At 66.3% G+C, this 112620-nt stretch carries 109 protein-coding genes, 1 tRNA gene, 1 pseudogene and 1 riboswitch (2 of these 112 cut by a window edge); of the genes and pseudogenes, 62 read left to right on the top strand and 49 right to left on the bottom strand.

Going from position 1 to position 112620, the window contains the following annotated elements; all coding sequences use genetic code 11:
* Positions 1-162, top strand: partial view of an RNA pyrophosphohydrolase gene (locus tag ACQR2C_RS17115; protein WP_316180337.1) — the final stretch only. The gene continues 345 nt to the left of window position 1, outside the view; 162 of the gene's 507 nt are visible here — the last part of the coding sequence; its start codon lies off the left edge, out of view; it ends in the stop codon at positions 160-162.
* Between the two features lie 85 nt (positions 163-247).
* Here the strand turns inward: ACQR2C_RS17115 and ACQR2C_RS17110 are convergent, their stop codons facing one another.
* The 6 genes from ACQR2C_RS17110 to ACQR2C_RS17085 all read right to left on the bottom strand — a co-directional run bounded on the left by ACQR2C_RS17110 (position 248) and on the right by ACQR2C_RS17085 (position 7272).
* On the bottom strand, positions 248-1936 hold the full coding sequence (locus tag ACQR2C_RS17110; protein WP_316180336.1) for an adenylate/guanylate cyclase domain-containing protein: 1689 nt from the start codon (positions 1934-1936) through the stop codon (positions 248-250).
* A gap of 164 nt (positions 1937-2100) precedes the next feature.
* The gene (locus tag ACQR2C_RS17105; protein WP_315715938.1) at positions 2101-2508 is read right to left on the bottom strand and encodes a F0F1 ATP synthase subunit epsilon; all 408 of its coding nucleotides are present in this window, start codon (positions 2506-2508) and stop codon (positions 2101-2103) included.
* A gap of 98 nt (positions 2509-2606) precedes the next feature.
* Positions 2607-4049, bottom strand: coding sequence for a F0F1 ATP synthase subunit beta (gene atpD / locus ACQR2C_RS17100; RefSeq protein WP_172112903.1), 1443 nt, complete (start codon positions 4047-4049; stop codon positions 2607-2609).
* 96 nt (positions 4050-4145) lie between these two features.
* Positions 4146-5024, bottom strand: coding sequence for a F0F1 ATP synthase subunit gamma (locus tag ACQR2C_RS17095; protein ID WP_315800690.1), 879 nt, complete (start codon positions 5022-5024; stop codon positions 4146-4148).
* A gap of 155 nt (positions 5025-5179) precedes the next feature.
* Positions 5180-6712, bottom strand: a complete 1533-nt coding sequence (gene atpA / locus ACQR2C_RS17090) for a F0F1 ATP synthase subunit alpha (RefSeq protein ID WP_172112905.1) — start codon at positions 6710-6712, stop codon at positions 5180-5182.
* Positions 6712-7272 (bottom strand): F0F1 ATP synthase subunit delta, encoded by a 561-nt coding sequence (locus ACQR2C_RS17085; protein ID WP_315800691.1) that lies wholly within the window; start codon positions 7270-7272, stop codon positions 6712-6714. The genes atpA and ACQR2C_RS17085 overlap by 1 nt, the downstream gene beginning before the upstream one ends.
* 77 nt (positions 7273-7349) lie before the next feature.
* On the opposite strand from ACQR2C_RS17085, the gene ACQR2C_RS17080 reads away from it, so the two are divergent.
* Both ACQR2C_RS17080 and ACQR2C_RS17075 read left to right on the top strand, forming a co-directional pair.
* The gene (locus ACQR2C_RS17080; protein WP_434881673.1) at positions 7350-7691 is read left to right on the top strand and encodes a hypothetical protein; all 342 of its coding nucleotides are present in this window, start codon (positions 7350-7352) and stop codon (positions 7689-7691) included.
* A 235-nt stretch (positions 7692-7926) separates the two neighbouring features.
* A complete protein-coding gene (locus tag ACQR2C_RS17075; protein WP_316215523.1) occupies positions 7927-8472 on the top strand; it encodes a septal ring lytic transglycosylase RlpA family protein in 546 nt (181 codons plus the stop codon).
* Between the two features lie 120 nt (positions 8473-8592).
* Here ACQR2C_RS17075 and ACQR2C_RS17070 read toward each other — a convergent pair whose 3' ends face one another.
* Positions 8593-10803: a primosomal protein N' gene (locus ACQR2C_RS17070; protein WP_434881672.1), complete on the bottom strand. Its 2211-nt coding sequence runs from the start codon at positions 10801-10803 to the stop codon at positions 8593-8595.
* Between the two features lie 433 nt (positions 10804-11236).
* On the opposite strand from ACQR2C_RS17070, the gene ACQR2C_RS17065 reads away from it, so the two are divergent.
* Both ACQR2C_RS17065 and ACQR2C_RS17060 read left to right on the top strand, forming a co-directional pair.
* Positions 11237-12139: a tyrosine recombinase XerC gene (locus tag ACQR2C_RS17065; RefSeq protein WP_434838895.1), complete on the top strand. Its 903-nt coding sequence runs from the start codon at positions 11237-11239 to the stop codon at positions 12137-12139.
* 82 nt (positions 12140-12221) lie between these two features.
* Entirely contained in the window at positions 12222-12812 is a 591-nt protein-coding gene (locus ACQR2C_RS17060; protein ID WP_434881671.1) for a DUF4337 domain-containing protein, read from the top strand.
* A gap of 201 nt (positions 12813-13013) precedes the next feature.
* Here ACQR2C_RS17060 and ACQR2C_RS17055 read toward each other — a convergent pair whose 3' ends face one another.
* The 11 genes from ACQR2C_RS17055 to ACQR2C_RS17005 form a co-directional block, all read right to left on the bottom strand.
* Positions 13014-13553, bottom strand: a complete 540-nt coding sequence (locus ACQR2C_RS17055; RefSeq protein WP_316180326.1) for a hypothetical protein — start codon at positions 13551-13553, stop codon at positions 13014-13016.
* A gap of 128 nt (positions 13554-13681) precedes the next feature.
* Complete coding sequence (gene lpdA, locus ACQR2C_RS17050) at positions 13682-15085, bottom strand: dihydrolipoyl dehydrogenase (protein WP_434881670.1); 1404 nt, start codon at positions 15083-15085, stop codon at positions 13682-13684.
* Between the two features lie 45 nt (positions 15086-15130).
* The gene (locus ACQR2C_RS17045; RefSeq protein WP_434881669.1) at positions 15131-15877 is read right to left on the bottom strand and encodes an SDR family oxidoreductase; all 747 of its coding nucleotides are present in this window, start codon (positions 15875-15877) and stop codon (positions 15131-15133) included.
* 66 nt (positions 15878-15943) lie between these two features.
* The gene (odhB, locus tag ACQR2C_RS17040) at positions 15944-17185 is read right to left on the bottom strand and encodes a 2-oxoglutarate dehydrogenase complex dihydrolipoyllysine-residue succinyltransferase (RefSeq protein ID WP_434881668.1); all 1242 of its coding nucleotides are present in this window, start codon (positions 17183-17185) and stop codon (positions 15944-15946) included.
* Between the two features lie 136 nt (positions 17186-17321).
* Positions 17322-20279 (bottom strand): 2-oxoglutarate dehydrogenase E1 component, encoded by a 2958-nt coding sequence (locus ACQR2C_RS17035; RefSeq protein WP_316215519.1) that lies wholly within the window; start codon positions 20277-20279, stop codon positions 17322-17324.
* 139 nt (positions 20280-20418) lie between these two features.
* On the bottom strand, positions 20419-21303 hold the full coding sequence (sucD, locus tag ACQR2C_RS17030) for a succinate--CoA ligase subunit alpha (RefSeq protein WP_172112915.1): 885 nt from the start codon (positions 21301-21303) through the stop codon (positions 20419-20421).
* Between the two features lie 55 nt (positions 21304-21358).
* A complete protein-coding gene (gene sucC / locus ACQR2C_RS17025) occupies positions 21359-22555 on the bottom strand; it encodes an ADP-forming succinate--CoA ligase subunit beta (RefSeq protein ID WP_315800702.1) in 1197 nt (398 codons plus the stop codon).
* 127 nt (positions 22556-22682) lie between these two features.
* Positions 22683-23651 (bottom strand): malate dehydrogenase, encoded by a 969-nt coding sequence (mdh, locus tag ACQR2C_RS17020; protein ID WP_315800703.1) that lies wholly within the window; start codon positions 23649-23651, stop codon positions 22683-22685.
* Between the two features lie 227 nt (positions 23652-23878).
* Positions 23879-25060 carry a cell division protein ZapE gene (gene zapE, locus ACQR2C_RS17015; protein WP_316215518.1) on the bottom strand — a complete coding sequence of 394 codons (1182 nt, stop codon included), beginning with the start codon at positions 25058-25060 and terminating at the stop codon, positions 23879-23881.
* A gap of 191 nt (positions 25061-25251) precedes the next feature.
* Positions 25252-25791, bottom strand: a complete 540-nt coding sequence (gene thpR / locus ACQR2C_RS17010) for an RNA 2',3'-cyclic phosphodiesterase (protein ID WP_315800705.1) — start codon at positions 25789-25791, stop codon at positions 25252-25254.
* A gap of 205 nt (positions 25792-25996) precedes the next feature.
* The gene (locus ACQR2C_RS17005; protein WP_434881667.1) at positions 25997-26629 is read right to left on the bottom strand and encodes an arylesterase; all 633 of its coding nucleotides are present in this window, start codon (positions 26627-26629) and stop codon (positions 25997-25999) included.
* Between the two features lie 55 nt (positions 26630-26684).
* On the opposite strand from ACQR2C_RS17005, the gene ACQR2C_RS17000 reads away from it, so the two are divergent.
* The 4 genes from ACQR2C_RS17000 (at position 26685) to ACQR2C_RS16985 (ending at position 31741) form a co-directional block, all read left to right on the top strand.
* Positions 26685-27422: an ABC transporter ATP-binding protein gene (locus ACQR2C_RS17000; RefSeq protein WP_315800707.1), complete on the top strand. Its 738-nt coding sequence runs from the start codon at positions 26685-26687 to the stop codon at positions 27420-27422.
* Positions 27419-29989 (top strand): ABC transporter permease, encoded by a 2571-nt coding sequence (locus tag ACQR2C_RS16995; protein WP_434881666.1) that lies wholly within the window; start codon positions 27419-27421, stop codon positions 29987-29989. Before ACQR2C_RS17000 ends, ACQR2C_RS16995 begins: the two co-directional genes overlap by 4 nt.
* A 277-nt stretch (positions 29990-30266) precedes the next feature.
* Positions 30267-31058: a Bax inhibitor-1/YccA family protein gene (locus ACQR2C_RS16990; protein WP_434881665.1), complete on the top strand. Its 792-nt coding sequence runs from the start codon at positions 30267-30269 to the stop codon at positions 31056-31058.
* A gap of 155 nt (positions 31059-31213) precedes the next feature.
* Positions 31214-31741 (top strand): GNAT family N-acetyltransferase, encoded by a 528-nt coding sequence (locus tag ACQR2C_RS16985; RefSeq protein ID WP_434881664.1) that lies wholly within the window; start codon positions 31214-31216, stop codon positions 31739-31741.
* Between the two features lie 41 nt (positions 31742-31782).
* Here the strand turns inward: ACQR2C_RS16985 and ACQR2C_RS16980 are convergent, their stop codons facing one another.
* The 3 genes from ACQR2C_RS16980 to acnA form a co-directional block, all read right to left on the bottom strand.
* The gene (locus ACQR2C_RS16980) at positions 31783-32148 is read right to left on the bottom strand and encodes a DUF2794 domain-containing protein (RefSeq protein ID WP_315800711.1); all 366 of its coding nucleotides are present in this window, start codon (positions 32146-32148) and stop codon (positions 31783-31785) included.
* A gap of 418 nt (positions 32149-32566) precedes the next feature.
* Positions 32567-33349, bottom strand: a complete 783-nt coding sequence (locus ACQR2C_RS16975) for a DUF1223 domain-containing protein (protein ID WP_315800925.1) — start codon at positions 33347-33349, stop codon at positions 32567-32569.
* A gap of 188 nt (positions 33350-33537) precedes the next feature.
* On the bottom strand, positions 33538-36258 hold the full coding sequence (acnA, locus tag ACQR2C_RS16970; RefSeq protein ID WP_316215515.1) for an aconitate hydratase AcnA: 2721 nt from the start codon (positions 36256-36258) through the stop codon (positions 33538-33540).
* Positions 36259-36481: 223 nt separating this feature from the next.
* Between acnA and ccmA the strand changes: the two genes are divergently transcribed.
* The 5 genes from ccmA (at position 36482) to ACQR2C_RS16945 (ending at position 39740) form a co-directional block, all read left to right on the top strand.
* Positions 36482-37111 carry a heme ABC exporter ATP-binding protein CcmA gene (gene ccmA / locus ACQR2C_RS16965; protein WP_434881663.1) on the top strand — a complete coding sequence of 210 codons (630 nt, stop codon included), beginning with the start codon at positions 36482-36484 and terminating at the stop codon, positions 37109-37111.
* Between the two features lie 316 nt (positions 37112-37427).
* Positions 37428-38096, top strand: coding sequence for a heme exporter protein CcmB (ccmB, locus tag ACQR2C_RS16960; RefSeq protein ID WP_315740697.1), 669 nt, complete (start codon positions 37428-37430; stop codon positions 38094-38096).
* 93 nt (positions 38097-38189) lie between these two features.
* Entirely contained in the window at positions 38190-38966 is a 777-nt protein-coding gene (locus ACQR2C_RS16955; RefSeq protein ID WP_316215513.1) for a heme ABC transporter permease, read from the top strand.
* 1 nt (position 38967) lies between these two features.
* Entirely contained in the window at positions 38968-39147 is a 180-nt protein-coding gene (gene ccmD, locus ACQR2C_RS16950; protein WP_316215512.1) for a heme exporter protein CcmD, read from the top strand.
* On the top strand, positions 39144-39740 hold the full coding sequence (locus ACQR2C_RS16945; RefSeq protein ID WP_434881662.1) for a DsbE family thiol:disulfide interchange protein: 597 nt from the start codon (positions 39144-39146) through the stop codon (positions 39738-39740). The genes ccmD and ACQR2C_RS16945 overlap by 4 nt, the downstream gene beginning before the upstream one ends.
* A gap of 214 nt (positions 39741-39954) precedes the next feature.
* Here the strand turns inward: ACQR2C_RS16945 and ACQR2C_RS16940 are convergent, their stop codons facing one another.
* Together ACQR2C_RS16940 and ftsY are read right to left on the bottom strand one after the other, a co-directional pair.
* A complete protein-coding gene (locus ACQR2C_RS16940; protein ID WP_315800716.1) occupies positions 39955-40557 on the bottom strand; it encodes a septation protein A in 603 nt (200 codons plus the stop codon).
* A gap of 85 nt (positions 40558-40642) precedes the next feature.
* Positions 40643-41590: a signal recognition particle-docking protein FtsY gene (gene ftsY, locus ACQR2C_RS16935; protein WP_434881661.1), complete on the bottom strand. Its 948-nt coding sequence runs from the start codon at positions 41588-41590 to the stop codon at positions 40643-40645.
* 59 nt (positions 41591-41649) lie between these two features.
* Between ftsY and ACQR2C_RS16930 the strand changes: the two genes are divergently transcribed.
* On the top strand, positions 41650-42546 hold the full coding sequence (locus tag ACQR2C_RS16930) for an RluA family pseudouridine synthase (RefSeq protein ID WP_316180306.1): 897 nt from the start codon (positions 41650-41652) through the stop codon (positions 42544-42546).
* Positions 42547-42648: 102 nt separating this feature from the next.
* Here ACQR2C_RS16930 and mtaB read toward each other — a convergent pair whose 3' ends face one another.
* Entirely contained in the window at positions 42649-43959 is a 1311-nt protein-coding gene (gene mtaB, locus ACQR2C_RS16925; RefSeq protein ID WP_434881660.1) for a tRNA (N(6)-L-threonylcarbamoyladenosine(37)-C(2))-methylthiotransferase MtaB, read from the bottom strand.
* Complete coding sequence (gene dapF / locus ACQR2C_RS16920; RefSeq protein WP_316215508.1) at positions 43956-44822, bottom strand: diaminopimelate epimerase; 867 nt, start codon at positions 44820-44822, stop codon at positions 43956-43958. Before dapF ends, mtaB begins: the two co-directional genes overlap by 4 nt.
* 170 nt (positions 44823-44992) lie before the next feature.
* Between dapF and ACQR2C_RS16915 the strand changes: the two genes are divergently transcribed.
* Both ACQR2C_RS16915 and ACQR2C_RS16910 read left to right on the top strand, forming a co-directional pair.
* Complete coding sequence (locus tag ACQR2C_RS16915) at positions 44993-45763, top strand: GyrI-like domain-containing protein (RefSeq protein WP_316180301.1); 771 nt, start codon at positions 44993-44995, stop codon at positions 45761-45763.
* A gap of 5 nt (positions 45764-45768) precedes the next feature.
* Positions 45769-46479 carry an SIMPL domain-containing protein gene (locus ACQR2C_RS16910; RefSeq protein WP_434881659.1) on the top strand — a complete coding sequence of 237 codons (711 nt, stop codon included), beginning with the start codon at positions 45769-45771 and terminating at the stop codon, positions 46477-46479.
* Positions 46480-46676: 197 nt separating this feature from the next.
* On the opposite strand, the gene ACQR2C_RS16905 is transcribed toward ACQR2C_RS16910, so the two are convergent.
* Positions 46677-47669, bottom strand: coding sequence for an MBL fold metallo-hydrolase (locus ACQR2C_RS16905; RefSeq protein WP_316238532.1), 993 nt, complete (start codon positions 47667-47669; stop codon positions 46677-46679).
* A gap of 337 nt (positions 47670-48006) precedes the next feature.
* On the opposite strand from ACQR2C_RS16905, the gene ffh reads away from it, so the two are divergent.
* From ffh to ACQR2C_RS16860, 9 genes are all read left to right on the top strand, one after another.
* Entirely contained in the window at positions 48007-49554 is a 1548-nt protein-coding gene (ffh, locus tag ACQR2C_RS16900) for a signal recognition particle protein (RefSeq protein ID WP_315800724.1), read from the top strand.
* 138 nt (positions 49555-49692) lie between these two features.
* Positions 49693-50025: a 30S ribosomal protein S16 gene (gene rpsP, locus ACQR2C_RS16895; RefSeq protein ID WP_008964221.1), complete on the top strand. Its 333-nt coding sequence runs from the start codon at positions 49693-49695 to the stop codon at positions 50023-50025.
* A 127-nt stretch (positions 50026-50152) separates the two neighbouring features.
* The gene (rimM, locus tag ACQR2C_RS16890; RefSeq protein ID WP_316238533.1) at positions 50153-50749 is read left to right on the top strand and encodes a ribosome maturation factor RimM; all 597 of its coding nucleotides are present in this window, start codon (positions 50153-50155) and stop codon (positions 50747-50749) included.
* A gap of 210 nt (positions 50750-50959) precedes the next feature.
* Complete coding sequence (gene trmD, locus ACQR2C_RS16885) at positions 50960-51733, top strand: tRNA (guanosine(37)-N1)-methyltransferase TrmD (protein ID WP_434881658.1); 774 nt, start codon at positions 50960-50962, stop codon at positions 51731-51733.
* A gap of 109 nt (positions 51734-51842) precedes the next feature.
* Positions 51843-52226 (top strand): 50S ribosomal protein L19, encoded by a 384-nt coding sequence (rplS, locus tag ACQR2C_RS16880; RefSeq protein WP_315800727.1) that lies wholly within the window; start codon positions 51843-51845, stop codon positions 52224-52226.
* 407 nt (positions 52227-52633) lie between these two features.
* Entirely contained in the window at positions 52634-54040 is a 1407-nt protein-coding gene (gene leuC / locus ACQR2C_RS16875) for a 3-isopropylmalate dehydratase large subunit (RefSeq protein ID WP_434881657.1), read from the top strand.
* 257 nt (positions 54041-54297) lie between these two features.
* The gene (locus tag ACQR2C_RS16870) at positions 54298-54624 is read left to right on the top strand and encodes a hypothetical protein (RefSeq protein WP_434881656.1); all 327 of its coding nucleotides are present in this window, start codon (positions 54298-54300) and stop codon (positions 54622-54624) included.
* Positions 54617-54829 carry a hypothetical protein gene (locus tag ACQR2C_RS16865; protein WP_316180291.1) on the top strand — a complete coding sequence of 71 codons (213 nt, stop codon included), beginning with the start codon at positions 54617-54619 and terminating at the stop codon, positions 54827-54829. The genes ACQR2C_RS16870 and ACQR2C_RS16865 overlap by 8 nt, the downstream gene beginning before the upstream one ends.
* A 180-nt stretch (positions 54830-55009) precedes the next feature.
* The gene (locus tag ACQR2C_RS16860; RefSeq protein WP_315800731.1) at positions 55010-55225 is read left to right on the top strand and encodes a hypothetical protein; all 216 of its coding nucleotides are present in this window, start codon (positions 55010-55012) and stop codon (positions 55223-55225) included.
* Positions 55226-55308: 83 nt separating this feature from the next.
* Here ACQR2C_RS16860 and ACQR2C_RS16855 read toward each other — a convergent pair whose 3' ends face one another.
* The 4 genes from ACQR2C_RS16855 to ACQR2C_RS16840 all read right to left on the bottom strand — a co-directional run bounded on the left by ACQR2C_RS16855 (position 55309) and on the right by ACQR2C_RS16840 (position 57550).
* Positions 55309-56007: a hypothetical protein gene (locus ACQR2C_RS16855; protein ID WP_434881655.1), complete on the bottom strand. Its 699-nt coding sequence runs from the start codon at positions 56005-56007 to the stop codon at positions 55309-55311.
* Positions 56008-56310: 303 nt separating this feature from the next.
* A complete protein-coding gene (locus tag ACQR2C_RS16850; RefSeq protein ID WP_434881654.1) occupies positions 56311-56586 on the bottom strand; it encodes a hypothetical protein in 276 nt (91 codons plus the stop codon).
* A 94-nt stretch (positions 56587-56680) separates the two neighbouring features.
* A complete protein-coding gene (locus tag ACQR2C_RS16845) occupies positions 56681-56950 on the bottom strand; it encodes a hypothetical protein (protein WP_315800734.1) in 270 nt (89 codons plus the stop codon).
* Positions 56951-57241: 291 nt separating this feature from the next.
* Complete coding sequence (locus ACQR2C_RS16840; RefSeq protein WP_410051388.1) at positions 57242-57550, bottom strand: hypothetical protein; 309 nt, start codon at positions 57548-57550, stop codon at positions 57242-57244.
* 142 nt (positions 57551-57692) lie between these two features.
* Between ACQR2C_RS16840 and ACQR2C_RS16835 the strand changes: the two genes are divergently transcribed.
* From ACQR2C_RS16835 to ACQR2C_RS16815, 5 genes are all read left to right on the top strand, one after another.
* Positions 57693-58091, top strand: a complete 399-nt coding sequence (locus tag ACQR2C_RS16835) for a metallopeptidase family protein (protein ID WP_315800736.1) — start codon at positions 57693-57695, stop codon at positions 58089-58091.
* Positions 58092-58181: 90 nt separating this feature from the next.
* Positions 58182-58784, top strand: coding sequence for a 3-isopropylmalate dehydratase small subunit (gene leuD / locus ACQR2C_RS16830; protein ID WP_315800737.1), 603 nt, complete (start codon positions 58182-58184; stop codon positions 58782-58784).
* A gap of 81 nt (positions 58785-58865) precedes the next feature.
* The gene (locus tag ACQR2C_RS16825) at positions 58866-59666 is read left to right on the top strand and encodes a hypothetical protein (RefSeq protein ID WP_315800738.1); all 801 of its coding nucleotides are present in this window, start codon (positions 58866-58868) and stop codon (positions 59664-59666) included.
* A 111-nt stretch (positions 59667-59777) separates the two neighbouring features.
* Complete coding sequence (locus tag ACQR2C_RS16820; RefSeq protein WP_434881653.1) at positions 59778-60194, top strand: DUF6455 family protein; 417 nt, start codon at positions 59778-59780, stop codon at positions 60192-60194.
* Between the two features lie 34 nt (positions 60195-60228).
* Positions 60229-60600 carry a c-type cytochrome gene (locus ACQR2C_RS16815; RefSeq protein ID WP_434881652.1) on the top strand — a complete coding sequence of 124 codons (372 nt, stop codon included), beginning with the start codon at positions 60229-60231 and terminating at the stop codon, positions 60598-60600.
* Between the two features lie 4 nt (positions 60601-60604).
* Here ACQR2C_RS16815 and ACQR2C_RS16810 read toward each other — a convergent pair whose 3' ends face one another.
* On the bottom strand, positions 60605-61483 hold the full coding sequence (locus ACQR2C_RS16810) for an HpcH/HpaI aldolase/citrate lyase family protein (protein WP_434881651.1): 879 nt from the start codon (positions 61481-61483) through the stop codon (positions 60605-60607).
* Between the two features lie 101 nt (positions 61484-61584).
* On the opposite strand from ACQR2C_RS16810, the gene ACQR2C_RS16805 reads away from it, so the two are divergent.
* Complete coding sequence (locus ACQR2C_RS16805; RefSeq protein WP_316215500.1) at positions 61585-62229, top strand: carbonic anhydrase; 645 nt, start codon at positions 61585-61587, stop codon at positions 62227-62229.
* 66 nt (positions 62230-62295) lie between these two features.
* Here the strand turns inward: ACQR2C_RS16805 and ACQR2C_RS16800 are convergent, their stop codons facing one another.
* Positions 62296-62859, bottom strand: coding sequence for a TIGR00645 family protein (locus ACQR2C_RS16800; RefSeq protein WP_434881650.1), 564 nt, complete (start codon positions 62857-62859; stop codon positions 62296-62298).
* A gap of 248 nt (positions 62860-63107) precedes the next feature.
* Positions 63108-64142 (bottom strand): aspartate-semialdehyde dehydrogenase, encoded by a 1035-nt coding sequence (locus ACQR2C_RS16795; protein WP_316238545.1) that lies wholly within the window; start codon positions 64140-64142, stop codon positions 63108-63110.
* 114 nt (positions 64143-64256) lie between these two features.
* Between ACQR2C_RS16795 and ACQR2C_RS16790 the strand changes: the two genes are divergently transcribed.
* Complete coding sequence (locus ACQR2C_RS16790) at positions 64257-65057, top strand: hypothetical protein (protein WP_434863712.1); 801 nt, start codon at positions 64257-64259, stop codon at positions 65055-65057.
* 228 nt (positions 65058-65285) lie between these two features.
* On the top strand, positions 65286-65669 hold the full coding sequence (locus ACQR2C_RS16785) for a hypothetical protein (protein WP_315800746.1): 384 nt from the start codon (positions 65286-65288) through the stop codon (positions 65667-65669).
* Positions 65670-66612: 943 nt separating this feature from the next.
* Here the strand turns inward: ACQR2C_RS16785 and leuB are convergent.
* Entirely contained in the window at positions 66613-67725 is a 1113-nt protein-coding gene (gene leuB, locus ACQR2C_RS16780) for a 3-isopropylmalate dehydrogenase (protein ID WP_434863711.1), read from the bottom strand.
* Between the two features lie 275 nt (positions 67726-68000).
* Here leuB and ACQR2C_RS16775 point away from each other — a divergent pair, with 275 nt between their 5' ends.
* The gene (locus ACQR2C_RS16775; protein ID WP_434863710.1) at positions 68001-69197 is read left to right on the top strand and encodes a YbfB/YjiJ family MFS transporter; all 1197 of its coding nucleotides are present in this window, start codon (positions 68001-68003) and stop codon (positions 69195-69197) included.
* Positions 69198-69363: 166 nt separating this feature from the next.
* Here the strand turns inward: ACQR2C_RS16775 and ACQR2C_RS16770 are convergent, their stop codons facing one another.
* From ACQR2C_RS16770 to ACQR2C_RS16760, 3 genes are all read right to left on the bottom strand, one after another.
* Positions 69364-70146, bottom strand: a complete 783-nt coding sequence (locus tag ACQR2C_RS16770; protein WP_316215495.1) for a molybdopterin-dependent oxidoreductase — start codon at positions 70144-70146, stop codon at positions 69364-69366.
* A gap of 14 nt (positions 70147-70160) precedes the next feature.
* Positions 70161-70814, bottom strand: a complete 654-nt coding sequence (locus ACQR2C_RS16765) for a cytochrome b/b6 domain-containing protein (RefSeq protein WP_316180275.1) — start codon at positions 70812-70814, stop codon at positions 70161-70163.
* A gap of 201 nt (positions 70815-71015) precedes the next feature.
* Complete coding sequence (locus tag ACQR2C_RS16760) at positions 71016-71570, bottom strand: fasciclin domain-containing protein (protein WP_315800751.1); 555 nt, start codon at positions 71568-71570, stop codon at positions 71016-71018.
* 481 nt (positions 71571-72051) lie between these two features.
* On the opposite strand from ACQR2C_RS16760, the gene ACQR2C_RS16755 reads away from it, so the two are divergent.
* Entirely contained in the window at positions 72052-72417 is a 366-nt protein-coding gene (locus ACQR2C_RS16755; RefSeq protein ID WP_316180272.1) for a hypothetical protein, read from the top strand.
* Between the two features lie 12 nt (positions 72418-72429).
* On the opposite strand, the gene ACQR2C_RS16750 is transcribed toward ACQR2C_RS16755, so the two are convergent.
* On the bottom strand, positions 72430-73617 hold the full coding sequence (locus tag ACQR2C_RS16750; RefSeq protein WP_434881649.1) for a DNA topoisomerase IB: 1188 nt from the start codon (positions 73615-73617) through the stop codon (positions 72430-72432).
* 377 nt (positions 73618-73994) lie between these two features.
* Between ACQR2C_RS16750 and acs the strand changes: the two genes are divergently transcribed.
* The 3 genes from acs to ACQR2C_RS16735 all read left to right on the top strand — a co-directional run bounded on the left by acs (position 73995) and on the right by ACQR2C_RS16735 (position 77488).
* Positions 73995-75947 carry an acetate--CoA ligase gene (gene acs, locus ACQR2C_RS16745; protein WP_434881648.1) on the top strand — a complete coding sequence of 651 codons (1953 nt, stop codon included), beginning with the start codon at positions 73995-73997 and terminating at the stop codon, positions 75945-75947.
* A 105-nt stretch (positions 75948-76052) separates the two neighbouring features.
* Positions 76053-76772 (top strand): hypothetical protein, encoded by a 720-nt coding sequence (locus ACQR2C_RS16740; RefSeq protein ID WP_434881647.1) that lies wholly within the window; start codon positions 76053-76055, stop codon positions 76770-76772.
* Positions 76773-76993: 221 nt separating this feature from the next.
* The gene (locus ACQR2C_RS16735) at positions 76994-77488 is read left to right on the top strand and encodes a L,D-transpeptidase (RefSeq protein ID WP_434874250.1); all 495 of its coding nucleotides are present in this window, start codon (positions 76994-76996) and stop codon (positions 77486-77488) included.
* Between the two features lie 74 nt (positions 77489-77562).
* Here ACQR2C_RS16735 and ACQR2C_RS16730 read toward each other — a convergent pair whose 3' ends face one another.
* Positions 77563-77799, bottom strand: a complete 237-nt coding sequence (locus ACQR2C_RS16730; RefSeq protein ID WP_316180265.1) for a DUF1674 domain-containing protein — start codon at positions 77797-77799, stop codon at positions 77563-77565.
* A 195-nt stretch (positions 77800-77994) separates the two neighbouring features.
* Between ACQR2C_RS16730 and ACQR2C_RS16725 the strand changes: the two genes are divergently transcribed.
* The 3 genes from ACQR2C_RS16725 to purH all read left to right on the top strand — a co-directional run bounded on the left by ACQR2C_RS16725 (position 77995) and on the right by purH (position 83322).
* Positions 77995-79347, top strand: coding sequence for an RsmB/NOP family class I SAM-dependent RNA methyltransferase (locus ACQR2C_RS16725; RefSeq protein ID WP_434881646.1), 1353 nt, complete (start codon positions 77995-77997; stop codon positions 79345-79347).
* Between the two features lie 245 nt (positions 79348-79592).
* Positions 79593-81308, top strand: a complete 1716-nt coding sequence (locus ACQR2C_RS16720) for a heparinase II/III family protein (RefSeq protein WP_315800758.1) — start codon at positions 79593-79595, stop codon at positions 81306-81308.
* 316 nt (positions 81309-81624) lie between these two features.
* A riboswitch (ZMP/ZTP riboswitch) is annotated at positions 81625-81705 on the top strand.
* A gap of 24 nt (positions 81706-81729) precedes the next feature.
* On the top strand, positions 81730-83322 hold the full coding sequence (gene purH / locus ACQR2C_RS16715) for a bifunctional phosphoribosylaminoimidazolecarboxamide formyltransferase/IMP cyclohydrolase (RefSeq protein WP_315800759.1): 1593 nt from the start codon (positions 81730-81732) through the stop codon (positions 83320-83322).
* 113 nt (positions 83323-83435) lie between these two features.
* Here purH and ACQR2C_RS16710 read toward each other — a convergent pair whose 3' ends face one another.
* Positions 83436-84845, bottom strand: coding sequence for an MFS transporter (locus tag ACQR2C_RS16710; RefSeq protein ID WP_316180259.1), 1410 nt, complete (start codon positions 84843-84845; stop codon positions 83436-83438).
* Between the two features lie 169 nt (positions 84846-85014).
* On the opposite strand from ACQR2C_RS16710, the gene ggt reads away from it, so the two are divergent.
* Entirely contained in the window at positions 85015-86721 is a 1707-nt protein-coding gene (ggt, locus tag ACQR2C_RS16705; RefSeq protein WP_434881645.1) for a gamma-glutamyltransferase, read from the top strand.
* 168 nt (positions 86722-86889) lie between these two features.
* Positions 86890-88296 (top strand): serine hydrolase domain-containing protein, encoded by a 1407-nt coding sequence (locus tag ACQR2C_RS16700; protein ID WP_434881644.1) that lies wholly within the window; start codon positions 86890-86892, stop codon positions 88294-88296.
* 9 nt (positions 88297-88305) lie between these two features.
* On the opposite strand, the gene ACQR2C_RS16695 is transcribed toward ACQR2C_RS16700, so the two are convergent.
* Positions 88306-88971, bottom strand: a complete 666-nt coding sequence (locus tag ACQR2C_RS16695) for a glutathione S-transferase family protein (protein ID WP_316180255.1) — start codon at positions 88969-88971, stop codon at positions 88306-88308.
* A gap of 163 nt (positions 88972-89134) precedes the next feature.
* Here ACQR2C_RS16695 and ACQR2C_RS16690 point away from each other — a divergent pair, with 163 nt between their 5' ends.
* From ACQR2C_RS16690 to panE, 5 genes are all read left to right on the top strand, one after another.
* A complete protein-coding gene (locus tag ACQR2C_RS16690; RefSeq protein WP_434881643.1) occupies positions 89135-89707 on the top strand; it encodes a DUF2239 family protein in 573 nt (190 codons plus the stop codon).
* Between the two features lie 151 nt (positions 89708-89858).
* Positions 89859-91172, top strand: coding sequence for an MATE family efflux transporter (locus ACQR2C_RS16685; protein WP_434881691.1), 1314 nt, complete (start codon positions 89859-89861; stop codon positions 91170-91172).
* A gap of 104 nt (positions 91173-91276) precedes the next feature.
* Entirely contained in the window at positions 91277-91885 is a 609-nt protein-coding gene (locus ACQR2C_RS16680) for a 2-hydroxychromene-2-carboxylate isomerase (RefSeq protein WP_434881642.1), read from the top strand.
* 87 nt (positions 91886-91972) lie between these two features.
* Positions 91973-92710: an SDR family oxidoreductase gene (locus tag ACQR2C_RS16675; protein ID WP_434881641.1), complete on the top strand. Its 738-nt coding sequence runs from the start codon at positions 91973-91975 to the stop codon at positions 92708-92710.
* 114 nt (positions 92711-92824) lie between these two features.
* Complete coding sequence (gene panE / locus ACQR2C_RS16670; RefSeq protein WP_434881640.1) at positions 92825-93748, top strand: 2-dehydropantoate 2-reductase; 924 nt, start codon at positions 92825-92827, stop codon at positions 93746-93748.
* 250 nt (positions 93749-93998) lie between these two features.
* Here the strand turns inward: panE and ACQR2C_RS16665 are convergent, their stop codons facing one another.
* Positions 93999-94586: a c-type cytochrome gene (locus ACQR2C_RS16665; RefSeq protein WP_434838814.1), complete on the bottom strand. Its 588-nt coding sequence runs from the start codon at positions 94584-94586 to the stop codon at positions 93999-94001.
* Between the two features lie 131 nt (positions 94587-94717).
* A complete protein-coding gene (locus tag ACQR2C_RS16660; RefSeq protein WP_315800769.1) occupies positions 94718-95995 on the bottom strand; it encodes a PQQ-dependent sugar dehydrogenase in 1278 nt (425 codons plus the stop codon).
* Between the two features lie 401 nt (positions 95996-96396).
* Between ACQR2C_RS16660 and ACQR2C_RS16655 the strand changes: the two genes are divergently transcribed.
* From ACQR2C_RS16655 to ACQR2C_RS16645, 3 genes are all read left to right on the top strand, one after another.
* A complete protein-coding gene (locus tag ACQR2C_RS16655; protein ID WP_434881639.1) occupies positions 96397-97743 on the top strand; it encodes an amidase in 1347 nt (448 codons plus the stop codon).
* A gap of 95 nt (positions 97744-97838) precedes the next feature.
* Entirely contained in the window at positions 97839-99143 is a 1305-nt protein-coding gene (pncB, locus tag ACQR2C_RS16650; RefSeq protein WP_316180243.1) for a nicotinate phosphoribosyltransferase, read from the top strand.
* Positions 99144-99259: 116 nt separating this feature from the next.
* On the top strand, positions 99260-100696 hold the full coding sequence (locus tag ACQR2C_RS16645; RefSeq protein WP_434881638.1) for a caspase family protein: 1437 nt from the start codon (positions 99260-99262) through the stop codon (positions 100694-100696).
* Positions 100697-100730: 34 nt separating this feature from the next.
* On the opposite strand, the gene ACQR2C_RS16640 is transcribed toward ACQR2C_RS16645, so the two are convergent.
* A tRNA-Gly gene (locus ACQR2C_RS16640) sits at positions 100731-100805 on the bottom strand.
* A 290-nt stretch (positions 100806-101095) separates the two neighbouring features.
* On the opposite strand from ACQR2C_RS16640, the gene trxA reads away from it, so the two are divergent.
* Both trxA and ACQR2C_RS16630 read left to right on the top strand, forming a co-directional pair.
* Complete coding sequence (trxA, locus tag ACQR2C_RS16635; RefSeq protein ID WP_434846061.1) at positions 101096-102016, top strand: thioredoxin; 921 nt, start codon at positions 101096-101098, stop codon at positions 102014-102016.
* 48 nt (positions 102017-102064) lie between these two features.
* The gene (locus ACQR2C_RS16630; protein WP_315715855.1) at positions 102065-102739 is read left to right on the top strand and encodes an LON peptidase substrate-binding domain-containing protein; all 675 of its coding nucleotides are present in this window, start codon (positions 102065-102067) and stop codon (positions 102737-102739) included.
* Here ACQR2C_RS16630 and ACQR2C_RS16625 read toward each other — a convergent pair whose 3' ends face one another.
* From ACQR2C_RS16625 to ACQR2C_RS16615, 3 genes are all read right to left on the bottom strand, one after another.
* Positions 102740-103570 carry an FTR1 family iron permease gene (locus ACQR2C_RS16625; RefSeq protein WP_315800774.1) on the bottom strand — a complete coding sequence of 277 codons (831 nt, stop codon included), beginning with the start codon at positions 103568-103570 and terminating at the stop codon, positions 102740-102742.
* 11 nt (positions 103571-103581) lie between these two features.
* The gene (locus ACQR2C_RS16620; RefSeq protein WP_315800775.1) at positions 103582-103878 is read right to left on the bottom strand and encodes a cupredoxin domain-containing protein; all 297 of its coding nucleotides are present in this window, start codon (positions 103876-103878) and stop codon (positions 103582-103584) included.
* 349 nt (positions 103879-104227) lie between these two features.
* Positions 104228-104578: a hypothetical protein gene (locus ACQR2C_RS16615; RefSeq protein ID WP_434874198.1), complete on the bottom strand. Its 351-nt coding sequence runs from the start codon at positions 104576-104578 to the stop codon at positions 104228-104230.
* A gap of 90 nt (positions 104579-104668) precedes the next feature.
* Between ACQR2C_RS16615 and ACQR2C_RS16610 the strand changes: the two genes are divergently transcribed.
* From ACQR2C_RS16610 to ACQR2C_RS16600, 3 genes are read left to right on the top strand one after another with little or no spacing between them, the layout of a single operon-like run.
* The gene (locus ACQR2C_RS16610; protein ID WP_434881637.1) at positions 104669-105211 is read left to right on the top strand and encodes a TetR/AcrR family transcriptional regulator; all 543 of its coding nucleotides are present in this window, start codon (positions 104669-104671) and stop codon (positions 105209-105211) included.
* 56 nt (positions 105212-105267) lie between these two features.
* A complete protein-coding gene (locus ACQR2C_RS16605) occupies positions 105268-105465 on the top strand; it encodes a Trm112 family protein (protein ID WP_006613415.1) in 198 nt (65 codons plus the stop codon).
* Between the two features lie 3 nt (positions 105466-105468).
* Positions 105469-106398 (top strand): alpha/beta hydrolase, encoded by a 930-nt coding sequence (locus ACQR2C_RS16600; RefSeq protein WP_434846063.1) that lies wholly within the window; start codon positions 105469-105471, stop codon positions 106396-106398.
* A 58-nt stretch (positions 106399-106456) separates the two neighbouring features.
* Here the strand turns inward: ACQR2C_RS16600 and ACQR2C_RS16595 are convergent.
* A pseudogene (locus ACQR2C_RS16595) lies at positions 106457-107686 on the bottom strand (ubiquinone biosynthesis hydroxylase); the annotation flags it as partial.
* Between the two features lie 146 nt (positions 107687-107832).
* Here ACQR2C_RS16595 and tesB point away from each other — a divergent pair.
* Positions 107833-108708, top strand: coding sequence for an acyl-CoA thioesterase II (tesB, locus tag ACQR2C_RS16590; protein ID WP_315800779.1), 876 nt, complete (start codon positions 107833-107835; stop codon positions 108706-108708).
* A gap of 5 nt (positions 108709-108713) precedes the next feature.
* On the opposite strand, the gene ACQR2C_RS16585 is transcribed toward tesB, so the two are convergent.
* Positions 108714-109589, bottom strand: coding sequence for a DUF4339 domain-containing protein (locus tag ACQR2C_RS16585; protein ID WP_434881636.1), 876 nt, complete (start codon positions 109587-109589; stop codon positions 108714-108716).
* Between the two features lie 205 nt (positions 109590-109794).
* On the opposite strand from ACQR2C_RS16585, the gene ACQR2C_RS16580 reads away from it, so the two are divergent.
* The 4 genes from ACQR2C_RS16580 to ACQR2C_RS16565 all read left to right on the top strand — a co-directional run.
* Entirely contained in the window at positions 109795-110133 is a 339-nt protein-coding gene (locus ACQR2C_RS16580; RefSeq protein WP_315800781.1) for a P-II family nitrogen regulator, read from the top strand.
* A gap of 93 nt (positions 110134-110226) precedes the next feature.
* Complete coding sequence (locus ACQR2C_RS16575; RefSeq protein WP_316238567.1) at positions 110227-111537, top strand: ammonium transporter; 1311 nt, start codon at positions 110227-110229, stop codon at positions 111535-111537.
* A gap of 333 nt (positions 111538-111870) precedes the next feature.
* Complete coding sequence (locus tag ACQR2C_RS16570) at positions 111871-112209, top strand: P-II family nitrogen regulator (protein ID WP_006611147.1); 339 nt, start codon at positions 111871-111873, stop codon at positions 112207-112209.
* A gap of 39 nt (positions 112210-112248) precedes the next feature.
* A protein-coding gene (locus tag ACQR2C_RS16565; protein ID WP_315800783.1) for an ammonium transporter crosses the window boundary here: on the top strand, positions 112249-112620 show its beginning. It continues 1131 nt past the right edge of the window; only the first 372 of its 1503 coding nucleotides appear in the window; it begins with the start codon at positions 112249-112251; its stop codon lies beyond the right edge, outside the window.

Here is a 112620-nt window from a genome sequence, read left to right as displayed (position 1 = left end):
GACATCGATCCGGTGACGCCGCGCAACGGCCAGCCGGCCGAGTTCGACGCCTGGCGCTGGGAGCAGCTCGCGCGCGTGCCGGACTTGGTGGTGCCGTTCCGCCGCGAGGTCTATCGTGCGGTGGCGGAGGCCTTTGCGCATCTCACCGAAGCTGGCGACTGATCCACGTCGAAGAGTGAGGCTCTGCGTCATTCCGATCTCGCGCTCAGCGCGCCTCGGAACAGCGATGTCGAGAGAGTTCGCCGGCTCAATTGTCCTCGACCGTGAACGGCCCGATCGCAATCACCCGGCAGTCGCTGTCGCGCGTGGCGCAGTCGGCCAGCGCGCCGCCGATCGCCGTCTCCTCACGGTCGCCATTGAGGCTGAAGCCGGGGTGGCCGGCCGTTCCGACCGCGACTGCATTCCAGCCCGACGTCGCGGCCTCGAGGCGCCGCGCCACCTCCTCGCGCGCCTCCGGGGCGATCGCCTGATGGATGGCCGCGTGGAAGAAGCCGGTGGCTTTCATCACGGTCGGTATCGGCACCACGAAGGCATCGTCGAGCGCAACGATGATGCAGGCGGTTCCCGCCTGAGCGCCGCAGGCTTCCAGATTGCGCCGAACCACGTCGTCGACGAGGTCGCCGCCGACGCTGTAGAAGAACTGGCCACCGGGCCCGAGCGCGATCGCCTTGGTCCGTCGCGCCGTCCCGTAGTTCGCTTCGAGCCGGGCGCGGCCGGTATCACGCACCAGCGGCATCTCGGCCGCGCTGAAGGCGCGTTCGGTCAGCGGGTCGTGGCGCACCCAGGGCTGCGGCGGCAACGGCGGCTTGCTGTGCACGTAGACGACATTGTCACCAACGGCGTAGAGCTCGCATTTGCGCGGTCCGTTCGCGTTGTCCGCGCGCTGCTGGCACTGCTCCAGCGCGGCCGACTTCGCCGCGTCGTCGCTCGCCTGCCCGGTGACGTAGGCGCTGACGCCGTTGATCGTGGTCGCGAACGCCTTGTGCTCGGGCGCCGGCACGTAGTCGCGCGCCAGCGCAATGCGAGTCCGCTCGCTCACGAACGGCACGGCTTCAGGTGCAAACTTCTCGGCAGCGACAGAGGATGAAGGCGAGGGCGACTGTTGCGGCTGCGGCGAGTCGGCCGGCTGCATGGCGACGGATGACTGCGTCGGCGCGGGGGATGGAGATGAAGACGGGACCGAGGACGGCGAAGCCGGCGTGGCCGACAGCCGGGCCAACGCTTCCGCCGCCGCCTTGGCGGCATCGCGCTGCGCGGGATGCGGATCGCGATAATCCAGGTAGAGCTCGGTCCCGACCCCGACCGCGCCGAGCGCAACCAGGGCGGCCGTAATTCGCCAGATCATGCGGAGCCCGCCGCCGCGGGCGGCTTTCTTTTCTTCCGGCGGCGCGTAGGTGCCGTCCTCGCGGCGCATCGCCACGCGAAAGGCGTGCACCGGGGTGGGGATGTTCTTGACCTCCCGCGCGCCCATGTCGGCGAACTGCACCGACAGCTTGTTGGCAACCTGCTCATGGACGGCGCGCGAGATGCAGATGCCGCCGACGTCGGCGAGGCCCTCGAGGCGCGCTGCAATGTTGACGCCGTCGCCGAGCAGATCGCCGTCGCGCTCGACGACGTCGCCGATGGTGATGCCGATGCGATAGCTCATCTGCCGGCTCGGCGGATAGGCCATGTTGCGCGTGCGCAGGCTCTCCTGGATGTCGATCGCGCAACGCACCGCTTCGACCGCGCTGGGGAATTCCGCGAGCACCGCATCGCCGGCGGTGTTGAAGATGCGGCCGCCGGCGCGCGCGATGAAGTCGTCAACGACCTCGCGATAGGCCGCCAGTCGCCGTAGCGTTTCTTCTTCATCCTCCGCGACCAGGCGCGAATAGCCGGCGATATCGGCGGCGAAAATCGCCGCGATCTTGCGTTTCAAGACGATCTGTCCTGCCATGTCACCGCGCCCGCTGGATCGGCCGGGAGCATGCCGTCAGATCGGTGAGCATGCAACCGGCCCCTTGAAGTAGTCATCGACCGGCGCACGACGTTCGAGCCCCAAACGAAAATGGCCGGGCAGAGCCCGGCCATGAACGTTCATTCATACGTCGTGCGGTTGGATCAATGCAGCGCGGTCGTATTGAGCTGCTGCTGGATCGTCTTGAAGTGATCGAGCCGCTCGATCGCGCGATCGAGCTCGTTGCCCTGCTTCTCGTTCAGCTTGGATTCCATGCCGGCGATCTCGGCCGCGAAGGCGGTCTGGTCGAGCTCCTTCAGCGACGTGGCGACGTCGGCGAGAACCGTCAGACCTTTGTCCGAGATCTCGGCAAGACCGCCGAGCACGATGATCTTCTGCTGCGATCCGCCTGATGTCACTGTCAGGATGCCCGGCCGCAGCGTCGCCACGAACGGCGCGTGGCCCGCGAGCACGCCGAAATCACCCTCCTGGCCGGGAACGTCAACCTGGTCGACCTCACCCGAGAAGGCGATCTTTTCCGGCGAGACGAGATCGAAATGGAAAGTAGCCATGAGGAAACCTGCGAGTAGCGAATAGCGAATGGCGAGTAGTGAATGGAGAAGGGAGCAGCGGATAACCCTATTCGCTACTCCCTATTCGCCATTCGCCCTTAGGCGGCTTCCGCCGCCAGCTTCTTGCCCTTCTCGACCGCCTCGTCGATGTTGCCGACCATGTAGAAGGCGGCCTCCGGCAGGTGGTCGTACTTGCCTTCACACAGGCCCTTGAAGCCCTTGATGGTGTCGGCGAGGTCGACGAACTTGCCCGGCGATCCCGTGAAGATTTCGGCGACGTGGAACGGCTGCGACAGGAAGCGCTCGATCTTGCGGGCGCGGGCCACCGTCAGCTTGTCCTCTTCCGAGAGCTCGTCCATGCCCAGGATGGCGATGATGTCCTGCAGCGACTTGTAGCGCTGGAGGATCTGCTGGACCATGCGCGCGGTTTGATAGTGCTCCTCGCCGACGACCAGCGGGGACAGCATGCGCGACGTGGAGTCGAGCGGGTCCACCGCCGGGTAGATGCCCTTTTCCGAGATCGCGCGGTTGAGCACGGTGGTCGCGTCCAAGTGCGCGAACGACGTCGCCGGCGCCGGGTCGGTCAAGTCGTCGGCCGGCACGTAGATCGCCTGCACCGAGGTGATCGAGCCCTTGTTGGTGGTGGTGATACGCTCCTGCAGCGCGCCCATGTCGGTGGCGAGCGTCGGCTGATAACCCACCGCCGACGGGATACGGCCGAGCAGCGCCGACACTTCCGAGCCCGCCTGCGTGAAGCGGAAGATGTTGTCGACGAAGAACAGCACGTCCTGGCCCTGGTCGCGGAAGTGCTCGGCGACGGTGAGGCCGGTCAGGCCGACGCGGGCGCGGGCGCCGGGCGGCTCGTTCATCTGACCGAACACCAGCGCGCACTTCGACTTGACGCTCGGATCCGGATTGTGCGGATCGGCGTTGACCTTGGACTCGATGAACTCGTGATAGAGGTCGTTGCCCTCGCGGGTGCGCTCGCCGACGCCGGCGAACACCGAATAACCACCATGCGCCTTGGCGACGTTGTTGATCAGCTCCTGAATCAGCACGGTCTTGCCGACGCCGGCGCCGCCGAACAGGCCGATCTTGCCGCCCTTGGCATAGGGCGCCAGGAGGTCGACGACCTTGATGCCGGTGACGAGAATTTCAGCTTCCGTCGACTGGTCGGTGTAGCTCGGCGCGTCCGCGTGGATCGGACGCAGGCCTTCCGCCTTGACGGGGCCGGCTTCGTCGATCGGCTCGCCGATCACGTTCATGATGCGGCCGAGCGTGCCCTCGCCGACCGGCACCCGGATCGGCGAGCCGGTGTCGGTCACCTCCTGGCCGCGCACCAGACCTTCGGTGGTGTCCATCGCGATCGTGCGGACGGTGGATTCACCGAGATGCTGGGCGACCTCGAGCACAAGGCGGTTGCCGGCGTTCTTGGTTTCGAGCGAATTGAGAATGGCCGGCAGGTGACCTTCGAACTGCACGTCGACGACGGCGCCGATGACCTGGGTGATGCGACCGATCTGGTTGGCTGCGGTAGCCATTGAGTGTCTCTCCTTACGATCCGTATACGAAACCACGGTCGGCTCGACCGGGATATGTTCCTGGGTTGCGCTTCAAAGAGGCGCGACGCGATCTGGCTAGACCGCCTCGGCGCCCGAAATGATTTCGATCAGTTCCTTGGTGATCATCGCCTGACGCGTGCGGTTGTAGATCAGCGTCTGCTTGCGGATCATCTCGCCGGCGTTGCGCGTGGCATTGTCCATCGCCGACATCTGCGCACCGTAGAACGAGGCGTTGTTTTCGAGCAGCGCGCGGAAGATCTGCACGGCGAGATTGCGCGGCAGCAGCCCGGCGAGGATCTCGTCCTCCTCCGGCTCGTATTCGTAAGGCGCCAGCGGCGCAGCATTGGCAGGCCGCGCCTCGACCACCAGCGGAATGATCTGCTGTGCCGTCGGGATCTGCGCGATCACCGAGCGGAAGCGCGAATAGAACAGCGTGCAGACGTCGAACTCGCCGGCCTCGAAGCGGGCGATCACCTTCTTGGCGATCTCGTCGGCATTGGCAAAACCGATCTGGCGAACCGAGCGCAGATCCATGTGCTCGACGATCTGCTTGTCGAACTGACGGCGCAGTTGCTCGTAGCCCTTGCGGCCGACGCAGAAGAATTTCACTTCCTTGCCCTGGTTCATCAGGGCTAGCGCACGCTCGCGCGCCAGACGCACGATCGAGGAGTTGAACGCGCCGGACAGGCCGCGCTCGCCGGTGCAGACCAGCAGCAGATGCACCTGGTCGCGCCCGGTGCCCGCGAGCAGGCTCGGGCCGCCGGCGGAGGCGATGGTGGCGCTCGCGATGTTGGAGATCACGGCGTCCATCTTCTCGGCATAGGGACGCGCCGCTTCGGCCGCCTGCTGCGCGCGGCGCAGCTTGGAGGCGGCGACCATCTGCATGGCCTTGGTGATCTTCTGCGTCGCCTTGGTCGAGGCGATGCGGACCCGCATGTCTTTCAGTGACGCCATTGTTCGTCTAGCTCACCCCGGCGGCCGATCCCCTGGAGACCCGACCGCTCAACCCTGAGATTGGTCATGCCCAGCCTGATGCTGGGCATGAGATGTCACGTTGTCCACCCCGAAGGCGTGGATGGCCGGCCGGAGCCGGCCACGACCTCTAGCGATCAGGCGAAGGTCTTGGCGAAGCCTTCGACCACCGCCTTCAGCTTGGCGGCGCTGTCGTCGGACAGATCCTTGCTGTCGCGGATCGCGTTCAGGAGGTCGGCATTCTTGCCGCGCAGCAGCGACAGGAGGCCGTCCTCGAAGGCGCGCACCTTGCCGAGCGGAAGCGCGTCGAGATAGCCGTTGGTGCCGGCCCAGATCACGCAGACCTGCTCTTCCATCTTCAGCGGCGAGAACTGCGGCTGCTTCAGGAGCTCGGTCAGGCGCGAACCACGGTTCAGCAGGCGCTGGGTCGAGGCGTCGAGGTCGGAGCCGAACTGTGCGAACGCGGCCATCTCGCGGTACTGCGCCAGCTCGCCCTTGATCTTGCCGGCGACCTTCTTCATCGCCTTGGTCTGCGCCGAGGAGCCGACGCGCGACACCGACAGACCGACGTTCACCGCAGGACGAATGCCCTGGAAGAACAAATCGGTCTCCAGGAAGATCTGGCCGTCGGTGATCGAGATGACGTTGGTCGGAATGTAGGCCGACACGTCGTTGGCCTGCGTCTCGATGACCGGCAGCGCGGTCAGCGAGCCCAGACCATGGTCCTTGCCGAGCTTCGCAGCGCGCTCCAGCAGGCGGGAGTGCAGGTAGAACACGTCGCCCGGATAGGCTTCGCGGCCCGGCGGGCGGCGCAGCAGCAGCGACATCTGGCGATAGGCGACGGCCTGCTTGGACAGATCGTCATAGATGATGACGGCGTGCATGCCGTTGTCGCGGAAGTACTCGCCCATCGTGCAGCCGGTGAACGGCGCGAGATACTGCATCGGGGCCGGATCGGAGGCGGTCGCGGCGACGACGATCGAGTATTCCAGCGCGCCCTGCTCCTCGAGCACCTTGACGAACTGGGCGACGGTCGAGCGCTTCTGGCCGACGGCGACGTAGACGCAGTACAGCTTCTGGCTCTCGGGAGCGCCAGCGACGTTCAGCGGCTTCTGGTTCAGGATGGTGTCGAGCGCGATCGCGGTCTTGCCGGTCTGGCGATCGCCGATGATCAGCTCGCGCTGGCCGCGGCCGACCGGGATCAGGGCGTCGATTGCCTTCAGGCCGGTGGCCATCGGCTCGTTGACCGACTTGCGCGGAATGATGCCGGGCGCCTTGACGTCCACGCGCTTGCGCTCGGTGAACTGGATCGGACCCTTGCCGTCGATCGGGTTGCCGAGCGCGTCGACGACGCGGCCAAGCAGGCCCTTGCCGACCGGCGCGTCCACGATGGCGCGGGTGCGCTTGACGGTCTGGCCTTCCTTGATCTCGCGGTCGGCGCCGAAGATGACGACGCCGACGTTGTCGGTCTCGAGGTTCAGCGCCATGCCGCGGGTGCCGTTCTCGAACTCGACCATCTCACCGGCCTGGACGTTGTCGAGACCGTAGACGCGGGCGATACCGTCGCCGACGGACAGCACCTGTCCGACTTCGGTGACTTCGGCTTCCTGCCCGAAATTCTTGATCTGGTCCTTGAGGATCGCGGAAATTTCCGCGGCGCGGATGTCCATCAGCCTGCCTCTTTCATCGCGTGCTTGATCGAGTTGAGTTTGGTGCGAAGCGAACTATCGATCATGCGGCTGCCGAGCTTGACGACGAGCCCGCCGATAATCGCTGGATCGACTTTCACGTTGAGCGCGACGTCCTTGCCGGTCACCGTCTTCAGTGAGGCCTTCAAGGCGTCGAGATTCTTGTCCGAGAGCGGCTCGGCGACGACGACGTCGGCCGTGGCCTCTCCCTTATACTTGGCGACCAGCGCGTTGAAGGCGCGGATCACGTCGGCGACCGCGAACAGGCGGCGGTTGGTGGTCAGCACACGCAGCACGTTGGCGGCGACGCCGGCGATGCCGGCCTTGTCCAGCACCGCATTGAGCGCCTTGAGCTGCACGTCCGCGCCGAACACCGGGCTGCGGACCAGGCGCTTGAGGTCGGCGCTCTCATCGAGAAGGGCATTGAACTTGTCGAGATCGGCCTTGACCGCATCGACGGACTTTTCGTCACGGGCCAGTTCAAACAGGGCCGTCGCGTAACGACCGGACACACCGGATACGGAGGGATCTTCAGCAGCCACAGACGTGCTCTTTTTATATGCGCCCAACCCACAAGAGGGACACCGGCGCGCCGCTGCGGCGCAAACCAGTTAAGCCCTTGGAATTCAAGCAGGACTTTGATTTTCGATCGCCGCAAGAGCAGCTTGATCACGAAAAGCGGCGCTTTGCTAACATAGCGTACGCGCAGCCGCAACAAGCGGTGGCCCGCTATTCGGCACCTTGTTGCCGCGCTGCGGTCGGAGCCCGGGACGGACCCGGAAGCGGCGCGATCGCCGCCGGCGGTGCACCCCGAACCCAGTACCGACGATCCGCGTATTCGTTCCGCCTGTTGCTGCATGGCCGCTATGTCCGTTTGGCCTTGACTGCCGACTTGGCGGCTCCAGCGGCGATCGGCCGGATCGATATCAATTACTTGGCAACATCTTCACAACCTCAATGACGACTTAACACGACAGTAGTTGAAAGTATTAATTAGTTAATGAAGCGTTAAACGGGCGGATTACGGAATTTTCGGTGATGAAGATCACCAGTCCCAAGATATTCCGATCCGAGCGGAACAATTTCTACTGCCCCATTCGTGCCTCATTGCGACATCAAACGGCGCGCGCCTCAACACCTGACGGGGGTCCACTGGCTGCAGAACGCAGCAATACTGTTTCGAGGGACAGATCCAGATGCTGAAACTGAAGAACCTCTCGGCTGGCAAGATCGCCGGCTCGCGCACCGCGCTCGCTGTTGCCGTGACGCTGATCGTCGGCGGCAGCGCCACCGAAGCCTCGGCCCGGTCCAGGCACCACCATCACCACGCGCGCCACCACCATCATCATATGGCGCGCCAGGCCGCCCAGCCCGCGGCAGACTCGTTTTCGAACGGCTGGTCGAACAACTCGTCCTGGATGAATGCCAACGCATCGGTCGCGCCGTCGTCCGGAACGGGCCGCACCTTCTCCGGCATGGCATCGTACTACGGCAACGAGTCCGGCAGCCGCACCGCATCCGGCCAGCGCATGAACGCCAACGCCATGACCTGCGCCCACCGCTCGCTGCCGTTCGGCACCAAGCTGCGCGTCACTCATGGCGGCCAGAGCGTCATCGTCACTGTCAACGACCGTGGCCCATTCATCCGCGGCCGTGTGCTCGACCTTTCGACGGGCGCCGCCCGCGCCATCGGCCTGACCCGCGCCGGCGTCGGCCGCGTCACCGCCGAGGTCGTGTCGTAAGTCACCCATCTATCCGCGCGTCATTGCGAGCGCAGCGAAGCAATCCAGGGCTCCTTTGGGACTCTGGATTGCTTCGTCGCTTCGCTCCTCGCAATGACGGCGGTGATGGCGTGCCTTGTGCTACAAGAAGCTCTGCGGGTCGACGTCGACCTCGAGCTTGAGATTGCCCCTGGGCTTCTCCGCATGCGCCAGCCAATGGCGCAGATAATCCGACAGATCGAAATTGCGCGCCGACTTGAGCAGCAGCCGGAAGCGGTAGCGGCCCTTGATGACGGCGAGCGGCGCCTCGGCCGGTCCGAGCAGCAGCACGCCCTCCTCTGAAGGCGCCGACGCCACCAGCCGGCGCGCGAAGCCCTCCGCGGTCGGCCTGTCCCCTGCCGAAATGATCAGGCTCGCCAGCCGGCCGAACGGCGGGTAACCCGTGCGCTCGCGAACGTCGATTTCGCTGGTGTAGAAGGCCTCGCGGTCGCAGGCGATCAGCGCCTTCATGACGGGATGCTCGGGCTGGTGCGTCTGCAGATAGCCCCTCCCCCTGCCCTGCTCGCGGCCGGCACGGCCGATCACCTGGTTGAGGAGCTGCCAGGTGCGCTCGGCGGCGCGCGGATCGCCGTTGCCGAGGCCGAGATCGGCGTCGACCACGCCGACCAGATTGAGCCGAGGGAAGTTGTGGCCCTTGGCCACGAGCTGGGTGCCGATGATGAGGTCGACGCGGCCTTCCGCGATCTCCGTGAGTTCGGCGCGCATGGTCTCGATCGAGGTGATCAGGTCGCTCGACAGCACCATGCTGCGCGCGTCGGGAAACAGCGCGGCCGCCTCCTCCTGCAGCCGCTCGACGCCCGGGCCGACCGCGACCAGCGATTCCTCGGCGGCGCAATGCGGACAGGCCGGCGGCCGGGCCATCGAGAACCCGCAATGGTGGCAGACCAGGCGCTGGCGAAAACGATGGTCGACCAGCCAAGCGTCGCAGATGGTGCAAGCAAAACGGTGGCCGCAGGCGCGGCACAAGGTCAGCGGCGCATAGCCGCGGCGATTGAGAAACAGCAGCGCCTGCTCGCCGCGCTCGATCGCGGTGCGGATCTCGTCCGCCAACCGCGGCGAGATGTAGCGGCCGCGCGGCGGCGGCTCGCGCCTGAGATCGATCGCCTCGATGTGCGGCATGTGCTGGCCGCCGAAGCGCGACGGCAGCGCGACGCGCTGGTAGCGGCCCTTGCGCGCATTGACCTCGGTCTCGACCGAGGGCGTCGCTGACGCCAGCACGACCGGGAATTTGGCGATGTGGCCGCGCACCACCGCCATGTCGCGGGCGTGGTAGTGCGCGCCCTCGTCCTGCTTGTAGGCCTGGTCGTGCTCCTCATCGACGACGATCAGGCCGAGATCGGCGTAGGGCAGAAACAGCGCCGAGCGCGCGCCGACCACGACCGGCGCCTCGCCGGCGGCGATGGCCGCCCAATTGCGCTGGCGCGTGCGCGGCGTCAGCTCGGAATGCCATTCCAGCGGGCGCACACCGAAACGGCGCGAGAAGCGGTCGAGGAACTGCCCGGTCAGCGCGATCTCCGGCATCAGGATCAGCGACTGCCGGCCGCGGCGGACGGTCTCGGCCACCGCCTCGAAATACACCTCGGTCTTGCCGGAGCCGGTGACGCCATCGAGCAGCGCGACCTGAAAGCCGCCATTGGCAGCCAGCGCCCGCATCGCCTCGACGCCGGCCAACTGTGCATCGAAGAACTCGGGCTGGGCGAAGGACGGGTCCGGCGTCGGCGGCGGCAAGGCCCGCGGCATCGCCTCGACCGTCAGCGTCCCCTCGTCGACCAGGCCGTCGATCACGCTGCCGGAGACGCCGATCTCGCGGACGAGGTCGGACTTTCCGTGCAGCAGGCCATCCGACACCGCCTCGATCACCCGCCGCCGCGCCGGCGTCAGCCGCTTTGGCGGCTCGCCGACCAGCCGGACGCCGAGGCGAACGCGCTCCGGCCCGAGATGCTCGCCCATGCGAAGGCACATCCGCAGCACCATGCCGCGCGGCGACAGCGTGTAATTGGCGACCCAGTCGACCAGCGACCGCAGCTCCGGCTTGAGCGGCGGCACGTCGAGCTTCTCGCTGACGTCCTTCAGCCTGTTGTGCAGTCGCGGATCGGGATTGGCGTTCTCCGCCCACACCACCGCCAGCACCTCGCGCGGCCCCAGCGGCACGCCGACGACATCGCCGGGCTTCAGCGCCATGCCGCGCGGCACGCGGTAGGAATAAGTGTGGTCGAGCGCGACCGGAACCAGCACGTCGACCACGCCGGCCGTGCTGACTGCACCTGGAAAGAGATCGGTCGGGCGGTCCATGAGGGCGGAGATAGCCTTGCTCGGGCTGAAGCGAAAGCCGCCCGGCAAAGTTAGCGAACGGTAAAGGACGAGGATGCGATATATATAGATGAACCGACGGGTTGAGACCGAGCTTCTCGCCGCGAGCGCCGCTGCGCTCCCTCGCCCCGCTCTTGCGGGGAGAGGGCTGGGATGAGGGGCAGACGCACGGGACGTGTTCGCCGTGAGACCTGTACCCCCTCACCCGGATTGCATCTGACGATGCAATCCGACCTCCCCCCGCAGGCGGGGAGAGGCGCAGACCGCATTCGCGGCGGCCGACAAGCTCGCAGGACCTCGTCCCATCGCTGGGCACGCACGCATGGCAAAGCAGACGCGACCACCTGAAACGGATGCCGACGATGCGCCGGAGTTCTCCGACCTGATCGGCGCCGATGACGGCGTGGTGCGCGCGATGATGCAGTGGCTGGCGCATCTGCGCAGCGAGCGCCGGCTGTCCCCGAAGACGGTCGAGGCGTATGCCCGCGACCTGCGGCAATGCCTGCAATTCCTCTGCACCCATTGGGGTGAACCGGTGACATTGGCGCGCTTTGCGGTGCTGGAAGCCGCCGACGTCCGGGCCTTCATGGCGATGCGGCGCGCCGACGACATCGCCGGACGCTCCCTGATGCGGACGCTGGCAGGCTTGCGCTCGTTCGGTCGTTTCCTGGAGCGCGAGGGCAAAGGCAAGGTCGGCGCCCTCTCGGGAATCCGCGCGCCAAAGATCGCCAAGAGCCTGCCGAAGCCGCTGCCGATGGACGCCGCCAAGCGCCTCGCCGATGCCGACGAGCGTGCCGGCGAGACCCGCGAGACCTGGGTGCTGGCGCGCGACGCCGCGGTCATGGCGCTGCTGTATGGCTCCGGCCTGCGCATCTCCGAGGCGCTCGGATTGAAACGCCGCGAGGTGCCGCGGCCGGGCGAAGGCGACGTGCTGGTCGTGACCGGCAAGGGCAACAAGACGCGCATGGTGCCGGTGCTGCAGAACGTGCTGCAGCTGATCGACGAGTACGCCAGGCTCTGCCCCTACCCGCTTCCGGGAGCTGGGCCGATGTTCGTCGGCGCCAAGGGCGGTCCGTTGAGCCCGCGCATCATTCAGCTCGCGATGGAGCGGCTGCGCGGCGCGCTCGGCCTGCCCGACAGCGCCACGCCGCACGCGCTGCGCCACTCCTTCGCCACGCACCTGCTGTCGCGCGGCGGCGATCTGCGCGCGATCCAGGAGCTGCTCGGCCACGCCTCGCTGTCGACCACGCAGATCTATACCGGCATCGATTCTGAACGGCTGCTGCAGGTCTACGCGTCGGCGCATCCGCGGCGCTGACACCGTTCCGTCACATCGTTTCCCTTGCGCGACCACCGTGGTTCCGGCAATCGTCTCCCTCGCTTGATCCGGAGGGGAACAGATGAGCGCACATGAGAGCATGGAGCATGCGGAGCACGCCGAGCATGCGTCCGGCGAGAACAAGAAGATCGCGCTGCTGATCGCCGTCATCGCGCTGTTCCTGGCGCTGTCGGAAACGCTCGGCAAGGGCGCGCAGACCGAATCGATCAGCAAGAACGTCGAGGCATCCAACCTCTGGGCCTTCTTCCAGGCCAAGACCGTGCGCCGCACCGTGGTGCAGACCGCGGCCGAGCAGGGCAAGCTGAACCTGCCGGCGCTGCCGGACGAGGCGGCCAAGTCGGCGTTGCAGAAGCAGATCGATGACTGGCAGAAGAATGCCGCGCGCTATCGTTCGGAGCCGGAGACCGGCGAAGGCAGCGAGCAGCTCGCTGAACGCGCCAAGCACGCCGAGCACGAGCGCGACGAGGCGACGGCGAAATATCACCACTACGAATTGGCGTCGGCCGCTTTCCAGATCGGCATCGTGCTGGCGTCGGCGACGATCATTACGGGAATGATCGTGCTGGCCTGGGCCTCCGGTGGGCTCGCACTGATCGGGATCGCCATGACGCTGCTCGGCCTGTTCCAGCCGCATCTCTTGCATCTGCATTAGCCACGAAAGCCGTCATTCCGGGGCAAGGCCACAGGCCTTGAACCCGGAATCTCGAGCTCGGCTTGCGTTCATTCTCAACAATCTCGAGATTCCGGGCTCAATCGCCGGCACGCTGCGGCTTTGCGGCCGCACACGGAGGATTGCCCCGGAATGACGCGGGTGGTGAGCAGGCGAATGAAGCCGCCCAATGGCTCTTCTTGATCAGCGCGCCTGCACGCTGCGGCGGAAGCGCAGGATCTGGCGAACCACGCGGGCCGACCAGCCGCGGGTATTGCCCCGAAGCAACTCGCCGACGACCTCACGGACACGCTGCTTGATCGGCTCGACGAGGGCCGAGGCTTTGCTGCGCAGCGTGAGCACGGCCTCATACAGCCAAGCGAACCAGCCCATCTGCAGCAGCTTGCTGCGCGTGACGTCGAAGATGAATGCGGTGACACCGACACCGACGATCTTGCCGGACACGATCGTGGCCAGCGCGAGCTTCCACTGATGGTGCATCAGCAGCCACATGCCGAGCAGCTTGAGCGGAAACAGCAGCACGACCGGCACGACGAAGACGATCAAGGTCAGCGCCGGAGACAGCGTCTCGATCCGCGCGGCAAGCCAGTGCTTCAAGCTCCGCAGCGGAATCGCGGCGACGATGCGCGCCACGACCGGCTCGAGATGGTCCCACAACCAAGCTTCGATCAGGAAGATGATCGCAAGCAGAACCCAGAACGGCTGAAGCAGGCGGCGCAGCATCGGACTCCATCTCCGCCGGGCCCCGAGGGTTGAGACCTTTGACGATAGGACCTCGCGCCTTGCCGTTCGGTTCAGCGTCATAAGCGGGGCGTTTTGTCGCACCCACCTAAGGCGCCTCCGGGCGTCCATCACATATGGATGGCCCGCTTACCCACCGCAAGCGCGGCTTCCTTGACGGCCTCCGAGCGCGTCGGATGCGCGTGGCAGGTGCGCGCAAGATCCTCGGCAGAGCCACCGAACTCCATCAATACGGCGGCCTCGTGAATTATTTCCCCGGCTTCGCGGCCGATGATATGGGCGCCGAGCACGCGGTCGGTCTTCGCATCGGCGAGGATCTTCACGAAACCGTCAGTGGTCTGGTTGACCTTGGAACGGCCGTTCGCGGTAAACGGAAACTTGCCGACGGTGTAGGCGACGCCGGCCTGCTTCAACTCGTCCTCGGTCTTGCCGACGGAGGCCACTTCGGGCGTGGTGTAGACCACGCCCGGAATGACGTCGTAGTTCACGTGGCCGGCCTGGCCCGCGAGAATCTCCGCGACAGCGACGCCCTCGTCTTCGGCCTTGTGCGCGAGCATCGGGCCCGCGACGACGTCGCCGATGGCGTAGACGCCGGGCACGCTGGTCGCGAAATGATGATCGATCTGGACGCGGCCGCGATTATCGATGATGACGCCCGCTTCCTGCAGACCGAGTCCTTCAGTGTAGGGCACGCGGCCGATCGCCACCAGCACGACATCGGCTTCGATCTTTTCAGCCGCTCCGCCCGCTGCGGGCTCGATGGTCGCCGACAGCGTCGCGCCCGACGTGTCGACGCCGGTGACCTTGGCGCCGAGCTTGAACGCAAAGCCCTGCTTCTCGAGGATGCGCTGGAACTGCTTGGCAATCTCGCCATCCATGCCGGGCAGGATGCGGTCGAGGAATTCGACCACGGTGACCTTGGCGCCGAGGCGGCGCCACACCGAGCCGAGCTCAAGGCCGATCACGCCGGCGCCGACGACGAGCAGGCTCGACGGCACCTTGTCCAGCGACAGCGCGCCGGTCGAGGACACGATGCGCTTCTCGTCGATCTCGATGCCCTTGAGGCGCGCGATGTCCGAGCCGGTGGCGATGACGATGTTCTTGGTCTCGACGGTCTGCGCAGCACCGTCATTGCCGGTGACCTGCAGCTTGCCGGTGCCGAGGATCTTGCCCTTGCCCACGAGCACGTCGATCTTGTTCTTCTTCATCAGGAACTCGACGCCCTTGACGTTGCCGTCGATGCCCTGCTGCTTGAAGTTCATCATCGCCGGCAGATCGATCTCCGGCGCCGGGACCTTGATGCCCATCTTGGCGAAGGAGTGCCCGGCCTCCTCGAACAATTCAGACGCGTGCAGGAGCGCCTTCGACGGCATGCAGCCGACATTGAGGCAGGTGCCGCCGAGGGTGGCGTTCTTCTCGACCACGGCCACCTTCATGCCGAGCTGCGCCGCGCGGATGGCGCAGACATAACCACCGGGTCCGGTACCGATGACGACGAGATCGTAGGATGCCATGATCGAATGTTCCGTGAGCTTGCAAGTCAGAGATATTGACGGTCGTCAGCGTCCGCCCGACACGTCGAGAATGGCCGAAGTGACATAAGAGGCCTCGTCGGACAGCAGCCAGACGATGGCATTGGCGATTTCCTCCGCGGTGCCGACGCGCTTCATCGGCACCATCGGCGCGAGGCGATGGGCGCGATCGGGCTCGCCGCCGGAGGCGTGAATGTCGGTATCGATCAGGCCGGGGCGAATGGCGGCGACGCGGATGCCCTCGCTCGCGACCTCGTGGGCCAGACCGATGGTGAAGGAATCGATCGCCCCCTTCGAGGCGGCGTAGTCGACATAGGTGTTCGGCGAGCCGAGCTTGGCGGCGACCGACGACAGGTTGATGATGACGCCACCCTGGCCGCCATGCCGCGTCGACATCCGCTTCACGGCCTCGCGGGCGCAGAGGATGCTGCCGGTGACGTTGACCGCCATCAGCCGCTCGATGCGCTCCGCGCTCATCTCGTCGACGCGCGAGGTCGGGCCGACGATGCCGGCATTGTTGATGAGCGCGCCGAGGGTGCCGAACTTGTCCGCCGCCTTGAACAGAGCGAGGATGTCGCGCTCGCGGCCGACGTCGCATTTGACGGCGATCGCCTTGCCGTTCTTGGCCTCGATCGCGGCGACCGTGCTCTGCGCTGCCGCCTCGTTCGAGGCGTAGCCGACCACGATCTTGAAGCCGCGCGCCGCGGCGGCAAGGGCAGTGGCGCGGCCGATGCCGCGGCTGCCGCCGGTGATCACTGCAACCCTGTCGGTCATGCTGGCCCCCGTTAGGTCTGAGGCGCGCTGCCAGGCGCGCCTCAATTCGTCATGTCGTCGTTCGCCTCAGAGATCCAGCACCAGCCGCGCCGGATCTTCCAGGCTCTCCTTGACGCGCACCAGGAAGGTCACGGCTTCCTTGCCGTCAATGACACGATGGTCGTAGGACAGCGCCAGATACATCATCGGCCGGACCTCGATCTTGCCGCCGACCACCACCGGCCGTTCCTGGATCTTGTGCATGCCGAGAATGCCGGACTGCGGCGCGTTCAGGATCGGGGTCGACATCAGCGAGCCGTAGATGCCGCCATTGGTGATCGTGAAGGTGCCGCCCTGCATCTCGTCGATCTTGAGCTGGCCGTCACGGGCGCGGCGGCCGAAATCGGCGATGCCCTTCTCGATGTCGGCGATCGACTTGTGGTCGCAGTCGCGCACGACCGGGACGACCAGTCCCTTGTCGGTGCCGACGGCGACGCCGATGTGGTAGTAGTTCTTGTAGATGAGATCGCTGCCGTCGATCTCGGCGTTCACGGCCGGGATGTCCTTCAGCGCCTGCACGACGGCCTTGGTGAAGAAGCCCATGAAGCCGAGCTTCGAGCCGTGCTTCTTCTCGAACACATCCTTGTACTGGCTGCGCAGCGCCATGACGTTGGTCATGTCGACCTCGTTGAAGGTCGTCAGCATCGCCGCGGTGTTCTGCACGTCCTTGAGGCGGCGCGCGATGGTCTGGCGCAGCCGGGTCATCTTCACGCGCTCCTCGCGCGCGGCGTCATCCGCCGGCGACGGCGCACGCACCTGCACGGAAGCCGCCGGCTGATTGACCGGGGTCGGGGCGGAGGCGGCGCGCTCGATCGCCGCCAGCATGTCGCCCTTGGTGACGCGGCCATCCTTGCCAGAGCCCGGCACGGTAGTGGCATCGACGCCGCTCTCGGCGGAGAGCTTGCGCACCGACGGGGCCTGCGGCGTATCGGCGGGCAGCGCCTTGGCCGGCGCTGGAGCGGCAGCAGGGGCAGCCGCGGCGGGCTTCGCCGGAGTCGCGGCGGGAGCAGCAGCGGCCGGCTTCGCAGCGGCCGCGCCATCGGTGATCTGGCCGAGCAGCGCGCCAACGGCGACGGTCTCGCCATCCTTGGCGATGATCTCACCCAAGGTGCCGGCCGACGGCGCGGGCACCTCGATCGTCACCTTGTCGGTCTCGAGCTCGACGAGGGGCTCGTCGACCGCCACGGCGTCGCCGGCCTTCTTGAACCAGCGGCCGATGGTGGCTTCGGTGACGGATTCACCCAGCGTCGGAACGCGAATTTCAGTCATGGTCTTTGTCCTCAATAACCCGTGCGGTCATAAAGCCGGTCCGCCATCGCCTTGCGGCGGGCAAGCGATGCGGGACGGACGATCAACGCGATGTACTTGCGCCCCGCAGGTTGCGGGGCGCGTCAAAAAGGCAGGTTCAGTTCAAGGCTTCGTCGAGCAGCGCCTTCAGCTGGGCGAGATGCTTCGACATCAGGCCCGTCGCGGTCGCTGCAGAGGCGGCACGGCCGGCATAGCGCGGACGCTTGCTCTTGCCGCCGGTCTGGTTCATCACCCATTCCAGATAGGGCTCGATGAAGTGCCAGGCGCCCATGTTGCGCGGCTCTTCCTGGCACCACACCACTTCGGCGTTCTTGAAGCGGCCGAGCTCGGCGACCAGCGCCTTGAGCGGCACCGGATAGAGCTGCTCGACGCGCATCAGGTAGACGTCGTTCAGCCCGCGCTTCTCGCGCTCGTCATAGAGGTCGTAATAGACCTTGCCCGAGCACAGCACGATGCGGCGGATCTGCTCGTCCGGCACCAGCCTGGTCTTGTCGTCCGCCTGCATCTGCGCGTCATCGTACAGGATGCGGTGGAACGTCGTGCCCTTGGCGAGCTCCTCGAGCCGCGACACCGCGCGCTTGTGGCGCAGCAGCGATTTCGGCGTCATTACGATCAGCGGCTTGCGGATCTCGCGATGCAACTGTCGCCGCAGCACGTGGAAGTAGTTCGCCGGCGTGGTCGGATAGACCACCTGCATGTTGTCCTCGGCGCACATCTGCAGATAGCGCTCGAGGCGTGCCGACGAATGCTCGGGGCCCTGGCCCTCGTAGCCGTGCGGCAGCAGGCAGACCAAGCCGGACATGCGCAACCATTTACGCTCACCCGACGAGATGAACTGGTCGAACAACACCTGGGCGCCGTTGGCGAAGTCGCCGAACTGTGCCTCCCAGAGGGTCAGCGCGGTCGGCTCTGCGAGCGAGTAGCCGTATTCGAAGCCGAGCACGGCTTCTTCCGAGAGCAGCGAGTTGATGACCTCGAAGTGGCCCTGCTCCGGCGCCAGATGGTTGAACGGCGTGTAGCGGCTCTCGTCCTCCTGGTCGATCAGCACCGAATGGCGCTGCGAGAAGGTGCCTCGCTCGCTGTCCTGACCGGAGAGACGAACCTTGTGGCCTTCGAGCAGCAGCGAGCAGTACGCCAGCGCTTCGCCGGTCGCCCAGTCGAGCCCGATGCCGCTGTCGATCGCCTTGGCGCGGTTCTCGAGGAAGCGCTGGATCGTCCGGTGCACGCGGAAGCCGTCCGGCACCTTGGTGATCTTGCGGCCGATCTCCTTGAGGCGGTCGATCTCGACGCCGGTAACGCCGCGGCGCGCCTCCTCCTCCTGGTCGGCGGATTTGAAGCCTGCCCACTTGCCGTCGAGCCAGTCGGCCTTGTTCGGACGATAGGACGTACCGGCCTCGAACTCGGCGTCGAGACGGGCGCGCCAGTCGGCCTTGGCCTTCTCGACCTCGCCCTCGGTCATGACGCCTTCGGCGACCAGGCGCTTGGAGTAGATCTCCAGGGTCGACGCATGGGCGCCGATCTTCTTGTACATCACCGGCTGGGTGAAGGCCGGCTCGTCGCCTTCGTTGTGGCCATGCCTGCGGTAGCAGAACATGTCGATCACGACCGGCTTGTGGAATTTCTGCCGGAACTCGATCGCAACCTTGGCTGCGAACACCACGGCTTCCGGATCGTCGCCGTTCACGTGGAAGATCGGCGCATCGATCATCTTGGCGACGTCGGACGGATAGGGCGACGAGCGCGAATAGCGCGGATAGGTCGTGAAGCCGATCTGGTTGTTGACGATGAAATGAATCGAGCCACCGGTCCGGTAGCCTTTCAGGTCGGACAGCGCGAAGCACTCCGCCACGACGCCCTGGCCGGCGAAGGCGGCATCGCCATGCATCAAGAGCGGCAGCACCGAGATGCGCATGTCCGGCGGATCGCCATGCTGGTCCTGCTTGGCGCGGACCTTGCCGAGCACCACGGGATCGACGATCTCCAGATGCGACGGATTGGCAGTCAGCGACAGATGGATGCGGTTGCCGTCGAACTCGCGGTCCGAGGAGGCGCCGAGGTGGTACTTGACGTCGCCGGAGCCTTCGACCGCGTCGGGATTGGCCGAGCCGCCCTTGAACTCGTGGAACAGCGCGCGGTGCGGCTTGCCCATCACCTGGGTCAGCACGTTGAGGCGGCCGCGGTGCGGCATGCCCAGCACGATCTCCTTCACGCCGAGATTGCCGCCGCGCTTGATGATCTGCTCCAGCGCCGGAATCAGCGACTCGCCGCCGTCGAGGCCGAAGCGCTTGGTACCGGTGAACTTGACGTCGCAGAACTTCTCGAAGCCCTCGGCCTCGATCAGCTTGGTCAGGATGGCGCGACGGCCCTCGCGGGTGAACGAGATTTCCTTGTCCGGTCCCTCGATGCGCTCCTGAATCCAGGCCTTCTGCGCGGCGTTCGTGATGTGCATGAACTCGACGCCGAGCGTCTGGCAGTAGGTGCGCTCGCAGATCGCGACGATCTCACGCAGGCTGCCGTATTCGAGGCCGAGCACGTGATCGAGGAAGATCTTGCGGTCGTAGTCGGCCTCGGTGAAGCCGTAGGAGCGCGGATCGAGTTCCTCACGGTTGCGCGGCGCCTCGATGCCGAGGGGATCGAGCTTGGCGTGGAAGTGGCCGCGCATGCGGTAGGCGCGGATCAGCATCAACGCGCGGACAGAGTCGCGGGTGGCCTGATTGACGTCGGCCACCGACAGTTCGACGCCCTTCGTCTGGGCCTTGGCGGCGAGCTTCTCGCCGACCTTCTTCTCGACGACGGCCCAGTTGCCGTCCAGCGCCGAGGTCAAGTCGTCGCGGGGGGAGACCGGCCAGTTGCTGCGCGCCCAGGAGGGGCCCGACGCATTCTTCTGCACGTCGGCTGGCGCGTCCTTCAGGCTCTTGAAGAACTCCTGCCACTCCGGGTCGACCGAAGCGGGGTCCTTCTCGTAGCGGGCGTAGATCTCATCGATGTAGGTGGCATTGGTGCCCTGCAGAAAAGACGACAGGGCGAAGGCGGCGTTCGCATCTTGGCGAGACATGGTGGCGTCCTGGTAATTTCGATGCGCCCAATCAAAACGGCGCAATGCCTGACCCGGGGGGGACGCGGATCAGGCTCGGGTTAGGACCGTTTACCTTATTTATTGTAAATATTCGCGCCGAAAAGCACTAAGTCCTGAATCAGGATTTCAACTTTTCGACAAGCGTCTTGCCAAGCCGCGCCGGAGACGGAGAGACTGTAATACCAGCAGCTTCCATCGCAGCGGTCTTCGAGCCGGCATCGCCCTTGCCGCCCGAGATGATCGCGCCAGCATGGCCCATACGGCGGCCGGGAGGGGCGGTGACGCCGGCGATGAATCCGACCATCGGTTTCTTGCGGCCGCGCTTCGCCTCGTCCTTGATGAACTGCGCCGCGTCCTCCTCGGCCGAGCCGCCGATCTCACCGATCATGATGATCGAGGTCGTCTTGGGGTCGGCCAGGAACATCTCGAGCATGTCGATGAACTCGGTGCCCTTGACCGGGTCGCCGCCGATGCCGACCGCCGTGGTCTGGCCCAGGCCCTCGGACGTCGTCTGGAACACCGCTTCATAGGTCAGCGTGCCCGAGCGCGACACGATGCCGACCGAGCCGGGCTTGAAGATGTTGGCCGGCATGATGCCGATCTTGCACTCGCCGGCGGTCATGACGCCCGGGCAGTTCGGCCCGATCAGGCGCGACTTGGATCCCACAAGCGAGCGCTTCACCCGGACCATGTCGAGCACCGGGATGCCCTCGGTGATGCAGACGATCAGCGGGACCTCGGCGTCGATCGCCTCGCAGATCGCGTCGGCCGCGCCCGGCGGCGGCACGTAGATCACGGATGCATCGGCGCCGGTGGCCTCGCGGGCCTCCTTGACGGTGTCGAAGACCGGCAGGCCGAGATGGGTCGAGCCGCCTTTGCCCGGCGAGGTGCCGCCGACCATCTTGGTGCCGTAAGCGATCGCCGCCTCGGAGTGGAAGGTGCCGTTCTTGCCGGTGAAGCCCTGGCAGATGACCTTGGTGTTCTTGTCGATGAGGATGGACATCGTGCTTTCTCTAAAAGCGTTGCGGTGAGGAATGAGCGAGCGCCGGAAGCGGCGCTCAGCCTCCCTTGACGGCCTTGACGATCTTCTGCGCGGCGTCGTCGAGATTGTCGGCGGGCAGCACGTTCAGACCGGACTCGCTGATGATCTTCTTGCCGAGATCGACATTGGTGCCTTCGAGGCGCACCACCAGCGGCACCTTCAGGCCGACTTCCTTGACCGCGGCCACGACGCCCTCGGCGATGACATCGCACTTCATGATGCCGCCGAAGATGTTGACCAGGATGCCCTTCACGTTCGGGTCGGCGGTGATGATCTTGAACGCCGCCGCGACCTTCTCCTTGCTGGCGCCGCCGCCGACGTCGAGGAAGTTGGCGGGCTCCATGCCGTACAGCTTGATGATGTCCATCGTCGCCATGGCGAGGCCGGCGCCGTTGACCATGCAGCCGATGGTGCCGTCGAGCGCGACGTAGTTGAGGTCGTACTTCGACGCCTCGATCTCCTTGGCGTCCTCCTCGGTCTCGTCGCGCAGCGCGACGACTTCCGGGTGCTTGAACAGCGCGTTGGAGTCGAACGAGACCTTGGCGTCGAGCACGCGCAGCTGGCCCTGCTTGGTGACGACCAGCGGGTTGATCTCGAGCATCGCCATGTCCTTGGCGACGAAGGCGTTGTAGAGCTGGGTGGTCAGCTTCTCGGCCTGCTTGGCGAGGTCGCCGGAGAGCTTCAGCGCCTTGGCGACGGCGCGGCCGTGATGGCCCATGACGCCGGTGGCCGGATCGACCGAGAAGGTGATGATCTTCTCAGGCGTGCTGTGGGCGACGTCCTCGATGTTGACGCCGCCTTCGGTCGACACCACGAAGGCGACCTTCGAGGTCTCGCGGTCGACCAGCAGCGACAGATAGAATTCCTTGTCGATGTCCGAGCCGTCCTCGATGTAGAGGCGGTTGACCTGCTTGCCGTCCGGGCCGGTCTGCACGGTCACCAGCGTGGCGCCCAGCATCTGCTTGGCGAACTCGTTGACCTCCTGGATCGACTTGGCGAGGCGGACGCCGCCCTTGTCGCCGGCCGAGGCCTCCTTGAACTTGCCCTTGCCGCGGCCGCCGGCGTGGATCTGGCTCTTCACGACCCAGACCGGGCCACCGAGCGTCTTCGCCGCCGCATCCGCGTCCTCCGGACGGAGAACCGGCACGCCCTTGGAAATCGGCACGCCGAACTCGTGCAGCAGTGCCTTGGCCTGATATTCGTGAATGTTCATAAGCGCTTGCTCCCCGAACCCGCGATGGGGTGACGACCAGAATTGTTGTTAGGATGTCTGGTATACCATATACCAAACATCCTGCAACTCGATGTGGGCGAGACTACGCCCCGTGAATGACCCCTGATCAGCGGCCGAGCAGGTCGGGCGCGATCTTCTTGCAGGCGTCGACCAGGCCCTGGACGGCGGCGACCGACTTGTCGAACGCCTCGCGGTCCTTCCCGGCCAGCTCGATCTCGACGATGCGCTCGACACCCTTGGAGCCGATCACGACGGGCACGCCGACATACATGTCCTTGACGCCGAACTCGCCGTTGAGATGCGCCGCGCAGGGCAGCACGCGCTTCTTGTCGCGCAGATAGCTCTCGGCCATCGCGATCGCCGACGCCGCCGGGGCGTAGTAGGCGGAGCCGGTCTTGAGCAGGTTGACGATCTCGGCGCCGCCATTGCGGGTGCGGTCGACGATCTCGTCGATGCGCGCCTGCGAGGTCCAGCCCATCTTGACGAGATCCGGCAGCGGAATGCCGGCGACGGTCGAGTACTTGGTCAGCGGCACCATGGTGTCGCCATGGCCGCCGAGCACGAAGGCAGTGACGTCCTCGACCGAGACGTTGAACTCATCAGCCAGGAAGTAGCGGAAGCGCGCGGAGTCGAGCACGCCGGCCATGCCGACAACCTTCTTCGCCGGAAGGTTCGAGGCCTTCTGCAGCGCCCAGACCATCGCGTCGAGCGGATTGGTGATGCAGATGACGAACGCATCGGGGGCGTACTTCTTGATGCCGGCGCCGACCTGCTCCATCACCTTCAGGTTGATCGACAGCAGATCATCGCGGCTCATGCCCGGCTTGCGCGGCACGCCGGCGGTGACGATGCACACCTTGGCGTTGTCGAGCGCCTCGTAGGAGTTGGCGCCGGTGAAGTGCGCATCGAAGCCGTCGACCGGCGAGGACTGCGCGATGTCGAGCGCCTTGCCCTGCGGAACACCTTCGGCAATGTCGAACATCACGACGTCGCCGAGCTCCTTGAGGCCGACGAGGTGAGCCAGCGTTCCGCCGATCTGACCGGAGCCAATCAAAGCAATCTTGTCGCGCGCCATGGCAAATTTTCCTTTGAACCCGAAGGGGTGAGGGAGGTTGAAAAGTCGAGTGGGTGGTTATCCCTTTCGCCCGGGCCGTTCAAGTCACGCTATGGCCAATTGGCGGGCGTGCCTTGATTTCGATCAGGACCGGGCGACGGCTGCTGATGATCCTTTCAGCATGATTGGCGTGGCCTTTTCGCGGCTGTGTGCCCGGCGGCAGGCGCTCGCCAAAACTCCGGTATTTGTCAGGTTTCGACCAACCCCGTGGAAGTCCCGGATGCCGCCGAGTCCTTCCGCCCGTGCGGCAGGGCCAGGTAGGAGTCCGAGCCCATCTCGATCAGGCGCGAGGTGGTCCGCTTGAACTCCATGGCCTCGATGCCCTCGGTCGCGACGTAGAGCGAAATCGGGTCGGCTTCGGCGGAGGCGATCAGCTTCACGGCGTTGTCGTAGAGCGTATCGATCAGGGTGATGAACCGCTTGGCGGCATTGCGCTCGGCCAGATCCATGACCGGAACGTGATCGATCAGGATCGTATGATAGTCGTGCGCGAGCCGCAGATAGTCCGAGGCTGCCAGCGGCTTCTCGCAGAGATCGGTAAAACCGAAGCGGGCGACGCCGTTGGCGGAGCACGGGACATGCAGGATACGCCCCTTGATCGTCATGTCGCGCGGCTTGCACTTGGCATGACCCGTGAGCCGCGCCCAGGCCTTGTCGAGCGCCGCTCGCGCGTCGACATCGGCCGGCACCAGCCACATCTTCACGCCGGCCAGCTTCTCCAGCCGGAAATCGGTGCGCGCATCCAGCCGCATCACGTCCATATGGTCGGCGATCTGCTTGATGAAGGGCAGGAACAGCGCGCGGTTGAGGCCGCCTTTGTACAGGTCTTCGGGCGCGACGTTCGAGGTCGCCACCACCACGGTGCCGAGCTCGAACAGCCTGGCGAACAGACGCCCGAGGATCATCGCGTCGGCGATGTCGGTGACATGGAATTCGTCGAAGCAGAGCAGCCAGGCCTGATCGAAGATCGCCTGTGCGGTGAGCCCGATCACGTCGGCATCGGCGAGCTCGCCGCGCGCGATGTTCTGGCGGTAGCCGTAGATGCGCTCGTGCACCTCGGCCATGAATTCGTGAAAATGCGCGCGGCGCTTGTGCTCGACGGGACAGTTCTGGAAGAACAGGTCCATCAGCATGGTCTTGCCGCGCCCGACCTCGCCGTGGACATAGAGGCCGTTCGGCGGCTCGCTCTTGTCGGCAAAAAGGCGGCCGAACAAGCCTTGCTTGCGTGTCGGCTTGTAGGTCGAGAGGCGGCGCTCCAGCGCCGCCAGGGCGTCGGCGACCTCGGCCTGGGCGAGGTCGGCCTCGATCGCACCGGTATCGACCAAAGACTGATATTGCGCGCGGAACGCGTCTGACGGAGTGGACAGCATGAGCCCACTCTAGGTCACGAGACTTACGGAAAATGCAATCCGCAAATGGTGGAAGCCGCCATGCGTCGGAGCCGTGAGGTCGTGGTATATGGCACGCAAACGCCGCCGTGACCGTTAGTCCGGGGCTAACGACGTTAGTCTTCGCCCCCGGCCTCAGCGAGCGGCTGGCTTGAACGACCGCGCTCCAGACCTCACCCCGGGGAAAGGTCGTAGGCGTCCTCGACCACGTAGGGGCCGCCGCCGGTCGAGGCGCGCGACGAGAACAGCACGAAGCGCTCGGCCGTGAACACGCGGCTCGGGAAATAGCCGCGGACGGAGAGATAGTCGGCGACGTCCTGGCTCGACGCATCGTGCAGCCGCGCCAGCGTGACGTGGGGCACGAATTTGCGACCTTCCGGATCGAGCCCGATCCGCTGCATGAGCCGCTCGAGCTCGGCCTGCAGCTCGATCAGGGGGCGGCTCGGCGCGACGTTGGCAACGACGGCGCGCGGCTTGCGGCCGCCGAAGCTGGAGAGACCCTGCACCGTCACTTCGAACGGCTTGCGGTTCACCCGCCACAGCATCGAGGCGATCTCGTTGGCGGAGGCGCCGTCGATGTCACCGATGAAGCGCAACGTCACATGGTAATTTTCGGGATCGATCCAGCGGGCGCCGGGGAGGCCACCCCGCAAACCGGAAAGCGTGTGGCCAACCTCGGCCGGGATTTCCAGTCCAGTAAACAGACGCGGCATCGTTTCAGGACTCCCGATGCTGGAGGCTGATCTCGAAAATTGACGAGATCATGCCTTCGAGAAATGATCGACGACGAATCGCCAATGCATCATTCCTACCGAACTTATATGACTCCGCGACGGAAGGCGGGTTAACGCCGGTAAAAGCTGCGGAAAACCCGGCCCTTAAGGTTATCGCAAATGATCGACGCGGCGCTTCGTTCCGTCATTGCCCACGAAGTGGACGCAGGAATGCTTCCGCCGTAGGCAACATCCGGGACACGATGATGTCGACGCCGGCTGCGGTGGGGTGGATGCCGTCGGCCTGGTTCAGCTTGGGGTCGGCGGCGACACCGTCGAGAAAGAACGGATACAGCGGGACGCCGAATTCCTTGGCCAGATCGGGATAGATCGCGTTGAATTTCGCGGCATAGTCGCTGCCGTAGTTCGGCGGCGCCAGCATGCCGCACAGCATGACGGCGATGCCCCGTGCCTTCAGCCGGGTCACGATCTCGGTCAAGGCCTTGCGCGTCACCGCGGGATCGATGCCGCGCAGCGCATCGTTGGCGCCGAGCTCGACGATGACGGCCTCGGTCCCGTCAGGCACCGACCAGTCGAGCCGGTCGCGGCCGCCGGACGAAGTGTCCCCGGATACGCCGGCATTGGTGAGGTCGATCGGCAGGCCCTGGGCCTGCAACGCCTTCTGCAGCTTGGCTGGAAACGCATCCGAGGCGGACAGGCCATGACCCGCGCTCAAGGAATCGCCGAGCACGACCAGCTTGATCGGCTTGACGTCGTCAGCGCCCGCAAACGCGGGCCCGACTGTCATCAAGGCGAGCATCAACACGAGTATGTGCACGAAGATATGTCCGCGCCTCTCGACCCGGCTTGCGGAGTTGCCATATGACCGAGCCATGGACAGTCTCATCGAAACCTCGCGTTTGGCCGGCCTTGCGCCGGACACCATTACCATCTCCAACGTCAACCTCTCGCTCGGCACCGGAGCGGCACGTGTTCATATCCTCAAGGACATCAGCCTGCGGGTGGGACAGGGCGAGACGATCGGCCTGATCGGCCCCTCGGGATCGGGGAAGTCCACGCTGCTGATGGTGATGGCGGGGTTGGAACGTCCTGACAGTGGTGAGGTGGTGGTCGGCGGCACCGCTTTCAATGCCCTGGACGAGGACGCCCTGGCCCGGTTCCGGGGTCGCCAGGTCGGCATCGTCTTCCAGTCCTTCCACCTGATCCCGACCATGACCGCGCTGGAGAATGTGGCAGTGCCGCTCGAGCTGGCCGGCCATGCCGGCGCCGCGGAGCGTGCCGCCCGCGAGCTCGAGCAGGTCGGGCTCGGCCACCGTCTGCATCACTATCCGACGCAGCTCTCCGGCGGTGAGCAGCAGCGCGTGGCATTGGCCCGCGCTCTCGCTCCCGACCCCGCAATTCTCGTGGCCGACGAGCCGACCGGCAATCTCGACGAGACCACCGGCCAGCAGATCGTCGACCTGCTGTTCACCAAGCATGCCGAGCGCGGCATGACGCTGGTGCTGGTGACCCATGACAGCGGCCTCGCGCATCGGTGCGACCGGGTGGTGCGGCTGCGCTCGGGACGGATCGAAGCCGAGAGCGACGCACACGAGCAAGCCGACGCATGAGCACGGTGTCCGAACCGATCGCGGGCGGCCGCATGGCCGCGTTGCCGGTGCGCTACGCGCTGCGCGAGCTGCGCGGCGGCTTGCGCGGCTTCTACGTCTTCATCGCCTGCATCGCGCTCGGCGTGCTCGCCATCGCCGGTGTCGGCTCGGTGGCGGCCAGCCTCAATGACGGGCTGGTCCGCGAGGGCCGGACCTTGCTCGGCGGCGACGTCGCTTTCTCGCTGTTTCAGCGCGAGGCCAAGCCCGAGGAGATCGCCTTCCTGCGGACGCGCGGCCAGGTCTCGCTGGCGGCAACCTTGCGGGCGATGGTGCGCGCCGGTGACGCCAAGCTGGCCTTGGTCGAGCTCAAGGCGGTCGACGGCGCCTATCCGCTGCTGGGCAAGGCCGAGCTGCAGCCCGACCTGCCGCTACCGGACATTCTCGCCGAACGCGATGGCGTGTTCGGCGCGGCGGCCGATCCGGCACTGCTGGCGCGGCTCGACCTCAAGGTCGGCGACACCGTCAGCATCGACACCGTCCGCTTCCAGATCCGCAGCGCGCTCCAGGCCGAGCCAGATAAATTGTCCGGCGGCATCGGCCTTGGGCCGCGTTTCCTGATCAGCGAGGCCGGCCTGCGCGCCACGTCGCTGCTGCAGCCGGGCAGCCTGGTGCGCTGGACCTACCGGGTCCGGCTGCCCGACAATGCCAAGGACGACCACGCCGCAGCGTCCTTCATCGCCGACACCCGCCTGACCTTGCCGTCGGCCGGGTGGGAGATCCGCAGCCGCAGCAATGCCTCGCCGCAGCTCGAGCGGACGATCGGCCGCTTCACCCAGTTCCTCACCCTGGTCGGTCTCGCCGCGCTGCTGGTCGGCGGCGTCGGCGTCGCCAACGCGGTCAAGAGCCATGTCGACCGCCGCACCGAGGTGATCGCGGCGTTCAAGGCCCTCGGCGCCACCAGCCGCGACGTGTTCGGCATCTACCTCGTCCAGGTGATGGTGCTCGCCACGATCGGTTCGATCATCGGCCTCTGCGCCGGCGCGGCCCTGCCCTTCGCCATCGTCGGGCTGTTCGGCAACATCCTGCCGCTGCCCGTGATCCCCGCTATTCATTCCGACGAGCTGGCGCTGTCCTTCGTCTATGGCCTGCTCACCGCACTGGCGTTCGGTCTGTGGCCGCTCGGGCGCGTACGCGACGTGCCGGTGGCGGCGTTGTTCCGCGAGGCGGTCATCGCCGAATGGCACCGGCCGCGCTGGAGCTATCTGGTGCTGATCGCGGGCACCGTCGCGCTGCTGGTCGCGGTCGTGATCGGCTTGTCCTACGACAAGCGCATCGCCGCGGTGTTCGTCGTCGCCGCTGCGCTGGTGTTCGTGCTGTTGCGCGGCATTGCCGCCGCGGTGATGGCAATTGCGCGCGCCCTGCCGCGCAGCCGCTTCCCGATGCTGCGGCTGGCGGTCAGCAACATCTACCGCCCGGGCGCGCTGACACCGTCCGTGGTGCTGTCGCTCGGACTGGGTCTCGCGGTGCTGGTCACGATCACCCAGATCGACGGCAATCTGCGGCGGCAATTCCTGGCGCAACTGCCGGAGCAGGCGCCGTCGTTTTTCTTCATCGACGTCCCCTCCGGCGAGGCCGACCGCTTCCGCGGCTTCCTCAAGGACCTCGCCCCTCAATCCGCTGTCGAAGACGTGCCGATGCTGCGCGGGCGCATCGTCGCCGCCCGCGGCGTCCGCGCCGAGGACCTCAAGGCGACGACGGACACCGAATGGGTGCTGCAGAGCGATCGCGGCCTGACATATACCGCCGAGATTCCCAAGGGCTCCAAGGTGGTCGACGGCGAGTGGTGGAGCGGGACCTACAGCGGACCGCCGCTGGTCTCGATCGAGAAGCGCATCGCCGACGGCCTCGGCCTCAAGCTCGGTGACGACATCGTCGTCAACGTGCTCGGACGCGATATCACGGCGCGGATCGGCAACATGCGCACCATCGACTGGCAGGGGCTCGGCATCAACTTCGTGCTGGTGTTCTCCCCGAATGCCTTCAAGGGCGCGCCGCACACCCATGTCGCGACCCTGACCGAAGCGCGCTCCGATGCCGCCGAGGATGCCCGTGTCATCCGCAAGGTGGCCGACGCCTTCCCGATGGTGACCAGCGTGCGGGTCCGAGAGGTGATGGAGACCGTGGGCTCGGTGGTCTCCAACCTCGCGCTTGCCATCCGCGGCGCCAGTGCGGTGACCTTGATCTCGGCCATCCTGGTGCTCGGCGGCGCGCTGGCCGCCGGCCACCGCCACCGGGTCTACGACGCGGTCATCCTGAAGACCCTGGGCGCGACGCGGCTGCGGCTGCTCGGCGCCTACGCGCTCGAATATCTGATGATCGGGTTTGCCACCGCCGCGTTCGGCGTCATCGCCGGCTCGGTCTCCGCTTGGCTGATCGTGACCCGGCTGATGACCTTGAGCTTCGCCTGGCAGGCGGGCAGCGCCGCGCTGGTCGTCTTGGCGGCGCTGATCGTGACCGTCGGCCTCGGACTGGCCGGCACGCTGCTCGCGCTGAACCAGAAGCCGGCGACGGTTCTTCGGAATCTCTAGCGGCTTGATCGAGCGGCTTGCGCGCTCATGCCGCACGGTTAACGCGATTTATACGGCTGAGACGCGTTCGGAGCGACATTCAGCCGCGCGTGGAAGCTTGCGGCGGATATGCTAGTTTCCCATCTAGGGAATGGGCTCAGAGACCTGCCAAAGATGGCGAATTTGCCGATGACGCAAATTTAATATCGATGGCAGCGGGTATGAGATAGGGTTTTTCGAGAACCGGCTGAAGGTCCTGCCAGGATCGGGCTGCCGGGCAACCAACGGGAATTCGACCATGTCGGACCTCAACCGCAACTATGCTTCACCCTTTGGCCGGGTGGCCGGGCGCGCCGATGCCGCGACCGTCGACGCCGGTCTGCGCGCCTACATGCTGCGCATCTACAATTACATGAGCATCGGCCTGGCCATTACCGGCCTCGCGGCGCTCGGCGTCTACATGGCGTCGGTGACCGGCGATCCGGCGGCCGGCGTGTTCAAGTTCGGCAACGCCTATCTGACGCAGTTCGGCTACGCGATGTTCGTGAGCCCGCTGAAGTGGCTGTTCATCCTGGCCCCTCTGGTCATGGTGTTCGCGATCTCGGCCGGCATCAACCGCCTCGCGCCGTCGACCGCTCAACTCCTGTTCTGGGTGTTTTCGGCCTTGATGGGCGTCTCGCTGTCGTCGATCTTTCTGGTGTACACCCACACCTCGATCGTGCGGGTGTTCTTCATCACCGCGGCGACGTTCGGCGCGCTCAGCCTCTACGGCTACACGACCAAGCGTGACATGACGGGCATGGGCTCGTTCCTGTTCATGGGCCTGATCGGCATCGTGCTGGCGAGCCTGGTGAACCTGTTCCTGGCGAGCTCGATGCTGCAGTTCATCGTCTCGGTGATCGGCGTGTTCGTGTTCGCCGGCCTGACCGCCTGGGATACGCAGCGCCTGAAGAACGAGTACATCTACGGCTACGCCTCCGCGGGCGGCGACATCGCCGAGCGCGCAGCGATCACCGGCGCGCTGTCGCTGTACCTGAACTTCATCAACCTGTTCACGCTGCTGCTGCAGCTGCTCGGACAGCGCGACTGATCCAACCGCTCGAACGAGCGACCTTCGAAGCCCCGGCCTCACCGCCGGGGCTTTTCGTTTGCACAAACCCGATTGCGACCGGCGCAAAGCGACAGCGACAGCCATGCCGCGAGGCCGGATTGATCGCCGCGTCCGCATGGGTATGCTTGCACCCCATGTCGAACATTGAAATACGGCCCACCCAGGAGGCCGACCTCCCGGCCATCACCGCCATCTACGGCCAGGCCGTCCGCGAGGGCACGGCCACCTTCGAGCTCGACCCTCCGAATCTGGCGGAGATGACGCGCCGCTTCCGGGCGCTCCGCGACGGCGGCTTCCCCTATTTCGCCGCCCTGCTGGACGGAGAGGTGGTGGGCTATGCCTATGCCGGGCCCTACCGGCCCCGCCCTGCCTATCGCTTCACGGTGGAGAACTCGGTCTATCTCGCTCCCGCCAGCCAGCGTCGCGGCATCGGGATGCGACTGATGCGGCAGCTGATCGACGCCTGTGAGGAGGGAGGCTTTCGCCAGATGATCGCCGTCATCGGCGACTCCGCCAATGCCGGCTCGGTCGGGCTGCATACCGCCTGCGGCTTCCAGATGATCGGCACCCACCCGAGCGTCGGCCTGAAATTCGGCCGCTGGCTCGATACTGTGATGATGCAGCGCCCGCTCGGGGCCGGGAGCAGCGACGTCCCGGCGTAAGCGACGCCGGTCGAAATGTCGTGATCACCCGGCGGGTCGGATCAGACCAGCGCCGGCTTCGGCGCGATCGCCAGCAACACGCGCTCAAGCTCGTGGCCGCGGCGCAGGATCAGCCCGGTGGCCGAGATCACGCTGTACATGCCCTGCTTGCGTGCGAGACGCGGATCCTTCTCGATGCGGTAGATCGGCACCTCGGACGCCCGGCGAAACACGGAGAAGACGGCCCGGTCGCGCAGAAAGTCGATCGAATAGTCGCGCCACTCGCCGTCGGCGACCATGCGGCCGTAGAGGTTCAGGATGCGGTTCAGCTCCAGGCGGTCGAACGTCACCCGGTTCGGCGCTGCGGCCGCGCTGCGCGCCGCCGCGCGGTTCTCGCTGGGGTCGGCGTCCTCCGGCGTGAGGTTCATTGGCGTCCTCCTGTCATCTGTGTGACATGATCGCGCCATCCGGCAGAAGCCGCAAGGGGCCGTTTTCGTTGTTGAAGTTCGACCGAGCCTGCGAGGTCATCAGTTCCGCGAACACGCAAGCGTCACGGGATCGTTAGCGGAATCATAATCGCGCCGTCTTTCCGCCCACCGACCGCCCCCGACCTTCGGCATAAGATTCGTGTGCGTTGGCCCGGTCCTTTCGGTTCCGGATTCCTCAGCCCCCAGCCCCCCGGGGTCGTCAGGATCGGGTCTATTCACAAGTAAGGCAAAGGACCAACGCAAGTTGGTCCTTTTGCTTTTCTGGCGTGAGCTGCCGGAAGATGTCGCGGCGCGCCGTCGCACGGACGTGACGCGCCTCACGCAGGTCAGCGAAAACGAAGATCGGAACGACGGAAGATCAGCGCTCGGGACCACGCGCCGTTGCTGAAGCCCGTCCGCCCAACGGCAACTCGGAAAAGGCGGCGCCGAGCATCGGCCCAGGGCGGTCGCGACTGCCGTCCTGCACATAAACGACGGTGCCATCGACGCCCTCGCGGGCGATCTTCTCCAGCGGCACGCTCCAGCTGACCGGCGACCCGGTCCAGTCACCCAACTTCTGGAGACCGCGAACGACGTTGTAATAGGTCAGGTCGCGGCCGCTGTTCTCGCCGCGCCCGACCGAGATCGGGACCACCCGCGAGATCGAGCAGACCCAGACCTCGCCGTGCCGGCGCGGCGCATGCTCGCTGGCCGCGGCGACCGAGACGGAGAGCTCCTGGCCGTCGACCGACAGCCTCACCGGCACCGACATCACCGCGCCGCCCTGGACGGTTTCCTCGATCGCGCCTTCGATCGCCTCGCGGTCGCTGCCGATCACATGCACAGAGCCGTTGATCACCGCCTGCGGCGTATAGACCTCGCGGTCCCCGCGCGCACGAGAATAGGCCCGCTGCCGGGCCGTGAAGCGGGAGTCGGCCAGCGTGTCCTTCCAGCCGAGATAGTCCCAGTAGTCGATCGGCAGCGACAACGCGATGACCGAAGGATCTCTGGCGAGCTCGCCGAGGATCTTGTCAGCCGGCGGGCAGGACGAACAGCCTTGAGAGGTGAAGAGTTCGATCACCGCACGGGGATCGGATGCGGCTGGCCGGACGAAAGCGATGACCGCACAGACACTCAGCGCTGCGCGCGACCACCACGACATCTGTCCACTCATCGCCACTGTCCCGTCTGGACCACCGTCCGCTGCGCCCTGCGCATCACTGCATCCGCGATGCCGTCCTCGTAGTTAACAAACCGAAAATGCAAAGGAGGCGGCCCTTGTCATAGGCCGCCTCCTTCATCACCCGCTACTCACTTCAGAGTGAGCCAAACTGTCGCATCGCGCTTTGGTTAAGCGGCGAGCTTGCGCAGCACGTAGTGCAGGATGCCGCCGTTGCGGTAGTAGTCGAGCTCGTCGAGCGTATCGATCCGGCAGAGCAGCGGCACCTGCTGCGCCGCACCGTCGGCCGAGACGATCTCGGCGGTCAGGGTTTGGCGCGGCTTCAGGTCGCCCTGCAGGCCCTTGATGGTAACCTTCTCGTCGCCCTTGAGGCCGAGCGAGGACCAGGACGTGCCTTCCTGGAAGGTGAGCGGCAGCACGCCCATACCGACCAGGTTGGAGCGATGGATGCGCTCGAAGCTCTGGCAGATCACGGCGCGGACGCCGAGCAGCCGGGTACCTTTGGCGGCCCAGTCGCGCGATGAGCCGTTGCCGTATTCGGCGCCGGCGAACACCACCAGCGGCACACCCTCTTCCTGATACTTCATCGCGGCGTCGTAGATCGACATCTGCTCGCCGTCGGGCCAGTGCTTGGTCAGACCGCCCTCTGGGATGTTGCCGTCGGCGCCCTTGAGCATGAAGTTCTTGATGCGGATGTTGGCGAAGGTGCCGCGCATCATGATCTCGTGATTGCCGCGGCGGGTGCCGTACTGGTTGAAGTCGGCCGGGCGAACCTGGTGCTCGCTGAGGAACTTGCCGGCGGGCGAGGTCAGCTTGATCGAACCGGCCGGCGAGATGTGATCGGTCGTGATCTTGTCGCCGAACAGCGCCAGCACGCGGGCCTCGACGATGTCCTTGATCGGCTCCGGCTCCTTCTTCATGCCTTCGAAATACGGCGGGTTCTGCACGTAGGTCGACGACATGTTCCAGCGATAGGTTTCGCTCTCGACGGTCTTGATCTTGCGCCAGTTGGTGTCGCCCTTGAACACGTCGGCGTAGCGCTTCTTGAAGATCGACGCCTTGACGAACTTCTTGACGAAGTCGTTGACCTCCTTGGTCGTCGGCCAGATGTCCTTCAGGTAGACCGGCTTCTTGTCCTTGCCGATGCCGATCGGCTCGACCGCAAGGTCCTTGGTCACGGTGCCGGCCAGCGCATAGGCGACGACCAGCGGCGGCGAGGCCAGGTAGTTGGCCTGCACGTCCGGCGAGACGCGGCCTTCGAAGTTGCGGTTGCCCGACAGCACGGCCGCCGCGACGACGCCATTGTCGTTGATCGACTTCGAGATCTCCTCCGGCAGCGGGCCGGAATTGCCGATGCAGGTGGTGCAGCCGAAGCCGACCAGATTGAAGCCGACCTTGTCGAGGTCCTTCTGCAGGCCCGAATTAGCAAGGTATTCGGCAACCACCTGGCTGCCCGGGGCGAGCGAGGTCTTCACCCACGGCTTGGCCTTGAGGCCCTTGGCGGCGGCGTTGCGGGCCAAGAGGCCGGCGCCGATCAGCACGCTCGGGTTCGAGGTGTTGGTGCAGGAGGTGATGGCGGCGATGACGACGTCGCCATGGCCGATATCGAAGTCCTTGCCCTCGACCGGGAAGCGCTGCTCGGCCGCATCGGGCTTCTTGTACTCGCCGGCCAGCGCGGTGGCGAAACCTTCGGCCACGGCAGGCAGCGCGATGCGGCCCTCGGGACGCTTCGGACCGGCCATCGACGGCACGACGTCGGCGAGATCGAGGGTCAGCGTCTGCGTGAATACCGGGTCGGCCGACTTGGCGGTGCGGAACAGGCCCTGCGCCTTGGCATAGGCCTCGACCAGCGCGACGCGCGGCGCCTTGCGGCCGGAGGTCTTGAGATAATCGATCGTCGCGGTGTCGACCGGGAAGAAGCCGCAGGTCGCGCCGTATTCTGGAGCCATGTTGGCGATGGTCGACTTGTCGGCGACCGAGAGATGGTCGAGGCCGGGGCCGAAGAACTCGACGAACTTGCCGACCACGCCGAGCTTGCGCAGCATCTGGGTGACGGTCAGCACGAGGTCGGTCGCGGTGACGCCTTCCTTCAGCGCGCCGGTCAGCTTGAAGCCGACGACGTCGGGCAGCAGCATCGACAGCGGCTGACCGAGCATGCAGGCCTCGGCCTCGATGCCGCCGACGCCCCAGCCGAGCACGGCCAGACCGTTGACCATGGTGGTGTGCGAATCGGTGCCGACCAGCGAATCCGGATAGGCGACCTCGAAGGTGCCCTTGGTGCGGCCGATCGTCATCTTCTCCTTCTTGGTCCAGACCGTCTGCGCCAGATACTCGAGATTGACCTGGTGGCAGATGCCGGTGCCGGGCGGCACGACGGAGAAGTTCGAGAACGCCTTCTGGCCCCACTTCAGGAATTCGTAGCGCTCCTGGTTCTGCTTGTACTCCTCGGCGACGTTCTTGCCGAACGCCTTGTTGTCACCGAAGTAGTTCACGATCACCGAATGGTCGATGACGAGATCGACCGGCACCAGCGGGTTGATCTTCTCGGCATCGCCGCCGAGCGCCTGCATCGCGTTGCGCATGGCGGCGAGGTCGACGACGGCGGGGACGCCGGTGAAATCCTGCATCAAGACGCGCGCCGGGCGGAAGGCGATCTCGTGCTCCAGCGACTTCTTGCGCAGCCATTTCGACACCGCGACGATGTCGTCCTTGGTGACGGTACGGCCATCCTCGTTGCGCAGCAGATTCTCGAGCAGCACCTTCATCGAGTACGGCAGCTTCGAGATGTCCTTGAGACCGTTCTTCTCGGCTGTGGGCAAGCTGTAATAGATGTAGCTCTTCGTTCCGACCTTGAGGGTCTTGCGACACTTGAAGCTGTCGAGCGAGGTCATGCGTGGAAATCCCAATTGATCTGCATACCCGGAGGGGGTATTTAAGAACCGTCAGCGCGAGGCGCCGGATGGCTTGCAGCGGACGATTGTGTGCTGCATCAAGGTCGGGCTTATAGAAGCTTTCTAACTGCGCCGCCACAGAGACAAGCAAGTCCCGACGTGGCATCACCCACAAATTCTCACGCGCTAGCCATCAATTTCGTAAGGGCGCTCACGACAGGCCATGCAGGCGACTTCAACACTGTCTCCGAAGCTGTTCGGCCGCGACGTCAGATGCGTGCGCGGCGGCCGCGAGGTGTTCGCAGGACTGGCCTTCGAAGCAGTCGCGGGCGAGGCGCTGGCAGTGACCGGACACAATGGTGCGGGCAAGACATCGCTGCTGCGGCTGATTGCCGGCCTGCTGCTCCCGGCGGGCGGCTCCATCGCCATCGAGGGCGGTGAGAGCGAGCTGACGGTGCCTGAGCAGGCGCATTATCTCGGCCACCGCGACGCGCTGAAGCCGTCGCTCAGCGTGCGCGAAAACCTGACCTTCTGGGCCGAATTCCTCGGCGGCGGGGTCACGCGGCCGATCTCCGACTGCCTCGCGGCCGTCGGCATCGCCCACGCCATTGACCTGCCCGCCGCCTATCTGTCGGCCGGCCAGCGCCGCCGTCTGTCGCTGGCCCGCCTGCTCGCGGTGCCCCGCCTGCTGTGGCTGCTCGATGAACCCACCGCGGCGCTCGACGTCGCTGGACAGGCGATGTTCGCGGGGCTGATGCGGGAGCATCTCGCCGGGGGTGGGCTGATCGTCGCGGCGACGCACGGCCCGCTCGGCATCGACACGCGCGAGTTGCGGATCGGAACGATCGGATGATGCCCCCCTTCTTCACGACGCCCGCCGGCCCCTCCATTCCCTCCCTCCTTGTGGGGGAGGGTCAGGGAGGGGGGTGCCATACGACGTGGCCTATCGAACTGAGCGCACCCCCATCGCTCCCTATCCCATCCTATCGATGCGCGCCCCCCTCCCCCTTGCAGGGAGGGGTCGGGGGTGGGGGTCCCCACGGGCGGTCTCGCCCGGAGCCACCCCCCTCCCCAGCCCTCCCCCACAAGGGGGGAGGGAGCGAAGTGTGCCAGCGGTCGGAGCACGGCTCACTCCCACGCAACGCGCCATCAGCCCAGGCCCTCCCCGCATGACCGCGCTCGGTGCCCTCATCCGCCGCGACATCCGGATTGCGCTGCGCATCGGCGGCGGCGCGTTGATCGGCGTGCTGTTCTTTCTCACCGTCGTGGTGCTGATGCCGTTCGCGGTAGGGCCCGACCTGGCGCTGCTGACCCGGCTCGGCCCCGCCATCCTCTGGCTCGGCGCCCTGCTCTCCAGCCTGCTCACCCTGGACCGGCTGTTCACCGCCGACCACGAGGACGGCTCGCTCGACCTGGTCGTGATGAGCCGGACACCGCTGGAGCTGGCCTGCGCCGCCAAGGCGCTGGCGCACTGGCTCGCCGCCGGCCTGCCGCTGGTGATCGCGACGCCCGTGCTCGGCCTGCTGCTCAACCTCGACGCCACGGCGACTGGCGCCGTCGCGCTGACGTTATTGGCGGGCACGCCTGCCCTGACCTTCATCGGCATGATCGGTGCCGCGCTGGCGGTGACCATGCACCGCGGCGGGCTGCTGCTGGCGGTCTTGGTGCTGCCACTTTCGATCCCCGTGCTGATCTTCGGCGTCGCGGCGTCGCAGGCGGCCATCGTCGGCCCGCTGCCGTTCGGGGCGCCGTTCTCGATCCTGTGCGCATTGTCGCTGGTGAGTTTCGTGATCGGCCCGTTCGCCGCTGCGACAAGCTTGCGGAACGGGCTGGATTGACCCACCGCCCGCCGGGGTTTGACCATGATCAACTCTTACCTAGCGACGCCGTGCTGATTGCCTGCAACCGCGTCCGCCGTTAACAAGGGTCTCATGTCGCTGATCGACCTCGCCAATCCCACCCGGTTCCTTGCGCTGGCGGCGCGGCTGCTGCCGTGGCTGGCGCTGGTCACGGCCGCGCTGCTGGCTGCCGGCCTGTACCTCTCCGCAGTGGCGCCCGACGACTATCAGCAGGGCGCGACCGTCAAGATCATGTTCATCCACGTGCCCAATGCCTGGCTGTCGATGTTCGTCTGGAGTATCATGAGCATCGCCTCGCTCGGCACCCTGGTGTGGCGGCATCCCCTGGCCGACGTCGCCGCCAAGGCCGCCGCCCCGATCGGCGCCAGCTTCACGTTCCTCGCGCTCCTCACCGGGTCGCTGTGGGGCCGGCCGATGTGGGGCACCTATTGGGAATGGGACGCGCGGCTGACCTCGGTGCTGATCCTGTTCCTGATGTATCTCGGCCTGATGGCGCTGTGGCGCGCGGTCGAGGATCCCACGCGCGCGGCACGCGCCGCCGCGGTGCTGACGCTGGTCGGCGCGATCAATCTGCCGATCATCAAGTTCTCGGTCGACTGGTGGAACACGCTGCATCAACCGGCGTCGGTGATGCGGATGGGCGGTCCGGCGCTCGACAAGGCCTTCCTGATCCCGCTGCTGGTGATGGCCGTCGGCTTCACCTTCCTGTTCGTGACGCTGCACGTCGCCGCGATGCGCAACGAGATCCTGCGCCGGCGTGTCCGCAGCCTGCAGATGATGCAGGCCCGCGCCTACACGGCGGCTGCGCCGGCCGCCGATGCCGCAGGCCGGATCGCGGGAGCGGCTTGACATGGACCTTGGCCCCTATACCTCCTTCATCGCCACCTCCTATCTTGCCGCGGCGCTGGTCGTGATGCTGCTGATCGGCTGGATCGTCATCGACTACCGCACCCAGAAGGCGCGCTTGCGCGCGCTCGAGGACAGCGGCATCAGCCGCCGTTCCGGCCGCGCCGCGACGGATATCCAATGACCGAACAGGCTGCGACAGAGCCGGCGCCGCGGCGCCGCTCATTTCTCATGCTGCTGCCGCTGGTGGTGTTCCTCGGGCTGGCGGCGCTGTTCTGGTCGCGCCTCGGCAACGGCGATCCGTCGCAGATTCCCTCCGCGCTGATCGGCCGCCCTGCGCCGGCCACACCGCTGCCGGCGCTGCCAGAGCTGGCGAGGGACGGCACGCCGGTGCCCGGCCTCGACCCGGCTGCGCTCAAGGGCAAGGTCAGCATCGTCAATGTCTGGGCATCGTGGTGCGTGCCCTGCCACGACGAGGCGCCGCTGCTGGTCGAGCTCGGCCGCGACAAGCGCTTCCAGATCATCGGCATCAACTACAAGGACGGCGCCGACAACGCCCGCCGCTTCCTCGGCCGCTACGGAAACCCTTACGACGTCGTCGGCGTCGACGGCAACGGCCGCGCCGGCATCGAATGGGGCGTCTACGGCGTGCCCGAGACCTTTGTCGTCGGCCGCGAAGGCACCATCGTCTACAAGCTGGTCGGCCCGATCACGGCGCAGAACATCGACGCCGTGCTGAAGCCGGAAATCGAGAAGGCGCTGAAGGCAGGGAGTTAGTTCGCGGTCGGCAAGTCGTTAGTTTCTCGTCGTTGCAAGTGGACGTGACTGCCGAGCTCGCGCAACGACCCACGGTGTCGTCCCGGCCTTGAGCCGGGACCCATACTCCGCGGCCGTCGTGGTGGGCAAGATGTTAACGATGCGCCTGCCCCAAACTCAAGCCTGTGGTTCTGGGTCCCGGCTCAGGCCGGGACGACAGCAGAGTTTGCCGCAACTACCCCTTGCTCACATCCCCTTCCGCGGCGTCGCTGGCTTCCAACGAGGCCGGGTCGAGGTGGTAGCGCTTGATCAGCGGCATCTGGGCGATGGCGAAGATCATGGTCAGCGGCACGACACCGAACGCCTTGAAGCCGACCCAGAAATCGGTGCTCTGCGTGCGCCAGACGATCTCGTTCAGCACCGCCATCGCGGCGAAGAACAGCGCCCAGCGAAACGTCAGGATGCGCCAGCCCGCGGGCGTCAGATTGAACATCTGATCGAACATGATCGCGATGAAGGAGCGATTGAACAAGAGCCCGCCACCGAGCACGGCCGCGAACAGCCCGTAGATGATGGTCGGCTTGACCTTGATGAAGGTCTCGTCGTGCAGCACCAGGGTCAGCGTGCCGAACACGATGACGACGACGGCGGTCACCAGCGCCATCAGCGGGACGTGCCGCGTCACCACGTAGGACGCGATCAGCGCCGCGATGATCGCGACCATGAACGCGCCGGTCGCCGCGAACAGGTTGAACTTGGCGTTGACCACGAAAAAGATGATCAGCGGACCGAGCTCGGTCGCGAGCTTGAACAGCGGGTGCGGCTGGGTCTTGTCCATTCCATATCCTGTTGGCTGCAGCCACGGCAGCGGTTGATCCGGTCGTCTCGATCTGGCGGTGGGCCGGAGCCCGGGCGTGGCGACGTCAATCCTCGATGCCGGCGATCGCCCGCGCAAAATCTCTCGCGGCGAACGGTGAGAGATCCTCGACCCCCTCGCCGACGCCGATGAAGTGCACCGGCAGCTTGAACTTCTCCGACAGCGCCACGAGGATGCCGCCGCGCGCCGTGCCGTCGAGCTTGGTCATCACGAGGCCGGTGACGCCTGCCGTACGATGAAACGCCTCGACCTGCGACAGCGCATTTTGTCCCACCGTCGCGTCGAGCACGAGCAGCACCGCATGCGGCGCCGAGGTGTCGACCTTGCGAATGACACGCACCACCTTCTCGAGCTCGTTCATCAGCTCGGCCTTGTTCTGCAGCCGGCCGGCGGTGTCGATCAGCAGGATGTCGCGGCCCTGCTCCTTGGCCGCGGTGATGGCGTTGAACGCCAGGCTCGCGGAATCAGAGCCTTGCGCGCCGGCGACGACCGGCGCCCTGGTGCGCTCGCCCCACACCTTGAGCTGCTCGATCGCGGCGGCGCGGAAGGTATCGCCCGCGGCCAGCATCACCTGCTTGCCTTCGGAGGCAAATTTCTGCGCCAGCTTGCCGATCGTGGTCGTCTTGCCGGAGCCGTTGACGCCGACGACGAGAATGACGAACGGCTTGTGGCCAGCGTCGATCGTGAGCGGCTTCGCCACCGGCGACAGCACCTTCTCGACCTCGGTCGCGACCACCGCCTTGACCTCGTCGGCACTGATCGCCTTGTCGTAGCGGCCGGTCCCGACGGCTTCGGCGATCCGCGCCGCCACCTGGGTGCCGAGATCGGCGCGCAGCAGCACGTCCTCGATGTCGTCGAGCATCGCGCGGTCGAGCTTGCGCTTGGTGACGAGATCGGCGACGGCGGTGCCGAGCGCGCCGGAGGTGCGCTTCAGGCCGGCCGACAGACGCCGCCACCACGACAGCTTGGGTGTTTCGGAGGTGGTATCGTTCATGGCGTGGTGTTAGCCCTTTCCATTCGCAAACGAAAGCTCACACCCGCGTTACGGTTTCCATGGACATTAACCAACCCACCGACGAGGAGATGCTCGCCCGCGTGCTCCACCGCGACGGGCTGATGCTGGTGATCGACAAGCCGGCCGGCATTCCCGTGCACAAGGGGCCGAAGGGCGGGCCGAACCTCGAAGCCTCGTTCGACGCGCTGCGCTTCGGCCTGCCGCGCCCGCCGGTGCTCGCGCATCGGCTCGACAAGGAAACCTCCGGATGTCTGGTGCTCGGCCGTCATCGCAAGGCAACGGCGTCGCTCGGGCTTTTGTTCAAGCATGGCAAGATTTCGAAAACCTATTGGGCTGTCGTCGAAGGCGGGCCCGACGCTGACGAGGGCGTAATCGAGCTCCCGCTCGGCAAGCTCAACGCCGAACGCGGCTGGTGGCAGAAACCGGATCCGCAGGGGCAGCCGGCGGTGACGAAATGGCGGGTGTTGGGGAGGTCGTATTCTCTCACTCCCCCACCTCAGATCTCGATCTCGACTTGCGACACCGACTCCCCACCCCCTCGCGGGGAGGGGTCGGGGGCGGGGGTCCCCACGGGCAGTGTCGCCCGGAGCCACCCCCCTCCCCAACCCTCCCCCACAAGGGGGGAGGGAGCGCAGGGTGCCGGGGGAGAGAGCGAACCTCAATCCACCAAGACACCCAAGCTCACTTGGCTCGCCATGGAACCGGTCACCGGCCGCACGCATCAACTGCGCGTGCACTCCGCCGCATCCGGCTGGCCGATCGTCGGCGACAACATCTACGGCAACGGGCCGCGCTTCGGCGAGCCGCGGCTGCATCTGCATGCGCGGGAGATTTCGATCCCGCTGTCGAAGAACAAGCCCCCGGTGCAGGTCGTCGCACCGGCGCCGCTGCACATGCATGAGCGGCTGCGACTGTGCGGGTGGAACGGGGAGTGAGCCCGTCTCTCTCCACTCGTCGTGGCCGGGCTTGTCCCGGCCATCCACGTCTCAGTTGCCCAAGGCGGCGTGGATGTTCGGGCCTTCGCCGCCCCGAAGCGGCTACGGCCGCGCAGGCGGGTCAAGCCCGGGCATGACGGAGTCCTGAACTAACAGCCTCGCGCCATCATGCGCGGCGATCATCAACCGCTGCACCGTCCCCGGCACAGCGCCGCGGACGGCCGCCGGCAGATAGTGCTCCGTCCGCCCCTGCGTCTCGCTCTCGATCAGCACCTCGCGCTCGCTGCCGATCTCGGCATCCAGACGCCGCAGCAATGCCGCCTCTCCCGCGGCCCGCAGCCTCTTGGCGCGATCGCGGATGACGGCGCCATCCACCTGCGGCATGCGCGCCGCCGGCGTGCCCGGGCGCAGCGAATACGGAAACACGTGCAGAAACGTCAGGCCGCATTCCTCGACCAGGTCGATCGAGCGCGAGAACATCTCCTCGGTCTCGGTCGGAAATCCCGCAATCAGATCGGCGCCGAGCGAGATATCCGGACGCAGCCGCCGCACTTGGTCACAGAACGCGATCGCGTCCGCGCGCGAATGTCGCCGCTTCATGCGCTTCAGGAGCAGATCGTCGCCGGCCTGCAGCGACAGATGCAGATGCGGCATCAGCCTGGCATCATCCGCGAGCGCCTCGAGCAGGTCGGGATCGGCCTCGATCGAATCGATCGAGGAGATGCGTAGACGCTGCAGCTCGGGCACGTGGCGCAAGATCTGCTTGACCAATCTGCCGAGCTTCGGCGTCGCCGGCAGATCCGCGCCGTAGCTCGTCAGGTCGACGCCGGTCAACACGATCTCGGCATGGCCGCGCTCGACGAGCGTCCGCACTTGGTCGACCACGGCGCCCATCGGCACCGAGCGCGAATTGCCACGGCCGAACGGGATGATGCAGAAGGTGCAGCGATGGTCGCAGCCGTTCTGGACCTGGACGAACACCCGCGGCAGGCCGCGCTGGAAGCCGTCGACCAGATGCGGCGCCATCTCCGTCACCGCCATGATGTCGGAGACAGCGACCTTCTCGAAAGCCTCGATGCCGAATCGTGGCGAGGCCAGCGCCTGCGCCGTCGCGCGCCACGCATCGGGCCGCAGCTTGTCGTCATTGCCGATGACGCGGTCGACCTCGGGCATGGCAGCGAACATGCCAGCCTGCGTCTGCGCGGCGCAGCCGGTCACGACGATGCGCGCCACGGGGCGCTCGCGCTTCAATTTGCGGATCGACTGCCGCGCCTGCGCCACCGCCTCGTTGGTGACGGCGCAGCTGTTGATGACGATGGTGTCGTCGGCGCCGGCCGCTTCGGCATGCTTCGCGATCAGCTCGGATTCGAACGCGTTGAGCCGGCAGCCGAAGGTGACAACATCGACGCTCATGCGACGCTGGCGAACAGCTCTGGCTCGAACCGCCCCTCATATTCGAAGGTCGCGGTCCCGGTCATCAGCACGTGATCGTCGCGCTCGCGCCACTCGATCGTCAGCTCGCCGCCGGGCAGCGTCATCTGCACGATCCGGTTGGCGCGCTTCAGACGGGCCGCCGCGACCGCGGTCGCGCACGCCGCCGAGCCGCAGGCCCTGGTCAGCCCCGCGCCGCGCTCCCAGGTCCGCATCGTGATGTGGTCGCGGTCGACGATGTGGGCCAGCGTGATGTTGGCCCGCTCGGGGAAGATCGGGTGGTTTTCCAGCAGCGGCCCGAAGCGCTCCAGATCATAGGCGTTTATGTCCTCGACCCAGAACACCGCGTGCGGGTTGCCCATGTTGACGACCGACGGCGAATGCAGGATCGGGGCGTCGATCGGGCCGATCTGCAGCTCGATGTAGCGGGTGTCGCGGAATTCCTCGGCGAGAGGAATCTCCTGCCAGCCGAACTTCGGCACGCCCATGTCGACGGTGTAGAGGTCGGGCGCCGGGCCCTGCCAGCAGTTCAGCAGTCCGGCGCGGGTCTCGAACGTCGCGCTGGTCTGGCCGGTCTTGCCGAACACCTGGCGCACCACGCAGCGCATGCCGTTGCCGCAGGCGCCGGACTCCGAGCCGTCATTGTTGTAGATGCGGATGAACGCTTCGGTGCCGTCGAGCCGCGGCGGCTGCAGCACCATCAGCTGATCGTACGGCACGCGGGATGCCACCGCCCGCGCCTCGTCCGGCGTGACGACATGCTTCACGTCGCGAAGATCGACCACGACGATCTCGTTGCCGATCCCGTTCATCTTGACGAAGCTGTGGTTGGCCAGCGCGCTCATGAAAATATCCAAATTGTGTCCGCCTTATATGGCGAATGGCGCGGCATTGACCAGCCTGCAGAGCGACATGACGCATCTGTCATGGGACGCCGCGCCGCCGAGCATGTTAGGACCGGTTCATTCGCCGGCACGAACCGGGCAAAGCAGCACGGCCACTGGAGAATAGTCGAATGAATCTCAGCACTTTCCGCCTCGTTCTGGCCGTGAGCTCGGTCGCGCTCCTGCTCGGCGGCACGCCCGCCCGGGCCCAGGCGCCGTCGGCCTCGCCGGCTCCGGCGGCATCGGCCACGCCTGCGCCAGCCCCGAGCGCGCTACCGGCTCCCTCGGCACCGGCCTCTCCTGCACCTGCCGCGTCGGCCAGTCCCGCGCCCGCGACCAGCCCGACGCCGGCCGCCAGCGCGAGCCCCGCGCCGTCGTCATCTCCGACCGCGGCCCAGTCCCCCGCCACGCCGCCGCCGGCCGCGGCGCCGGCCCAGGCGGGCGACGCCTTCGGTGACGAGATCAAGCTCGAGGCGAAGAAGGTCGTCCTCGTCAAGGGCACCGCCAATTGGGACAACGCATTCGATACGCTGATCGACTCCTTCAAGTCGCTGTCGGCCACGCTGGACAAGCAGGGCATCAAGCCCGCCGGCAACGGCATGATCGTCTACACCTCGACCGACGACACCGGCTTCACCTTCCTGGCCGAGATGCCGATCGAGCAGGAGCCGAAGACGCTCGGCAAGGGCATGAGCATCGGCCAGTCGCCCGAGGGCAAGGCGCTGAAGTTCGTCCATCGCGGCTCCTACGACAACATGGACAACACCTACGAGGCGATCACCAACCACCTTGATGAGCGCCGGCTGGAGGCCAAGGACACCTTCATCGAGGAGTATTTGACCGACCCCTTGAAGACGGCCGAGGACAAGCTCGTCATCAACGTCTACGTGCCGCTGAAGTGAGCACCATGATGATCAGATCGATGTTTGTTGCCACACTGGCGGCCGCTACGACACTGCCGGCGCTGGCGGACGACATCGCGCGCCAGGACACCCCGGCAATCACCGTCAGCGGCGAGGCCAGCGTGACGGCGCCGCCGGATCTGGCGCAGATCGACGCCGGGGTGGCGTCGGATGCGAAGACGGCGCGCGAGGCCGCCGAGGCCAACAATGCCGCGATGGCCAAGGTGCTCCAGGCGCTGAAGAGCGCGGGGATCGCCGACAAGGACTATCAGACGTCGCGGCTGTCGATTCAGCCGCAATATGCGCAGAACCGGCCGGGCCAGCCGGCCGTGACCGGCTATCGCGCCTCGAACCGCGTCACCATCAAGGTGCACGATGTCGCCAAGGTCGCCAGCGTCATCGACACGATGGTCGGCGCCGGCGCCAACGACGTCGGCAACATCTATTTCAGCGTCGCCGAGCCGTCCAAGCTGCTCGACCAGGCGCGCGAGAAGGCCGTCGCCGACGCCCGCCGCAAGGCCGAGATCTACGCCAAGGCAGCGGGCGTCACGCTGGGACAGCCGCTCAACATCGCCGAGGACGGCGCGCCGGCGCCGGTGTTCCGCGCCAAGACCTTCGCCGCACCGATGGCCGCGACGCCGACGCCGGTCGCACAGGGTGAGGAGACGCTGTCGATCGCGGTCAGCGTGACCTGGGCGATCAAGCCGGGGCAGTAGGTATAAGTCTGTCTCATACTGTGAGACGCGACGCGGCCACGACAAACTCAGTGTCGTCCCGGCCTTGAGCCGGGACCCATACGCCGCGGCGGATGTTATCGCGCGAGATGGAGCTGCCGGCCTTCGCAAAACTTGATTCGGTGGTTATGGGTCCCGGCTCAAGGCCGGGACGACACCATTGTTGTTGCGACAGCGGACTAAATCTCCACCACTTGCCCCGGCTTCAGCACGCCAAAACGCTCGCGTGGGATGCCGGCCGAATCGAGCGCGGCGTGCAGCGCGTGGACGGGCGCGTCGATCGCCTCGTCGGTCAGTTGGAACGTGCCGTGGTGATGCGCCAGCGCGGCCTCCGCGCCGCAATCCTGCAGCGCCTGCACGGCATCCTCCGGGTTCATGTGCTGGTCGCGCATGAACCAGCGCGGCTCGTAGGCGCCGATCGGCAGGATCGCCAGCCTGATCGGCGCGTGCTGCTCCGCAACGCGGCGGAAATGCTTGCCCGTGCCGTAACCGGAATCGCAGACGATGTAGAGCCGGCCGCGCGGCGTCTCCAGCACGAAGCTTGCCCACAATGCCTTGTTGCGGTCGAACAGGCCGCGCGCCGTCCAGTGCCGCGTCGGCACCAGCGTCACCGCGACCTCCTCGTTCAAGGTCACGCGATCGTGCCAGTCATAGGCCTCGGCGCGGATCTTGGAGTCGGCGTCGATCATCGTGAGGTCGTTGCCGAGCGGTGTGACCACCCGCGGCGAAAATCGCGCGGTCAGCTTCGACAAGGTCCGGATATCGAGATGGTCGTAGTGCCCGTGCGAGACCAGCACGACATCGATGTGCGGCAACGCCTCGAAGGCGATGCCGGGATCATTGTGGCGTCGCGGGCCGGCGAAGGACAACGGCGAGACCCGCTCCGACCAGACAGGATCGACCAGGATATTGAGCCCGCCCGTCTGGACCAGCCAGCTGGCATGGCCGATGAAGGACAGCCGCACCGCCTCGCCGTCGATCCGGTGCGGCGGCGCGTCGGCATGCGGGCTCGGCGCCCAGGCCGGCCAGCGGGAACGCTTGCCGTTGCGGTCGAACTGCCAGCGCAGCACCTGGGAGAGGGATTTGGGCGGAACGCCGTCGGGATCGTAGAAGCGCTTGCCGTCGAAATGGTCGGTGACGGGGCCGGAATAGGTCCTGGAACGGCGCAACAAGGTCGTCCTCGCGAAGGCAAAGCTGAACTGGCTGAAGAGGTAAGCGGCCGCACAGGGTCCGGCAACGGGACGGCGCGAAGCAAGTTTCCTTGACTTTTGCGGCTGCGGAGGGTTTAACCCGGCCGAATTTCGGAAAGTTTCGTCTTTTCGAGCCACCGCCCGGCCCTGGAGGCCGGAGGTCACCGCCCGACAGCGCTGTGCGCCCTCGGGCGCAAACGTGTTTGGACTGACGGTTTCGGCCGATCTGCCGAGGCCTATATGGTCGTCATAGGCCGCAGCACGCGGCGATGACGGGCGGCAATGAAGCGAGCGCCCGGCAAGGGCAAAGGATACGGCATTGTTCGACAATCTGTCGGAAAGGCTTGGCGGCATTCTCGATCGGCTGACGGGGCGTGGTTCGCTCTCGGAAGCCGATGTCGACGCCGCGATGCGCGAGGTCCGCCGGGCGCTGCTCGAGGCCGACGTCGCACTGGAGGTTGTCCGCAGCTTCACCGAGCGCGTGCGCGAGCAGGCGATCGGCGCCACCGTGGTCAAGTCGGTCACCCCCGGCCAGATGGTCGTGAAGATCGTCCATGACGAGTTGGTCAAGACGCTCGGCGACGACGGCCAGACCATCGACCTCAATGCCGTGCCGCCGGTGCCGATCATGATGGTCGGCCTGCAGGGCTCGGGCAAGACCACCACCACTGCCAAGCTCGCCCGGCGCATGGTTCAGCGCGACAAGCGCAAGGTGCTGATGGCCTCGCTCGACGTCTACCGTCCGGCCGCCATGGAGCAGCTCGCGGTGCTCGGCCGCGACTTGGACATTCCGACCCTGCCGATCGTCGCCGGCCAGATGCCTCCGCAGATCGCACGCCGCGCCATCGAGGCCGCCAAGCTCGGCGGCTATGACGTGGTGCTGCTCGACACCGCCGGCCGCACCACTCTCGACGAGGACATGATGAAGGAGGCCGCCGAGATCAAGGCGGTCGCCAACCCGCACGAGATCCTGCTGGTCGCGGATTCGCTGACCGGCCAGGACGCCGTCAATCTCGCCCGCTCGTTCGACCAGCGCGTCGGCCTCACCGGCATCGCGCTGACCCGTATCGACGGCGACGGCCGCGGCGGCGCCGCGCTGTCGATGCGCGCTGTCACCGGCAAGCCGATCAAGCTGCTCGGCACCGGCGAGAAGACCGACGCGCTGGAGGACTTCTATCCCTCGCGCATCGCCGGCCGCATCCTCGGCATGGGCGACATCGTCTCGCTGGTCGAGAAGGCCGCGGCGAACATCGACGCCGAGAAGGCCGCGCGCGCCGCCGAGAAGATGCGCAAGGGTCAGTTCGACCTCAACGACATGCGCGAGCAGCTCTTGCAGATGTCGCAGATGGGCGGCATCAGCGGGCTCATGGGCATGATGCCCGGCATCTCCAAGATGAAGAACCAGATCGCGGCCGCCGGGATCGACGACAAGATCCTCAAGCGGCAGGTTGCGATCATCGATTCGATGACCCGCGAGGAGCGCAAGCATCCCGACCTGCTGAAGGCGAGCCGCAAGAAGCGCATCGCCGCGGGCTCCGGCCAGAGCGTCGAGCACGTCAACAAGCTCTTGAAGATGCACCGGAACATGGCCGACGTGATGAAGGCCATGGGCTCCGGCAAGCGCGGCCCGCTCGCCGGCATCGCCCAGGCGATGGGTTTTGGCGGCGGTGGCGGCATGCCCTCGCCGGAGCAGCTCAAGGCGATGGCCGAGAAGATGCCGGGCGGCATGCCCGGCGGCCTGCCGAATTTGCCGAAGGATCTTCCCGCTGGCCTGCGCGGCGGCTTGCCCAATCTTCCGGGCCTCACCGGTCTCAGCGGCAAGCCGACCCTGCCGGGTCTCGGCCTGCCTCCGGGGAAGAAGAAATGAGCTCACTCCCGTCATTGCGAGGAGCGAAGCGACGAAGCAATCCAGAGTCGCGCACGCCGCTCTGGATTGCTTCGCTTCGCTCGCAATGACGACCCATCCAACTTCGTATCAAGACATCGACACCTAAGGAGAACTTTCATGTCCGTCGTCATTCGTCTCGCCCGTGCCGGCACCAAGAAGCGCCCGGTCTATCACGTCGTCGTCGCCGACTCGCGCTTCCCGCGTGACGGCCGTTTCATCGAGCGCCTCGGCTACTTCAATCCGCTGATGCCGAAGGACAACGAGGCGCGCCTCAAGCTCGACATGGAGAAGGTGAAGGGCTGGCTCGCCAAGGGCGCGCAGCCGTCCGACCGCGTCGCCCGCTTCCTCGATGCCGCCGGCGTCAAGAAGCGCGAAGCCCGCCAGAACCCGATCAAGGCCGTGCCGCGGAAGGAGCGCAAGGCCCAGGCCGAAGCCGCCGCAAAGGGCTAAGCCTCTTGCTGCGCGAGGCCTCATGCTTCGAGACGCACGGCTTTCGCCGTGCTCTTCAGCATGAGGTGATCGCTCCTCGTCCTGAGGAGCGCGCCGTTGCGCGCGTCTCGAAGGACGAGGCCCGCTGATGTCCAAGCTCATCTGCGTCGCCAGGATCGGCGCCGCGCACGGCGTGCGCGGCGAGGTCCGCTTATGGACCTTCACCGAGGATCCGCTGGCCGTGCTGCATTTCGGTCCGCTCACGACCAAGGACGGCAGCCGATCGTTCGAGGTCGCGAAGGCGCGCGAGGCCAAGGATCATCTGGTCGCCGCGATCAAGGGCGTCACGGACCGCAATGCGGCCGAACGGCTCAACGGGCTCGAGCTCTATGTGCCGCGTGAGCGCCTGCCCGAGACCGATGACGACGAATACTACCACGCCGACCTGATCGGCTTGGCCGCCGAGACCACCTCAGGCGCCCCGCTCGGCCGCGTGCTCGCCGTCCATAATTTCGGCGCCGGCGACATCATCGAGATCGCCCCGCCCTCCGGCAGCACCTTGATGCTGCCGTTCACCAATGCCGTGGTGCCGACGGTCGATCTGGCAGGCGGCCGGGTGATCATCGAGTTGCCGGCCGAGATTGACGGCGAGGATCGAGCTTCGGCCGATGAAACGGCGTCGGCTGAGGACGATGCTGCCGCCCAAAACTCAGCTCGTCATCCCCGCGAAAGCGGGGATCCATAGCCACCGCAGCCGATTGGCTTGCGCGGAACTGGCCGCGTGCCACTTTCCAACATCACGCGGTATGGGTCCCGGATCGGCGCCGCGACGCGCTGATGCGCGTCACGGCTTGTCCGGGACGACACCGGTGGTGGAGCATCAGCCGCGAGATGACGGCGCCGCATTGAGCGATCGGGGCTCGATCTTGCTTCGCCGCTGCCGTAACAGAGCGCCATGACCACTTCGCCCTCTCCGACCGCGCCCTGGCGCGCGACTGTGCTGACGCTGTTTCCGGAGATGTTTCCCGGGCCGCTGGGCGTGAGCCTCGCCGGCCGGGCGCTGGCATCAGGCATCTGGACGCTGGAGGCGCGCGACATCCGGGCCTCGGCGACCGACAAGCACCGGAGTGTCGATGATACGCCGGCTGGAGGCGGCCCGGGAATGGTGCTGCGCGCGGACGTGCTGGCCGCCGCGATCGATGCCGCCGCCGTTGCACCCGAACGGCCGAAGCTGCTGATGAGCCCGCGCGGTCGGCCCTTGACCCAGGCCTTCGTCCGCGAGCTTGCCGACGGTCCCGGCCCGCTGATCGTTTGCGGCCGTTTCGAAGGCATCGACCAGCGCGTCATCGACGCGCGCGAGCTGATCGAGGTCTCGATCGGAGATTATGTGCTGTCGGGCGGCGAGATCGCCGCGCTGGTGCTGATCGACGCCTGCGTGCGACTGCTGCCCGGTGTGATGGGCAAGCTCGAATCCGGCACTGACGAGAGCTTCTCCGACGGCCTACTGGAGTACCCGCAATACACGCGCCCGCAGCTGTTCGAGGGCCGTCCCATTCCGGATGTGCTCACCTCGGGCGATCACGCCAAGGTCGCGGCGTGGCGGCGCGCGCAGGCCGAGGCGCTCACGCAAGCGCGGCGGCCGGATCTGTGGGCCGAACGGCAGGTGCGCCAGACCCTGGAACAAAGCAGGACCAGCCAAAAAGCGCCAAAAAGCACGACAGACGGGTGACAAGCCTCGCGCTTTGGCTTATAGGAGCGCCCAATTCCGCAAGTGACGGCAGGAACAAGCGCAGCCCCCGCGTGACCCGGCTGGGCGCGCCGCCGATGGAGATTTACCCGTGAACCTGATTCAGCAGCTCGAAAAAGAGCAGTTCGACAAGCTGTCCGCCAACAAGACCATTCCGGAGTTCGGCCCGGGCGACACCGTGATCGTCAACGTGAAGGTGGTCGAAGGCGAGCGCACGCGCGTGCAGGCCTATGAAGGCGTCTGCATCGGCCGGTCCGGCGGCGGCATCAACGAGAGCTTCACCGTCCGCAAGATCTCCTACGGCGAGGGCGTGGAGCGCGTGTTCCCGATCCTCTCCCCGATGATCGACTCGATCAAGGTCGTGCGCCGCGGCAAGGTGCGTCGCGCCAAGCTGTATTACCTGCGCCAGCTGCGCGGCAAGTCGGCCCGCATCGTCGAGAAGCAGGACCGCCAGCAGGCCGCGGTGAACGAGTAATCGTTGCTTCCCATGGATTGACGAAGAGCGCGGGCTGGTCCCGCGCTTTTTGTTTTGGGCACCGTCATTGCGAGGAGCGGAGCGACGAAGCAATCCAGAGTCCTCGCTCAGCCCTGGATTGCTTCGCTTCGCTCGCAATGACGGCGGGCGCAAACGCATCTCGCACTCCCTTGCCCGCGTGCTATATATCTCCCTGAAATGGTTCTAGATCGCACCAGCATGGCCTGCCGCCGCGTCGTCATCGACGATCATAGCCGGCTGCCCGGGCGGTTCTTCGGACGCTTCGCCACCTCGGCGACGTCGGAGCTTAGGCGCGCGCTGTAAGCCGCAGCGCCTCAGTCCTGATTGTTCGCGCGTGCCCGTCACGCGTCGTGTCTCAAACCTTAAATTCCCGGGAGCATTCGCTCATGTCGAAGCCGACCACCCTGTACGACAAGATCTGGAACGACCATCTGGTGCACGAAGCCGAGGACGGCACCTGCCTGCTCTACATCGACCGCCACCTGGTGCACGAGGTGACGTCGCCGCAAGCGTTCGAAGGCCTGCGCGCCACCGGGCGCAAGGTGCATGCGCCGGAGAAGACGCTGGCCGTGGTTGATCACAACGTGCCGACCACCGACCGTTCCAAGCCGAATCCGGATCCGGAGAGCATCGAGCAGATCAAGGCGCTGGCGGAGAACGCCAAGGAATTCGGCATCGAATATTACAACGAATTCGACCGCCGCCAGGGCATCGTCCACGTCATCGGCCCCGAGCAGGGTTTTACGCTGCCCGGCACCACGATCGTCTGCGGTGACAGCCACACCTCGACGCATGGCGCGTTCGGCGCGCTGGCGCACGGCATCGGCACCTCCGAGGTCGAGCACGTGCTGGCGACACAGACGCTGATCCAGAAGAAGGCGAAGAACATGCGCGTCACCGTCGACGGCAAGCTGCCGGACGGCGTGACGGGCAAGGACATCATCCTCGCCATCATCGGCGAGATCGGCACCGCGGGAGGTACCGGCTACGTGCTGGAATACGCCGGCGAGGCGATCCGCTCGCTGTCGATGGAAGGCCGCATGACCGTCTGCAACATGTCGATCGAGGGCGGCGCGCGCGCCGGTCTGGTCGCGCCCGACCAGAAGGCGTTCGACTTCCTGCGCGGCCGTCCCAAGGCGCCGCAGGGCGCCGCCTGGGACGCAGCGATGCGCTACTGGGAGACGCTGCGCTCCGACGACGGCGCGCATTTCGACCATGAGCTCAGGCTCGACGCCGCCAAGCTGCCGCCGATCGTGACCTGGGGCACCTCGCCCGAGGACGTGATCTCGGTGACCGGCGTGGTGCCCGATCCGGACAAGATCGCAGACGAGGCCAAGCGCATCTCCAAGCATCGCGCGCTGAAGTACATGGGCCTGACCGCGGGCACGAAGATCACCGACATCAAGCTCGACCGCGTTTTCATCGGCTCCTGCACCAACGGCCGCATCGAGGATCTCCGCGCCGCCGCCAAGATCGCCGAAGGCAAGACCGTCAGCGGCCACGTCAACGCGATGGTCGTCCCGGGCTCGGGCATCGTCAAGGAGCAGGCCGAGGCCGAGGGCCTCGACAAGATCTTCATCAAGGCCGGCTTCGAATGGCGCGAGCCGGGCTGCTCGATGTGCCTTGCCATGAACCCGGACAAGCTGGCGCCGGAAGAGCGCTGCGCCTCGACCTCGAACCGCAACTTCGAAGGCCGCCAGGGCTTCAAGGGCCGCACCCACCTGGTGTCACCCGCGATGGCCGCGGCGGCTGCGATCGCAGGACACTTCGTCGACGTGCGCGACTGGCGCTGATCAAGCCGCCCGGTCATCGCTTTCTGCGTTGCTCGACTTCAAAAGGCGACGTTCGTGTCAACGAACGTCGCCTTTGTATGCCTGCCGACGCCTTCAACTTTGCGCCGGAAACGTCGGGATGTCCGGCCATTTATTTCGAACTGATCATCGACCTGCTGCAGTGCGAGCGGTTTACTGACTGCACTCTTCAAGGTTGCAATTCGAAGACAAGTCTCTTATGATTTGATCGGTCAGGCGCCGTCGAGCGGGAGAATCATATGATTCATCCATTCAATGTCGATCCTCAAAATCCTTACGACGGCCCTGACTTCGACGAGTTCTGCATCGCAGAGAAGAGCTATTTGAGCGCGCGACGGGATCGCAGCGATTGCTTCACCTGCGCGCTTTCCAAGCTCTGCCAGGCTGGCTTTGAACATCAAGTCGACCTTGCTGCACAAGGCAAGGACCCCAGCCTTACCAAGGATTGCCAACTCACGGCCGAAGACCTGACCGCCGAACGTCTTTTCGATGGGCTTACGGATGAACAAGTCGACTTCGTAAAAATTCATATCCCCGGACTTGCGAAGGAGCACGACAATGTCTGATCCCGCATCAATGCAACTTGAGGCCAAGAAGCAGCTTGCGAGCAAAGCCGAAGCCGTTGCGAAACATCAGTTGGAAGCCAAGCGCCAACTCAGCGAGAAGGCAGCGCTCGCGAGCAAGACTCAATTGGAAGCCAAGAAGCAGCTGATGGAGAAAGCCGATCTGACCAGCCGGATGCAACTGGCCTCGAAGAAAGCAAAGTCCTGACATTCGCAGTGATCGTGAGGTCGGTTGCTTCTGACGATCCGCTCTGGCGCACGACGTGATGATCGGTACGAATCTTCAGTGAAGTCTTGGCAGTTCGGCAATACTTTCTTAGGACCGCGGGCGCAAAATCCTACCACCGGACGCGCCGCGTCTGCAGAGGAACGTGCCGAGGAGCCTGACATGGCCGACAAGCCGGAATACGTCGACCTCATCCGCGATGCGACACGCCAGCGCCGCAAGACACCGCCCGCCAAGATCATCGCCCAGCCGGAGGCTCCGAAGGAGGAGCGGCGGTTGTCGAACTGGCCGCCCGGCCGCTTTGCCAAATGGCGCATCGAGACGTTGGTGCCGTGGAAGCTGAGCGTGAAGAACTGGCAGTTCAAGGACTGGCTCTGACTGTCGCGCCTCACTCCATCCCCCTGAAATGAGAGAAGGGCGCCGTTGGGCGCCCTTCCTGTTTTATCGAACTTCAAGCACGATCAGTAGTAGCGCCAGTGGTGGCGGTGGCGATGATGCCATCGGTGATGATGGCGCCAGTGATGACCCCGCCAATGCCGGTAGTGGCAGATGCGGCGTGGCCCGTAATGGGTCCAGACGACGCGGCAGCGACGATAGGGATAGTAGTAGCCCGTCGTATAAATCGGCGTGTAGTAGCTGCGGTAGCCGTAGAAATGACGGCGGTGATGGTGGAAGTACGGCCGGTAGGCGTAGTGCGGACGATAATGATAGCCACCGCCATGGAACACCGGCCGCGGACCGAATCCGCCATGGAATGCCGGGCCACCACCGTGGAAGGCCGGACGCGGGCCACCACCGCCGAAGGCATGTCCTCCCCCATGAAACGCGGGACTGCCGCCGCCACCCCTGAACATGGCGCCGCCGCCATGGAACGCCGGGCCACCGCCTCCGCCGTGGAACGCCGGACCGCCGTGGAAGCCGCCACCGCCCCCACCGTGGAATCCACCACCGCCGGGATGCCCGCCGCCACCGCCACCGGGGCCTCGGACCTGAACGGCCAACACTTCCGAAGGTGTCTGCGTGGCGGAGCCGGCACCGGGACTCACCGGCGACATCGCAAGCGCAGGCCGTCCGGACGCGCCCGCCAAGACAAACAGTGTGGCCGCCGCAAGACTGAGGCGACGAGCAAGACCAGCACGCTGGTCCTTCATCCTCATCATGGTCCCTTCTCCCTGAATGCTGTGCAACGATGGACCCATGCAGCGCCGATGCTGGTCGTCCGATCGGTGGATTCGCGCACCCCCATCATGAACGTAGAGATAGCGACGTGAATGCGGCATGAATGATGCACGTTGCACGCGCATCTGCGGCGTGGCGTCGCGGCGAAGGAGATGCACGGGAGCCTCTACGTCGTCCTGCAACTCAGGATCACGGATGACGGCACAACGGCTCACGTGCTGCTCGTGCGGGGACTTCGCAACTAACCACACGCAGGAAACGCAACGCGCCTTGCGGACACGGCCTCAATCGTAGAACGGCGTGAACAGAACCAAGGGTCCCGGCGGATAGGCTGGCGTGTAGTCCGTGGGACGGTCGAGATAATGCGGCACCTCTGCCGTCGCCACCACGGGCTTCGATCGGCGACCCTGCCGGCGCGGGCCAGCATCCGTGATGGTCTGACGCGCCTGCGTAACGGCGGGAGCTGCGGCGACAGGAGAGGTGGCGGCGGAACTTGCGAGCAGCATCGCCACCGTGACAATGCCGATCCCGAACCAGGTTCTGTCGACTGATGGTTTCACGGCGAATCTCGTTGCCAGCCCCCATCAACATGCAGGCCCGCAAAGCGGGCCTGCATGATCTCGGTCATTGTCTCGATCGGACGGAAAGCGCGACTTACCAGCGGCCGTGATGGCGATGTCCGTAGTGATGCGGCCGCCAGTGATGACGCGGATGGTAGTAATGCCGAGGATAATAGTGGCGCCGGGGATGCCAATGCCGGCGGCCGTGCCAATGCGCCTGAGTGGTCTCCTGCGCCGTGCCCTGCTGCACCGCGGTCGCGGCGCCCGGATTGATCAGCGACAGCGCCTGCGCGCGTTCGGCGGGGGCAGCCATCACGAGAACGGCGCCAACCGCCGCGATGCCCAACAGTTTCATCACAGTCATGAACTTCTCCCTCGATCGCCTGACATCACGTCCGGCTCCGTACATTCCGCCTTGTCAGTTGCCTGAATGGCGGCCGCAGCAGCGCGACGCAGATCAGTCTCGAACGAGCGACGTGAATGGGACATGAAGACCTGCGCAGGAGCAGAATGCCGAATGTCGCGCGTGGTTCCGCCGCAGTGCGCGACATAGCGGCACTGTGTCCGGACGGTAACATCAGGGCAACGTCGCGATCGATCGCGACCAGATCATGTGCGCGCCTGCCGAGCCGATCAGTGCGGGGGGACCCAGGAGTCAGCCGCGTCGCCAGATGCAACTCATATGCGGGACGATCACGGTGCCGCTCGGCCGATGCTCCGGAACATAGGTGGCATCGCATACCCGAACTGCGTTCGGCCCCGGATTGAAGCGCGGCACCACGTCGGGCTGCCAATGACCCTCGTAGCGCGGATAGATCTGGATTCGTCGTTGCCGGCGCTGCGCGGAGAGATCGGTGCTCACCTCACTCTGCACGGCGCCGCGCGCGCCGGCGGCCTGCTCCGCTTGCGCTGCCGCCGAGATCGAGACCACGACCGCCGCAGCCAGCGCCGCTCCGGCCAGCACCATCGACATCTGCCTCATCTGTCCCTCAACCCCCCAGTTCGCGCGTCACGGTCGCCGGTTTCATCCCCTGCGTCAACCAGCTCCGCCACACATGTCATAGAACCAAGATGCAAGATGATCAAAGCCGGGCTAGAAGGCGGCAATGTGGACAGATCTGAAAGCCCCCTCGCTCGCCGACATGGAAGTCATGGCGCACGAGATGTTCGAGCGTCTGCCCGAGCATTTTCGCAGGATGTGCGAGGGCGTCGTCATCCGGGTCGACGACTTTCCGACCGAGGAGGTGCTCGACGAAATGCAGGCCGAAAGCGAGTTCGACCTGCTCGGCCTGTTCCAGGGCACGGGGCTGCCGTTTCGCAGCAATGACGACCTGCCGCGCCTGCCCAACATGATCTGGCTCTATCGCCGCCCGATCCTCGACTACTGGGCCGAGCATGACGAGAGCCTCGGCCACATCGTCCGCCATGTGCTGATCCACGAGATCGGCCATCATTTCGGAATGTCCGACGACGACATGGAGGCGATCGAGGCGTCCGTCGACTGACGACCCGGCCGATAGCGCCGGCATTTTGACTTTATCCGGCCTGCCGTTCGGGCTAAACAGCGGCCTGCCCGTATTCTCGAAGGTGCCCCGATGGACAAGTTCACCACGCTGGAAGGCGTCGCCGCGCCGCTGAAGATCATCAATGTCGACACCGACATGATCATCCCCAAGCAGTACCTGAAGACCATCAAGCGCACCGGCCTCGGCAAGGGCCTGTTCTCGGAGCAGCGCTACAAGGACGACGGCAGCGAGAACCCGGATTTCGTGCTCAACCAGCCGGCGTACCGCAACGCGAAGATCCTGGTCGCCGGCGACAATTTCGGCTGCGGCTCGAGCCGTGAGCACGCCCCCTGGGCGCTGCTCGATTTCGGCATCCGCTGCGTGATCTCGACCTCGTTCGGCGACATCTTCTACAACAACTGCTTCAAGAACGGCATTCTGCCGATCCGCGTGTCGCAGGCCGATCTCGACAAGCTGTTCGACGACGCCGAGCGCGGCGCCAACGCGACCCTGACGGTCGACCTCGCCAAGCAGGAGATCCGCGGTCCCGACGGCGGCACCGTCAAGTTCGACATCGATCCCTTCCGCAAGCATTGCCTGCTCAACGGGCTCGACGACATCGGCCTGACGCTGGAAAAGAAGGCCTCGATCGACAGCTATGAGGCCAAGCTGGCCGAGCGCGCCTGGGCCTGAGCCCCGCTGAGGGATGGTGAGTTCGCGGGCCCCGGACCTCGTCCGGGGCCTTGTTTCGAGAGCAGCCCAGCAGGTCCGCCGTTGACGCGTGTAGTGCCCGAGGTCGTGACCTTCTGGCGGGGGCCGCTCGACCGGCTGCGCCAGACCTGCCTGCGGTCGCAGCTCGCGGCCGGCCACAAGGTCACGGTCTACAGCTTCGATCCGCTGCCCGGCCTGCCCGACGGGGTCGGCAATGCCGAGGCCGAGGCGATCCTTCCTTACGCATTCTCCGAACGTCTCAGGCCGCCGCAGCCTGACGGCAGCTGGCGCGATTGGACCACCTTGCAGTTCAGCGACTTCTTCCGGATGCGGCTGATGGCACAACGCGCCGGCCTCTGGCTCGATGCCGACGTGCTGCTGCTCAGGCCGGTCGAGATTGATCCGGCTCTGCCCTACTTCGCCTGGGAGCGGCCGCGGCAGCTCGGCAATTCCGTGCTCTACCTGCCGCCGGAGGATCCGATCGTCGCCGAATTCACCGCGCTGATGGCGCAGGACGAGCTGACGCCGAACTGGCTGTCGCTGCGTCACCGCCTCACCTATGCGCTGCGCCGCCTGCGCGGCGGCTCCGACCGCCTGTCGGACATCCGCGTCGCCATCTTCGGCCCGGCCGCGCTGACGGCGCTCGGCCGCCGCCATGGCTCGCTGCGCCATGCGCTGCCGAAGCGCAGCTTCTACGCGGTGCATGCCGAGCCGAAGGCGTTCTTCGATCCGTCCGACTTCTCCGGGTTGATCGCTGATCCCCAGATCATCGGCCTGCACATCTCGCCGAAGGGTCGCGGCGGCGAGGCGCCGATCCCCGGCAGCCTCTATGCGTGGGCAGCCGAGCGATTTGCCCCGCGCTGACCGTCGCCGCGCAGCTTTGCGGCCGGCGCAGGGCCGATTTGCTGCTTGATCTAACGCAACGTCGGCGCGGCCACCCGGTGATTGATTGCGGGCCATCATCGGAGACGTGTCATGACCGTAGACGCCAAGCCCTATCCGCGGGTTCAGTTCCTGATCGATACGTTCGCGCAATGGCTCCGGCACCGGCGTGAGCTGAGCGAGCTCCGGCAGCTCGACCGCGACGATTTCGAGCGCATCGCGATGGACCTGCAGGTCACGCCGGCCGATCTCGACGAGCTGGTCCGCCAAGGCGAGCACGCCGCCGACGAGCTGCCGCAGATGCTGAAGGCGCTCGGCATCGACGAGGCCGCGCTGGGGCGCGCCGAGCCGCTGGTGCTGCGCGACATGGAGCGCGTCTGCGCCATGTGCAAGGACAAGCCGCGCTGCCATCGCGATCTCGCCGCCGGCACGAGCGCCGAGCACTACGAGGAGTACTGCCTCAACGCCCCGACCATCGACCGCCTGGGCAGCGCCGCGGTCAAGCACTGATCGCCGTCTCCCTCCCATCCAGCGGAGCAATGCGATGAGCCTGCCGAATCTGCACCGCAACACCTGGCTCCATGTCGGCGCCGCGATCCTGCTCGCGCTCGGCGCGATGCTGCTGATCCGGCTGCACAATGCCGGCGGCGTAACGCCGGCCGCCGACAGCGTGCAGGCGGGGCGCAAGCTGGCGGAGGCCTGGTGCAGCACCTGCCACGCCATCGACGCCAGCGGAGCGAGAGCCCAGACCACGACCGCCCCCGATTTCGTGGCGGTCGCCAACATGCCGTCGACGACCGAGCTGTCGCTCAAGGTGTTCCTGCAGAGCAGCCATCCGACGATGCCGAACGTCATCCTGACGACCGAGCAGCGCGGCGACCTCGTCAACTACATCCTCAGTCTGCGGCGCATCTGACGCCTCACTTCGCTGCCGCCGCGATCGCGTCGGCGATCGCGATCGTGCGCCGCGCCATCTCGGCATGCAGCCGCTCGACCATGCGGCCGTCGATCTGGATCGCGCCGCGCGAGGCATTCTCCGGCAGCGCGAACGCGGCAATGATCTTGCGTGCCGCAGCGACCTCGTCGGCCGGCGGGGTGAAGATCGCGTTGCAGGCGTCGATCTGGCCGGGATGGATCAGCGTCTTGCCGTCGAAGCCGAGATCGCGGGCCTGGATGCATTCCTGCGCGAAGCCGTCGGTGTTGGCGAAATCGCTGTAAGGCCCGTCCAGAATCTCCAGCCCATGGGCGCGCGTCGCCAGGATGCAGTGGCTGATCATCGGCAGCATCGTGGAGCGGCCCGGCAGCATGCGGATGCGGGTCTCGCGCGAGATGTCGTTGGGCCCGAATACGAAGCCGGCGAGTCGCGAGCCGTCCTCGTGCACGGTGGCCGCGAGCAGATCGGCATCGAGCACGGCACGCGCCGTCTCGATCATCGCCCATACCTTCAGCGCCGGATCGGCCCCGACCTCGGCCAGACGATCCGTGACCAGGCCGAGGTCCTGGACGGTCGACACCTTGGGAACCAGGATGCCGTCGGTCGCCGCCTGTCCGGCCATGGCGACGTCGTCGCTCCACCAGGGCGTATCCAGGCTGTTGACGCGGATCAGCAGTTCCCGCTTGCCGTAGCCGTCGGCCGCCACCGCTTTGGCGATCTGGTCGCGGGCGGCGGCCTTGGCGTCCGGCGCCACCGAATCTTCGAGATCGAGGATCAGCCCGTCGGCCGGCAGGTTCCGCCCCTTCTCCAGCGCGCGCGCATTGGAGCCGGGCATGAACAAAAGACTGCGGCGCGGGCGGATCATTGCGGCGTTTCCCTTGGTTTATCGGCGCGGCCCGCGATACCATTTCGGGAGCCGGCCCGAAAGGCTTGTTCCCGGAAGCCGCATGTGTTTAGGCAGGATCCATGATCTCGTTTCCGCAACGCCTGCTCGAAGGCTACCGCGCCTTCACCACCCAACGCCTGCCGACCGAACAGAGCCGTTACCTCGAGCTCTCGGAGCGCGGCCAGTCGCCCGAAGTGATGGTGATCGGCTGCTGCGACTCGCGCGTCTCGCCCGAAGTGATCTTCGACGTCGGCCCCGGCGAACTGTTCGTGCTGCGCAACATCGCCAACCTGGTGCCGATCTATCAGCCGGACGCCAACGCGCACGGCGTCTCGGCGGCGCTGGAATATGCCGTCACCGTGCTGAAGGTGAAGCACATCGTCATCCTGGGCCATGCCCAATGTGGCGGCATCCGCGCCTTCGTCGACAAGGCCGCGCCGCTGTCGCCCGGCGACTTCATCGGCCGCTGGATGTCGATGTTCATCAAGCCCGGCGAGGTCGTCGAGCAGCGCTCGCATGAGAGTTTCCAGGACTTCGTCACCCGGATCGAGAAGGCCGCGGTGTTCCGCAGCCTCGAGAACCTGATGACCTTCCCGTTCGTGCGCAGCCGCGTCGAGGCGGGAGACCTTCAGCTCCATGGCGCCTATTTCGGCGTCGCCGAGGGATCGCTGTTCGTGCTGGACAGGGCGACCAAGGAATTCAAGAGCGCGCGCGCTGGCCAATAGCGAAGGGGGAACAGCGAGTAGTTCACCTGCCTTATTCGCCATTCGCGCCTCGCTATTCGCCGCCCATCAATGGTCGCCCGACCAGCGGTCCGACAGCGCCAGCATCAGGGTCGAGACCACGAAGGTCATGTGCACGCCGACCAGCCAGGCGAGCTTGGTCGAGTCGTAGCCGGCGTCGAGATTCATGAACGCCTTCAAGAGCTGGATCGCCGAGATCGCGACGATCGAGGCGAGCAGCTTCTGCTTCAGTGCGGCGAAGTCGACCTTGGTCATCCATTCCGGCCAGTCGGGATGGCCGCCCGGATCGATGCGCGAGACGAAGTTCTCGTAGCCGGAGAACACCACGATCAGCACCAGGTTGCCGGTGAGGCAGACGTCGATCAGGCTGAGCACGCCGAGGATGATGTCGCTCTCCTTGGCGTAGGGCAGATGGACGATGTTCTCCCACAGCAGCAGCACGAACTTGAACAACAGCACCGCGAGGCTGACGACGAGGCCGACATAGAACGGCGCCATCAGCCAGCGGCTCTTGAACAGGAAGCCTTCGAGCCCGCGCTCGAGCGGGCCCGGCGCGTGCTTGGCAGGCACGGGCGCTTGCGCCGCTGACTCGGTCTTGCTGCTCTCTGCCAATTACAATCCCCACCCAGAAAGCGCTCGGTCGTCCCACTGGGACTGTCGCAGCGAATGACCCTTCTGATTAGTTATTCCGTCATACCCGGGCTTGTCCCGGGCATCCACGTCGTTCTCAGTGCGCCGTACCGCGTGGATGGCCGGGACAAGCCCGGCCATGACGACTTGGAGACAGATGATCACAACACTTCGATTGTCATATGCGATGGCCGGACGCTTGCAGGGAAAGGGGGCCCACCGTCAGCCTCTCACGCCGCCTTCTTCTTGGCGGTGATCAGCTTGCGGTTGATCAGCACTTCCGCGATCTGGATCGCGTTCAGCGCCGCGCCCTTGCGCAGATTGTCGGACACGCACCAGAAGGCGAGGCCGTTCTCGACCGTGCCGTCCTCGCGGATGCGGCTGATATAAGTCGCGTCCTCGCCGGCCGCCTCATAAGGCGTCACGTAGCCGCCCGGCTCGTGCTTGTCGATCACGAGACAGCCCGGCGCGTTGCGCAGGATGTTGCGGGCCTCGTCCGCCGTGATCGGATTCTCGAACTCGACGTTGACGGCTTCGGAGTGGCCGACGAACACCGGCACGCGCACGCAGGTCGCGGTCAGCTTGATCTTCGGATCCAGGATCTTCTTGGTCTCCGCCATCATCTTCCACTCTTCCTTGGTGAAGCCGTCTTCCATGAAGACGTCGATCTGCGGAATGACGTTGAAGGCGATGCGCTTGGGGAACTTGTTGTTGATCAGCTCGTCGTTGGTGTAGACGGCCTTGGTCTGCGAGAACAATTCGTCCATCGCATCCTTGCCGGCGCCCGACACCGACTGATAGGTCGACACCACGACGCGCGTGATCTTCGCCTTGTCATGCAGCGGCTTCAACGCGACCACGAGCTGGGCGGTCGAGCAGTTCGGATTGGCGATGATGTTCTTCTTGTTGAAGCCGGCGGCGGCGTCGGCATTCACCTCCGGCACGATCAGCGGCACGTCGGGATCCATGCGCCAGGCCGACGAGTTGTCGATGACGACCGCGCCGGCGGCGCCGATCTTGGGCGACCACTCCTTCGACACCGAGCCACCGGCCGACATCAGGCAGATGTCGACATCGGCAAAATCGTAGTGCTCGAGCGCTTTGACCTTCAGCGTGCGGTCGCCATAGGACACCTCGACGCCGACGCTGCGGCGTGAGGCCAGCGCCACGACCTCGTCGGCGGGGAATTGGCGCTCGTCGAGAATATTGAGCATTTCCCGTCCGACATTGCCGGTCGCGCCGACCACTGCGACTTTGTAACCCATCGTTCACTCTCCGAAGAAATAAGGCCGGCCGCGTATGTCAGCGGAAACCGAAGCGGCAGCGCTTCTATGCGAGAAACGTCCCTGACACAACGTTACCACGACGTCTCGCATTCGATGCAGTCCAATTCGGCCAGAACAGCCGCAGCGCCCCGATCCGGGTCCGTCCTGCAAGGGCTCAAGAGCTTCGCGGACGAGGTCTGCGGCACGTTTGCGCGCCTGTTCGCCTATGTGGGGGCTCTGGCGCTGATCGCCATGCTCGGCGTGGCCGGCTGGAACCATCTCGACCGCGGCGATGACACGCCCGGCCGCGCCGGCTGGACCTTGGCCGACGCCGCAGTGCCGGCGTTCTCGCTCCGCCTCACCGACCAGCCCGACAGGACCGCCACCTATACCGTGCTCACCCACCCCGAAGGCGGCCGCAAGGACGTGCTGCGCTGGGGCGAGCCCGCCGATCGGCCGACTGCCGAGCTCGAGGTCTACCGATTCGGATCGGAGCGCGATGCCAGGCGTGATCCGCGGGCCGATCTCGCGGTCCGGATGGGGCGCAGCACCGCCTCCGAACTCGAGACCGCGGGCGTGATCGACAGCCGGTTCGGTCCAGTCGGCCTGGTGCGCCGGGCCGGGGCGCCCGAGGGCGCCGGGGCCTGCCTCGGCTTTCTCAAGACCATCGCCGAGCCGAGCTTGCGGATCTCCGGCTGGTCGTGCCAGGGCGTGACGATGCCGGCGCGCCGTGCCATGGTCGGCTGCATGCTCAACCGGCTGACCCTGCTGGCGCCCGACCGGCACCGGGCCCTGAGCCAGCTGTTCACGGGGTCCGATCAGCGGCGCGGCGGCTGCGACGAACCCGCCGTAGCCACCGGCAGCGCCGATTGGGTGACGTCGACCGCCAATCCGAGGCTGCGCGGCGCGCTGTGAATGTCCGCCTGCGTCCGGATGTTGCTGGGCGTGACCGTGCCCCATTCGGGCGTCCGCATCGGCAGCCAAGTGACGGATTTTGATGCAACTTTCCCGCCACAGCGGGAATTTATCTTCGGTGCGGCCGCGGGAATGACCTTGTGATGCCACAGCCGACCCAGATATTGTGCGGGCCAAATCATGCGCATGGCGAGCGCCCGCCCCTTTTGGCGCGAGGAAGAGGACGTGATGATCGAATTTTCTGCTGCGACCCGGGTCAAGGCCTTGGCGGTGATCGCCGCGACCGGCCTTGCCGTCACGTCTCTTGCCGTCGCCTCGGCCGATGCCGCCCCCGCCAAGCGCCGCGTCACGACCACCTATAGCAGCGGCAATCCGAACTACTCCTACCAGTCCGGCCCGCGCACCCGCATCTACATCACCCGCCGCTCCTTCCTCGACGGCGGCACCGAGGTGCTTCCGGGCGACCGCAAGTTCTCCGACTATGCGTTCCCGCCGGCCGTCGGCTATCCCTCCTTCGCGCGCGAGAACCTGAACCGGCCGATCGACCGCCAGCCGCTGATGGCGCCGTCCGATCTCGGCGGCTACCCGACCCGGATTCCGATCCCCTACTGAGGACGGCCGCGTCATCTGATCACCGAGGCCGGGCTCTGCCCGGCCTTTTGCTTTTGAGCACGCCTACATCGCTCTCTCCTCTCGTCATTGCGAGGAGCGCAGCGACGAAGCAATCCAGACTGCCCCAGCGGGGGGATTCTGGATTGCTTCGCTGCGGTCGCAATGACGGTGACATGATGCTCTGTTCTCGCGGCGCTGGTGCGTCCGAGTGATGCGATGAATTCCGCCCTCATTGGAAGCGAGGGCGCAGGGAAGGCCGAGCCTCGGCTGAGGCCCGTGGCCCCCGTGCGGAAAGAATGCACGGGGCAGGAACCACAGGTACAGCCGGACCGACCCGGCCTTCCCTGCGCGATGGTTTTCACGCTTACTCTGCGCTCTCCCCGGTGTCCGGCCTGTTAGCCACCGTCGTCGTCGGGATCATCGCCCTTCCGACTTGGCGCCAGCATCGGGGCGCCAGGACCACGCAGCTTCACGTCCGCAAGAGCCTCGTTCGTCCGCATGCCCAAGGACATGCTGCGAGCCCTCGCGGCCACCGCATCCCCGCCTCACGCCTCGTGACGATCGCGAAACGCCCCTTGCAAGCGAAGCGGGATGGAGATGAGAAAACATGTATTCTGGAAAAACGAAAGCGAAATCTTTGGCGCGCGGCGGACGGATCTTGCGATGCATCTGACGACGCTGGCGAAATGAGTCTTTCGACGCAGCCGAATCCGGGCTGAAAAATGTGCGCTCAAGCGTGAGAGGCCACGTCGATCGCGCGAACGACAAACTGATTTGCCCGACGAGCAGGCGGGCTACGCCGGGGTGCGACGGCGATTCGAGCCCGCGCTGATGAGTTGATCGAGCTATATCAGCAACGACGATGCCCTCCCCTCCCCGCGAGGGGGAGGGGAGCAGACTGTCAGCGTGGCGAGAGCCCGGCTGAAATGAGCACTCGCTCCAACTATGCCGCGAGCTTCTCCAGCTCCTTGATGATCGCCTCGCCCATCTGCGTAGTCGAAGCGGGCGTCGAGCCCTCGGCCTTGATGTCGGCGGTGCGCAGACCCGAGGCCAGCACGGCGGCGATGGCGGCGTCTAGCTTGTCGGCGAGCGCGCCCATGTCGAAGGAGTAGCGCAGCGCCATGCCGAACGAGGTCAGCATCGCGATCGGGTTGGCGAGACCCTTGCCGGCGATATCCGGCGCCGAGCCGTGCACCGGCTCGTACAGCGCGCGGCGCTTGTGGGTCTTGGCGTCGACCTCGCCGAGCGAGGCGGACGGCAGCATGCCGAGCGATCCGGTCAGCATCGCCGCGATGTCCGACAGCATGTCGCCGAACAGATTGTCGGTGACGATGACGTCGAACATCTTCGGGTATTTCACCAGGTTCATGCCGCCGGAATCGGCGAGCTGGTGCTCGAGCGTGACGTCCTTGTACTCGCGATTGTGGACCGCGGTGACGACCTCGTTCCAGAGCACGCCCGACTTCATGACGTTGCGCTTCTCCATCGACGTCACCTTGTTCTTGCGCTTGCGCGCGAGGTCGAAGGCGACGCGGGCGATGCGCTCGATCTCATAGGTGTCGTAGACCTGGGTATCGATCGCGCGCTTCTGGCCGTTGCCGAGATCGGTGATGGTCTTTGGCTCGCCGAAATACACGCCGCCGGTGAGCTCCCGCACGATCATGATGTCGAGGCCCTCGACGATCTCGCGCTTCAGGCTGGAGGCATCGGCGAGCGCCGGATAGCACACGGCGGGACGCAGATTGGCGAACAGGCCGAGATCCTTGCGCAGGCGGAGCAGGCCCGCCTCGGGGCGCACCTCGTAGGGAACGCTGTCCCATTTCGGGCCGCCGACGGCGCCGAAGATGATGGCGTCGGCCGCCTTGGCCTTGTCCATGTCGGCCTCCGAGATCGAGGCGCCGTGCGCGTCATAGGCGGCGCCGCCGACCAAGCCCTCTTCGGTCTCGAACGAGGCGAGTCCCTTGCCGTTGAGCCAGCCGATGAGACGCTTCACCTCGGCCATCACTTCGGGGCCGATGCCGTCGCCGGGCAGCAAAAGGAGCTTCTGGGTCGCCATGGTCGTTGTCCTCGCGGGGCTTGTCATGCCGGGGCCTGAGCCCGGACATCCGTCATCTTTTGGCTGGATTGCCGGCTCGCCCCGATGGGTCGGGGGCAGCAGCCCGGCAATGACGAGAGTTGCAAAATCGGCGGAGTGCTAAAGCGCTCCTGCGCGGTTGGCAAGCCACCATTGCCGCCGCCCGCCTTCTGTCTCGCCGGGCGAGGCTGTACTGTGCTTGAAACTGGCGGCCGAGCAGCATGATTTGCCGGATATGCGCCACGCCGGAGCATGTCTTGCCGATCTCCCGTTCCGATCCGCCGCCGGCGCACCCGGCGCTGACCAACCTCACGCTGTCGCTCGGTCCCATCATCGGTCTCGGCATCGGCCGCTTCGCCTATGCGCTAGTGCTGCCGGACATGCGCGACACGCTGCACTGGTCGTATTCGGCGGCCGGCTTCATGAACACGGTCAATGCCGCCGGCTATCTGATCGGCGCGCTGATCGCCGCGCAGCTGGCCCGGCGCTACGGCGGCCTGGCCGCAGTGCGCGGCGGAACGCTGGCGGCGCTGGCCTCGCTCGTGGTGTGCGCCATGACCGGTGACTTCATCGCGCTCAGCCTGGCGCGGCTCGTGACCGGCATCGGCGCCGGCGTCGCGCTGGTGGCCGGCGGCGCGCTGGCGGCGCGGGTCGCCCTGGCGCGGCCGGCGCAGGCGAGCTTCGTGCTGAGCCTGTTCTATGCCGGGCCGCCGCTCGGCATCGTCATCTCCGGCCTGATCGCGCCTTTCGTGCTGCAGGCCTTCGGGCCCGGCTCATGGTGGATCGTATGGGCCGTGCTCGCCGCGGTCGGCGCGGTGCTGATCGGGCCGCTGCTCGCGATGCGGCTCCCGGCGAACGCCGCCACGGCGGAGACCCGCACCGACCGCGTCTCGCTGCGGCCGATGGCGATCTATCTGTTCGGCTACTTCCTCTACGGCGCCGGCTATATCGCCTATCTCACCTTCATGATCGCGTATGTGCGCGATCTCGGCGGCGGCGCCGCGGCGCAATCAGGCTTCTGGTGTCTCATTGGCCTCGCCGGCTTCACCACGCCCTGGGTGTGGCGGCGCGTGCTGGCGCTCGACCGCGGCGGCTGGCCCACCGCCCTCATCCTCACCATCAACGCGATCGGCGCCGCTCTGCCCTCGCTCAGCCATTCGCCTGTCATGCTGACGCTGTCGGCCGCTGTGTTCGGCATCGCCTTTTCGACCGTGACCACGGCCACCACCGCCTTCGTGCGCTTCAACCTGCCGCAGAGCGCCTGGCCGGGCGCGATCGCCGCGCTGACCATCTCGTTCGGCGTCGGCCAGACGCTCGGACCCTTCGCCGTCGGCGCGATCACCGATGCGATGGGGAGTTTGACCTATGCGCTGAACGTATCGGCGGCCTTGTTGCTGCTGGGCGCGGTGATGGCGGCGATGCAAGGCAAGCTGAAGCGCTCCGACCGCACCTAGCTCACGGTGTCGTCCCGGCGAACGCCGGGACCCATACCGCGGAAGCTATCGAGGGATGCGGCTGCCAGCTGCCTGCCTCATACTCCCCTGTGGTTATGGGTCCCGGCGTTCGCCGGGACGACAGCGGAGTGTGTCGCGCGCAGCTCGGCCTCAAGCGGACCGACGCTCAGCTCCCGCTGAACGAATTGTACCCCTGGTCCTCCCAATAGCCGCCCTTGTAGTCGTTGGTGATTTCCATCGCGACGACGTATTTCGGGTTCTTGAAGCCGAGCTTGGTGGGGACGCGGATCTTCATCGGGTAGCCGTAGGCGCGCGGCAGGATCTGGTCGGCGAACTTGAAGGTCATCTGGGTCTGCGGATGCAGCGCAGTGCGCATATCCAGCGGCGAGTTGTAGCCGTCCTTGTCAGCGCAGTTGAACCAGACATATTTCGCGCTGATATCCGCGCCGATCAGCTTGAGGAAGTCGCGCAAGGGCGTGCCGGTCCAGGAGCCGATCGCGCTCCAGCCCTCGACGCAGATGTGGCGGGTGATCTGCGTGACCTGCGGCAGCGCATGCAGCTCGTCCAGCGTCCACGACTTCTTGTTGTCGACGAGGCCGCGCACCTCGAGCTTCCAGTCAGCGGCATCGATCTCCGGCGCCTCGTCGAGCGTGTAGTAGGCATTGAACGGGAACGGCTTGGTGATCGCGCTCTCCGGAAAGGTCGGCGCCAGCGCGTCCGGATTGAACATCCAGGCCTGCACGGCATCGTTGAACTTCGACACCTTCTTGAGCAGCTCCTCCGCCGTGTCGCCGTCGACGACGTCGCAGCCGGTGAGCAGGGTCAGCGCGCCCAGGCTGGCGCCGCCGGTGAGGAAGCGGCGCCGGGTGAGGTCGGGCATCACCTTGAGCGAGTCCTTGATCAGGAGCCGCTTGTCGACGCCGGGAATGAGGAACGGACGCTTGGCCATGATACTCTCTCCTCTCAGCGACCGATGATCATCGCGCGCAGGCTCTTCGGCACCAGCAGCGCGAGCAGGATATGGATCACCAGGAAGGCGCAGATCAGCGCCATGCAGACGAAATGGACGTAGCGCGCCGCCGGATAGTCGCCGAACAGGCTGACCAGCCAGTGCAGCTGGACCGGCTTCCACATCGACAGGCCGGTGAGCACGACGACGATGCCGACGCCGATGATGCCGAGATAGAGCAGCTTCTGCACCGCGTTGTAGGCGGTGAGGTCGTCATGGGCGAGCTTGAAGGTCAGCGCGGCCTTGAGGTCGGCGATGACGGACGCCGGCGAGACCGGCAGCAGCTTGCGGCGGAACCGGCCGGTGGCGAGACCGGTGACGAGATAAGCGAGCCCGTTCAGCATCAGCAGCCACATCGCCGCGAAGTGCCACAGCAGCGCGCCGCCGAGCCAGCCGCCGAGCGTGAAGCTGCGGTCGAAGCGGAAGTCGAACAGCGGAGAGGCGTTGTAGATCTGCCAGCCCGACATGATCATCATGATCATCGCGACGGCGTTGATCCAATGCATGACGCGCACCCAGGCCGGCTGAATGACCTTGGTCGCGACTCCAGTTGCAGGTCCCCCGGTCGCCGCGAGGGTCGAGGGGGCGCTGGTGGTGGCGCTCGTCATGGCGGTCGGCTCCGTCGCTTGCATTCGTCACGGTCATTATACGCCGGCTCGGCGGGCCCCGTTACACTGCGGCGCCGATGAAAACGATACGCAGAAACTATCGCGTTCACAAAAAAGCGAGCCGGGGGTGGGCCCGGCTCGCTCCTGGTCACATCCGCGAGGAGGAGGAAGAAACGGATGTGTCCGGTGTCGCGCCGGGCCTCACGACGCCGGCATCAGCACGGTGTCGACCACGTGGATGACGCCGTTCGACTGGTTGACGTTGGGGATCGTGACCATCGAGGTGCCGCCCTTGGCGTCGACGATCATGACGTTCTTGCCCTCGCGCTTGACCGTGAGCTGCTCGCCCTCGACCGTCTTCAGCATCTGGCCGTCCTTCAGGTCGGACGCCTCGAGCTTGCCGGGCACGACGTGATAGGTGAGGATCTTGGTCAGCGTCGCCTTGTTCTCCGGCTTGACGAGGCTGTCGACGGTGCCGGCCGGCAGCTTGCCGAACGCGGTGTTGGTCGGCGCGAACACCGTGAACGGTCCCTTGCCTTCCAGCGTCTGCACGAGGCCCGCGGCCTTCACCGCGGCGACCAGCGTCGTATGATCCTTCGAGTTGACCGCGTTCTGGATGATGTTCTTCGACGGGTACATCGCCGCGCCTCCGACCATCACGGTCTTCTCCTCGGCGTGCGCGGGCGCGACGACGATCGAGGTCAGCGACAGCGCGCTGAAGGCGGCGGCAGCGAGGAAGGCAATGCGCTTGGACATGGGTAGCTCCCTAATGAAGACGGCGGCAGAGCCGCACGATGAGTTCGACTGCGACATCGATGCGTTGGAGAGCGCTGTTGCTCTCGCGTCGTGTCGGGCCGAGCTACGCCGCGTTCGGAAGCGAGTTTCGGCGCATAATTTAACGTGATCCGTGAAACCTGCGGCGATCGAGATCGTCTCGCCGACTCATTGAACGAGATCTGCGCCGCAATGTCGCAGCCTGCTGCGAACTGATCAGCTCTCTGTCGGTCATTGGCCGAGGCCGATGACCGATCACCGTCGCCATTAACTACAATGCGAGCCGAGCCCGGCCGAACCTGCCGAAAATATTGCGAGTAAGACTTTCTTAAGGTTGATTGGTCGGCACGGCGCCGGCTGCGGGAAGGGGATGTCCCGCACTGTCCGGCGCGATCGGCGGGGGTTTCCTACAGTGAACAGAACGATCTGGATTGCGGGGTTCTGCCTCGTGATAATCTGCTGCTTGCTTGCAACGAAGATGGTGCTCGCCGCGGCGACGCCCGGCGACATGAGCGACACGACCTCGTCGCTGATCCGCGAGCCCATTCCGGGCGTTGATACGCTGAGCGAGACGGATCGCAGCTTCGCGACACAGCCGATCGAGTACAACGAGGACGTCTATCTGCCACTGGTCTCGCGGGCCGTGCGGGCGGAAGGGCGTAGCGGGTCGCCGGCGCGCCGGGCGAAGGCGTCCGGCAAAGCCGCTGTGCTGCGGCCGGCCAAGCGCAATCCGCAGCCCGTGAAGACGTCGGCGACGGCGTGCAAGCAGCTCGACCCGATCGCGCGCTTCCTCGCCTCGGCGAAGATCGGGCCGCGGTGCCAGGCTTGATCGTTTGAGGCGTCAGGCCGAGACCGCCGTCACCACTTGCGCCAGCAACTGCTCGCGCCGCGTCTGCGAGCGCTGGCCCTTCATGGTGGCGGCGAAGCGTTCGAGGATGCCGTCCTCGAACGCCGTGACGATGGTGTCGTGCACGTAGCTCTTGCGGCAGATCGCCGGCGTGTTGGTGAGCTCGTCGGCGGCGGCGCGGATCGCTTCCAGGATCTGCTTCTTGCGGCCGCGCGCGCTCGCCGCGGGCGTGATTCGCGACAAGGTCTCCAGGGCGACGGCCGAGGCCATCAGCGTGCGGAAATCCTTCAGCGAGATCTTGATGCCGGCGATCTCGCGCAGGAACGCGTTGACCTGCGTGGTCGAGACCGCGCGCACCACGCCCTGGGCGTCGCGGTATTGGAACATGCGGCGGCCGGGGACGCCGCGCAGGATGCCGACGGCCCGCACCAGCTTGGCGGCGTCGCATTCCTTGCGCACCGCCTTGCCGCCCTTGGCCTTGAAGGTCAGCACCAGGGAGTCATCCTCGAGCGTGACGTTCGACTTCAACAATGTGGTGGCGCCGCGCGTGCCGTTCAGCCGCGCATAGGACTCGTTGCCGGGACGGATCGCGGTGCGCGCGATCAGCTCGATCACGGCGGACAGCGCGAACTCGCGCGTCGGCTCGTCGCCGGCGAGATGTTTCGACACCGCGCGGCGGATGCGCGGCAGCGCGCCGACCAGCTTGGCGAGACGATGCGCCTTGCGATGCTCGCGCACCTTCTCCCAATCGGCGTGATAGCGATATTGCAGCCGGCCGGCGGCGTCGACACCCACCGCCTGCAGATGCAGGTTCGGATCGGGGGCGTAGCGCACCTCGCGATAGGCCGGCGGCACCGCCATCGCATGCAGGCGGCGAATGGTGCCGGCGTGGCGGATCGGGGTGCCGTTGGCGCGGATGAAGGTATAGCTCTTGCCCCGCCTGATGCGGCGGATGGTCAGCGCGGTCTGGTCGCCGAGCTTCAGCCCGATGCGCTTGGCGAGTTCCTCGACCGAGGTCTTGGCGTTGCCTTGCGCGTCGGCGGTCTTGGCGTGGGCGAGATCCTTCAAGGTCAGCTTGCGGCGCGGCGGCTTGGGCGGCCACTGGCCCAGCGCCTTCGCGAGCGCGACATCGGCATCGGCCGGGCCGACCCGCGGGCTCTCGAAATTCTGCTGGTCCATCATTGCTTTAGACGCCCTGCCGTCGTTTTCATCCGCTCAATGCCCCGGAGTCCGGTTTGGTTCCGGCCGGGTTATCCACACCTTCAAGGCGATTTAGGGCGTGACGGGCCGGATAGCGAGTCCCTAATTTTGGGCAGAACGGTTGCAAAATACCGGTGCGCGCCCCGATTCCGGGTAACCTTGATGCTGCAGACTGTAGCGACCTCCGAAGTGTGACCGGCGCGCTCAACCTCCGCGCACAATTCTTTGATCCTGCGCAGACCGCCTCCCCGCCGAAGGTCCTACTTGTCTTGCCTTGTCGCCGCCGGTTACGCGGACGCATAGTGGGAACAACGATGGCCTGCGCCGGACCACGGCGGGCCGCATGTGGAGGGTGTGAAATGTCCGAGAAGATCTACGACGTTCCGGCCGAATGGGCGAAACGCGCCTTTGTCGACGACGCGAAGTACCAGGAGATGTACGCGCGCTCGATCAAGGACCCCAACGGCTTCTGGGCCGAGCAGGCCAGGCGCGTCGACTGGGTCAAGGCACCGACGACAATCGAGAACGTCTCCTACGCACCCGGCAACATCTCGATCAAATGGTTCGAGGACGGCGTCCTCAACGCCGCCTACAACTGCGTCGACCGCCATCTCGCCACCCGCGGCGACCAGACCGCGATCATCTGGGAGGGCGACGACCCCTCGCAGTCCAAGCACATCACCTATCGCGAGCTGCACGACGAGGTGTGCCGGATGGCCAACATCCTGCGCAACCGCAACGTCAAGAAGGGCGACCGCGTCACCATCTATCTGCCGATGATCCCGGAGGCCGCCTATGCGATGCTGGCCTGCGCCCGCATCGGCGCCATCCATTCGGTGGTGTTCGCCGGGTTCTCGCCGGACTCGCTCGCCCAGCGCATCAAGGACTGCGATTCCAAGATCATCATCACCGCCGACGAGGGCCTGCGCGGCGGCCGCAAGGTGCCGCTCAAGGCCAATGTCGACGCGGCGCTGAACAAGGTCGACAATGTCGACTGGGTCGTCGTGGTCAAGCGCACCGGCGGCAAGATCGAGATGAATCCGAGCCGCGACCTCTGGTACCACGAGGCCGCGGAGATGGTGACGACCGAATGCCCGTGCGAGCCGATGCATGCGGAGGATCCGCTGTTCATCCTCTACACTTCGGGCTCGACCGGCCAGCCCAAGGGCGTGCTGCACACCACCGGCGGCTATCTCGTCTACGCCGCGATGACGCACCAATACGTGTTCGACTATCACGAGGGCGACGTCTACTGGTGCACCGCCGACGTCGGCTGGGTCACCGGCCACAGCTACATCCTCTATGGACCGCTGGCCAACGGCGCCATTTCGCTGATGTTCGAAGGCGTGCCGAACTATCCGGACAATTCGCGGTTCTGGAACGTCATCGACAAGCACAAGGTCAACATCTTCTACACCGCGCCGACCGCGATCCGCGCGCTGATGCAGGGTGGCGACGGGCCGGTGAAGAAGACCTCGCGCGCGTCTCTGCGCCTGCTCGGCTCGGTCGGCGAGCCGATCAATCCGGAAGCCTGGGAGTGGTATCACCGCGTCGTCGGCGACGACCGCTGCCCGATCGTCGACACCTGGTGGCAGACCGAGACCGGCGGCATCCTGATCACGCCGCTGCCGGGCGCGACCAAGCTCAAGCCGGGCTCGGCGACGCGGCCGTTCTTCGGCGTCGTGCCCGAGATCGTCGATGCCGACGGCAAGACGCTGGAAGGCGCGACCGAGGGCAATCTCTGCCTCACCCGCTCCTGGCCGGGCCAGATGCGCACCGTGTACGGCGATCACGCCCGGTTCGAGATGACCTACTTCTCGACCTACAAGGGCAAGTACTTCACCGGCGACGGCTGTCGCCGCGACGCCGATGGCTATTACTGGATCACCGGCCGCGTCGATGACGTCATCAACGTCTCCGGCCACCGCATGGGCACCGCCGAGGTGGAGAGCGCGCTGGTCGCGCACGCCAAGGTCTCGGAAGCGGCCGTGGTCGGCTATCCGCACGACATCAAGGGCCAGGGCATCTACGCCTATGTCACCCTGATGGCCGGTGAGCAGCCGAGCGAGGAGCTGCGCAAGGAGCTCGTCGCCTGGGTGCGCAAGGAGATCGGCCCGATCGCCTCGCCCGACCAGATCCAGTTCGCCCCCGGCCTGCCCAAGACCCGCTCCGGCAAGATCATGCGCCGCATCCTGCGCAAGATCGCCGAGGACGAGCCGGGCGCGCTCGGCGACACCTCGACCCTTGCCGATCCCGGCGTGGTCGATGATCTCGTCCAGCACCGGCAGAACCGCAAGGAGAAGCAGGCCTAGCGCATGTCCGCTGGACCTCTCAGGAGACGGTTGGAGAACGCGGCCCGGCTGGGCTGCGTTCTCCTCGCTTTGGCGGGCGGGATCGGTCCTTCGACGGCGCAGCTCATGCCGCAGTCGCCGGAGCTGAAGACCTCGGTCGCGTTCTTCTACCGGGATCCGCGCATCGAGGGCCTGGCCCACGTGTTCGCGACCCTGAAGTCGGAAGGGCGGGATTGGACCGCCTACCCGCCGGTGACCGGGCTGTTGGCGCGGTCCTTCGCGCTGCATCCCGACTGGATCGATCGGCTGGCGCCGCCCGAGGGAGACGGCAAGGCGGCTTCGGCCTTCCTGGCCGCGGTCCGGCTCTCGGGACATGCCGCTGAGGCTGGCAGGTTTCGCGGCCGTTTCGGCGCCAGCGCCCTCGACGCCACGCTGGAGGATCAGTTCAGCAGCGCTCCCGCCCGGCTCGAGGACATCACGATCAGGACCCCGACCGACCTGGACCTGCTGTGGGGCGCCTCGTTCGCTGAAGGCGACGGCCGCTATGTGCGCATGATCCTCGACTTCTTCGCCTCCATCACCAATCAGTCCGAGCTCATCGCGCTCGACACCGCCCGTCTCACGGTGGCCATGGTTGGCGGTCCGAAGGACATCTACGACACGCTGGAGCAGCGCTACGACGCCGCCCAGCGCGGCCGGATGGTGGTTGCGGCCGCAGCCCTGTGGGCCATCGGATCGAACGTGCGCCAGCACGACTACGTCCGCCAGGCGACGTCCGACTACATCCACGATCATCCGCGCACATTCGCCGTCCGGGCGCTGTCGGCGATCACCCGCCTCAAATAGATTGCACGTGCCCGGCCGGGTTCGCTCCGCTGACCCCGCTGGCGAATCCGTGTTGCGGGCCGGATTCCGGCCGAGTGTTGTTTTCAGGTCATTTACTTGCAGAGGAAGTTTTCATTTCCTCCAGCCATCCGAGTGCTCCCGCAAGAGCGGAGGTCGCAGCGATGGGGCGAAGAGGAATGGCGAGGCCGATTGGAGCGATCGGGCCGGCCGTGAAGGCGGCGATGATGGCCGCGTCGGTGGTCGGAGCCATGGTCACGACGGCCGACCCTGCGTCCGCCCGTCCCGAGCTGGTCAGCATCGCCGGCGACTATTCGCCCGGCACGATCGTGGTGAAGACCGGCGAGCGCAAGCTCTACCTCGTGCTCGATGGCAGCCACGCCATGCGCTACACGGTCGGCGTCGGCAAGGCCGGCCGGCAATGGGCCGGCACCACCAAGATCGACGGCAAGTACAGGAATCCGGCCTGGGCGCCGCCGGCCGACGTCAAGCGCGACAAGCCCAACATCCCCGACGTGATCCCCGGCGGCTCGCCGCAGAATCCGATGGGCGTCGCCGCCATGACGCTCGCGGGCGGCGAATATGCCATCCACGGCACCAATGTGCCGAACTCGGTCGGCGGCTACGTCTCCTACGGCTGCATACGCATGCTCAACAGCGACATCACCGACCTCTACGAGCGCGTGTCGATCGGCACCACGGTGGTCGTGACCCGCTGAAGCCGAAGCGGCCGAACTGATTCTCCGTCCCCCGCGCCATCACCATGCCTGACGGCGCGCGCCCGGCGGATGTATCAGAAGTCCGAGATGATTCCCTTTTTCTCCCAGTCGCCATAGCGGGTCGGCTCCGGTCCCTTCGGACCCTGCAGCTCCCTCGGCATCGGCGTCGCCTGCTCGGCCGCGAGACGACGCCGCTCCTCCGCCTCGGCCAGCGCACGCTGCGCGGCCGGAGTGAGCGGCTTGCGCGGATTGTCGTTGCTGGCGACCACCGACAATGCGGGCTTGCGCTCGTTGTTGGGTTCGTTGCTCATCGTACCATTCCACCGTTGCACCGGATCCTTCCCGACATCATCAGATCGTGTGAGCACGCCGGGGAAAACAGGTCTAAAAAAAGCGGAGCCGATTCTTACATTTGGCATATTCCGGTGACAGAGGACCCGCAAGCTGATGGCATGCACCCGATGGTCGCGGAACTGCCTTTCTTCTTTCGCGAGTAATTCCCAGGCATGCCTCCGCCGCGTTTTGCGACCCCTTCCGAAGTCCCAGGCCTGGCGGCACGACGCATCGCCGCCGACGTGGTCGACGGCGTGCTGCACAAGCATCGCACCCTCGACGATCAGCTCGACGGAACCGGCGCGCATCCCGGACTGAAGCATCTCGCCGACCGCGACCGCGCGCTGATGCGCCGGCTGGTCGCCACGACCTTGCGGCGGCTCGGAACGCTCGGCCACGTGCTGTCGCGGCTGCTGGATCGTGGCGTGCCGACCGACGCGCCGCGGGCGCAGAGCGCGCTGCTGATCGGCGCCGCCCAGATCCTCTGGATGGACGTTCCCGACCACGCCGCCGTCGACCTTTCCGTCCGCCTCGTGCAGGCCGACCGCCGCGCGGCGAAATATGCCGGACTCGTCAACGCGGTGCTGCGGCGCTGCGCCCGCGAGGGCGCCAGCCTGCTCGACGATGCCACCGGTCAGCCGCTTGATATCGCGCCCTGGCTGCTCAAGCGCTGGATCGATCATTACGGCGAAGCGACCGCCAGGGACATCGCCGCGGCGCTCGGCCAGGAGCCGTCGCTTGACCTCACGGTGAAGTCGGACCCGGCGCAATGGGCGTCGCGGCTGCACGGCGAGGTGCTGCCGACCGGCACCGTGCGCACCGTGCTGCATGGCTCGGTGACGGTGCTGCCGGGCTTTGCCGAGGGACAATGGTGGGTCCAGGACGCCGCTGCCGCCCTGCCGGCGCGCCTGCTCGGCGATGTCAGCGGCAAGGCCGTCGCCGACCTCTGCGCGGCGCCGGGCGGCAAGACCGCCCAGCTCGCCCATGCCGGCGCCCGCGTCACCGCGGTCGACCGGTCGCCGGCCCGGATGAACCGGCTGAAGGACAACATGACCCGGCTGCAGCTCGCGGCCGAGACGGTCGTGGCCGATGCCGCCGAATGGCAGCCGGCCGAGAGCGGCGGCTTCGACGGCCTGCTGCTCGATGCGCCCTGCACCTCGACCGGCACGATCCGGCGCCATCCCGACGTCGGCTGGTTGCGCAGCGAGGCCGACATCACCGCATTGTCGGGCCTGCAGACGCGGCTGCTGACCAGGGCGGCCAGCCTGCTCAAGCCGGGCGGAACCCTGGTCTACTGCACCTGCTCGCTGGAGCCCGAGGAGGGCGAGCAGGTGGTCGAGCGCGTGCTCGCCGAAACCACCGAGCTGCGCCGCATCCCCGTCAGCCCCGGCGAGGTGGCGGGACTGGCCGAGCTGGTCACGCCGGCCGGCGACCTGCGCACCCTGCCCTGTCATTTGCCGCACCAGGACCCCCGGCTTGGCGGTCTCGACGGTTTTTATGCGGCGAGACTGGAGCGGCGGCCGTGAGCGTGTCATCGTGTGCGCTCTGCGCCGGCCCTGCGTCGGCCGCGCTTTGAGGGCGTCGGCGTTGCGTTAGTCCGTTTATATCCTGATTTTGCACCAGATTCTGGTCCCGCGATGGTGCTGCACCGGGGCCAAAAATGGTGTATCGGCGGCAGTTGCGATCTATGAAGGATGCGCAACCGAATCCCCCTCTGAATCCAAGGCTTGGCGTGTCCGCCGCTCAACGCAGACGCATATCGACGCTGGTGATGGGCCGCTTTGCGCGCAGCCTGATGTCCAACGTCAGCGGTGTATCGGTATCCGTGTCCGGGCTGTGGCCAGGACGCGCGGACCGGCTCATCATTGCGCCGCATGACCTGCGCACGTCGGACGCGACGCGGGCGGCCGAGATCTATGCCGGACGCTTCGTCTTCGCCGGCAAGATCGTGACCTGCCACGGCCGTTCGATCTTCGACCTGGAGCCGCCGTCCGAGGACTGGGAGGTGGCCCTGCTCGGCTTCGGCTGGCTGCGACATCTGCGCGCAGCCGATACCGCGCTGACCCGCGCCAACGCCCGCGCTTTGGTCGACGACTGGATCACCAACCAGATCGGCCGCCATCCCTTGAGCCGGCGCGCCGACGTGCTGGCGCGGCGGGTGATCTCGCTGTTGTCGCAGGCCCCGCTGGTGCTGGCCGATTCCGACGGCAAGTTCTACCGCCGCTACCTGCGCGGGCTGACCCGCGAGATCCGCTATCTGCGCTATTCGACCATCGACATTCCCGATGGCGCGCCGCGGCTGCAGGTGCTGATTGCGCTGTGCTACGCGGCGCTGTGCCTCGCCAACCAGGCCAAGCACATCCGCAGCGCGACCCGGAAACTCTCGGACGAATTGCAGCGGCAGATCCTGCCCGATGGCGGCCACGTCTCGCGCAATCCGGGCGCGCTGATCGAGCTCTTGATCGACCTGCTGCCGCTGCGGCAGACGTTTGCGGCCCGCAACATCGCCCCGCCGCCGGCGCTGCTCAATGCCATCGACCGCATGATGCCGATGCTGCGCTTCTTCCGGCACGGCGACGGCAACATGGCGCTGTTCAACGGCATGGGCGGCACCCCGTCCGACCTGCTGGCGACCCTGCTCGCCTATGACGACACCCACGGCACGCCGATGGCGAGCATGCCGCATTCCGGCTTCCAGCGGCTCGACGCCGGACCGATGACGGTCATCGTCGACACCGGTCCGCCGCCGCCACCGCATCTGAGCCATGAGGCCCATGCCGGCTGCCTCGCCTTCGAGATGTCCTCGGGACCGTGCCGCATCGTGATCAATTGCGGCATGCCGTCGACCGGTCGCGACAATTGGCGTGCCTTCGCGCGCAGCACGGTGGCGCATTCGACGCTGACCTATCACAACACCTCGTCCTGCACCTTCGTCGAGATGTCGGCGATGAAGCGCCTGCTGCACGGCGCGCCGATCGTGTCGGGCCCGACGCGGGTGGAGAACTTCCGCGAGATCGTGCCCGACGGCACCGTGCTGTCGACCTCGCATAACGGTTACGCGGCCAAATTCGGCCTGATCCATCGCCGCGTGCTGGTGGCCGCCGAGGACGGCTCGCGGCTCGACGGCGAGGACACCGTGACGCCGGCGCAGGGCGCGCGGCTGCGTGGCGGCGGCTCGGACTACGCGTTGCGCTTCCATCTGCATCCCGCGGTCAAGGCCAGCCGGCTCAGCGACGGCCGCGGCGCCATGCTGGTACTGCCCAATCGCGAGGTCTGGACGTTCGAGACGTTCGACGACCGCGTCGATCTCGAGGACAGCGTGTTTCTCGCCGGCAATGACGGTCCGCGCCGCACCACCCAACTGGTGATCCGGCAGGACGCGCAGCAGGTCCCGTCGATCCGCTGGAGCTTCGTCCGCTCGTCGGCGTCGCCGACCGAAACCAACGGGCGCCGCAACGCGCGGAGAGAGCCGGAACTGCCGCTGTGAGCGGTACGGCGCCAAGGAATGAGCCGACGAATCGTGCTGCGAGATGCACGCTATATCTGCACGGACAGTAGGCTCCCTCTCCCCTTACTTACGGGGAGAGGGTCGGGGTGAGGGGCAGACGCACGGGAAGTGCACGTGGCGAGACCTGTACCCCTTCACCCAGATTGCATCTGGCGATGCAATCCGACCTCTCCCCGCAAGCGGGGCGAGGTAAGGGCACCGCCTGCGACGCGCGTTCGAGCCAACATGAGCGCTCAATCGATCCCGAGCACACACACCTCCCCGTTGTCGCCATCGGCAAAAGCTGATATGAGGCCGGCTCTCGCGCGACTGGCGACTTTGGATGGAGCACCATCGGGGAGCGCGGGATCGACCGCCGTGCGCCTGGGCAAATTGAACTCCTGCAACAGGACTCTTTGCCATGACAAACCAGCTTCGTCGCGTTCGCCGTGCTCTGCTCTCCGTTTCCGACAAGACCCGCCTCGCCGACTTCGCGCTGGCGCTCGCCGCGCGCGGCGTCGAACTGATCTCCACCGGCGGCACCGCCAAGGCCATTGCCGAGGCCGGCCTGAAGGTGAAGGACGTCTCCGACCTCACCGGCTTTCCCGAGATGATGGACGGTCGCGTCAAGACGCTGCATCCCAAGGTGCATGGCGGCCTGCTCGCCATCCGTGGCAATGACGAGCACACCGAGGCGATGAAGGCGCACAACATCGCGCCGATCGATCTCCTCGTCGTCAATCTCTATCCGTTCGAGGCCACCGCCGAGCGCGGCGCGTCGTTCAGCGACTGCATCGAGAACATCGATATCGGCGGCCCGGCAATGATCCGCGCGGCCTCGAAGAACCACGAGGATGTCGCGGTCGTCGTCGACGTCAACGACTACGAGGCCGTGCTCGAGGACCTCGCCCGCCACGAGGGCTCGACCACCTTGCTGCTGCGCCGCCGGCTTGCCGCCAAGGCCTATGCGCGCACCGCCGCCTATGATGCTGCGATCTCCAACTGGTTCGCCGCCACCATCCAGAACGACGCGCCCGACTACCGGGCCTTCGGCGGCAAGCTGATCCAGTCGCTGCGCTATGGCGAGAACCCGCACCAGCATGCGGCGTTCTACGCGCTGCCCGGCCGCCGTCCCGGCGTCGCGACCGCGCGCCAGCTCCAAGGCAAGGAGCTGTCCTACAACAACATCAACGACACCGATGCGGCCTATGAGTGCATCGCCGAGTTCGACCCGGCGCGCACCGCGGCCTGCGTCATCGTCAAGCACGCCAATCCCTGCGGCGTCGCCGAAGGCCCCGATCTCGTCACCGCCTATCAGAAGGCGCTGGCCTGCGATTCGACCTCGGCGTTCGGCGGCATCATCGCGATGAACCGCAAGCTCGACGCCGCCACCGCGCGCGCCATCACCGGCATCTTCACCGAGGTGATCATCGCGCCCGACGCCACCGACGAGGCGATCTCGATCATCGCAGCGCGCAAGAACCTGCGGCTGCTGCTCGCCGGCGCCCTGCCCGATCCGCGCGAAGCCGGCCTCACCGCCAAGACCGTGGCCGGCGGCCTGCTGGTGCAGAGCCGCGACAATGCCGTCGTCGATGACATGGAGCTGAAGGTGGTGACCAAGCGCGCGCCCACCGACGCCGAGCTGCGCGACCTGCGCTTCGCCTTCCGCGTCGCCAAGCATGTCAAGTCGAACACGATCGTCTACGCCAAGGATTCGGCGACCGTCGGCATCGGCGCCGGACAGATGAGCCGGGTGGATTCGGCGCGCATCGCCGCACGCAAGGCGCTGGATGCGGCCAGCGCGCTCAAGCTCGCCGAGCCGCTGACCAAGGGCTCGGTGGTCGCCTCCGACGCGTTCTTCCCGTTCGCCGACGGCATGCTGGCCTGCATCGAGGCCGGTGCCACCGCCGTGATCCAGCCGGGCGGATCGGTGCGCGACGACGAGGTCATCAAGGCCGCCGACGAGCACGGCATCGCCATGGTGCTCACCGGCGTCCGGCACTTCCGGCACTGAGCGCCTTCACCGTCGTTCCGGGGCGCGCGCAGCGCGACCCCGGAATCCGGAGCCGAGGCGCGAGATTCCGGGTTCTTTGCTGCGCGACGCCCCGGAATGCCCCCGGAGAGAGTTCAGGCAGCCCGCTCCGCAGGACGATCTGAACTCACGCGCGCCAGCAACAGCAATCCGGTCGCGAAGAACAGCACCAGCACCGCCATGCCGGCCTTCTGACTCGCAGTGACCGCGGTGATGGTGCCGATCAGCAATGGCCCGATGAACGACGTCACCTTGCCGGTGAGCGCGAACAGGCCGAAATACTGCGCGACGCGCTCCTTCGGCACCATGCGGATCAGCAGCGAGCGCGAGGCCGCCTGCAGCGGCGCGCCGCAGGCGCCGATGACGCAGCCGAGCAGGAGGTAGGCGCGCTCCGGCAGCGAGGCGAACAGCGGGCCGCCCGGCACGGCCGGCGTCACCGGAATGAACAGAACCGAATCACGGCTCACCATGAGAATCGCGACGATCGCGAGCAGCAGCAGCGTCATGCTGCCGGCGATCACACGCTTCGGCCCGAGAAAATCATCCAGCTTGCCGCCGAGCCAGCCACCGAACGTGCCGGCGGCGGCGAGGATGATGCCGAAGGTGCCGATCTGGATCGTGTTCCAGCCGAATGTGCCGGCGGCATAGATGCCGCCGAAAGCGAACAGCGACACCAGCCCATCGGTGTAGATCATGTTGGCGAGGAGAAAGAGTGCAACGTCACGCTGCTGCGGCAGGCTGCGCAGCGTCTGCTTCAGTTGACCGAGCCCCTCGCGCACGGCCGCGCCCAGCCGATGCCGTGCCGGAAAGTCCGGTGTGAACAGGAACATCGGCAGCACGAACACGATGAACCAGAGCCCCGTGAGCGGACCGGAGATGCGGTCGCCTTCATGGCTCACGGGATCGAGCCCGAACAGCGGCTTGAATCCAAACAGCGTGCGGCCGCTGTCGGGATTGGCGGCGAGAAAGCCGAGCACGATGATGAGCGAGAGGATGCCGCCGACATAACCGGTGGCCCATCCGGTGCCGGATAGCCGGCCGATGCGTTCCGGCGGCACCAGGGTCGGCATCATCGCGTTGTTGAACACGGTGGCGAACTCGACGCCGATGGTGGCGATCACATAGGCCGCGAGCAGCGGCGGGATCAGCTCGGGCGCGCCGGGACGCCCGATCCACATCAGCGAGGCGCCGATCACGAGCAGCGCGCCGAACGCCGCGATCCACGGCTTGCGGCGCCCGGTGGCATCGGCGATGGCGCCGAACACCGGTGACAGCAGCGCGATGACGATGCCGGCCGCGGCGGTCGCAAAGCCCCACAGCGCCTGGCCGCTCGCCGCGTCCGGCGCGACATGCGCCGCGAAATAGGGCGCGAAGACGAAGGTCGTGATCAGCGTGAAATAGGGCTGCGCCGCCCAATCGAACAAGATCCAGCTGACGACGGCCGCGCGCCCGGGATAGATTCGGCCGTCGGCAGTGCCAGAGGTCTCGATCGTGATGACGGCCATTCGAAAATCCTCTGCAATCCCAGCGTCGCGTCTCGCGACGATCACGGCGTTGCGTTTTACGCCGGCGACCCGGCCCTATAACATCTGACGATCCCAGGCGGATGTCAGCAACGGCAGAATTGCGATGACCACGTTCACGATTGATCGACGACGGCTCCTTGCGGGTTTCATGCTGTTGCTGGCCGGCTGCCTGCCCGCGCGGGCGCTGGATTCGCAAACCTTCGATATCCCGCAGCCACCCGGTATCACCGCGCCGGCGCAGCCGCCCGCCCATGGCATGGTGGTGGCACAGGAGAGGATCGCAGCCGAAGTCGGCCAGCGCATTCTCGCGCTCGGCGGCAACGCGGTCGATGCCGCCGTTGCCACCGGCTTTGCGATGGCCGTCACCTATCCGGTTGCCGGCAACATCGGCGGCGGCGGCTTCATGGTCATCCACATCGCCAAGTCCAACGAGGATATCGCGATCGACTATCGCGAGACCGGTCCCGCCGCGATTACGCGCGACATCTTCCTCGGCGCCGACGGCAAGCCCGACAACGCCAAGTCGCGCGATTCGGCGCTGTCGATCGGCGTCCCCGGATCGGTGGCGGGTCTCGCGCTGGCGCTGGAGAAATACGGCTCGGGCAAATTCACGCTGGCGCAGGTGCTGCAGCCGGCGATCGTGCTGGCACGCGACGGCATCCCCGTCGCCGACGACGTCGCCGTGACGCTGCCGATGATGGCGCCGCGGCTGGCGAAATGGAAATCATCGGCCGCGATCTTCATGCGGCCCGATGGCACCGTGCTGAAGGATGGAGACCGGCTGATCCAGCGCGATCTGGCGGCGACGCTCACCGCCATCGCCGAGCAGGGACCGCGCGGATTTTATGAAGGGCCGGTCGCCAACCAGCTCGCCAAGGCGATCCAGGATGCCGGCGGCATCATGACGGCGGACGATCTCAAATCCTACCAGCCGGTGCTGCGCACGCCGGTGCGCGGCACCTATCGCGGCTATGACATCGTGTCGATGCCGCTGCCGTCGTCGGGCGGCACCGTGCTGGTCGAGATGCTGAACATCCTCGAGGGCTTTCCGCTCGCTGAGCTGAAGCAGGGCTCGCCCGAGTCGCTGCATCTGCTGATCGAGGCGATGAAGCGCGCCTATGCCGACCGCGCGCGCTATCTCGGCGATCCCGCCTTCGTCGACGCGCCGGTGCGCGCGATGCTGTCGAAGGACTATGCCGCGCGCCAGCGCGCCGGCATCGATCCCGCGCACGCCACCAGCGCAGGCGACGTTCTCAACACCAAGCCGCTGCGCGAGGGCAACAACACCACGCATTTTTCGGTGGTCGACAATGACGGAAACGCCGTCAGCAACACCTACACGCTGAACTTCCCCTATGGCGTCGGCCTCGTCGCCGACGGCACCGGCGTGCTGCTCAACAACGAGCTCGACGATTTCACCGCCGCGCCCGGCGCCTCCAACGCCTTCGGACTGGTCGGCTTCGAGGCCAATCTGCCGGGCCCCGGCAAGCGGCCGCTGTCGTCGATGTCGCCGACCATCGTGCTGAAGGACGGCAAGCCCGTGCTCGTCACCGGCTCGCCCGGCGGCAGCCGCATCATCTCGACCGTGCTGCAGGTGATCGTCAACGTGCTCGACTATCGGATGGACGTCCGCCAGGCCGTCACCGCGCCTCGCCTGCATCACCAATGGATGCCCGACGAGGTTAGAATCGAGAAAGGCTTTGCCGACGACGTGCTCGCCGGTCTGCGCGCCCGCGGCCACAAGATCGAGGAGCCGATGGGACGGACCTCGGCCAACTCCATCCTGGTGACGCCGGATGGATTCGTCGGCGCGCCCGATCCGCGCAGCAAGGGCGCCACCGCGGCCGGGCGCTGAGGCGCCCGGTTCCCGGCCGGGAGGAGGAGATCGTGGCCCGGATGACGATTTGCCGCCGCCCGGCGGGGCCCGGCACCAGCTTCCCTCCGTTGGCGTGGTGACCGAGGCGCGTTAGAAGCATACCAGGGCGCAGCGAGGCTCGCCCGCGAGACGGCGTCGGACGTTCTGGTGCATTTGCGAAGATTCGTGGTCGGTCTGCTGGTGTTTGCGGCCCTGCTGGTGGCGGGGTGGCTCACCTATCGGCCTGACCGGGCGCTGCGCGTCGCGACCACCGTGGTCGCCGAGATGATCTGCGCCAAGACCTACGTCTCCGGCCTCGATCCGCAGACGGTGTTTGCGGAGACCATGGAACGGCCCGGTCTGCGCCGGTTGCGGGCCGTGATGCGCTACCGGGTGGAGCCCGACATGCGCATGGTGGAGGTGTCGCTGCTCGGCCTGCACGCCACCCGGGCCTCGTATCACGACGGTCTCGGTTGCGTGACGCTTCAGGGTCAGAAGCCGCCTTACGTGCCCCACACCGACGTCGCTGCGCTGCGCGCCGCCGCGCCTGCTCCCGCCTTGCCCGACTTCGCCGAAGACGCTGCGGTGGAGCCCAGCGATCCCGCGCTGAAGGCGGCGCTCGATCACGCCTTCGAGGAGCCGGCCAGCCCGCCATTCCGCCGCACCAAGGCGATCGTCGTCGTCAAGGACGGTCGCCTGATCGCGGAACGCTATGCGCCGAACATCGGCGTCGATACCCCGCTCATGGGGTTCTCGATGACCAAGACGGTCACCAATGCGCTGCTGGGCATCCTCACCCGGCAGGGCAGACTGAGCCCGTCGATCCCGGCGCCGGTCGCGGAATGGCGCGAGCCGAGGGATCCGCGCCACGACATCACCATCGAGCAGTTGATGCGCATGACGTCAGGCCTGGCGCTGGACGAAACCAATTCCGGCTTCGATCCGTCGAGCCAGATGGACATCCACCGCGACATGGCGGCGTTCGCGGTGCATGCGCCGCTGATTGCGCCGCCGGGACAGCGCTGGGCCTATTCGAGCGCGAGCACCCAGATCCTGGCGCGCATCATCCGCGACGCCGCCGGCGGTCCCGAGCAGGCGATCGAATTCGCGTGGCGCGAGCTGTTCCATCCGCTCGGCATGCGCAGCGCGACGCTGCAGTTCGACGGCACCGGCACGCTGCAAGGTTACGGCAACATGCTGGCGAGCGCGCGGGACTGGGCGAAGCTGGGGCTGCTCTATCTCGGCGACGGCGTCGCCGGGGACAAGCGCATCCTGCCCGAGGGCTGGGTGGCGATGTCGGCGACCGCGACGCCGGACACCGACTATGGCGCGGGATTGTGGACCAACCGCAGCCAGCACGTTCACGCGCAGGGACGGGCGCGCGCCGGCATTCCGGCGGATGCATTCTTCGCCTTTGGCCTGCTCGGCCAGCGGCTCGTGATCATGCCGAGCCAGCGCATGGTGGTGGCCAGGCTCGGTGATTCCATCGACCCCGACGGCGACATCAAGGGCGTCGCGCGGCTGGTGCGCGAGGTGATCGCGGCGACGGAAGCCACCGCCGCGCAATCGAAATAGACGCCGGCTTCAGCGGCCGACCTCGTAGGGCCCGCCCTTCTCCAGCGCGATCTTGTAGGCCGGCCGTGCCTCGATGCGGGCGAGGAAATCCATCGCCCGCGGATGGCCCTGCTCCAGACCGCCGCGCGATGCCGCCGCCTGCAGCGGGAAGCTCATCTGGATGTCGGCGGCGGTGAAGGCCTCGCCGGCAAACCACTCGCTCTTCTGCAGCTCGCTTTCCCAGAACGCCATGTGCTGCTTGAGCTGCGGATTGACCAGCGTGGTCAGCGCCTGGTTCGACACCTTGCGCACGATCGGACGCAGCAGCGCCGGCGCGCGCTTCGGCATGATGTTGAACAGCAGCTTCAGCAGCAGCAGCGGCATCGCCGAGCCCTCTGCATAGTGCAGCCAGTACGAATAGCGCAGCCGCTCCGGCGTTTTCGGCGGCGGGATCAGGCGGCCATTGCCATAGGTCTCGATCAGATATTCGACGATCGCGCCGGACTCCGCGACCGTGTTGCCGTTGTCGGTGATCACGGGCGACTTGCCGAGCGGATGAATGGCGCGCAGCTCCTTGGGCGCGCGCATGTCGGGCTGGCGCTCGTAGCGGATGATCTCGTAGGGGACGCCGAGCTCCTCGAGCAGCCAGAGCACGCGTTGCGAGCGGGAATTGTTGAGGTGGTGAACGGTGAGCATGGGGTTCCCAGGGACGGATCGGGTGGCGGGCGCCGTTCCGTAGCAGGACGGCACGGGTTCGGCGAGGCGTCCTCGGCACTGGAGGAGAGTCACAATAATTATCCGGGTAATATTGACTTTAATTTCGCCCGGGTCTTATTAAGCGCATCAAAGGGACCAAGCCATGGACACTTTCACCGCATTTGCCGGCCAGACCCGGATCGCCGCCGGGCCCCTGCCCAAGGTGGCGCTGGTGCTGAAACACGCCGCGCCGAACTCCGCGCCGATCGTGATCTTCAACGACCGCACCGGGCAGCCGATCGACATCGATCTGCGCGGCAGCGACCGGGAGATCCTGGCGCGCCTGCCGGTCGAGGCCGGCGTGGCCGCGGACCAACCGCCGAGCGGGCCGCGCGGCCGCGGCCGGCCGAAGCTCGGGGTCGTGGCCCGCGAGGTCACGTTGCTGCCGCAGCACTGGGACTGGCTCAATGCGCAGCCGGGCGGCGCCTCGGTCGCGCTGCGCAAGCTGGTCCACGAAGCCGGGCGCGCCAATGGCGACAGCGACCGCGCCCGCGAGGCGCGTGACGCGGCCTATCACTTCATGTCGGGGATCGGCAGCAACCTGCCGCAGTTCGAGGAGGCGTCCCGCGCGCTGTTCGCCGGCGATCTCGCCCGCTTCGCCGGCTTGATCGCGGACTGGCCGCCCGACATCCGCGACCATGCAGTGGCGCTCGCGCATCGCCACAGGGCCGAGTGAGATCGGCTGATTTCGACAGTCAACGAGAGCGGCCGCTCGCGGCGGCTCTCGCTTCCATTCCTCGCAACACGGCCGTGCCTCGAACGAAGGGCGGTCGACGGAGAACCATGCCGTGTCGCCGCCAACCGCCTCGCTGCGCAAGCCGTTCCTGATGTTCGTCGTCCCGATGATGCTGAGCAATATCCTGCAATCGCTGTTCGGCACCATCAACAATGTCTATCTCGGCCAGATGATCGGCGTCGATGCGCTCGCCGCGGTCTCGGTGTTCTTCCCGGCGATGTTCTTCTTCGTCTCCTTCGTCATGGGCCTCGGCTCGGGCGCCGGCGTCCTGATCGGACAGGCCTGGGGCGCCGGCGAGCCGGCCAAGGTGAAGCAGATCGCCGGCACGACCCTGAGCATCGCGCTGCTGCTCGGCGGCCTGATCGCGGTGCTGGGCGGCGTGTTCAGCCGCGAATTGCTGACCGCGCTCGCCACGCCCGCCAACATCCTCGATGCCGCCGCGGGCTATGCCCGCATCATGATGATCACAATGCCGCTGACCTTCGCCTACATCCTGCTGTCCTCGCAGATGCGCGGCGTCGGCGACACCGTGACGCCGCTGGCCTCGCTCGCCGCGTCGACCACGCTCGGGCTGGTGCTGACGCCGGTGTTCATCCGCGGCTGGCTCGGCGCGCCCGTTCTCGGCGTCGCCAGTGCGGCCTGGGCCTCGGCAATCTCGACCCTGACGACGCTGGCCTGGCTCCATGTCCATCTGCGCCGGCGCAAGCACCCGCTGGCGATCGACGCGGCTTTCCTGCGCGGCATGCTGCCGGATGCGAAGCTGCTGCGGGCGGTGCTGCGGCTCGGCATTCCCGCCGCGATCGGCATGATCGTGATGTCGCTGGCGGAGATGGTGTTGATCGGACTCGTCAACGGCTTCGGCTCGGACGCGACGGCGGCCTATGGCGCGGTCAACCAGGTGCTCGGCTATGTGCAGTTTCCGGCGCTGTCGATCGCAATCTCGGTCTCGATCTTCGGCGCCCAGGCGATCGGCCGCGGCCAGGCCAAGCAGATCGGCGACATCGTGCGGACCGGCATCGAGATGAATGTCGTGCTGACCGGCGGCCTCGTCGCGATCGGCTATCTGTTCTCACGGGTGCTGATGGGCTTCTTCATCACCGACCCAGCCGTCATCGAGGTGGCGCAGCATTCGCTGCACATCGTGCTGTGGAGCTCGGTGCTGTTCGGCATATCCATCACGTTCTCGTCGGCGATGCGCGCGTCCGGAACGGTGTGGATGCCGCTGGCGATCTCGGCGTTTGCGATCGCCGCGATCGAGGTGCCGGCTGCCACCTGGCTTAGCCGCAGCATCGGACTCGACGGCGTCTGGCTCGCCTATCCCATCACATTCGCCGCGATGATGCTGCTGCAGATGAGCTATTATCTCGTGGTCTGGCGCAAGCGGACGGTGCACAGGATGATCTGATGCACTCCCGATGCCTCCCGGCCGCTGGAATATGATGACCGTCATAAAACCCTGGACGGGGCTGCTGCGCTGGACCACAATGTGAAAAACCGAGGAGACCGCCCATGAGCCGTCCAGCGCCAGAATTCATGTTCGACTTCGGCAGTCCCAACGCCTATCTGAGCCATGAGGCGATCCCGGCGATCGTGCAGCGGATCGGCGTCCAGTTCTACTATGTCCCGGTGCTGCTCGGCGGCATCTTCAAGGCGACCAACAACAAGTCGCCCGCCGAGTCGCTCGCCGGCGTCAGGAACAAGCGCGAGTTCCACGAGGTCGAGACGCAGCGCTTCCTGAAGCGCTACCACGTGCAGCCCTGGGTCTGGAATCCATACTTCCCGGTGAATACGCTGAACCTGATGCGCGCGGCCATCGCCGCCCAGCTCGAAGGCGTGTTCGAGGCCTATGTCGACGCGGCCTTCCACCACATGTGGCGCGAGCCGAAGAAGATGGACGATCCCGAGATCGCGATCGCCGCGATCACATCCTCCGGGCTCGACGGGGCCAGGCTGTTCGCGCGCGCCCAGGAGCCCGAGGTCAAGGCGAAGCTCGTGGAGAACACGCAAGCCGCGGTCGAGCGCGGCGCATTCGGTTCGCCCACCTTCTTCGTCGGCAACGAGATGTTCTTCGGCAAGGAACAGCTGCGCGACGTCGAGGACTACATCCTGGGCAGGTAATCGCCGTCATCGCGAGCGAAGCGAAGCGATCCAGGACTGGATCGCTTCGCTCCTTGCAATGACGCCTCGGGAGAACGGAGAGCAAGCATGCAACAGCGCAACGCCACCGTCGCGGTCGTCGGGGCCGGCGACTACATCGGCGCCGAGATCGTCAAGAAGTTCGCGTCCGAAGGCTTCACGGTGTTCGCCGGCCGCCGCAATGGCGACAAGCTCGCGCCGCTGGTCGCGGAGGTCGAGGCCGCCGGCGGGCGGATCGTGGCGCGCTCGCTCGATGCCCGCAAGGAGGACGAAACCACCGCCTTCCTCAACGACGCCGACAAGCATGCGCCGCTCGAGGTCGTGATCTTCAATGTCGGCGCCAACGTGAACTTCCCGATCCTGGAGACGACGGATCGGGTGTTCCGCAAGGTCTGGGAGATGGCGTGCTGGGCCGGCTTCGTCACCGGGCGCGAGGCCGCCCGGCTGATGCTGCCCCGCGGCGGCGGCAAGATCTTCTTCACCGGCGCGACCGCGTCGCTGCGCGGCGGCTCCGGCTATGCGGCCTTCGCTTCGGCCAAGTTCGGCCTGCGCGCCGTGGCGCAGGCGATGGCCCGCGAACTGATGCCGCAGAACATCCATGTCGCCCACCTGATCATCGATTCCGGCGTCGACACCGCCTGGGTGCGCGAGCGCCGCGCCCAGCTCTGGGGTCAGGAGGCGCTGGACAATCCGGACCTGCTGATGCCGCCGTCCTCGGTTGCGGGCGCCTATTGGCAGCTCTACCAGCAGCCGAAGAGCGCCTGGACCTTCGAAATGGAGATCCGGCCGTTCGGCGAGAAGTGGTAGAGGCGAATGGCGAATAGGGAGTAGCGAATAGGGAATGGAGCCTATTCCCATTCGCTACTCGCCATTCGCCACTCGCTTCTGCATGATGCGGCCCGCTCACAGAGGGATCCACCCATGCGTATTCTCGTCGTCGGCGCCGGTGCCATCGGCGGCTATTTCGGCGGCCGGCTGTTGCAGTCCGGTGCCGATGTCACCTTCCTGGTCCGCCCGCGCCGCGCGGCTGAGCTCGCCAGTGCCGGCCTCGTGATCCGCAGTCCGACCGGTGACGTCACCTTGCCCAATCCGAAGACGGTGCAGGCGGACGGTTTGAAGCAGCACTTCGACGTCGTACTGCTGAGCTGCAAGGCGTTTGATCTCGACGACGCGATCGACTCGTTTGCACCCGCGGTGGGACCTGACACCGCGATCATTCCGATGCTGAACGGCATGAGGCACCTCGACGTGCTCGACGCCAGGTTCGGTCGCGCGCGCGTGCTCGGCGGGCTCTGCGCCATCGCCGCGACCTTGAACGAGAGCCGCGAGGTGGTGCAGCTGCAGCCGATGCAGTCGCTGAGCTTCGGCGAACGCGACGGCGGATCGTCGGAGCGCGTCCGCGCGATCTTCGAGATTTTCCAGCGCGGCAATTTCAATGCGTCGGCCAGCGAGAACATCATGCAGGACATGTGGGAGAAGTGGGTTTTCCTGTCCTCGCTCGCGGCGTCGACCACCTTGATGCGCGGGCCGGTCGGCGTGATCCTGACCGCGCCGGGCGGCAAGGATTTCCTGCTCGGCATGCTCGACGAATGCAGCGCCACCGCTGCGGCTGCAGGCTACGCGCCGGCCGGCGCGTTCTTCCAGCGCGTTTCCGGCATGCTCACGGCGGAGGGTTCCCCCATGACCGCCTCGATGTTCCGCGATCTGCGCGCCGGCCTGCCGATCGAGGCCGATCACGTCATCGGCGATCTCGTCGCCCGCGCCGATGCCGCCAAGGTCCCGGTGCCGCGGCTGCGGATTTCATATACTCAGCTGAAGGTGTACGAGGCGCAGCGGGGCAAGTAGTCCCTGACGTTGCGTGGCCTCAAGGGCGGACGCGTAAGTCAGCTCCGGCGCCACCACACACTCCGCCGTCGTCCCGGCCTTGAGCCGGGACCCATACGCCGCGGCCGTGGTGAGGCAGGCGACTGCCAGCGAACTTCCTCGATAGACTCCGCGGTATGGGTCCCGGATCGGCACCCACCGACGCTTCGCGTCGGCGGGCTTGTCCGGGACGACGGCTGTGGGTGGCGCGAGGCCTCCAGTCGATCACCCGTCACTGCACATGCGCGAGATAATGCGCGAGCGCCGTGATCTCCTCGTCGCTCAGCGGATAGGCAACATCCGTCATCGCGGCCTGGCTGCCGCCGACGCGTTGTCCGCTCTTGTAGTCGTGCAGCGCCTTGACGAGATATTCCTCGCGCTGGCCGGCGAGCCGCGCCACGCCCTTGGTGCCGGCATAGCTGTCGAGATGGCATGAGGCACAGCGGCGACCGGCGGCGGCTTCGGCGCCCTTCTTCGACAGCTCCGGATTATCGTCGGGCGGTGACTTCGCCGGCTGCAGCGAAGCGAAATAGGCGCCGAGGTTGCGGATGTCCTCGTTGTTCAGCTGATCGATGATCGGCTTCATCGCCTCGTTCTTGCGGGTGCCGGCCCGGAAGAACACCAGCTGCCACTGGATGAACTGGTCCTGCTGGCCGGCCAGCGAAGGAATGTTCTCGGTCTGCGAGATGCCGTTCTCGCCATGGCAGCCGACGCAGAGCTCGGCCTTTGCCTTGCCGGCTTCGACATCAGCCGCCTGCGCGGAGGGGCTCATCAACACCAGCGCCAGCACGCATGCCGCAGCGGCAACTCCATGACGCATGTCAAATCCTCCGAATGCCCGGCTTCGCCTGCGCGGCCGGGATCGCCACGCTCAGATCAACGCGCAGCCCCGAAAATAGTTGGGGCTGCGGCCGCCATAAGGCAGCGCGCAGCCCCGCTTTCACGACGAGATCACTTCTTCTCGTAGCTGATGCGATAGATCGCGCCGGCCCAGTCGTCCGCCACCAGGATCGAACCGTCCTTGGCGAGGATGATGTCGTCGGGACGGCCGAGGTAGCCCTGGTCGCCCTCGATGAAGCCGGAAGCGAACACCTCTTGCTTGGCGTCCTTGCCGTCGGGACCGACGATGACGCGCATGATCCGGGCGCCCTGGTACTTGTGCCGGTTCCAGGAGCCGTGCTCGGCGATCAGGATGTTGTTCTTGTACTCCGCCGGGAACTGGTCGCCGGTATAGAACTTCATGCCCAGGGGCGCGACGTGAGCCCCGAGGTTCAGCACAGGAGGCGTGAACTCCGAGCATTTGTGGCCCATCGCGAACTTCGGATCCGGCAGGTCGCCCTGGTGGCAATAGGGATAGCCGAAATGCTCGCCGAGCTTCGAGATCATGTTGAGTTTGTCGCTCGGCAGATCGTCGCTGACCCAGTCGCGCGCATTCTCCGTGAACCAGTATTTGCCGGTGCGCGGATCGACGTCGCCGCCGACGCTGTTGCGCACGCCGAGCGCATAGATCTCGGCATTGCCGGTGCGCGGATCGACGCGGCGGATCTGCGACACCGATGTCGGCGGAATGCCGATGTTGAAGGGCGGTCCGAAGGGAATATAGAACCAGCCGTCCTTGTCGACCGCGATGTATTTCCAGCCATGCGCCGCATAGGACGGCATGTCGTCATAGACGACCTTGCCCTGGCCGAGATTGTCGAGATTGGCCTCGGCATTCTCATATTTGATCAGCTTGTCGACGGCGATGACGTACAGATTGCCGTCCTGGAAGGCGAGGCCGGTCGGCATGTTCAGGCCCTTGAGGACCGTCTTGACCTCGCGCTTGCCGCCCTTGTCGCTGATCGCATAGACGTTGCCGAGCCCGAACGAGCCGACGAACAGCGTGCCCTTGTCGCCCCAGGCCATCTGCCGCGCGGCAAGCACGCCCGAGGCCCAGACTTCCATCTTGAAGCCGTCGGGCAGCTTCACCTGCTTGACGATCTTGGCGAGCTCGGCATCGGAGGCGCCGGTCGGCGGGCCCGATGGCGGCGCCAACCCCTTCTGCGCCTCGGTCTCGTCGCCGAGGAACCAGTCGTCCGGCGGATGCGTCCAGAATTCCTTGGTGCCCGATTCGTACTTCTTGAGCGGCTTACCCGCGTCGGATTTCTGCTGCGCGCCGGCAATGCTGGTGCCGGCGAGAAGACCGATTGTTGCAAGCGCAAGAATGCTTCGGTGGAAAGCCGATGTCATCGCTTCACTCCCATGAGGCAGCTCGTCTGGCTGCGTCTACTTTTCGGAACGTATCTGAGGACGTTCTTTGGCCGGCCACGTCGAGTGGTCCTGCGCGAAAATGGTAGCACATCCTGAGCGGGTGAGAAGCGGATTGCGGCGAAGTTTGCGCGGCACTCACGAGCCGCCTCTGCACTCAAAGCATGCCAAATGCGCGCTTGATGTGCGCGCTCTTGCAACCCATCGATCGCTTTTGCGCTGACGGCAAGAACGGCCATGCGCTGTATTCATACGCACTGATCGCAGGCGCGACTGGCGGGCGCATCGCCAGTCGCTACTCTGCGGCAGCACGAGCGGGCGCGGGCCGTGCGAGAACCTCCAAGACTCGTGCCGAACAAAACTCGTGCCAAACAGGATGCCCGATGTCGCGACAGTCCGAACTTCAGACGCCGAAGGCCGGTGCAGGTGTTCTCGAGCTGCTGCGCCGGTTCGCCGCCGATCCGGCCGCGGCGGCGGGCTATGGTGAAGAATGTCTGACGAGGACACGAGCGATCGAGCCGCAGTTGAAGGCGTTCGAATATCTGCCGCGCGACGTCACGGCGAAGGCCGGACCGCTGCGCGGAATTCCCGTCGCCATCAAGGACATCATCGCCACCTCGGACATGCCGACCACCAACGGCTCGCAGATCTATCGCGATCACGTCCCGGAGGCGGACGCCTGGGTGGTCGAGCGGCTGCGCGATCTCGGCGCGACGATCTTCGGCAAGACGGTCTCGACCGAATTCGCCTGGCGTCATCCAGGCCCGACCGTCAACCCATGGAACCCCGAGCACACGCCGGGCGGCTCATCGTCCGGATCAGCCGCGGCGGTTGCGGCGGGCCTGGTGCCGCTGGCGCTGGGCACGCAGACGCTCGGCTCGGTGATCCGGCCGGCGGCGTTCAACGGCGTCGTCGGCTTCAAGCCGAGCTTCGGCGCGATTCCCCGCGTCGGCGTGCATCCGCTCAGCCCGTCGCTCGACCATGTCGGCTTCTTCGCCCGCCGCGTCGACGACGTCGCCTTGGCCCTCTCGCTGCTGGCCGGCAGCAGCGCCGACGATCGCCACGGCCGGCCGCTGCCGGGCTTCACGGTGGATGTTGCGCAGGGCGTCGCGCCGCTCTCCAGGCCGCGGCTCGCGGTGGTACGCTTCGCCAAATGGGAGCGCGCGGAGGCGGACCAGAAGGCGGTGTTCGAGTCGGTCGTCGACACGTTGCGCAGCGCCGGCGCGGCGATCACCGAGATCGAACTGAGAGAGCTCGATACGGCAAACGGGAAGGCGGTCACCACCATCATGCTCAGCGAGGCGACCACGATCTTCTCCGACCTGATCGCGCGCTATCCGGATCGCGTCAGCGCAGTCATGAAGGACCATGTCGAGAGCGGCCGCAGCAAGACCGCCATGGAATATCTCGCCGCCAAGGCCGCGCAGGCGCATCGGCAGAGGGCGCTCGCAACCGAGCTCGACGGCTTCGATGCGGTGCTCACCTTGCCGGCCTTCGGGGAAGCGCCGCGCGGCCTCGATTGGACCGGCGATGCCGAATATTGCGCGCCCTGGACCTTCGTCGGAGCGCCAGCCGTCTCCCTGCCGGCGGGGTTCGGCAATCATGGCCTGCCGCTGGGCGTGCAGATCGCCGGCCCCTATCGCAACGACCTCCACGTGCTCCGCGTCGCGAAATGGGCCGAGGCGGTGCTGACGTTCGACCCCGGCGTGCCGCTGCTGGCGCGCAAATAGCGCTCACAAGCGCGAGCCAGGATGCCGCCGCGCCGCAAGGTTCACCTGCGACAAGCCCAGTGGCGGGTTTGCGACCGGCGCTGTAGAACGATCATATGACAGTCACAGACATCGCGAGCAGGACCTATAATCACGGTTGGCGCCTCGATCCGATCGTGCGCAGCCTGCTCGACACCGATTTTTACAAGCTGTTGATGCTGCAGATGATTCGGGAGTTCTACCCGAATCAGCAGGTGACCTTCTCGGTGATCAACCGGACGAAGCGCGTGCGGCTCGGCGACGTCATCGACGAAGGCGAATTGCGCGCCCAGCTCGATCACGCCAGGACCATCCGCTTCTCCAAGAAGGAACTGATCTGGCTGGCCGGCAACACGTTCTACGGCAAGACCCACATGTTCTCGCCGGAGTTCATCGCCTGGCTCGCCAATTTCCGCCTGCCCGAATACGAGCTGCGCAAGTCCGAGGGCCAGTACGAGCTGCATTTCCATGGGCCATGGACGCACACCACGATGTGGGAGATCCCGGCGCTCGCCATCGTCAACGAGCTGCGCTCGCGCCAGGCGATGAAGGGCCAGGGCCGGTTCGCGCTCGACGTACTGTTCGCTCGCGCCAAGGCCAAGCTGTGGGCCAAGGTGGAGCGGCTGCGCAAGCTGGACGGCCTGCGGCTGTCGGATTTCGGCACCCGCCGCCGTCACGGCTTCCTGTGGCAGCGCTGGTGCGTCGAGGCCGTGAAGGAAGGTCTCGGCTCGTCGTTCACCGGCACTTCCAACGTGCTGCTGGCGATGGACAATGATCTCGAAGCCATCGGCACCAACGCGCATGAGCTGCCGATGGTCGCGGCGGCGCTTGCCAAGGACGATGACGAGCTTCGCTTCGCGCCCTATCGCATTCTCGACCAGTGGCGGCAGACCTATGCCGGCAACCTCCTGATCGCGCTGCCCGACGCATTCGGCACCAAGGCCTTCCTGCGCGACGCACCCGATTGGGTCGCCGACTGGACCGGCTTCCGGCCCGACAGCGCGCCGCCGATCCAGGCCGGCGAGGAGATCATCGCCTGGTGGAAATCGAAGGGACGCGATCCCAAGCAGAAGCTCCTGGTGTTCTCCGACGCGATGGACGTCGAATCCATCGAGCAGATCCATCATCGCTTCTCCGACCAGGTGCGGCTGTCGTTCGGCTGGGGCACCAACCTGACCAACGATTTCGTCGGCTGCTCGCCGGACGGCTCGGTCGACCTCGATCCGATCTCGCTGGTCTGCAAGGTGACGTCGGCGGACGGCCATCCCGCCGTGAAGCTGTCCGACAACCCGGAGAAGGCGACCGGCGACCCCACCGAGATCGCGCGTTACCTGCGGGTGTTCGGCGACGCCGGGCGGGTGCGCACGCCGGTGGTCGTCTAGGCGGCCAACACCCGGCGGCAATTTTCTCTTTTCTGCCACGATTCTTGTTCCGGTTTTGTTCGACTTGCGGTATTACCACCGCGAGCGTTCGGATCGGATGGCAGGAGATCGTTGGCATGCGTCGGGTGATCGGCCGAGTTGGGCAGCTGCTGTCTGCAATCATCCTTTGGGTCGGCGCGATCCTGATCACCACGGGGCCGGCTGCCGCTGACAAGCGGGTGGCGTTGGTGATCGGCAACTCCATCCACGAGCGCGCGCCGCTGCTGGACGAGCCGGCGGCGGACGCCCGGCTGATCGCCGACAGCCTGTCGCGGCTGGGCTTCACCCTGAGCGGTGGTGCTGCGCAGATCGACCTCGACCGACGCGGCTTCGATCGCGCGCTGGCCGAGTTCAAGGGCCGGATCGCCGACGCCGACGTCGCGCTGGTCTATTACGCCGGCTACGGACTCAACCTGGGCGGCGCCGATTATCTCGTCCCGGTCGACGCGGCGCCGGCGACGCCCGCGGACCTGACCACCGAGCTGCGCGACCTGACTGGCATTCTGCGCGAGCTGAGCGGATCGAGCTCCCGGCAAAACGTGATCATTCTCGACGCCTTCCGCTCCAATCCGTTCGCCGAGCGCGGCATCGCCGGTCTTGCCGCCGGCCTCGTCCCGGTCGACGTTTCCGCACAGACCGTGATCTCCTTTGCCGCACAGGCCGGGACGGCGGGACAGCGCGGTCCGGACGGTCACGGCGTGTTCGCCGCCGCCCTTGCAGAAGCGCTCCAGCAGCCTGGCCAACGCCTGATCGAGACCTTCAACCAGACCAACGCGGCGGTGGAGCGCGCCACCGACGGAGCGCAGCGCCCGCTCGTGATGTTCACGTCGATCGACGGCAGCGCCCAACTGAGCGCCGCTGCGGCGAAGCCGGCGCAGCCCGCTGGCCTGGGCGCCGGACGTAGCAGCGCTCCCCTGCCCAGCCCGACCGCATCCTCCGACGCGCCGGACGCGCGGACGCCCGGACTCGCGGTGCTGTATGACGAGGATCTCTCCAACCCCAACGGCAAGCGGTATTCCGGCTCGGTGACCTGGCGGACCGAGACGGTCAAGAATGCACAATCAGGGCGGCCCACGCCGGTGATCCGTGGCGAGATCGACATTCCCGAGCGCAAGCTGAAGGTCAGCCTGCAGCTGCGCCGCAACGACGATCCCAGCCTGCCGGCCAGCCATGTCGCCGAGCTCACCTTCAGGCCCGCCGCCGATTTCGTCGGTGGCGGCGTCAGCAACGTGCCGGGAATGCTGATGAAGACGGATGAGAAGTCGCGCGGGACGCCGCTCGCCGGGCTCTCCGTCAAGATCACCGAAGGCTCGTTCCTGGTCGGCTTGTCCAACGTCGAGGCCGATCGCGCACGCAATGAGGAGCTTCTCGCGCGGCGCGAATGGTTCGACATCCCGGTCGTCTATGCAAACCAGCGCCGGGGCATCCTCGCAATCGGCAAAGGTCCAAGTGGGGATCGGATATTTGCCGACGCACTCGCGGCCTGGGACAAATCCCCGGCGACGAAACGATGAGGCATAAAGCGAGAGAGCAACGGAGCGGAATTTTTGGAGCGGGCGAAGGGGTTCGAACCCTCGACCCCGACCTTGGCAAGGTCGTGCTCTACCACTGAGCTACACCCGCATCCGTGACGCCTTGGCGGCGTGGCCGCCAGCGACGGGCAGACCTATGCCAAATGCCGCGGACGAATGCAACAGGTCTGCGACAGGTTTCGTACGCCGGCGACGTTCAAATTTTAGCGGTCGGGACCGGCCGAACCGGGCCAAAACCTGCCCATCACCGGACCCCGAAGGGCGCTGATTGAAATTTCCGGCTGGACCGCCACTTAAAGTGAAAGAAAACGTGTATTGAGGCGCGGCGGCGGCCGGTTCCCGGTCGCCGTCCATCGGGAATTTTTTCGGACGAGGGACCCCGTGACCATTGTTGAACAGGGCGGCGGAGCGGCGCCGCAGGTGCCGGATCTGATCAAGGACACCACGACGCAGAGCTTCGTGAAGGACGTCATCGAGGAATCCAAGCGGCAGCCGGTCCTCATCGACTTCTGGGCGCCGTGGTGCGGACCGTGCAAGCAGCTGACGCCCATCCTGGAAAAGGCCGTCAAGGCCGCCAAGGGCAAGGTCAAGCTGGTCAAGATGAACATCGACGAGCATCCGGCCATCCCGGGCCAGATGGGCATCCAGTCGATTCCGGCCGTGATCGCGTTCGTCGGCGGACGGCCCGCCGATGGCTTCATGGGTGCCGTGCCCGAGAGCCAGGTCGCCACCTTCATCGAAAAGATCACCAAGGGCGTTCCCGGCGCCGGCGAGCCCGACATCGCCGAGATCCTCAAGGAAGCCGAAGCCGTGCTGGCCGAGGGCGATGCGGCGGGCGCGGCCGAGATCTATGCCGAGGTGCTCGCGGTCGACGCCGCCAACATCCCGGCGATCGCCGGGCTTGCCAAGTGCCAGGTCGAGCTCGGCGCGATCGACGAGGCCAAGCAGACGCTGGCGATGGTCCCGGACTCCAAGCGCAGCGATTCGGCGGTCTCCGCCGTGCAGGCCGCGATCGATCTGGCCGAGCAGGCCCAGTCGCTCGGGCCGGTCGGCGAGCTCGAACAGAAGGTCGCCGCCAATCCGCTCGACCACCAGGCGCGTTTCGACCTGGCGACCGCGCTGAACGCCGCGGGCAAGCGGAAGGAAGCCACCGACCAGTTGCTCGAGATCGTGAAGCGTGACCGCAAATGGAACGAGGACGGCGCGCGCAAGCAGCTCGTGCAGTTCTTCGAAGCCTGGGGCGGCGCCGACGAGGCCACCATCGAGGGCCGCAAGCGGCTGTCGACGATCCTGTTTTCGTAACCCGGCTGGGCGGGACGCGCGCTCGTTCCAGCGGACACGAGGTATTGCATGCCGATCAATGCCGAATATCGCGGTCCCGCCGAGCTGCCGGAGATCGTTCCGGTGTTTCCGTTGGCGGGAGCCTTGCTGCTGCCGCGCGGCCAAATGCCGCTCAACATCTTCGAGCCGCGTTATCTCGCGATGGTCGACGATGCGCTTCGCGACGGCCATCGGCTCATCGGCATGATCCAGCCCGACGTCACCCATTCCTCCAGCGAGGAGCGCCCGGTGCTGTTCAAGGTCGGCTGCGTCGGCCGGATCACGCAGCTCGCCGAGTCCGGCGATGGCCGCTACATCCTCGAGCTCACCGGCGTGTCCCGCTTCAAGGTGGTCGAGGAAATGACGGTGCTGACGCCCTATCGGCAGTGCAAGGTCGATTATTTCCCGTTCGTCGATGATTTCACGGCGCGCAAGGGTGAGGACGCGGTCGACCGCGAGGCGCTGCTCGCGGTGCTCACCGACTTCCTCAAGGCCAATAATCTGAAGGTCGATTGGGCCGGCATCGAAGCGGCGCCGAACGAGGCGCTCGTGAACGCGCTGGCGATGATGTCGCCCTACGGACCGGCGGAGAAGCAGGCGATGCTCGAGGCGCCGGACCTGAAGACCCGCGCCGAAATCCTCATCGCCGTGACCGAGATGGATCTCGCCAAGAAGCGGACCTCGGGCGATCCGCCGCTGCAATGATCATTCGGCGGGAGCCGCACGCGGCGCTGGCGGAGCCGCCGTCAGACGCATCAGCGCGATGGTGGCGACGATCACCCCGATGTAGACTGCGAGCTGCATCGCGGTAGGCTGATCAGTATAGCCGATCAGAGCCTTGAGCGTCCGCCCGGCGACGCCACGCTCGGGCAGAACCGCGCTCGAATCCCACACCACCTGGTCGAATGACGTCAGCCAGTTGGCGCGGGCGAGAAAGAACACCGCCTGCGCGGCCATTCCCGCCGACAACAGGGTGATCAGCACGGTGGTGGTCTTGAACAGCGCGCGCGGCGGGATGCGCATCAGACCGAGATAGGTCGCGAGACAGACGGCGACGCCGAGCAGCAGGCCAAGAACGCCGCCACCGAGCAGCGCCCGCCCGCCGCCGTCGCCGGAGGCCGCCACGCCATAGAGAAACAGCGCGACCTCACTGCCCTCGCGCAACACGGCGATGGCGATCACGGTCGCCAGCGCGACCAGCGGCTTGGCGCCTTCGGCCACCGCCTGGCCCATCGTCCGCAGCTCGTTGCTCATCTCGCGGCCGTGCCGGGCCATCCAGACATTGTGCCACGTCAGCATGATCACGGCAGCCGACAGGATCCCCGCATTGAACAATTCCTGTCCCATGCCTTCAAAGAGCTGAGTCAGCGTTCCCGCGAACGCCGCGACGATGCATGCGCCGACCAGGCCGGCAAACAGCCCCGCGCCGATCCAGCGCAGGCGATGCGGGACCGCGCTGGTGACGGCAAGCACGATGCCGACGATCAGGCCGGCTTCGAACACTTCGCGGAAGACGATGATCAGGGCGGCGAGCATGGGATCTGGACCTATTGGACGTTGACGAAGCCGCGGGCCTTTTCGTTGAAGTCGTTATAGAACTCGTAGCGCCCGGACTTCATCGCGCGGACGTTGAGAACCGCCTCGCTGTTGGCCGCGATCACCTTCTCGACCTTCAGGGTCTCGCTCTCGAACTCGATCGCCTTGCCCTCCATGTTCCTGACGCGGATGGTCAGCGGCGCGTCCGCAGGAACGGTCGGCTCCTTGGGCTCGAATTGACCATTGGCATAGGTGAGGCAGATCTCGTTCGATCCCCCGGCGTGCGCCTGCGCTGCCATCACGAGCATGCCGACGCTTCCACCTACGACGACCAACTTCCGCACCACGTCGACCAACATCGATCCGTCCCCTCTCCTATCCAGACAAGCAAATCGGAGAACGGTTGCGCGCCCCGGATCGATGTCGACACCGGGCACCCGTTCGCGACGACGAACAACTAAGCGGCTCGTCGCCGTGTCTGCAAAGAGACTCCTTCTAAGTTGGAACCATTCTTGGCGAATGTGTCGCGGCAGTGGCCTCGCGGTGAACGGAGTGCGGCCGAACGGCAGTTGAGGCGACGCGGCGGTGACGGAGCGTCACGGTGCCTTCCTCTGGCCGGGTACGTGGCGGCGCTGCGGTCGACCGGAAATCCCCGCATCAGTAGCCGGCGATGGCGAGACCGACCACGCCGGCGAGCATGACCCAGCCGAAATGCCGCCCGCGCGTCGCCAGCGCATTGGCGCCTGCAGCGAAAACGAACACGACGATGACCGTGGCCACCGTCCAATGCCGCGCCGGCTCCGACGCCATTTGCGGGGCGACGGCGAGCAGCACGCCACAGCCGATCCACGCCACCGTGCCAGTCTGCCAGACCAGCCGCAGCAGGGTTCGCAGCCGCTCCGGCGAGATGGCGGCACGCGCGAAGACCATCGTCTCGCCGAGCACGCCATGGATCACGGCGACGGTGATCGCCAGCAGCCCCGCGCATACCAGCAGCACATCACGCATGGCACATCCTCCATACAGTTATGTATGGAGGATGCACGACGTCCTGGCGGCCGTCAATACAGTTGTGTATGGTCGTCTCATGGAGACGACATGACCGATCAGCTCTCGGCCGACGATTGGCTGGACCAGGGATTGAAGGTGCTGGCCAGCCAAGGCTTCACCGCGCTGAAGGCGGAACCGCTGGCGAAAGCCCTGGGCGTGTCACGCGGCAGCTTCTACTGGCATTTCGCCGACGTGGCTGCGTTTCACGCCGCCCTCCTCAAGAGGTGGCGGGAGATTGCGGCCGAGCAGATCATCACCGGGGTGGAGGCGAGCGCCGGCGACCAGCCGGCGATTGCCGTGCTCCTCCGGCGCACATTCACGGTCAAGCTCGTCCTGGAGCGCGCCGTGCGCAACTGGGCCGGATCCGACCCCGCCGCGCGCCAGGCGGTGCAGGCCATCGACAGGCGCCGGCTGGGCTATGTCGAGAGCCTGCTTGCAGCCGAGGGACTGACGCCGGCGATCGCACACGCACGCGCCCAGGTGCTGTACTGGGCTTTTCTCGGCCATGCGCTGTCGGATCGGCCGTTGCCGGCCCAGCAACTGGACACGGTCATCGACGAACTGATCCGGATCGCCCTGCACAGGCATTGATGGACGACAAGCAGGCGCGCGATATGCTACAGAGGCGCCCGCCGGAGACCCTTGCCATGAACGCCCCGCTCGAACGCCCCGCCAATTCCGTCGATCCCAAGCTGCTCGAGATCCTGGTCTGTCCGATGACCAAGGGCCCGCTGGAATACGACGCGGCGAAGCAGGAGCTGGTCTCCCGGTCGGCGAAGCTCGCCTACCCGATCCGCGACGGCATCCCGATCATGCTGCCCGAGGAAGCGCGGAAGATCGACTGACCGATGCGGTCCGTCGTGATCCGCTGCGCGCTCGCTTTGGCGCTGATGGCCCTCGCTTCGGCGGTCTCGGCCGAGGAGAGCGCCGTCCGCATTGGCCCACTCGACGCCGTCTTGACGACGCCAGCGGGTGTCGCGCGCCCGCCGGTGGCGCTGTTGATCGCCGGCTCGGGGTCGACGGACCGGGACGGCAACGGGCCGCAGCTCAAGCCGGCGACCTTGAAGAAGCTCGCCGAGCAGCTCGCCCTCCAGGGCATTGCCAGCCTGCGCTACGACAAGCGCGGCGCGCGCGGCTGGAAGGCGGAATTCGGCAAGCCTGAGGACTTCCGCTTCAAGGACTATGTCGACGACGCCGCTTCGCTGGTCGACTTCCTGCGCGGCAAGTTCGCCCGCATCGTTCTCGTCGGCCACAGCGAGGGCGGCCTGGTCGCCATCCTCACCGCCCGCCGCACCCCGGTCGACCGCCTCGTGCTGCTCACGACGTCGGCGCGGCGGCAGGGCGATCTGCTCAAGGCGCAGCTCGAGAAGAAGCTGCCGGCGGCGAAGATGGAGCCGGTCGCCAAAGCGATCGACGCCATCATGGCCGGGCAGGTCGTGGACCCGCCACCGCCCGAGCTGCCGGTCGCGCCGAGCATGCAGCCCAGCATCGGCTCCGCCTTCGCCGAGGACCCGATCGATCCGCTGAAGCAGCTCACGATCCCGATCCTGATCGTCGGCGGCGCCCGCGATCACCAGATCGCACGCCTCGACATGGTCGCGCTCGCCGCCGCCGCACCGGCCGCCAAGTCGCTGTGGCTGCCGGACATGAACCACGTCCTGGTCGACGTCGCCAACGAGGACGAGAACCTCGCCTCCTACAACGACACGGAGCGTCCGCTCGACCCCGACATGGTCGAGGCCGTCGCCGGTTTCATCACGGCCGCAGGCCCGCGCTAGCTCTTTGTTTGAGCATGATCTTTTCGGAAAACCGGTCCCCACTTTTCCGGATCATGCTTTATAACGCTTCCCCCTTCAACAGCCGCGGCATCTCCCCGGTGAGGCCCGCGGCCTGCTTGATGAACAGCTCCTTCAGCGGCGGCGCGCGATCGACGATCCCAAGGCCGATGTCGCGCACGGCGCGCAGCAAGGTCGACTTGTTCGAGAACAGGAAGTTCAGCGAGTTGGTGGCGACGCCCATCGCCATCGTGTCGAAGCGGCGCCAGCGCTGGTAGCGCTCGAGGACATCGACCTGCCCCGGATCGATCCCCATGCGCGCAGCATCGACCACGACCTCGGCCAGCGCGGCGACGTCCTTCAGCCCCATGTTGAGGCCCTGCCCCGCGATCGGATGGATCACATGGGCGGCGTCGCCGACCAGCGCCAGCCGCGGCGCGATGAAGGAGCGGGCAACGAAATAGGACAGCGGAAACGCCCGGGGCTGGTCGAGCACCTTGATCTCGCCGAGATGCAGGCCGGCGCGCTTTTCCAGCTCGGCGTGGAATTCGTCCGCGCTCAGCTCCACGAGGCGCTTCGCTTCCTTGCGCCGCTCGGTCCACACCAGCGAGGAGCGCTTGCCGGTCAGCGGCAGGATCGCGAATGGGCCGGGCGGCAGGAAATGCTCTTCGGCGCGGCCGCCATGGTCGCGCTCATGACCGATGGTGACGACGATGCCGGACTGATCATAGTCCCAGCCATGGGTCTGGATGTCCGCGCGCTCGCGCAGCTTCGAACGCGCGCCGTCGGCGGCAACCAGCAGGCTGGCTTCGCAGCGGCTGCCATCGCCCAGGGTCACTGCAACGCTGTCGCCGCGCGTCTCAAAACCGGTCACAGGCATCGCCTTGAGTTCGACGCCCGCCGCCTCCGCATGCTTGACCAGCGCGTCGATCAGGTGCCGGTTCTCGACCATGTGCGCGAACGGCTCGCCGGCCTCGACCTGGCCCGCAAAGGTCAGGAACGACGGCCGCGTCGCATCCTCGAGCTTGGAATCGGTGATGACCATGTCGAGGATCGGCTGCGCCTGCGGCGCCACGTCCGCCCAGACGCCGATCGCGTCGAACAGCTTGCGGCAGGCCGCGACGATGGCGCTGGCGCGTGGATCGCGGCTTGGCCGGTTGGCGAGCGCCGGATCGGCCACGATGACGGGCACCTCGGGGCCGAGCCCCTGCCGGAGCGCCAGCGCAAGCGCCAGGCCGGCAAAGGCGCCGCCACAAATGACAATGCTTCGCTGTGTCGTCATGGCACCCTGCTCACTGTTACTCTTGCGGGGCGATTATAGCTGGGCGAAACAGGGGCGTGAACCAAGGGCTGCCACCCCAGGCCGTCATTTCCGGATGCCTGATCCCGCCCGAACGGGGCCGGAGCGGACGGCCGAGCCAGCGAAAGCAACACGCCATGTCCAAGGGACTGATCGACCTGATCTCGATCCTCGATCTCGAGCCGATCGAGGTGAACCTGTTCCGCGGCAACAGCCCGAAGACTAGCTGGCAGCGCGTGTTCGGCGGCCAGGTGATCGGCCAGGCGATGATGGCGGCGTGCCGCACCGTCGAGGGCCGGCTGCCGCATTCGCTGCACTGCTATTTCATCCTGCCGGGCGACCCGCAGGTGCCGATCATCTACCAGGTGGAGCGCCTCCGCGACGGCAAGAGCTACGCGACGCGCCGCGTCACCGCGATCCAGCACGGCAACGCGATCTTCTCCATCATGGTCTCGTTCCACAGCGACGAGGAGAGCGCGTTCAACCATCAGGACAGGATGCCGGACGTGCCGCCGCCGGAGAAGCTGACGGCCGAGGAGATCTCCAAGCAGCCGATGTTCCAGGAGGTCTTCCAGCGGATGCCGGACTTCATCCGCCGCTATTACGAATCCGATCGTCCGATCGAATTGCGCCCGGTCGAGCTCAGCCGCTATTTCGGCCAGAAGATCGACGACGGGCGCATCCATGTCTGGATCAGGACGGCCGCGAAGCTGCCCGATGATCCGGCGCTGCACATGTGCGCGCTGGCCTATGCGTCGGACTTCTCGCTGCTTGACGCCGTGATGGCGCGCTATGGCCGCACCTTGTTCGACAAGCGCATGATGCCGGCCTCGCTGGATCACGCGATGTGGTTTCACCGCCCGTTCCGCGCCGACGAATGGTTGCTCTATGCGCAGGATTCGCCGAGCGCGCAGGGCGGCCGCGGGCTCACCCGCGGCTCGATCTTCAAGCCCGACGGCACGCTGGTCGCCTCCGTCGCGCAGGAGGGATCGATCCGCGAGCGCCGGGCCTAGCCGCATCACATCGGCTGCGCGGTGCGCGGCACGACCGCGAATTGCGACACGTACCAGGCGCTGTACCAGCGCAGCAGCCACGGGATCGGAATGATCACCGAGCTGCCGAGCACGAACGCGAAGGTGCGCCACAGCACCTGCAGGCCCGAGCCGGTGAACACGACCTCGCGCCGCGTCCCCTGGATGTTGCGGCACACCCAGCGCATCCAGGCGGTCAGCACCCAGGCCCAGCCGATGACGGTGATGCCCGACACGATCATCAGCAGGTACCAGCCGGCATAGACGACGGGGCTGCCTTCGAAATGGATCGGCAACCGCACGCCATTCGAGGCGAGGTTGCTCAGCAGCCAGCGCAGCACCATCCAGCCCAGGAACGCCGGGGCAACCAGCGAGATGAGGTTGAGGATCGGCCGGTCGCTGAGGCCGACATAGGCCAGCACGCCCATCGCGATGAAGACGTACCAGATGTCGAGCGGCTGGCCGGTGAAGGTGAGGTTCGGCCGGCCGGGCACCCTCATCCGCTCGATCACGTAGCGGTAGAGATAGACAGCGGTCCAGGGCGTGATGACGATCAGGAACTGGCCGACGACATACAGCAGCGTCCAGCCGAGATAGGACCAGATGTCGAGCTTGACCGAGAGCGCGCCGCCCGACGCGGCGGTGCCGGCGTCGAACGCGGGCGGCGTGGCCGGCGACATGCTCGGCACGCCCGACATCAGGCCGGGAATGCGCCCGGCCTTCTCCCAGCCGGCCATGCCGTCGCTCCACAGCAGCGTCTCGGCGGTCACGACGCCCCGGGCGATCAGGTCGCGCAGTTCGTCTTCCGAAATGGGACCCTGTTGCTGGCCTTGCGCCGCGTAATACCAGGAACGATTCGACATGGGATGTCCTTGAATAGAGGATGGCAGGAACACGTCTTCAGTCTGTCGGGCGATGTCGCGTTCCGTTCAGTGATATCCGTCACTCCTTGACGTTTTCGCTTAACGCTGCGCTGATTTTGTGCCATTTGCCTAGGAACAGGCCAAAACGGCCGTCCCAAGCCTGCCTCCGAAACAGGCTTCGCTCCGAGGAAACCAAGGCCCGCCCATGAAGCTCGTCGTCGCGATCATCAAACCCTTCAAGCTCGACGAGGTGCGCCAGGCCCTCACCGCGATCGGCGTCCACGGCATGACCGTGACCGAGGTCAAGGGCTACGGCCGCCAGAAGGGCCACACGGAGATCTACCGGGGCGCCGAATATATCGTGAACTTCCTGCCCAAGCTGCGCATCGAGATCGCGGTCAACTCCGAGATGGCCGACAAGGCGGTCGAGGTGATCACCACGCATGCGCGCACCGGCCAGATCGGCGACGGCAAGATCTTCGTGACGCCGATCGATCATGCCCGCCGCATCCGCACCGGCGAGACCGACACCGACGCTCTGTAAACCGTTCAAGCAGCCGCGACGGCTGCACGCCCGCCGCAACGGCGCGGCGGAGCGAACATTCTCAACCTGATCCGACATGCCGGGGGGACTGTCATGGGGACCTGCGCGTCTCGTTGCCTGCGCGCGCCTGCTGCTTTGGCTGCGGCGGCCGCGATCATCTTCGTTACACCCGCACGGGCGGCAGCGCCGTCCACGATCGATCCGGCCGACACCGCCTGGATGATCGTCGCCACCGCGCTGGTGCTGATGATGACGATCCCAGGGCTGGCGCTGTTCTACTCGGGCATGGTGCGCAAGAAGAACGTGCTGGCGACCATGGCGCAGAGCCTCGCGGCGGTGATGCTGATCTCGATCCTGTGGGTCGCGTTCGGCTATTCGCTGGCGTTCGTCGGCGACGGCACCTGGATCGGCTCGCTCGACCGCGCGTTCCTCGCCGGCATGGGCATGGACAGCGTCCATCCTGGCGCCAAGACCATCCCCGAGTCGCTGTTCATGCTGTACCAGATGACGTTTGCGATCATCACGGTGGCGCTGGTGGCGGGCTCGGTCGCCGACCGCATGCGGTTCTCGGCCTATCTGCTGTTCGGCATCGCCTGGTTCATCTTCGTCTATGTCCCGCTGGCGCATTGGATCTGGGGCGGCGGCTTCCTTGCGCAGGCCGGCGTGGTCGATTTCGCCGGCGGCCTCGTCGTGCATCTCTCCGCCGGCACCGCCGGGCTGGTCGCCGCGCTGGTGATGGGACGGCGCCAGGGCTATGGCAGCGAGAACCTCTCGCCGTTCGACCTGTCGCTCGCGGTGGTCGGCACCGGCCTGCTCTGGGTCGGCTGGTTCGGCTTCAATGGCGGCTCTGCGCTCGGGGCCAATGCGCATGCGGTGATGGCGATCCTGACCACGCATCTCGCCGCCTGCGCCGGCGCCGTCACCTGGGGCGCGCTGGAATGGTCGACCCGGCGCAAGCCCTCGGTGCTCGGCATGATCTCCGGCGCGGTCGCCGGCCTCGGCACCATCACGCCCGCGTCCGGCTTCGTCGCGCCGTGGCACGGCCTGGTGATCGGCGCGCTCGCCGGTATCATCTGCTACTGGGCCTGCACCTCGCTGAAGCACCGCTTCAACTATGACGATTCGCTCGACGTGTTCGGCGTCCACGGCATCGGCGGCCTGACCGGGACCCTGCTGGCCGGCGTGTTCGCGACGGCCGCGATCGGCGGCACCACCGGGCTGATCGAGGGCAACCCAAAGCAGCTTGCGGCCCAGCTCTACGGCGTCGCCGTCACACTGGTGTGGTCGGGCGGCGTGACCTGGGGTCTCCTGAAGCTGGTCAGCGCCTTCGTACCGCTGCGGGTGTCGCGCGAGCACGAGCTGGAAGGGCTCGACATCTCCCAGCATGGCGAGGCGCTGCAATAGCTGCAGCAAACGGCGCCAATTGACCTGTTCGGCGTCGCGGGATTCTGCCCGCGCCGTGGGCAGCATTGTGTCTTGAGCCTGACATGCGCAACTTTTGCGCATGCCTGCCCATTCCTTGAGCGCGACGGAATGGCGCAGCCCCTGATGCCCCCCCTGAGGGCTGAAAAGGTCAGGATTCACCGCTCGTTAGCCCTGACCAGCCGTCTGGCACGGCATTTGATTCTATCGCCCCCGGCTGTGCCCGCGTCGTGAAGATTTTCTCCGCGTGGTGAACCTCAGTCGACAGGAAGCGCTCGGTAATGTCCGTACCGGGCCCAAGCGGGGATTGGACCCATGAAAATTGTTATGGCGATCATTAAGCCATTCAAGCTCGAAGAAGTCCGGGACGCCCTGACCGCCATCGGCGTTCATGGTCTCACGGTGACGGAAGTGAAGGGGTACGGCCGTCAGAAAGGTCATACGGAAATCTACCGCGGCGCTGAATATGCGGTGAGCTTCCTGCCCAAGATCAAGATCGAGGTCGCGATCCCCTCCGACCAGGTCGACAAGACCATCGATGCCATCTCTTCGGCCGCCAAGACCGGCCAGATCGGCGACGGCAAGATCTTCGTCATCAGCCTCGACCACGCCGTGCGCATCCGCACCGGCGAAGCGGACGCTGCGGCCCTTTGATTTCGCGCTCAAACCAGAACACTTACGGAGTAGAATAAAATGACGTTCAAACGTCCAACCAGCGCGGGATGGATCACGCTCGCCATCGCCGGGCTCTGCGTCGCAGGCCTCGCCGACGTGGCGTTCGCCGAGGACGCGCCGGCCGCCGCTGCCGCAGCCGCCCCCGTTCCGAACAAGGGCGACGTCGCCTGGATGCTCGTGTCCAGCGCCCTCGTGCTGATGATGTCCATCCCCGGCCTCGCGCTGTTCTATGGCGGTCTTGTCCGCACCAAGAACATGGCCTCGGTCCTCACCCAGGTGTTCGCGATCGTCGCCATGGTCGGCGTGATCTGGACGCTCTACGGCTACTCGATGGCCTTCACCGACGGCGGCAGCATGACCTCGTGGGTCGGCGGCTTCTCCAAGGCCTTC

Source organism: Bradyrhizobium sp. HKCCYLRH3061, from assembly GCF_051168015.1.
Lineage (GTDB): Bacteria > Pseudomonadota > Alphaproteobacteria > Rhizobiales > Xanthobacteraceae > Bradyrhizobium.
The sequence above is the reverse complement of the archived record's forward strand: the minus strand, read 5'-3'. Positions and strand labels throughout refer to the sequence as shown.

Coding starts and splice junctions, on each gene's coding strand:
- ACQR2C_RS17110 (WP_316180336.1), bottom strand. CDS start 1,936: ATGGCAGGACAGATCGTCTTGAAACGCAAGATCGCGGCGATTTTCGCC.
- ACQR2C_RS17105 (WP_315715938.1), bottom strand. CDS start 2,508: ATGGCTACTTTCCATTTCGATCTCGTCTCGCCGGAAAAGATCGCCTTC.
- atpD (WP_172112903.1), bottom strand. CDS start 4,049: ATGGCTACCGCAGCCAACCAGATCGGTCGCATCACCCAGGTCATCGGC.
- ACQR2C_RS17095 (WP_315800690.1), bottom strand. CDS start 5,024: ATGGCGTCACTGAAAGACATGCGGGTCCGCATCGCCTCGACCAAGGCG.
- atpA (WP_172112905.1), bottom strand. CDS start 6,712: ATGGACATCCGCGCCGCGGAAATTTCCGCGATCCTCAAGGACCAGATC.
- ACQR2C_RS17075 (WP_316215523.1), top strand. CDS start 7,927: ATGCTGAAACTGAAGAACCTCTCGGCTGGCAAGATCGCCGGCTCGCGC.
- ACQR2C_RS17070 (WP_434881672.1), bottom strand. CDS start 10,803: ATGGACCGCCCGACCGATCTCTTTCCAGGTGCAGTCAGCACGGCCGGC.
- ACQR2C_RS17065 (WP_434838895.1), top strand. CDS start 11,237: ATGATGCAGTGGCTGGCGCATCTGCGCAGCGAGCGCCGGCTGTCCCCG.
- ACQR2C_RS17060 (WP_434881671.1), top strand. CDS start 12,222: ATGAGCGCACATGAGAGCATGGAGCATGCGGAGCACGCCGAGCATGCG.
- ACQR2C_RS17055 (WP_316180326.1), bottom strand. CDS start 13,553: ATGCTGCGCCGCCTGCTTCAGCCGTTCTGGGTTCTGCTTGCGATCATC.
- lpdA (WP_434881670.1), bottom strand. CDS start 15,085: ATGGCATCCTACGATCTCGTCGTCATCGGTACCGGACCCGGTGGTTAT.
- ACQR2C_RS17045 (WP_434881669.1), bottom strand. CDS start 15,877: ATGACCGACAGGGTTGCAGTGATCACCGGCGGCAGCCGCGGCATCGGC.
- odhB (WP_434881668.1), bottom strand. CDS start 17,185: ATGACTGAAATTCGCGTTCCGACGCTGGGTGAATCCGTCACCGAAGCC.
- ACQR2C_RS17035 (WP_316215519.1), bottom strand. CDS start 20,279: ATGTCTCGCCAAGATGCGAACGCCGCCTTCGCCCTGTCGTCTTTTCTG.
- sucD (WP_172112915.1), bottom strand. CDS start 21,303: ATGTCCATCCTCATCGACAAGAACACCAAGGTCATCTGCCAGGGCTTC.
- sucC (WP_315800702.1), bottom strand. CDS start 22,555: ATGAACATTCACGAATATCAGGCCAAGGCACTGCTGCACGAGTTCGGC.
- mdh (WP_315800703.1), bottom strand. CDS start 23,651: ATGGCGCGCGACAAGATTGCTTTGATTGGCTCCGGTCAGATCGGCGGA.
- zapE (WP_316215518.1), bottom strand. CDS start 25,060: ATGCTGTCCACTCCGTCAGACGCGTTCCGCGCGCAATATCAGTCTTTG.
- thpR (WP_315800705.1), bottom strand. CDS start 25,791: ATGCCGCGTCTGTTTACTGGACTGGAAATCCCGGCCGAGGTTGGCCAC.
- ACQR2C_RS17000 (WP_315800707.1), top strand. CDS start 26,685: ATGGACAGTCTCATCGAAACCTCGCGTTTGGCCGGCCTTGCGCCGGAC.
- ACQR2C_RS16995 (WP_434881666.1), top strand. CDS start 27,419: ATGAGCACGGTGTCCGAACCGATCGCGGGCGGCCGCATGGCCGCGTTG.
- ACQR2C_RS16990 (WP_434881665.1), top strand. CDS start 30,267: ATGTCGGACCTCAACCGCAACTATGCTTCACCCTTTGGCCGGGTGGCC.
- ACQR2C_RS16985 (WP_434881664.1), top strand. CDS start 31,214: ATGTCGAACATTGAAATACGGCCCACCCAGGAGGCCGACCTCCCGGCC.
- ACQR2C_RS16980 (WP_315800711.1), bottom strand. CDS start 32,148: ATGAACCTCACGCCGGAGGACGCCGACCCCAGCGAGAACCGCGCGGCG.
- ACQR2C_RS16975 (WP_315800925.1), bottom strand. CDS start 33,349: ATGTCGTGGTGGTCGCGCGCAGCGCTGAGTGTCTGTGCGGTCATCGCT.
- acnA (WP_316215515.1), bottom strand. CDS start 36,258: ATGACCTCGCTCGACAGCTTCAAGTGTCGCAAGACCCTCAAGGTCGGA.
- ccmA (WP_434881663.1), top strand. CDS start 36,482: ATGCAGGCGACTTCAACACTGTCTCCGAAGCTGTTCGGCCGCGACGTC.
- ccmB (WP_315740697.1), top strand. CDS start 37,428: ATGACCGCGCTCGGTGCCCTCATCCGCCGCGACATCCGGATTGCGCTG.
- ACQR2C_RS16955 (WP_316215513.1), top strand. CDS start 38,190: ATGTCGCTGATCGACCTCGCCAATCCCACCCGGTTCCTTGCGCTGGCG.
- ccmD (WP_316215512.1), top strand. CDS start 38,968: ATGGACCTTGGCCCCTATACCTCCTTCATCGCCACCTCCTATCTTGCC.
- ACQR2C_RS16945 (WP_434881662.1), top strand. CDS start 39,144: ATGACCGAACAGGCTGCGACAGAGCCGGCGCCGCGGCGCCGCTCATTT.
- ACQR2C_RS16940 (WP_315800716.1), bottom strand. CDS start 40,557: ATGGACAAGACCCAGCCGCACCCGCTGTTCAAGCTCGCGACCGAGCTC.
- ftsY (WP_434881661.1), bottom strand. CDS start 41,590: ATGAACGATACCACCTCCGAAACACCCAAGCTGTCGTGGTGGCGGCGT.
- ACQR2C_RS16930 (WP_316180306.1), top strand. CDS start 41,650: ATGGACATTAACCAACCCACCGACGAGGAGATGCTCGCCCGCGTGCTC.
- mtaB (WP_434881660.1), bottom strand. CDS start 43,959: ATGAGCGTCGATGTTGTCACCTTCGGCTGCCGGCTCAACGCGTTCGAA.
- dapF (WP_316215508.1), bottom strand. CDS start 44,822: ATGAGCGCGCTGGCCAACCACAGCTTCGTCAAGATGAACGGGATCGGC.
- ACQR2C_RS16915 (WP_316180301.1), top strand. CDS start 44,993: ATGAATCTCAGCACTTTCCGCCTCGTTCTGGCCGTGAGCTCGGTCGCG.
- ACQR2C_RS16910 (WP_434881659.1), top strand. CDS start 45,769: ATGATGATCAGATCGATGTTTGTTGCCACACTGGCGGCCGCTACGACA.
- rpsP (WP_008964221.1), top strand. CDS start 49,693: ATGTCCGTCGTCATTCGTCTCGCCCGTGCCGGCACCAAGAAGCGCCCG.
- rimM (WP_316238533.1), top strand. CDS start 50,153: ATGTCCAAGCTCATCTGCGTCGCCAGGATCGGCGCCGCGCACGGCGTG.
- trmD (WP_434881658.1), top strand. CDS start 50,960: ATGACCACTTCGCCCTCTCCGACCGCGCCCTGGCGCGCGACTGTGCTG.
- leuC (WP_434881657.1), top strand. CDS start 52,634: ATGTCGAAGCCGACCACCCTGTACGACAAGATCTGGAACGACCATCTG.
- ACQR2C_RS16870 (WP_434881656.1), top strand. CDS start 54,298: ATGATTCATCCATTCAATGTCGATCCTCAAAATCCTTACGACGGCCCT.
- ACQR2C_RS16865 (WP_316180291.1), top strand. CDS start 54,617: ATGTCTGATCCCGCATCAATGCAACTTGAGGCCAAGAAGCAGCTTGCG.
- ACQR2C_RS16860 (WP_315800731.1), top strand. CDS start 55,010: ATGGCCGACAAGCCGGAATACGTCGACCTCATCCGCGATGCGACACGC.
- ACQR2C_RS16855 (WP_434881655.1), bottom strand. CDS start 56,007: ATGATGAGGATGAAGGACCAGCGTGCTGGTCTTGCTCGTCGCCTCAGT.
- ACQR2C_RS16845 (WP_315800734.1), bottom strand. CDS start 56,950: ATGACTGTGATGAAACTGTTGGGCATCGCGGCGGTTGGCGCCGTTCTC.
- ACQR2C_RS16835 (WP_315800736.1), top strand. CDS start 57,693: ATGTGGACAGATCTGAAAGCCCCCTCGCTCGCCGACATGGAAGTCATG.
- leuD (WP_315800737.1), top strand. CDS start 58,182: ATGGACAAGTTCACCACGCTGGAAGGCGTCGCCGCGCCGCTGAAGATC.
- ACQR2C_RS16820 (WP_434881653.1), top strand. CDS start 59,778: ATGACCGTAGACGCCAAGCCCTATCCGCGGGTTCAGTTCCTGATCGAT.
- ACQR2C_RS16815 (WP_434881652.1), top strand. CDS start 60,229: ATGAGCCTGCCGAATCTGCACCGCAACACCTGGCTCCATGTCGGCGCC.
- ACQR2C_RS16810 (WP_434881651.1), bottom strand. CDS start 61,483: ATGATCCGCCCGCGCCGCAGTCTTTTGTTCATGCCCGGCTCCAATGCG.
- ACQR2C_RS16805 (WP_316215500.1), top strand. CDS start 61,585: ATGATCTCGTTTCCGCAACGCCTGCTCGAAGGCTACCGCGCCTTCACC.
- ACQR2C_RS16795 (WP_316238545.1), bottom strand. CDS start 64,142: ATGGGTTACAAAGTCGCAGTGGTCGGCGCGACCGGCAATGTCGGACGG.
- ACQR2C_RS16790 (WP_434863712.1), top strand. CDS start 64,257: ATGCAGTCCAATTCGGCCAGAACAGCCGCAGCGCCCCGATCCGGGTCC.
- ACQR2C_RS16785 (WP_315800746.1), top strand. CDS start 65,286: ATGATCGAATTTTCTGCTGCGACCCGGGTCAAGGCCTTGGCGGTGATC.
- leuB (WP_434863711.1), bottom strand. CDS start 67,725: ATGGCGACCCAGAAGCTCCTTTTGCTGCCCGGCGACGGCATCGGCCCC.
- ACQR2C_RS16770 (WP_316215495.1), bottom strand. CDS start 70,146: ATGGCCAAGCGTCCGTTCCTCATTCCCGGCGTCGACAAGCGGCTCCTG.
- ACQR2C_RS16765 (WP_316180275.1), bottom strand. CDS start 70,814: ATGACGAGCGCCACCACCAGCGCCCCCTCGACCCTCGCGGCGACCGGG.
- ACQR2C_RS16760 (WP_315800751.1), bottom strand. CDS start 71,570: ATGTCCAAGCGCATTGCCTTCCTCGCTGCCGCCGCCTTCAGCGCGCTG.
- ACQR2C_RS16750 (WP_434881649.1), bottom strand. CDS start 73,617: ATGATGGACCAGCAGAATTTCGAGAGCCCGCGGGTCGGCCCGGCCGAT.
- acs (WP_434881648.1), top strand. CDS start 73,995: ATGTCCGAGAAGATCTACGACGTTCCGGCCGAATGGGCGAAACGCGCC.
- ACQR2C_RS16740 (WP_434881647.1), top strand. CDS start 76,053: ATGCCGCAGTCGCCGGAGCTGAAGACCTCGGTCGCGTTCTTCTACCGG.
- ACQR2C_RS16735 (WP_434874250.1), top strand. CDS start 76,994: ATGATGGCCGCGTCGGTGGTCGGAGCCATGGTCACGACGGCCGACCCT.
- ACQR2C_RS16730 (WP_316180265.1), bottom strand. CDS start 77,799: ATGAGCAACGAACCCAACAACGAGCGCAAGCCCGCATTGTCGGTGGTC.
- ACQR2C_RS16725 (WP_434881646.1), top strand. CDS start 77,995: ATGCCTCCGCCGCGTTTTGCGACCCCTTCCGAAGTCCCAGGCCTGGCG.
- ACQR2C_RS16720 (WP_315800758.1), top strand. CDS start 79,593: ATGGGCCGCTTTGCGCGCAGCCTGATGTCCAACGTCAGCGGTGTATCG.
- purH (WP_315800759.1), top strand. CDS start 81,730: ATGACAAACCAGCTTCGTCGCGTTCGCCGTGCTCTGCTCTCCGTTTCC.
- ACQR2C_RS16710 (WP_316180259.1), bottom strand. CDS start 84,845: ATGGCCGTCATCACGATCGAGACCTCTGGCACTGCCGACGGCCGAATC.
- ggt (WP_434881645.1), top strand. CDS start 85,015: ATGCTGTTGCTGGCCGGCTGCCTGCCCGCGCGGGCGCTGGATTCGCAA.
- ACQR2C_RS16695 (WP_316180255.1), bottom strand. CDS start 88,971: ATGCTCACCGTTCACCACCTCAACAATTCCCGCTCGCAACGCGTGCTC.
- ACQR2C_RS16690 (WP_434881643.1), top strand. CDS start 89,135: ATGGACACTTTCACCGCATTTGCCGGCCAGACCCGGATCGCCGCCGGG.
- ACQR2C_RS16685 (WP_434881691.1), top strand. CDS start 89,859: ATGTTCGTCGTCCCGATGATGCTGAGCAATATCCTGCAATCGCTGTTC.
- ACQR2C_RS16680 (WP_434881642.1), top strand. CDS start 91,277: ATGAGCCGTCCAGCGCCAGAATTCATGTTCGACTTCGGCAGTCCCAAC.
- ACQR2C_RS16675 (WP_434881641.1), top strand. CDS start 91,973: ATGCAACAGCGCAACGCCACCGTCGCGGTCGTCGGGGCCGGCGACTAC.
- panE (WP_434881640.1), top strand. CDS start 92,825: ATGCGTATTCTCGTCGTCGGCGCCGGTGCCATCGGCGGCTATTTCGGC.
- ACQR2C_RS16665 (WP_434838814.1), bottom strand. CDS start 94,586: ATGCGTCATGGAGTTGCCGCTGCGGCATGCGTGCTGGCGCTGGTGTTG.
- ACQR2C_RS16660 (WP_315800769.1), bottom strand. CDS start 95,995: ATGACATCGGCTTTCCACCGAAGCATTCTTGCGCTTGCAACAATCGGT.
- ACQR2C_RS16655 (WP_434881639.1), top strand. CDS start 96,397: ATGTCGCGACAGTCCGAACTTCAGACGCCGAAGGCCGGTGCAGGTGTT.
- pncB (WP_316180243.1), top strand. CDS start 97,839: ATGACAGTCACAGACATCGCGAGCAGGACCTATAATCACGGTTGGCGC.
- ACQR2C_RS16645 (WP_434881638.1), top strand. CDS start 99,260: ATGCGTCGGGTGATCGGCCGAGTTGGGCAGCTGCTGTCTGCAATCATC.
- ACQR2C_RS16630 (WP_315715855.1), top strand. CDS start 102,065: ATGCCGATCAATGCCGAATATCGCGGTCCCGCCGAGCTGCCGGAGATC.
- ACQR2C_RS16625 (WP_315800774.1), bottom strand. CDS start 103,570: ATGCTCGCCGCCCTGATCATCGTCTTCCGCGAAGTGTTCGAAGCCGGC.
- ACQR2C_RS16620 (WP_315800775.1), bottom strand. CDS start 103,878: ATGCTCGTGATGGCAGCGCAGGCGCACGCCGGGGGATCGAACGAGATC.
- ACQR2C_RS16615 (WP_434874198.1), bottom strand. CDS start 104,578: ATGCGTGATGTGCTGCTGGTATGCGCGGGGCTGCTGGCGATCACCGTC.
- ACQR2C_RS16610 (WP_434881637.1), top strand. CDS start 104,669: ATGACCGATCAGCTCTCGGCCGACGATTGGCTGGACCAGGGATTGAAG.
- ACQR2C_RS16605 (WP_006613415.1), top strand. CDS start 105,268: ATGAACGCCCCGCTCGAACGCCCCGCCAATTCCGTCGATCCCAAGCTG.
- ACQR2C_RS16600 (WP_434846063.1), top strand. CDS start 105,469: ATGCGGTCCGTCGTGATCCGCTGCGCGCTCGCTTTGGCGCTGATGGCC.
- tesB (WP_315800779.1), top strand. CDS start 107,833: ATGTCCAAGGGACTGATCGACCTGATCTCGATCCTCGATCTCGAGCCG.
- ACQR2C_RS16585 (WP_434881636.1), bottom strand. CDS start 109,589: ATGTCGAATCGTTCCTGGTATTACGCGGCGCAAGGCCAGCAACAGGGT.
- ACQR2C_RS16580 (WP_315800781.1), top strand. CDS start 109,795: ATGAAGCTCGTCGTCGCGATCATCAAACCCTTCAAGCTCGACGAGGTG.
- ACQR2C_RS16575 (WP_316238567.1), top strand. CDS start 110,227: ATGGGGACCTGCGCGTCTCGTTGCCTGCGCGCGCCTGCTGCTTTGGCT.
- ACQR2C_RS16570 (WP_006611147.1), top strand. CDS start 111,871: ATGAAAATTGTTATGGCGATCATTAAGCCATTCAAGCTCGAAGAAGTC.